Origin of the sequence: Halomonas sp. DP5Y7-2, assembly GCF_019802025.1 — a bacterium.
Lineage (GTDB): Bacteria > Pseudomonadota > Gammaproteobacteria > Pseudomonadales > Halomonadaceae > Halomonas > Halomonas litopenaei_A.
Map to the genome: position 1 here is coordinate 1 of NZ_JAHVHY010000011.1, position 115343 is coordinate 115343.

88 protein-coding genes (1 of these 88 running past the window's edge) are annotated in these 115343 nt (G+C 62.9%); 53 read left to right on the plus strand and 35 right to left on the minus strand.

The window, feature by feature from the left end:
- From recC to KUW18_RS18775, 5 genes are all read left to right on the plus strand, one after another.
- Window positions 1–2874 (plus strand): exodeoxyribonuclease V subunit gamma (gene recC / locus KUW18_RS18755; RefSeq protein ID WP_222562100.1); only part of this gene is annotated, 2874 nt, incomplete at its 5' end.
- Window positions 2871–6809 carry an exodeoxyribonuclease V subunit beta gene (gene recB / locus KUW18_RS18760; RefSeq protein WP_222562101.1) on the plus strand — a complete coding sequence of 1313 codons (3939 nt, stop codon included), beginning with the start codon at window positions 2871–2873 and terminating at the stop codon, window positions 6807–6809. The genes recC and recB, both read left to right, overlap by 4 nt.
- Complete coding sequence (gene recD, locus KUW18_RS18765) at window positions 6806–9001, plus strand: exodeoxyribonuclease V subunit alpha (RefSeq protein WP_222562102.1); 2196 nt, start codon at window positions 6806–6808, stop codon at window positions 8999–9001. The genes recB and recD overlap by 4 nt, the downstream gene beginning before the upstream one ends.
- A gap of 53 nt (window positions 9002–9054) precedes the next feature.
- Window positions 9055–10050 (plus strand): ion transporter, encoded by a 996-nt coding sequence (locus KUW18_RS18770; RefSeq protein WP_222562103.1) that lies wholly within the window; start codon window positions 9055–9057, stop codon window positions 10048–10050.
- 486 nt (window positions 10051–10536) lie between these two features.
- Window positions 10537–11055: an IS3 family transposase gene (locus tag KUW18_RS18775; protein WP_222562161.1), complete on the plus strand. Its 519-nt coding sequence runs from the start codon at window positions 10537–10539 to the stop codon at window positions 11053–11055.
- A 664-nt stretch (window positions 11056–11719) separates the two neighbouring features.
- Here KUW18_RS18775 and KUW18_RS18780 read toward each other — a convergent pair.
- The 4 genes from KUW18_RS18780 to KUW18_RS18795 form a co-directional block, all read right to left on the minus strand.
- Complete coding sequence (locus tag KUW18_RS18780) at window positions 11720–13750, minus strand: AAA family ATPase (RefSeq protein ID WP_222562104.1); 2031 nt, start codon at window positions 13748–13750, stop codon at window positions 11720–11722.
- 232 nt (window positions 13751–13982) lie between these two features.
- Window positions 13983–14762: an HNH endonuclease gene (locus tag KUW18_RS18785; RefSeq protein ID WP_222562105.1), complete on the minus strand. Its 780-nt coding sequence runs from the start codon at window positions 14760–14762 to the stop codon at window positions 13983–13985.
- Between the two features lie 18 nt (window positions 14763–14780).
- Window positions 14781–15089 (minus strand): hypothetical protein, encoded by a 309-nt coding sequence (locus tag KUW18_RS18790; protein ID WP_222562106.1) that lies wholly within the window; start codon window positions 15087–15089, stop codon window positions 14781–14783.
- Window positions 15090–15491: 402 nt separating this feature from the next.
- Complete coding sequence (locus KUW18_RS18795; protein WP_222562107.1) at window positions 15492–16031, minus strand: hypothetical protein; 540 nt, start codon at window positions 16029–16031, stop codon at window positions 15492–15494.
- Between the two features lie 697 nt (window positions 16032–16728).
- On the opposite strand from KUW18_RS18795, the gene KUW18_RS18800 reads away from it, so the two are divergent.
- Both KUW18_RS18800 and KUW18_RS18805 read left to right on the plus strand, forming a co-directional pair.
- Entirely contained in the window at window positions 16729–17214 is a 486-nt protein-coding gene (locus KUW18_RS18800; protein ID WP_222484571.1) for a LexA family protein, read from the plus strand.
- On the plus strand, window positions 17211–18479 hold the full coding sequence (locus KUW18_RS18805; RefSeq protein ID WP_222562108.1) for a Y-family DNA polymerase: 1269 nt from the start codon (window positions 17211–17213) through the stop codon (window positions 18477–18479). The genes KUW18_RS18800 and KUW18_RS18805 overlap by 4 nt, the downstream gene beginning before the upstream one ends.
- Before the next feature lie 77 nt (window positions 18480–18556).
- Here the strand turns inward: KUW18_RS18805 and KUW18_RS18810 are convergent, their stop codons facing one another.
- The gene (locus KUW18_RS18810) at window positions 18557–19624 is read right to left on the minus strand and encodes an SDR family oxidoreductase (protein WP_222562109.1); all 1068 of its coding nucleotides are present in this window, start codon (window positions 19622–19624) and stop codon (window positions 18557–18559) included.
- Window positions 19625–19725: 101 nt separating this feature from the next.
- Between KUW18_RS18810 and KUW18_RS18815 the strand changes: the two genes are divergently transcribed.
- Window positions 19726–20676: a LysR family transcriptional regulator gene (locus KUW18_RS18815; protein ID WP_222562110.1), complete on the plus strand. Its 951-nt coding sequence runs from the start codon at window positions 19726–19728 to the stop codon at window positions 20674–20676.
- Between the two features lie 304 nt (window positions 20677–20980).
- Complete coding sequence (locus KUW18_RS18820) at window positions 20981–22264, plus strand: lactonase family protein (protein WP_222562111.1); 1284 nt, start codon at window positions 20981–20983, stop codon at window positions 22262–22264.
- A 271-nt stretch (window positions 22265–22535) separates the two neighbouring features.
- On the opposite strand, the gene KUW18_RS18825 is transcribed toward KUW18_RS18820, so the two are convergent.
- Together KUW18_RS18825 and KUW18_RS18830 are read right to left on the minus strand one after the other, a co-directional pair.
- Window positions 22536–23594 (minus strand): DUF2955 domain-containing protein, encoded by a 1059-nt coding sequence (locus KUW18_RS18825; RefSeq protein WP_315900692.1) that lies wholly within the window; start codon window positions 23592–23594, stop codon window positions 22536–22538.
- 43 nt (window positions 23595–23637) lie between these two features.
- Window positions 23638–24699: an HlyD family secretion protein gene (locus tag KUW18_RS18830; RefSeq protein ID WP_206938389.1), complete on the minus strand. Its 1062-nt coding sequence runs from the start codon at window positions 24697–24699 to the stop codon at window positions 23638–23640.
- Between the two features lie 422 nt (window positions 24700–25121).
- Here KUW18_RS18830 and KUW18_RS18835 point away from each other — a divergent pair, with 422 nt between their 5' ends.
- The 5 genes from KUW18_RS18835 (at window position 25122) to KUW18_RS18855 (ending at window position 30087) form a co-directional block, all read left to right on the plus strand.
- Window positions 25122–26747, plus strand: a complete 1626-nt coding sequence (locus tag KUW18_RS18835; RefSeq protein ID WP_222562115.1) for a glucan biosynthesis protein — start codon at window positions 25122–25124, stop codon at window positions 26745–26747.
- A gap of 189 nt (window positions 26748–26936) precedes the next feature.
- Window positions 26937–27998: a TRAP transporter substrate-binding protein gene (locus KUW18_RS18840; protein WP_222562116.1), complete on the plus strand. Its 1062-nt coding sequence runs from the start codon at window positions 26937–26939 to the stop codon at window positions 27996–27998.
- 9 nt (window positions 27999–28007) lie between these two features.
- Window positions 28008–28499, plus strand: a complete 492-nt coding sequence (locus KUW18_RS18845; protein ID WP_224852048.1) for a TRAP transporter small permease — start codon at window positions 28008–28010, stop codon at window positions 28497–28499.
- On the plus strand, window positions 28496–29743 hold the full coding sequence (locus tag KUW18_RS18850; RefSeq protein WP_222239428.1) for a TRAP transporter large permease: 1248 nt from the start codon (window positions 28496–28498) through the stop codon (window positions 29741–29743). The genes KUW18_RS18845 and KUW18_RS18850 overlap by 4 nt, the downstream gene beginning before the upstream one ends.
- Window positions 29744–29811: 68 nt before the next feature.
- Complete coding sequence (locus KUW18_RS18855) at window positions 29812–30087, plus strand: hypothetical protein (RefSeq protein ID WP_224852013.1); 276 nt, start codon at window positions 29812–29814, stop codon at window positions 30085–30087.
- An 8-nt stretch (window positions 30088–30095) separates the two neighbouring features.
- On the opposite strand, the gene KUW18_RS18860 is transcribed toward KUW18_RS18855, so the two are convergent.
- Complete coding sequence (locus tag KUW18_RS18860; protein ID WP_222562117.1) at window positions 30096–31136, minus strand: LacI family DNA-binding transcriptional regulator; 1041 nt, start codon at window positions 31134–31136, stop codon at window positions 30096–30098.
- A 264-nt stretch (window positions 31137–31400) separates the two neighbouring features.
- Between KUW18_RS18860 and KUW18_RS18865 the strand changes: the two genes are divergently transcribed.
- The 4 genes from KUW18_RS18865 (at window position 31401) to KUW18_RS18880 (ending at window position 35391) form a co-directional block, all read left to right on the plus strand.
- Window positions 31401–32375, plus strand: a complete 975-nt coding sequence (locus tag KUW18_RS18865) for a TRAP transporter substrate-binding protein (RefSeq protein WP_206938381.1) — start codon at window positions 31401–31403, stop codon at window positions 32373–32375.
- Window positions 32376–32488: 113 nt separating this feature from the next.
- Window positions 32489–32995: a TRAP transporter small permease gene (locus KUW18_RS18870; protein WP_222239400.1), complete on the plus strand. Its 507-nt coding sequence runs from the start codon at window positions 32489–32491 to the stop codon at window positions 32993–32995.
- Between the two features lie 5 nt (window positions 32996–33000).
- Complete coding sequence (locus tag KUW18_RS18875; protein WP_206938377.1) at window positions 33001–34293, plus strand: TRAP transporter large permease; 1293 nt, start codon at window positions 33001–33003, stop codon at window positions 34291–34293.
- A 147-nt stretch (window positions 34294–34440) separates the two neighbouring features.
- On the plus strand, window positions 34441–35391 hold the full coding sequence (locus KUW18_RS18880; RefSeq protein WP_222562118.1) for an NAD-dependent epimerase/dehydratase family protein: 951 nt from the start codon (window positions 34441–34443) through the stop codon (window positions 35389–35391).
- Between the two features lie 117 nt (window positions 35392–35508).
- On the opposite strand, the gene KUW18_RS18885 is transcribed toward KUW18_RS18880, so the two are convergent.
- Window positions 35509–36114, minus strand: coding sequence for a DUF938 domain-containing protein (locus KUW18_RS18885; RefSeq protein WP_222562119.1), 606 nt, complete (start codon window positions 36112–36114; stop codon window positions 35509–35511).
- A 120-nt stretch (window positions 36115–36234) separates the two neighbouring features.
- Between KUW18_RS18885 and hutC the strand changes: the two genes are divergently transcribed.
- Window positions 36235–36942 carry a histidine utilization repressor gene (gene hutC, locus KUW18_RS18890; protein ID WP_206938371.1) on the plus strand — a complete coding sequence of 236 codons (708 nt, stop codon included), beginning with the start codon at window positions 36235–36237 and terminating at the stop codon, window positions 36940–36942.
- A gap of 111 nt (window positions 36943–37053) precedes the next feature.
- Here the strand turns inward: hutC and KUW18_RS18895 are convergent, their stop codons facing one another.
- A complete protein-coding gene (locus KUW18_RS18895; RefSeq protein WP_222562120.1) occupies window positions 37054–38376 on the minus strand; it encodes a YjiH family protein in 1323 nt (440 codons plus the stop codon).
- A 417-nt stretch (window positions 38377–38793) separates the two neighbouring features.
- Between KUW18_RS18895 and hutI the strand changes: the two genes are divergently transcribed.
- Genes hutI through hutU form a run of 3 tightly spaced genes read left to right on the plus strand, consistent with a single transcriptional unit; the run spans window position 38794 to window position 42721 of the window.
- Complete coding sequence (gene hutI, locus KUW18_RS18900; RefSeq protein WP_222562121.1) at window positions 38794–40017, plus strand: imidazolonepropionase; 1224 nt, start codon at window positions 38794–38796, stop codon at window positions 40015–40017.
- A complete protein-coding gene (gene hutG / locus KUW18_RS18905; RefSeq protein WP_222562122.1) occupies window positions 40010–40984 on the plus strand; it encodes a formimidoylglutamase in 975 nt (324 codons plus the stop codon). Before hutI ends, hutG begins: the two co-directional genes overlap by 8 nt.
- A gap of 45 nt (window positions 40985–41029) precedes the next feature.
- Window positions 41030–42721 (plus strand): urocanate hydratase, encoded by a 1692-nt coding sequence (hutU, locus tag KUW18_RS18910; RefSeq protein ID WP_222562123.1) that lies wholly within the window; start codon window positions 41030–41032, stop codon window positions 42719–42721.
- 174 nt (window positions 42722–42895) lie between these two features.
- Here the strand turns inward: hutU and KUW18_RS18915 are convergent, their stop codons facing one another.
- Together KUW18_RS18915 and KUW18_RS18920 are read right to left on the minus strand one after the other, a co-directional pair.
- Complete coding sequence (locus KUW18_RS18915; RefSeq protein WP_222562124.1) at window positions 42896–43360, minus strand: YchJ family protein; 465 nt, start codon at window positions 43358–43360, stop codon at window positions 42896–42898.
- A 45-nt stretch (window positions 43361–43405) separates the two neighbouring features.
- Window positions 43406–44338 (minus strand): glutaminase, encoded by a 933-nt coding sequence (locus KUW18_RS18920; RefSeq protein ID WP_206938357.1) that lies wholly within the window; start codon window positions 44336–44338, stop codon window positions 43406–43408.
- Between the two features lie 513 nt (window positions 44339–44851).
- On the opposite strand from KUW18_RS18920, the gene KUW18_RS18925 reads away from it, so the two are divergent.
- Window positions 44852–45241 carry a DUF6482 family protein gene (locus KUW18_RS18925; protein WP_222163196.1) on the plus strand — a complete coding sequence of 130 codons (390 nt, stop codon included), beginning with the start codon at window positions 44852–44854 and terminating at the stop codon, window positions 45239–45241.
- A gap of 63 nt (window positions 45242–45304) precedes the next feature.
- On the opposite strand, the gene hrpB is transcribed toward KUW18_RS18925, so the two are convergent.
- Complete coding sequence (hrpB, locus tag KUW18_RS18930) at window positions 45305–47914, minus strand: ATP-dependent helicase HrpB (protein WP_222562126.1); 2610 nt, start codon at window positions 47912–47914, stop codon at window positions 45305–45307.
- Window positions 47915–48157: 243 nt separating this feature from the next.
- On the opposite strand from hrpB, the gene KUW18_RS18935 reads away from it, so the two are divergent.
- Window positions 48158–49609 carry an NCS2 family permease gene (locus KUW18_RS18935; RefSeq protein ID WP_222562127.1) on the plus strand — a complete coding sequence of 484 codons (1452 nt, stop codon included), beginning with the start codon at window positions 48158–48160 and terminating at the stop codon, window positions 49607–49609.
- Window positions 49610–49652: 43 nt separating this feature from the next.
- Here the strand turns inward: KUW18_RS18935 and KUW18_RS18940 are convergent, their stop codons facing one another.
- Window positions 49653–50327, minus strand: a complete 675-nt coding sequence (locus KUW18_RS18940) for a TetR/AcrR family transcriptional regulator (RefSeq protein WP_206938347.1) — start codon at window positions 50325–50327, stop codon at window positions 49653–49655.
- 592 nt (window positions 50328–50919) lie between these two features.
- On the opposite strand from KUW18_RS18940, the gene xdhA reads away from it, so the two are divergent.
- The 6 genes from xdhA (at window position 50920) to KUW18_RS18970 (ending at window position 60196) form a co-directional block, all read left to right on the plus strand.
- Entirely contained in the window at window positions 50920–52512 is a 1593-nt protein-coding gene (gene xdhA, locus KUW18_RS18945; RefSeq protein WP_222562128.1) for a xanthine dehydrogenase small subunit, read from the plus strand.
- A complete protein-coding gene (xdhB, locus tag KUW18_RS18950; RefSeq protein ID WP_222562130.1) occupies window positions 52496–54961 on the plus strand; it encodes a xanthine dehydrogenase molybdopterin binding subunit in 2466 nt (821 codons plus the stop codon). The genes xdhA and xdhB overlap by 17 nt, the downstream gene beginning before the upstream one ends.
- Window positions 54958–55818, plus strand: coding sequence for a xanthine dehydrogenase accessory protein XdhC (xdhC, locus tag KUW18_RS18955; protein WP_222562131.1), 861 nt, complete (start codon window positions 54958–54960; stop codon window positions 55816–55818). Before xdhB ends, xdhC begins: the two co-directional genes overlap by 4 nt.
- Window positions 55819–55919: 101 nt before the next feature.
- Window positions 55920–57311, plus strand: a complete 1392-nt coding sequence (gene guaD, locus KUW18_RS18960) for a guanine deaminase (protein WP_222562132.1) — start codon at window positions 55920–55922, stop codon at window positions 57309–57311.
- A gap of 238 nt (window positions 57312–57549) precedes the next feature.
- Window positions 57550–58629 carry a rhodanese-related sulfurtransferase gene (locus KUW18_RS18965; RefSeq protein ID WP_222562133.1) on the plus strand — a complete coding sequence of 360 codons (1080 nt, stop codon included), beginning with the start codon at window positions 57550–57552 and terminating at the stop codon, window positions 58627–58629.
- 529 nt (window positions 58630–59158) lie between these two features.
- Complete coding sequence (locus KUW18_RS18970) at window positions 59159–60196, plus strand: cytochrome-c peroxidase (protein ID WP_222562134.1); 1038 nt, start codon at window positions 59159–59161, stop codon at window positions 60194–60196.
- A gap of 59 nt (window positions 60197–60255) precedes the next feature.
- On the opposite strand, the gene KUW18_RS18975 is transcribed toward KUW18_RS18970, so the two are convergent.
- From KUW18_RS18975 to KUW18_RS19010, 8 genes are all read right to left on the minus strand, one after another.
- Window positions 60256–61251: an adenosine deaminase gene (locus KUW18_RS18975; RefSeq protein ID WP_222562136.1), complete on the minus strand. Its 996-nt coding sequence runs from the start codon at window positions 61249–61251 to the stop codon at window positions 60256–60258.
- Between the two features lie 55 nt (window positions 61252–61306).
- Complete coding sequence (cydC, locus tag KUW18_RS18980) at window positions 61307–63097, minus strand: thiol reductant ABC exporter subunit CydC (RefSeq protein ID WP_222562137.1); 1791 nt, start codon at window positions 63095–63097, stop codon at window positions 61307–61309.
- A 23-nt stretch (window positions 63098–63120) separates the two neighbouring features.
- Window positions 63121–63414 carry a type II toxin-antitoxin system RelE/ParE family toxin gene (locus KUW18_RS18985; RefSeq protein ID WP_222562138.1) on the minus strand — a complete coding sequence of 98 codons (294 nt, stop codon included), beginning with the start codon at window positions 63412–63414 and terminating at the stop codon, window positions 63121–63123.
- Window positions 63402–63680, minus strand: a complete 279-nt coding sequence (locus KUW18_RS18990; protein WP_222239377.1) for a CopG family ribbon-helix-helix protein — start codon at window positions 63678–63680, stop codon at window positions 63402–63404. The genes KUW18_RS18985 and KUW18_RS18990 overlap by 13 nt, the downstream gene beginning before the upstream one ends.
- An 89-nt stretch (window positions 63681–63769) precedes the next feature.
- Window positions 63770–65587, minus strand: a complete 1818-nt coding sequence (gene cydD, locus KUW18_RS18995) for a thiol reductant ABC exporter subunit CydD (protein WP_409995839.1) — start codon at window positions 65585–65587, stop codon at window positions 63770–63772.
- Window positions 65514–66512, minus strand: a complete 999-nt coding sequence (gene cydB, locus KUW18_RS19000) for a cytochrome d ubiquinol oxidase subunit II (RefSeq protein ID WP_206938289.1) — start codon at window positions 66510–66512, stop codon at window positions 65514–65516. Before cydB ends, cydD begins: the two co-directional genes overlap by 74 nt.
- Before the next feature lie 4 nt (window positions 66513–66516).
- Window positions 66517–67926, minus strand: coding sequence for a cytochrome ubiquinol oxidase subunit I (locus tag KUW18_RS19005; RefSeq protein ID WP_222163185.1), 1410 nt, complete (start codon window positions 67924–67926; stop codon window positions 66517–66519).
- A 304-nt stretch (window positions 67927–68230) separates the two neighbouring features.
- Complete coding sequence (locus KUW18_RS19010) at window positions 68231–69229, minus strand: calcium/sodium antiporter (protein ID WP_222163184.1); 999 nt, start codon at window positions 69227–69229, stop codon at window positions 68231–68233.
- A 166-nt stretch (window positions 69230–69395) separates the two neighbouring features.
- On the opposite strand from KUW18_RS19010, the gene KUW18_RS19015 reads away from it, so the two are divergent.
- The 9 genes from KUW18_RS19015 (at window position 69396) to KUW18_RS19055 (ending at window position 79768) form a co-directional block, all read left to right on the plus strand.
- Complete coding sequence (locus KUW18_RS19015; protein WP_315900693.1) at window positions 69396–70841, plus strand: paraquat-inducible protein A; 1446 nt, start codon at window positions 69396–69398, stop codon at window positions 70839–70841.
- Window positions 70838–72526 carry an intermembrane transport protein PqiB gene (pqiB, locus tag KUW18_RS19020; RefSeq protein WP_206938275.1) on the plus strand — a complete coding sequence of 563 codons (1689 nt, stop codon included), beginning with the start codon at window positions 70838–70840 and terminating at the stop codon, window positions 72524–72526. Before KUW18_RS19015 ends, pqiB begins: the two co-directional genes overlap by 4 nt.
- A gap of 77 nt (window positions 72527–72603) precedes the next feature.
- On the plus strand, window positions 72604–73188 hold the full coding sequence (locus KUW18_RS19025; RefSeq protein WP_206938266.1) for a membrane integrity-associated transporter subunit PqiC: 585 nt from the start codon (window positions 72604–72606) through the stop codon (window positions 73186–73188).
- A gap of 201 nt (window positions 73189–73389) precedes the next feature.
- Window positions 73390–74760 (plus strand): DEAD/DEAH box helicase, encoded by a 1371-nt coding sequence (locus KUW18_RS19030; RefSeq protein WP_222163183.1) that lies wholly within the window; start codon window positions 73390–73392, stop codon window positions 74758–74760.
- A 102-nt stretch (window positions 74761–74862) separates the two neighbouring features.
- On the plus strand, window positions 74863–75363 hold the full coding sequence (locus KUW18_RS19035; protein ID WP_222239373.1) for a hypothetical protein: 501 nt from the start codon (window positions 74863–74865) through the stop codon (window positions 75361–75363).
- A 78-nt stretch (window positions 75364–75441) separates the two neighbouring features.
- Window positions 75442–76665 carry an MFS transporter gene (locus KUW18_RS19040; protein ID WP_261389778.1) on the plus strand — a complete coding sequence of 408 codons (1224 nt, stop codon included), beginning with the start codon at window positions 75442–75444 and terminating at the stop codon, window positions 76663–76665.
- A 53-nt stretch (window positions 76666–76718) separates the two neighbouring features.
- Complete coding sequence (locus KUW18_RS19045) at window positions 76719–77765, plus strand: asparaginase (RefSeq protein ID WP_222562139.1); 1047 nt, start codon at window positions 76719–76721, stop codon at window positions 77763–77765.
- Window positions 77766–77860: 95 nt separating this feature from the next.
- Window positions 77861–78097 (plus strand): DUF2789 domain-containing protein, encoded by a 237-nt coding sequence (locus tag KUW18_RS19050; protein WP_206938244.1) that lies wholly within the window; start codon window positions 77861–77863, stop codon window positions 78095–78097.
- Window positions 78098–78265: 168 nt separating this feature from the next.
- The gene (locus tag KUW18_RS19055; protein WP_261396813.1) at window positions 78266–79768 is read left to right on the plus strand and encodes a GGDEF domain-containing protein; all 1503 of its coding nucleotides are present in this window, start codon (window positions 78266–78268) and stop codon (window positions 79766–79768) included.
- Between the two features lie 2 nt (window positions 79769–79770).
- Here KUW18_RS19055 and KUW18_RS19060 read toward each other — a convergent pair whose 3' ends face one another.
- Both KUW18_RS19060 and yegQ read right to left on the minus strand, forming a co-directional pair.
- A complete protein-coding gene (locus KUW18_RS19060; protein WP_222484614.1) occupies window positions 79771–80181 on the minus strand; it encodes an SRPBCC family protein in 411 nt (136 codons plus the stop codon).
- A gap of 208 nt (window positions 80182–80389) precedes the next feature.
- On the minus strand, window positions 80390–81742 hold the full coding sequence (gene yegQ, locus KUW18_RS19065; protein ID WP_222562141.1) for a tRNA 5-hydroxyuridine modification protein YegQ: 1353 nt from the start codon (window positions 81740–81742) through the stop codon (window positions 80390–80392).
- Window positions 81743–82195: 453 nt separating this feature from the next.
- Here yegQ and queC point away from each other — a divergent pair, with 453 nt between their 5' ends.
- Genes queC through KUW18_RS19085 form a run of 4 tightly spaced genes read left to right on the plus strand, consistent with a single transcriptional unit; the run spans window position 82196 to window position 84726 of the window.
- On the plus strand, window positions 82196–82912 hold the full coding sequence (queC, locus tag KUW18_RS19070) for a 7-cyano-7-deazaguanine synthase QueC (protein ID WP_222562142.1): 717 nt from the start codon (window positions 82196–82198) through the stop codon (window positions 82910–82912).
- Window positions 82905–83555, plus strand: a complete 651-nt coding sequence (queE, locus tag KUW18_RS19075) for a 7-carboxy-7-deazaguanine synthase (RefSeq protein ID WP_222562143.1) — start codon at window positions 82905–82907, stop codon at window positions 83553–83555. The genes queC and queE overlap by 8 nt, the downstream gene beginning before the upstream one ends.
- Window positions 83555–84394 (plus strand): 6-carboxytetrahydropterin synthase, encoded by an 840-nt coding sequence (locus KUW18_RS19080; RefSeq protein WP_222562144.1) that lies wholly within the window; start codon window positions 83555–83557, stop codon window positions 84392–84394. Before queE ends, KUW18_RS19080 begins: the two co-directional genes overlap by 1 nt.
- Before the next feature lie 8 nt (window positions 84395–84402).
- Window positions 84403–84726: a YkgJ family cysteine cluster protein gene (locus KUW18_RS19085; RefSeq protein ID WP_222239423.1), complete on the plus strand. Its 324-nt coding sequence runs from the start codon at window positions 84403–84405 to the stop codon at window positions 84724–84726.
- Window positions 84727–84900: 174 nt separating this feature from the next.
- Here the strand turns inward: KUW18_RS19085 and KUW18_RS19090 are convergent, their stop codons facing one another.
- From KUW18_RS19090 to KUW18_RS19100, 3 genes are read right to left on the minus strand one after another with little or no spacing between them, the layout of a single operon-like run.
- On the minus strand, window positions 84901–88812 hold the full coding sequence (locus KUW18_RS19090; protein ID WP_222562145.1) for an AAA family ATPase: 3912 nt from the start codon (window positions 88810–88812) through the stop codon (window positions 84901–84903).
- A 32-nt stretch (window positions 88813–88844) separates the two neighbouring features.
- Complete coding sequence (locus KUW18_RS19095; RefSeq protein WP_206938204.1) at window positions 88845–89477, minus strand: tRNA-(ms[2]io[6]A)-hydroxylase; 633 nt, start codon at window positions 89475–89477, stop codon at window positions 88845–88847.
- A 26-nt stretch (window positions 89478–89503) separates the two neighbouring features.
- The gene (locus KUW18_RS19100; protein WP_224852017.1) at window positions 89504–89986 is read right to left on the minus strand and encodes a DUF1289 domain-containing protein; all 483 of its coding nucleotides are present in this window, start codon (window positions 89984–89986) and stop codon (window positions 89504–89506) included.
- 202 nt (window positions 89987–90188) lie between these two features.
- On the opposite strand from KUW18_RS19100, the gene acnB reads away from it, so the two are divergent.
- The 3 genes from acnB (at window position 90189) to KUW18_RS19115 (ending at window position 95460) form a co-directional block, all read left to right on the plus strand.
- The gene (gene acnB, locus KUW18_RS19105) at window positions 90189–92792 is read left to right on the plus strand and encodes a bifunctional aconitate hydratase 2/2-methylisocitrate dehydratase (RefSeq protein WP_206938202.1); all 2604 of its coding nucleotides are present in this window, start codon (window positions 90189–90191) and stop codon (window positions 92790–92792) included.
- Between the two features lie 171 nt (window positions 92793–92963).
- Entirely contained in the window at window positions 92964–93449 is a 486-nt protein-coding gene (rraA, locus tag KUW18_RS19110) for a ribonuclease E activity regulator RraA (RefSeq protein ID WP_206938199.1), read from the plus strand.
- 139 nt (window positions 93450–93588) lie between these two features.
- A complete protein-coding gene (locus KUW18_RS19115) occupies window positions 93589–95460 on the plus strand; it encodes a glycerophosphodiester phosphodiesterase family protein (protein ID WP_222562146.1) in 1872 nt (623 codons plus the stop codon).
- Window positions 95461–95557: 97 nt separating this feature from the next.
- On the opposite strand, the gene ggt is transcribed toward KUW18_RS19115, so the two are convergent.
- The 3 genes from ggt to ppsA form a co-directional block, all read right to left on the minus strand.
- Window positions 95558–97333, minus strand: coding sequence for a gamma-glutamyltransferase (ggt, locus tag KUW18_RS19120; protein ID WP_222562165.1), 1776 nt, complete (start codon window positions 97331–97333; stop codon window positions 95558–95560).
- 199 nt (window positions 97334–97532) lie between these two features.
- On the minus strand, window positions 97533–98039 hold the full coding sequence (locus KUW18_RS19125; protein WP_222562147.1) for a hypothetical protein: 507 nt from the start codon (window positions 98037–98039) through the stop codon (window positions 97533–97535).
- Window positions 98040–98338: 299 nt separating this feature from the next.
- Window positions 98339–100711 (minus strand): phosphoenolpyruvate synthase, encoded by a 2373-nt coding sequence (gene ppsA, locus KUW18_RS19130; protein ID WP_222562166.1) that lies wholly within the window; start codon window positions 100709–100711, stop codon window positions 98339–98341.
- Window positions 100712–101129: 418 nt separating this feature from the next.
- Between ppsA and KUW18_RS19135 the strand changes: the two genes are divergently transcribed.
- From KUW18_RS19135 to KUW18_RS19155, 5 genes are all read left to right on the plus strand, one after another.
- The gene (locus KUW18_RS19135; protein WP_206938193.1) at window positions 101130–101963 is read left to right on the plus strand and encodes a pyruvate, water dikinase regulatory protein; all 834 of its coding nucleotides are present in this window, start codon (window positions 101130–101132) and stop codon (window positions 101961–101963) included.
- Between the two features lie 270 nt (window positions 101964–102233).
- A complete protein-coding gene (locus KUW18_RS19140) occupies window positions 102234–103514 on the plus strand; it encodes an imelysin family protein (protein WP_222562148.1) in 1281 nt (426 codons plus the stop codon).
- A 131-nt stretch (window positions 103515–103645) separates the two neighbouring features.
- Complete coding sequence (locus KUW18_RS19145; RefSeq protein WP_261396800.1) at window positions 103646–105064, plus strand: di-heme oxidoredictase family protein; 1419 nt, start codon at window positions 103646–103648, stop codon at window positions 105062–105064.
- Complete coding sequence (locus KUW18_RS19150) at window positions 105061–106119, plus strand: imelysin family protein (protein ID WP_222562149.1); 1059 nt, start codon at window positions 105061–105063, stop codon at window positions 106117–106119. The genes KUW18_RS19145 and KUW18_RS19150 overlap by 4 nt, the downstream gene beginning before the upstream one ends.
- 4 nt (window positions 106120–106123) lie before the next feature.
- Window positions 106124–107296, plus strand: a complete 1173-nt coding sequence (locus tag KUW18_RS19155; protein ID WP_206938187.1) for a DUF1513 domain-containing protein — start codon at window positions 106124–106126, stop codon at window positions 107294–107296.
- A gap of 50 nt (window positions 107297–107346) precedes the next feature.
- Here the strand turns inward: KUW18_RS19155 and KUW18_RS19160 are convergent, their stop codons facing one another.
- The 5 genes from KUW18_RS19160 to KUW18_RS19180 form a co-directional block, all read right to left on the minus strand.
- On the minus strand, window positions 107347–108585 hold the full coding sequence (locus KUW18_RS19160) for a CaiB/BaiF CoA transferase family protein (protein ID WP_222562150.1): 1239 nt from the start codon (window positions 108583–108585) through the stop codon (window positions 107347–107349).
- A gap of 23 nt (window positions 108586–108608) precedes the next feature.
- A complete protein-coding gene (locus KUW18_RS19165) occupies window positions 108609–109790 on the minus strand; it encodes an acyl-CoA dehydrogenase (RefSeq protein ID WP_222163167.1) in 1182 nt (393 codons plus the stop codon).
- A gap of 219 nt (window positions 109791–110009) precedes the next feature.
- Window positions 110010–110918, minus strand: coding sequence for a 3-hydroxyisobutyrate dehydrogenase (gene mmsB, locus KUW18_RS19170; protein ID WP_222486560.1), 909 nt, complete (start codon window positions 110916–110918; stop codon window positions 110010–110012).
- Between the two features lie 168 nt (window positions 110919–111086).
- Window positions 111087–112214, minus strand: coding sequence for an enoyl-CoA hydratase/isomerase family protein (locus KUW18_RS19175; RefSeq protein ID WP_222562151.1), 1128 nt, complete (start codon window positions 112212–112214; stop codon window positions 111087–111089).
- Between the two features lie 112 nt (window positions 112215–112326).
- Window positions 112327–113493: an acyl-CoA dehydrogenase family protein gene (locus KUW18_RS19180; protein ID WP_222562152.1), complete on the minus strand. Its 1167-nt coding sequence runs from the start codon at window positions 113491–113493 to the stop codon at window positions 112327–112329.
- 460 nt (window positions 113494–113953) lie between these two features.
- Here KUW18_RS19180 and KUW18_RS19185 point away from each other — a divergent pair, with 460 nt between their 5' ends.
- A complete protein-coding gene (locus tag KUW18_RS19185) occupies window positions 113954–114427 on the plus strand; it encodes a MerR family transcriptional regulator (RefSeq protein ID WP_206938168.1) in 474 nt (157 codons plus the stop codon).
- A gap of 131 nt (window positions 114428–114558) precedes the next feature.
- Window positions 114559–115343, plus strand: the start of a protein-coding gene (locus KUW18_RS19190) for an AMP-binding protein (RefSeq protein WP_222562153.1). 925 nt of this gene lie beyond the right edge of the window; 785 of the gene's 1710 nt are visible here — the first part of the coding sequence; its start codon is at window positions 114559–114561; its stop codon lies beyond the right edge, outside the window.

A 115343-nucleotide genomic window follows, 5' to 3' on the forward strand; every position in this document is an offset into this window, starting at 1 on the left:
CTGGCGGCCTGGGGCAAGCAGGGCCGCGACTACCTGCAGCTGCTGAGCGAACATGACCATACCGATGTCGAGGCCATGAGCGCCCTGCTCGATGGCGCCGTCGACCTGTTTCTCGAACCGCCTACCGAGCACCTACTGGGCCAGTTGCAGGACGACATCCTCAACCTGCGGCCACTATCCGAGACCCAGCAGACATGGCCGGAACTGGATCCTGAGCAAGATGGCTCGATCCGCTTTCACATCTGCCACAGCCCCCAGCGCGAGCTTGAAGTCCTGCACGATCAGCTGCTGGCAAGCTTTGCCGCAGACCCGACGCTAGAGCCCCGTGACATCATGGTCATGGTGCCGGACATCAACGACTACGCCCCTTATATCGACGCCGTCTTTGGGCAATTCGCCCCGGGCGAACGTCGTCATCTGCCCTACCACGTCGCCGACCAGCAGCAGCGGCATCGGGAGCCCTTGCTGGTCGCCCTGGAGACGCTGCTGTCGCTTCCGCGCATGCGTTTCCGTGCCAGCGAGATTCTCGACCTGCTCGACATCCCGGCGGTGCGCGAGCGCTTTGGCCTGGGTGAAGGCGACCTGCCCACCCTGCAGCGCTGGATCCGCGAGGCCAACGTGCGCTGGGGCCTGGACGCCGCCCAGCGGGCCGAACTGGGACTGCCGGAGCACGACGAACTGCATACCTGGCGTTTTGGTCTTGAACGCATGCTGATGGGCTACGCCGTCGGCGAGGCCGAGGACAGCGGCGACGACTGGCTCGAGGTGGTGCCCTACGACGAGGTGGCCGGCCTTGACGCGGCGCTGGTCGGCCCCCTGTACCGGCTGATCATGACCCTGAGTGAGCTGCGCCAGTTGCTGTCCGCACCCCGTCCGGCGGCGGACTGGGACCGCGTGCTATCGACCATGCTCGAACGCACCCTGACCCCCAGCACCAGCGCGGAGCAGACCCTGATGGGTCGCATCCAGGCCTCCCTCGAGACCTGGCAGGAAGAGATCACTTCGGCAGCGGTGACCACCGACCTGCCCCTGGCCGTGGTGCGCGAAAGCTGGCTATCGCGCATCGATGACCCGCAGCTGTCCCAGAGCTTCATGATGGGACGCATCACCTTCGCCACCCTGATGCCGATGCGTGCCATTCCGTTCCGACAGGTGGTGCTGCTGGGAATGAATGACGGCGCCTACCCGCGCCAGGCCACCGCCATGGACTTCGACCTGATGGCCATGCGCGGTCACTATCGCGCCGGAGATCGCTCACGCCGAGACGATGACCGCTACCTGTTTCTGGAAGCCCTGTTGTCCGCACGGGAGCGCCTGACCATCAGCTGGTGCGGTCGCAGCCCACAGGACAACGGTGAAAAGCCCCCCAGCGTACTGGTGGGCCAGTTGCGCGACCACCTGGCCAAAGGCTGGCGCCTCCCTGATCAGCCGCCTCACGCCCAGCGCAGCCTGGCCGACGATGCCAAGATGGCCGACGCCCTGCTCGAAGCACTGACGGCCCAGCACCCGTTGCAGCCCTTTGGCGCCGCCTACTTCCAGGCGGATTCCCGACTGTTCACCTACGCCGACGAGTGGCAGGACTTGCACGCCGCCTCTGGCAGCACCATGGACACTGCCGCTGGGGCCGCTACTCGCGCGACCGCTGACTCGCTGGCGTCGGCACTCGACTTGACGGCCCCCCACGGGCCGCATGGAGCAGATTCCGCGACCAACGGCCTGGGCCCATGGCAACCGGAAGGCCCCCTTCAGCTGTCGCACCTGGCCGGGCTGTTGCGTGACCCGGTCGAAGCGCTGTTTCAGCAGCGCCTGTCCACCAGCATGCGCGATGACAACGTGCTGAATGACGACGACGAGCCCTTTGGCTTTGCGGGTTTGGCCGCCTGGCAGCAGCGCGAAGCCCTGGTCCAGCCCATTGGTCAGCAATTGGCGCACCGGCCAGACGACGCCGCCTCACTGAGCGAGTTGATCGACCGCCAGGTCCTGCGCCAGCAGCGCGCCGGCCACTATCCACCGGCCCCGGTGGGCCCGGTCATTCGACAGCGCCTGCTGGAGCGGATTCCCGCTGCCCTGGAGGCCTATCGGGCGCTGCTCGCCCGCTATCCCCATGCCCTGGAGATCGCCCCACGGGTCAGCCACGACAGCGGGCTTACCCTGGATGCAAGCCGACTGGCCGCTGATGACGACACGCAGGCGCTCACCCTGCGACTGGAAGACACCCTGACCCAGCTGCACGCCGACCGGCCCCTCTCACTGGGCGAAAGACAGGGAGAGAAACTGGGAGAAAAGGCCAGCGCAGATGCCTCTGCCGAAGTGGCCCGCATCGTGCTGTTGACCAGTCAGATCCACCAGGGCGAGCACTTCAACTGGCGCCAGATCCTGCGCCACTGGCCTGCTCACCTGGCGCTGCAAACCCTTTATCCGGGCGCCGTCACCCACCTGGTATCGCCCAGCGGCCAGCTCACCATACCGGGCATGACCCGACCCCAGGCCGAACAGCGGCTGAACCGGCTGATGGAGCGGTGGCAGCATGCCATGCAGCATGCCACCCCGACCCATCCCGATATCGCCTTCAACGCCCTCGAGGCCTATCCCGCGGCGGATGACCCTGACTGGCCACCGCCTGACCTGGCGTCCGATCCCAAGCTTCGCACCTCATGGGAAGACCGCTGGGAGCGCCTGGCCGAACGCAGCCCGCTGATGCTGCGGGAGTTCCCTACCCTGGAAGCACTGGTCACCGCCCCAGACTTTGCCGACGCCACCCGGGAGCTGTACGCCGACCTGCACACCTGGATCAGCCGCGCGCGTCAGTCCCCCCTTGCGGTTGCCCCCGCAACGCAAGGCAACCGTCACTCCGCCAAGGGGGCCAAAGCATGAGCTCAGCCAAGACCACCGCTGACGGCCCCCTGGTGTCAGACGCACATCAGCCCCCGTCAACCAAGGCGCTACCGCTGGCCCTGCCACTTACCGGCTGCCAGTTGATCGAGGCCAGTGCCGGGACCGGCAAGACCTTTACCATCGCCCTGCTCTACGTGCGCCTGGTACTGGGCCATGGCCAGCCGGGGCGCAGCGACTGTCGCGCGGACAACGGCTTTTCACAGCCGCTGGTGCCCCCCGACATCCTTGTGGTGACCTTCACCGAAGCCGCCAGCCAGGAGCTGCGAGAGCGCATCCGGGCGCGCCTGGTACAGGCCGCCGAGGCCTTTCGCGCTGATCCCGCCCACGACGACGACCTGGCCGGCCGCGACCCGCTATTGGCCGAGCTGCGCAACGACTTCGTCCCGGATGCCTGGCCGGTCTGCGCCCGCCGCCTGATACTGGCCGCCGAATGGATGGATGATGCCGCCATCTCCACCATTCACAGCTGGTGTCAGCGGATGCTGAAGGAACACGCCTTCGACAGCGGCAAGCTGTTTCGTCAGGAAGTCATTCAGGACATGAGTGAGCTGACCCAGGAGGCCGTCAACGACTATTGGCGCACCCGAGTCTACCCCCTCAGCGAGCCGCTGGCGGCTTCGGTGGTTGAGCTGTTCTCATCGCCTCAGGGGTTGTATAGCAACGTCCGCAACCTGCTCGCCCGGGATGACGCCGCGCTGATGTTCTGCGGCGAGCCGCTGGTCAGTACCGACCTGACCGCTACCCTGACCACCTTCAGTGACCATCGCGCCAAGGCCGACAGCCTGGAAGCACAGGCGCGCCAGCGCTACCTCGACGAAGCGCAGGAGGTGCGTGACGCTCTGCAAGCGCTGCGCCCAAGCCTCAACGGCAACAGCTTTCGCGGCAAGGACAACGACGAGACCTTTGCCGGCTGGCTGGAAGAGCTCGACCACTGGGCCCAGGGCGGCATCGCCACCGGCGACACGAAGTTCGTGCAGAAGCTGGCACGCTCCCGCCTGAAGGTGAAGAAAGGCGTAGAGGTCCCGGACATCGCCCTGTTTGCCGCCCTGGAGGAGTGGGGCACCTATCAGCAGCACGCCGATGACCTCAAGCGTGAGCTGCTCCCCCAGTTTCTTGCCGATGCCAGCCGCTGGATCAGCCAGCGCCTGCGCGAGCAGCTTGAGGCCAGCGCCCTGATGGGCTTCAACGACATGATTACCGGGCTTGCCGAGGCCCTCGACGGCGAAGGCGGAGACGCCTTGGCGCGGCGGATTCGCCAGCAATTCCCGGTGGCGATGATCGACGAATTCCAGGATACCGATCCGGCCCAGTACCACATCTTCGAATGCATCTACCGCATCGACCAGGCGAACGCGAAGGCGACCGAGGACGCCAGCATCGACGACGCTGACGACCCTAGTGCGCTGGTCCTGATCGGGGACCCCAAGCAGGCGATCTACGGCTTTCGCGGTGGCGACATCTATACCTACCTGGCGGCCCGCCAGGCCACCCTGGGTCATCACCACAGCCTGGACACCAACTTCCGCTCAAGTCAGGCCGCCGTCGACTCGGTGAACCAGCTGTTCGCCTTCGCCGAGCAGCACCATGAGCGGGGGGCCTTTCGCTTTGCCGACGCCACCGGGCAGGCCACCAATCCGCTGCCCTTTGTCACGGTCAAGGCCAACGGCCGCAAGGAAACCCTGATGCTGGATGGCCAGCCCGCCACGGCCCTGACTGGCTGGCTGGTCAGCGATGACGACAGCGACAGCGGCTGCCTGAACAAGGAACGCTATCTGCGCGAGGCCGCCCATCACTGCGCCAACCGCATCGCCGAATGGCTCAACCAGTCCCATCCTGAGGGCGGCGAGCCCCGCGCCGGCTTCGCCCGCCCGGGCGACGACCGCCTGACGCCCTTGAACGCCAGTGACATTGCCATTCTGGTGCGTGACCGGGTCGAGGCCACCGCCATTCGCCGGGCGCTCAGCCAGCGCGGCCTTGCCAGCGTCTACCTGTCCGACCGGGACAGCGTCTTCGCCACCGCAGAAGCCCGTGACATGCTCTACTGGCTGAAGGCCATCGCCCACCCCGAGTCCGTGTCCACCCTGCGCACCGCCCTAGCCACCGCCACCCTGGGGCTCAGTCTGGTGGAGCTGGATCACCTGCAGCGCGACGAAAGCGCCTGGGAGCGCGTTCAAGAGCGCTTCATGGCCTACCGCCAGCGCTGGCAGCGGCGCGGCGTTCTGCCGGCACTGCGCAAGCTGATGCACGACTATCGCATCCCTGCCCGCCTGCTGAATGCCGACCAGGGCCAGCGGCGCCTGACCAACCTGCTGCACCTGGCAGAATGGGCCCAGCAGGCCAGTGACACCCTGGATGGCGACCACGCCTTGATCCGCCTGCTGTCGGAGCATGTGCAGGAGCCCGCCGACGACGAACAGATTCTGCGCCTGGAAAGCGATGCCGAGCTCATCCAGGTAGTCACCATCTTCAAGTCCAAGGGCCTGGAGTATCCGGTGGTATGCCTGCCCTTCCTGTGCACCTACAAGGAAGTCAGCGGCAAGACCGGGACCCCGCTCTACCACCTTGACGACCGCCCGGTGCTGGAACTGGCGCCCAAGAAGGAGATGGCCAAGGAAGGCTTCGAGCTGGCCGATGATGAACGGCTGTCCGAGGAAGTCCGACTTATCTATGTGGCCCTGACCCGTGCCCGTCACGCCAGCTTTATCGGCCTCGCGCCCCTCAAGTACGGCAATGGCAAGGCCGCGACCCTGCACAAGTCGGCCCTTGGTCACCTGCTGGCCGGTGGCGCGAATATCCCGGACGAACAGAGCCTGCGTGCCTGCTGGCAACAGATGCAGGGAGACAGTAGCAACGTCCTGCTGGAAACCGCCCCTTCAAGCGTGGCTTCTCCCATCATCAACGTCGTGCCCCGGCAGTCGACGCGAGCCCACAAGCCGGCGCTTTCCGCCGCCCACCAGGCCTTTGCACCCTGGTGGATTGCCAGCTATTCGGCACTGGCCCAGAAGGGCGCCACGGCACCAGAAACACCTGCCGCCGAAGTGCTGGAAGAAGAAGACAGCGACCAGCGTCAGGCAGTAAGTCGCGCCGACACCCGCCAGCCCGAGCCCGGTAGCCTGCATGCCTTTCCCCGTGGGCCAGGGCCCGGCACCTTCCTCCACGGGGTGCTGGAAGCCATGGCCGAACATGGTTTTGCCGCCGCCGTGGGCGACACCACGCTGCAGGCGCGCATGGCACAGCGCTGCCGACGGCGAGGTTGGGACGATCACATCGACGCCCTGACCCAAGGCATGCAGCGCTGGCTGACCACCCCACTGTCGCCTGCGGCCATGGAACCCCCGGGTGCCACCTCGTCCACCGCTGAAGTGGCGGCTGGAGCGACGGCTGGACTCACAGACGGACTGACGCTGTGCGAGCTATCGCGCTACCGGGCGGAACCCGACTTCTGGTTTGCCACCCACAATGCGGTTACCCCAGCGATGGACCGACTCGCCCGGGACCATCTTTTCCCTGGCGCCCCACGGCCGCAGCTCGGCTTCCAGCGCCTCAACGGACTGCTCAAGGGGTTTATCGACCTGCTGGCGGAACACGACGGGCGCTTCTACGTCATCGACTGGAAATCCAACTGGCTGGGCCCCGACGATGCTGCCTATCACCCCGATGCCATGCGCGACGCCATGCTCGACAAACGCTACGACATGCAGCTCGCCCTTTACCTGGTGGCGCTGCATCGGCACCTGCGCCAGACGTTGCCGGACTATGATTACGAGCAGCACGTGGGCGGCGCCATGCTGGTGTTTCTGCGCGGTATCGATGCCCCCTCACGAGGCGTTGCCGCGATCAAGCCACCGCTGGCCTTCATCGAGGCGCTGGATCGCTGCCTGGCCGGGGAACGCCAAGAGGAGACTCCGGCATGAACGAGACGCTGACCCATGACCGCCCTGGCACGGATGCCGCCTCAGACAGCCCCAGCGTCAGCGAGGCCCTGGCCGATCCCCAGGCCATGTTGCGCCTGCAGTTCGCCTGGGCCGAACACGACTGGATTCGTGACCTCGACGCCGCCCTGGCCCATCGTCTTGCCGCGCTGGCACCGGACGCTGACGCCTGCTGCCTGGTCGCCGCGATGCTGGTCAGCCACCAGGCCGGACAGGGCCATCTGCTGGTGGACCTCGACCAAGCCAGGCGGCATCCTCAGACGCTGATCGCGGTGGACCCCGACGACACCGCGCCAGTCCCACCGGATGAGGTGCTGGCCGCCATCGGCGACGACTGGGCCCAGCGCCTTGAGCAGTGGTCCGCGGTGGGCCAGGGCCCCGGCAGCACGCCGCTGGTACTGGACGGCAACCGCCTGTATCTGCGCCGCTACTGGCGTCACGAGCGCCGGGTCGCCGATGCCATCTCTGATCGACTGGCAGCGGCCTATCCCGCCCGTCCCAGCACGGATCAGGCCAGCCTAGGCGAAGAAACAGGCAGCGCCAGCGACGCTGTTCCCCAGGCCAGCCAGCTGCGCCCGATACTGGACAGCCTGTTTCCACCACAGGACCCCCGTGCGCAACAGGCACAGTCCCAGAAACTCGCCTGCGCCCTGGGCGCACGGACGCCCTTCTCGGTCATCACCGGCGGTCCCGGCACCGGCAAGACCACCACCGTCATCCGCCTGCTGGCGCTGCTGCAGGCCCAGGCCATCGCCACACGTGGCGTGCCGTTGACCATTCGCCTGGCCGCCCCCACCGGCAAGGCCGCCGCTCGCCTGAGTGAATCCATCCGCGACCAGATCGCCGCCCTGGCATCCCTCGACCTGCCCAACGCCGAGCAGGTCCGCGAGTCGATCCCCGCCGAGGTCACGACCCTGCACCGTCTGCTCGGGGCGCGCCCGGATACCCGTCACTTCCGGCATCATCGTCTTAATCCGCTGCCGCTGGACATGGTGGCGGTGGATGAGGCCTCGATGGTGGACATCGACATGATGGCGGCACTCCTGGAGGCACTGCCCCCCAGGGCGCGCCTGGTCCTGCTGGGCGACAAGGACCAGCTGGCCTCCGTCGAGGCCGGGGCCGTGCTGGGCAACCTGTGTGCGCGAGCGGAGGAAGGCCACTATCAGCCGGACACCGCTCAGTGGTTGCAGGACGCCACCGGTATCGAGTTGCCGGCGGCGCTCTGCCTCCCCCCGGAACAGGCCAGTAGTGGACGCCCGCTGGATCAGTCCATCGCCATGTTGCGTCACTCGTTCCGCTTCGATGACCAGAGCGGCATCGGCCAGCTGGCTCGCGCCATCAATGGGGGAGACAGTCGACAAGCCATGGCGGTACTGGATGCCCCCTCCTTTACTGAGGCCCAGCGCCTGAGTCTGCGCCGTAACGATGAACGGGCCTTGATGACGCTGGTGCTCGACGGCCGTGGCCACGACAACGCCTGGGGCTACCGCTACTACCTTGACGCCATTCGCCCCCGTGAAGCGCGCACCGACGCAGGACCTGACGCCGCTAGCGGTGGCCGCGAACGCCCAGCGACAGCGGCCGACCGCAGCGAGTGGGACCAGTGGGCAGCAGAGATTCTGAAGGCCCACGCCCAGTTCCAACTGCTGACACCGCTGCGCAGCGGACATCACGGGGTCGAGACACTGAACCAGCGCATCGAACAGGCGCTGGCGCGCCACGGCCTGATCGACAAGCCTGACCTGTATACCCATTGGTACGAAGGCCGCCCGGTGCTGATCACCGGCAACGACTACGCCTTGAAGCTGATGAACGGAGATATCGGCATCGCCCTGCAGGTACCGGCGGAATTCGGCAATGCTAAAGCCGGCACCATTTTACGCGTGGCGTTTCCTGCAGGTGACGGCCAAGGCGGCATTCGCTGGGTGCTGCCCAGTCGTCTGCAGCGGGTCGAAACGGTCTTCGCCATGACGGTGCACAAGTCCCAGGGCTCCGAGTTCGTGCATACCGCGCTGGTGATGCCCGACACCCTCTCGCCTATCCTGACACGAGAGCTGGTCTATACCGCCGTCACGCGAGCCAAGAAGACCTTTACCCTGGCCAGCGCCAACGACCAGGTACTGGCCCGCGCCATCGAACGCCGGATTCAGCGCCAGAGCCGGCTGTTTCAGTAGGCCAGCAGGGAACCACACAGACACCGCCTAAACCGTCCGCAGCCGGAGAGCCCATGTCGACACAGCGAACCCGCTCACTCATCCTGGAGCGCGCCCACCTGGCGTGGGACCTGGCGATCATCGTCCTGGTAGTGATCAACCTGGGACTGCTGCTGTTCGACAGCCTCTACCTGCTACCGCCCTTGAATGCCGCCTTCGAGGGTATCGCCCCTGGCCTGCACGCCGCCTACGACCGCTACATCCACGCCAATTTCTTTACGATCGACCTGGCCTTCGTCACGGTCTTCCTCTTGGATGTGCTGCTGGGCTGGGCAGTCGCCATCGCCGAGCGTCGCTACCATCGCTGGTTCTTCTACCCCTTTGTGCACTGGTATGACGTGCTTGGTTGTATTCCGCTGGGGGGCTTTCGCCTGCTGCGTGTGCTGCGGGTCATCTCGCTGCTGCAGCGGCTCCAGCGTCTCGGCCTGATCGATGTGCGCCGCTGGTACGTTTACAGCGTTGTCGCCAAGTACGTCGACATCCTGATGGAAGAGCTGACCGACCGTATCGCCATTCGCCTGCTCGACAATGTCCAGCGCGAGCTGACCAACGGCGAGGGCCTGGCCTCACCCGCCATCGACAAGATCATCACGCCTCGCAAGGAGGCGCTGGTACGGGAAATCAGCCAGCGCCTGGAGAACATGGTGGGCGATATCGCCTACCGAAACCGCTTCGAAACCCTGGCCTACGTGCGCGGACTGGTGGCCCGCACCCTGGCAGAGACCCCAGAGCTGCAGCGCCTCAAACGCCTGCCCATGGGCAGCCAGCTGACCCAGGGCCTGGAAACCTCCCTGTCCGACCTCGCCTGCCATATCGTCGACGAAGCCCTCGCCGGCCTGCGCTCCCCGCAGTTCTCGACCCTCGTCGAACATATGGCCGAAAGCGGCCTCGACGCCTGGCTGCGCACCGACCCGGAAACCGAGCAGATCACCGAACAGGTACTGGTCGATATGCTGGAACTGTTGAAAGGCCGCATCGCCATCAAACGCTGGCAGGAAAGGTATGAGTGAGGGGGCGTAGATGAAACGGGTGCAGTTAGAGCGACGCAAGCGCATATGGTGAGCGAGATATGCCCCGTAGCCGCTGCCCCCTGCACTGCCTACGTCGCCCTCTGTGAATATCCCCCAACTATATTTGCACAGACCGCTTGAGCGATGTTGACGCTGGAGATGGTGAAAGTTACCAGTGCTTATCAGTCCTCACACTGTATTCGCCCCTAGGCCCCCGAATGAGTCAACTCTGTCTACGGCTATAGGGCGTTACAAAATTCAATCGACTAGAGCTACAGTGCAAGGTCGACTGATATTGCTTCAGGGACCGGCACGATAAAAACCGTCGATCACGCCGCCTAAGCGGCGTAATGACGGCTATCGGCCAAAGGCGGCCCTTCAGACCTCCCTCATATAACGTCGCCATGAAGTGACCCCCTCCCGAGCTGCACAGGCTATAGTGCAGCCATGAAGTGACCCCAAGGCTTCCGGCCGCGTGCCCGGAGCCTGCCGTCCGTCGCCTCTCGGCCTAATGAGCGTTGGGCCACCGACCTCACCCATGTGTGGTGCGGTAAGGATCGGCGGGCCAGCCTGGCGGTGATCATCGACTGTTGCACCCGAGAGATCCTTGGTTGGCGATTATCGGACAACGGCAGCAGCAAGACGGCTGAAGCAGCGCTGGAAGAAGCTCTGGTGCATCGATTCGGCGCACTGGGCCGGATTCATCAACCGCTGGCCCTACGCTCTGACAACGGCCTCGTTTTCAGCAGTCGACACTATACGGCGACAGTGAAGGCCTACGGGCTTACACAGGAGTTCACGACGCCCTACACCCCGGAGCAAAACGGTCTCGTCGAGCGCTTCTTCCGGTCCCTGAAGGAAGAATGCATCTGGCAGCACCGGTTCGAGTCGCTGGGCCAGGCCCGAGCGGTAATCAGCCGCTGGATCCGGTACTACAACGAAGAGCGGCCACATCAGTCTCTAGGCTATGTGGCACCCCGAGCACACCCGGCATTAGCGGCGTAGGGTGTGCAGAAACCAGGGGGTCATTACAGCCATAACCGGCAGGCAAGGTGCTGCTGATATTGTGCGAAAATTGGCGCAGCCAATACACAAAAAGAACGGCAGTTTGACTGTCGAGCGTAGCCGAAGGCGAAGCAGTGATTGATAGCCTTGTTACAAGGCTCCTTCTCGTGTGGACTGCGAGCTAACGACTTTGCTAATCTGGACTGGCTAAAATGAAAAATCATAACATTCAGGACTATTGGCGATCCTCGCCCACAAGCTAAAGGAAAAGCGCTATGTTTAAATTTATATTCGCAGCTCTCGTTTTAATGTCATCTTTTGTTTATGCGCAACAGCCGGGAGAGTTACCAGGCCCAACCTCTAGTGATGGAGGCCCCGGTCCAGATATCGCCCCTTTGCCACCCATAACTAGTGATGGTGGATTTAACGGATGATATAGATAACAGCAGGGCAAAGTGAGTATAGCAGACTGACTTTGCCCTATAACGACTGAGTTAAGTAGCGTTTGAGGCGACGCCCTATGCCGTCTTCAAGAAAGGACTCCCCAAGGGGGCGAAGAAGGAGCCCAAGCAAACGACAGAAAACACTGCTTAACTATAGAGAGCGCACGAGGGCATGTGTCAGGCGAACACCATCAATGTACACTCCGGAGGACTTAACTTCACTATGCCTTTTGCCCTTTAAAAACCAAATCAACCTTCTTCACCAAACTACATATTTCATAGCATTCTTGACCGGAACCAGCCAACTCTACCACCTTCCTCCTGATTGATGACTTATTGACACCTTCAGCTATTTTAGAAAGCTCAGAAAAAACTTTGCTAGAAAAAACCTTGCCATCAACCAGCCTTTCCCACTGAGCATCCCACTCATCCTGAAAATCCCTATCGATCTTTTCCAGCAAGCCTTTAACCTCCGCCTTCAAATCTCTTTCAAAGACTTTTTCGACAAGGCCAGCCGAATCTTGATGCGCCCCCTTTCCGCAAAGCGGGTTTACAACAATCTCATTCAGGCCCTGCTTCATCCTAAAATTATAAAATTTTTTGTATGATAATTCTTTAGTGCTTTCCGCACAGCTCTGATAGACCTCATCAATTTCTTGATCTCCAAGCGGCGTGACACCGAAGTGCGTTAGAATCGGATTTACTGCATCTTTAACTAGATTTTTATCGATGAAATAATTCTCCACCTCATGCCTTTCAAGCACCACAAAAGTCTTATCATAAAAACCTGGATTAACCCTTCTTAACTCCTCGAAGTATTCTGGAGGTTTGTTATCATTATCAATCATGAAGCAAAAAGCGGCGCCATGAATGTCATGATATATATTAGAAACCTTCCTATACATATCTTCCACTTGGGCACAATTGCCAAGAGGAACAACTCTTATACTTTTAGATGCCATGAGCTCTGCAAATAACTCAACATCCCCGGCACCTTCTACAAAAAGAGTTTTAGAGAAAACAGAACTAACACCAATACTCCTAAGCTCAGCCTCAGTTTCAGATCGACTAATCTGCCGGAGGCCATCACTAAGCATATAATTACACCCGTACAACATATTCCTGTATATCAAGGCTTTCGAATGCGTTAGCAGAAACAAAGACGAAAGATTACTATCAGGGAACGCCTTCATATCTACTCCAGAAACCCCCTTCGGAAACTTACCACCAAGCCAGCGCTTCATTGACTCAGAATCTATCAACTCTCTCAGAAGATCATAAAACTTTATCAACAAGTCCTCATGCAAATGATTTTCTGGTTCATCCAGAACCAAAATAGCCACACTCGGATATCTAAAAAGATATAAAAGCGTCAAATATAACGACATCTCGCCAGCACTAAAATCCTTGACATCATAATACTTAGACCTCGAGCTTGCCCTACCCTGTATTATTATCTCACCTGGTTTCTTTGTAGCACTAAAACTATGCACCTTGATGTCATCAGATATGCTTGAAACAACTTCGTTTGCTATTTTAAAGAAATCATACCTTTTGTTTGAATCCAATCTGTAGTGAACATAATCAAGAGCCGACTTTTTGTAAATAGTCTGAAAAACCTTCTCCGGAAAAAACACAGACTCAAGGAGAGAATTCCTTTGATCCAACCTGTTTGATATATCGAGACTATCAAACCCGACACCGAACTCAGAGAAAGCCTTACCTGCATTTATCAACAAAAAAAGATTTTTAGGAGAGTTTATATCCCACAACTCTAAAAGCGAAGCAACTCCGTCTTCAATGCTATCAGAAAACGAAAAATGGATTTCAGGATGCACGGTGCCTTCCAACTTCACACCCACAAAAGTACCGTCAACAAGAAACACCACTTCGATTTCATATTCAGGATCTGAAACCAGACTATCCAGATCTGCGAATGCCGCCTCGAAGTATGCAGAGTTTTCGTCAGAGCCTCTATCAAGCTGAGACGCAAAAAACAGCTTTTGAAAAACTTGAACAGCTTTAAAAACCGCAGTTTTTCCTGAACCATTCCTCCCGCTAACCGTATTCACCTTTCCTTCTTCATCAAAAAAAAAGACATGCTCTTTTTTTGTGAACTTCTTAACACCCTTCAGTGACACTTTAACAAGACGCATAAAAACACCACAAACAAAAGTTAAATCGGGGATCATCCCCTTATTGATTGGACAGGCAAGTGACCAGGAAAATACCGCAACCTTCAATATACCCACACGCTCGCGTCAGCGTTTTACAGATCAGGCCGGAGTGGATAACCTCGCTCGCACATTTCCATGGAATTGCGGCTATCGGCGATCAGGGTGTCGCCAGCAAGGATGCACACCCGCCGGGAATGCGGATGCAGGAGGGCAAATGGGGTCTGTCCCCGATTGCTCTCCAGCTATTTTCCATTGCTCAAATTTACTTTTTATCGCCTAACAGATATCAGCTGCATACCCACCGCACTCAGCGTTCATAGCGCTCACGCAAGTTTTCAGACATTTTTTTCGGCATTTCAACCACAACCTTTTTTCCAGCGTACTGTTCGTACTCTGTACCTTTCAACTGTTGGGAAATTTCGACCTGTCCGGAAGGCGTGATTCTCAAAATATCAAGATCGAAAAGTGTGTGAATGTCCGAGCGAAGCAGTAGTCCATTAGTGACGCTATAGTCAGGCCTCTCAGAAAACGGCACGATGTGTGCTGCCTCCAACACACCGTTCACCTCTGATCCTGTTACGCAACATTTCCCCTGAAACGCGGCCAGTAGTTGCTTTCGAAATTCCGGCTGCCCTCGACGAGTGGCGATTTCCCTGAAGATCTTTTCATCCACCGTTGACTCAGTGCTGTCGTGCTCATCACCTTCCGCAAAGGCTGCCTTGCTCCTTTCGACAGGTGTGATTGGTGCATGCACTTTCGATGGAAGACGCTTGGCTCCCCGCACTAGCTCTTCAAGCTCTCCCGAGATTTCATATCGAACGATTGCCTGTTTGTTAAATCCAAATGATCCTTCACGTGGCCTTTTCTTTCCTGAGCTTTCTTCTTTGGCTCTCACGCTCCATCCGTCATGGACTACCCGCCGAACTACCTCATTCAGATCGGCTGTGTAATGCCCAGCACCCTTACGGTCTTGTTCGCCAGGTTTATTCAACGCATAGCCATAGCGCCCGGTGGAAATTTGCGTTTTCTTGTATGGATACAATCGATCACCGTTGTCAGCGATGAGACAGAATCTTTTGTCAATCATGCTTTGAGCTTCCCGAATTCAATCACTATACTTCAGCATAAAATGCTTAACCAAATCATTCCCCACTTTATCTCCCCAAGAACTTAAATCAGTCCATTTCAAATCATGAATGTCAGCCGCCAAAGAATATTCACCCAGCAACATAAAAACGCAAGCTATCTGATACTTGACAGATGGAAGCCGTACGCGCAAAAACTCCTTCTCATTTAAAAAAAACCTTCCGCCATCCTCAACAACATACTTGGAAAGATATTCACACTTTCTATCGCGCAAAAAGTCGCATAGTTCATCATAACTGCAAAGTCCATGTCCGTCTCTACTATCCACAATTCCTCCAAAAATCAACGGCACCAAAAAAATATACTTATACTATCCGCCTTACAAAAACTCAACAAAGGAGCTTCGATGAAAAATATTTCCTGAGTGACCGCTTCGGGTCGAAAGCTGCCTTATCAGGAAAAGTCAAACCACTTATCTAAACAAGCATTAATCTTACTTCCCACCAACAAGCGATTCCCATCAATTTATATACTGTATGCAAGTCAGCTTGTCTGTTTCGTGCGAGCCCATTCCCGATTTCTTCATTGCACTAACACACTGAAACATTTTATACCCCTGCAGCAATGTTGGAGAAAACAAAATTGCTATAGCAACCTATATGGCAGATAACAGGATTGTTCGCTGCAAATCCATTAACTCACCCATGTCTCTCGTGACAGAAAAAAACTTTTATAACAAGGTGCCCGGACATTTTTCATCATGCCCTTTCCTAGTTTTCAAAAAAGAGCCACATCCTGAGCAGCGAAGTTTACCTTTAAGCCGTTTCATGACTTGATCATCATCAGAATACTTGTGCCATTCCTTGGTATGGCTTTGACTTACATGCATATCTACATCAACAACCTTCTTAGCACAAATTGGACATTCAGATTTCTGACTGCAGTCTGCCTTCAGACCTTCCTTTTTCTCGCCTATCTTCAGGCCGTAGTCATTTTGTAGCATGTTAAGGACTTCATCGAGAGCCTGAATGATGTGTAATTGATTGGCCCCAAAAGCATATCTCCCTGTCATCAAATCCCTCATTGGTATATCTTTATCAACAACTTTCCTAGAGCCTATCTTATTAAGCTTAAGTGGGTATCTAAATGCCCGCCCTTCACCTAACCACTGGCCATTTGGCCCCCAGTTTTGTATATTTCCATTAAAACAGCTTGAGCCGATTACTTTCTCCATTTTAATCAAAAGCTGCTTCCTTTCTTCGTTTTTCATGTTTCACCCTAACCATAAAAAGACTTTAAACTTTGTATTCTTAGAGTATTCTCCATGAGGCTCATTTAGCAATGACCGCTTTGGGTCGAAAGCGGTCACCTCACACCTCTCCTCTGTATCTCAGCCCACATGCGCCTGGCTCCCCAGTACTCCAATTACCAGCCAACCACTACACGCCCCTAGCCAGCTAACCCGGCACAAACACAGCACAATCTATCGAAGACTACTGGGAAACAAGCTATGTCGCCAGTTTTCGCCCCCCTTCCTTTTGTCTAAACGTCGAGCAAATCTCGGCACACCAAAAACCGTTAAAATCCCGTTTGTTTACGGCAAACAGATGTGGCACTTAGTTATATCCCTTTTTACAGACTTAACTCCGTGAAAAATCCCGCAGACCATCACCTCCACAAGTAAGCAGTCGCTTATCCAACACGTCCGGTCTCGACATCAGTTCAGATGATTTCTACCTCCACCTCTTCCCACCTTCTCCTGTCGCCCTTCCCTCTCGCTCTCCCCTCCCACCCCGCCGGGACGCGCTAGGCGGCCACCAAGCCAACTTTGGTCCGGGCGCTGGCTGGCTGGCGGAGGCTTTCTGCTGCTGATACTGTACATACGAACAGTATCCATCCGTTGCGGGAGGCACCATGCACCACATCAATCTTGTTGCTCGTTTGGCTATACCGATGAGGGCGGAACCATGACGGTGCATCTCGAGGTGCTGGGTCGGGTGGATGAGCGGGCGCCGGGGGCTCCGCTGCCGTTGGCGGCTGGCGAGGTTCGCGCGGGTTTTCCATCGCCGGCGGATGACTATCTGGAAGGCCAGCTCGATCTGGTGGCGCACCTGGTGCCCCACCCCAGCTCGACCTTCTATCTGCGCGCCAAGGGCGAGTCGATGAAGGAACTGGGCATCTTCGACGGCGACCTGCTGATCGTCGACCGGTCGCTGGAGCCGCGCCAGGGCGCGGTGCTGATCGCCAGCGTGGACGGTGAGCTGACCTGCAAGCAGCTGGGCAAGCTGGGCGACCGGCCCTATCTGTTGGCGGCCAACGAGGCCTACCCGCCGATTGCCCTGAACGGCCACGACTGCGATGTATGGGGTGTGGTGACGCACAGCATCCATGCGCTGCCGCAAGGGACGTCCCGCCGCCAGGCCGGCTCCGCCTATCAGGGCACGCCATCATGATCGCACTGGTCGACTGCAACAATTTCTACGTCAGCTGCGAGCGGGTGTTTGATCCGCGCCTGCGCGGCAAGCCGGTGGCGGTACTGTCGAACAATGATGGCTGTGTCATCGCTCGCAGTCAGGAAATCAAGGATCTCGGCGTGCCCATGGGCATCCCCGCCTTTCAGATCGACCAGCGCCTGAAGCGCCAATGCGTCCTGCTGTCGAGCAACTACACCTTGTACGGGGACATGTCACGACGGGTGGTCGAGACCCTGAACACCTTCTGCCCCCAGGTAGAGGTCTACAGCATCGATGAGTCCTTTCTGGACTTCGAGGGCTTCGCCAGCGATCGCCTGATCGGCCACTGTGTTGAATTGCGACGCACGGTGCAGCGGCATACCGGGATTCCGGTAGGCGTGGGTCTTGCCAGCAGCCGCACCCTGGCCAAGATTGCCAACCATCGCGCCAAGAAGGACCCCAACGGCCATGGCGTATGCCTGATGGAAGCAGACAGCATAGACACCCAACGCTGGCTGGAGCACTTGCCGGTGGCCGAGGTGTGGGGCGTGGCCGGCCGCAGTGCCGCGCGCTTGGCAACGCTTGGCATCCACACGGCCTGGCAGTTGCGAGAAGCAGACCCGAAGCACGTGCGCCGCCACTTCAGCGTGGTCATGGAGCGCACCGTGCGCGAGCTACGAGGAGAGTCTTGCCTGGCCCCGGAAGACAGCGATGTCCCCAGGGAGCGCATCATGACCAGCCGTTCCTTCGGGCGCCCCACCGGGGACCTGGAGCAGCTGCGCCAGGCCGTGCGCGCCCACGCCACGCGCGGAGCTGAAAAGCTTCGCCGCCAGGGCAGCGTTGCCCGAGCGGTGCAGGTCTTTCTGCGTACCAATCGCCACCGCCCCGACCAACCCCAGCATCATCCGTCGCTGGTGGTGCCACTCCCTACCGCCAGCGACGACAGCCTGGCCATAGTGGCCACCGCGACCCAGGCGCTGGCACGCATGCATCGCCAGGGCCACCAGTACATGAAGGCGGGGGTGATGCTCCTCGACCTGCAGGACAAGGCCACCCTGCAGCATGACATCTTCGCCAGCGAAAGCGCCGATACCCAGCGCAATGAACGCCTGATGGATACTCTGGACGCGATCAACCGCAAGCACGGTCGCGGCGCACTGAGCCTCGGCAAGGCCAGTGACAACGCCGCCTGGCAACTGAAGTGCGAGCACCGCACCCCCCGCTACACCACCCGCTGGGACGAGCTGCCGGTCGCCAGGCTATAGGCAGTCCCAGGGGCGGAACACAAGCGGGCCAGGCCTGTTATGGCCTGGCCCGAACGTGCGGCGACAGCGATATTGGCTTACGCCACCGGTGGAATCACCCGCTCCGCGATCAAGCGGTCGAACAGGTCGAGGAAGACCGCCCGGGTCTCGCGATGCTCGTGGAAGCCAAACTCGCGGCTCTTGTTGATATCGTTCACGCACTCCTGGGTGCGGCCAAGGTCGCCGTCGGTGTGCCACCAGGACGCCAGCTTGCTGACATCGTCCTCGACCAGGTCATGGCGCTTGGCAATGTCCTTCCAGGTGTCCTCGATACCGGCCATCTGCTCGGCCAGAGGCTGTGGGGTCTGGGGGCATTCGCCCACCTCGAGGCCGAAGTACTCGCCAATCTCCCGCCACATCCGGCGCCAGCGAAAGGTGTCCCCATTGACCGTGTTAAAGGCCTGGTTGGCCGCTCCCGGCGCCAGCGCGGCCCATTCCATCTGGCGGGCCAACAGCAGGGCATCGGTCAGGTCCGTCAGGTAGTTCCACTGCTGCTGGGACCCCGGGAAGATGAACGGTCGACCGGTGGCCCGGCAGATCGAGGCATACACCGCAAGCGTGGTGCCCATGTTCATGAGGTTGCCGGAGGCGTAGCCGATCACCGTATGGGGACGGTGCACGTTCCAGCGGATGCCGTAGCGCTCCGCCACCTCCAGCATGATGTCTTCCAGGGTGTAATAGAAGTTCGGACCCGGCACCCGCTCAGCGGACTCGCGAAACGGCGTCTCCACCTGGCCGCTGCCATAGGCTTCGAAGGATCCCAGGTACTGCTTGGTGCCAGTCACCAGAGACACGTGCTCGAGGCGCGCAGGGTCCAGCGCGGCGAACAGGTGATTCATCATGGCGCCATTGGCCTCGACGTTTTCCCGCTCCGTGCTGCGCTGTGTCCAGGTGCAGTAGAACACGTGGCTGATCGGCAGCCCTGCCAGGGCGTCGGCGGTGGCCTGCGGATCGAGCAGGTCAGCGGCGACCGGGATGACGCCGCTGGTGGTGGTGCCACTGCGCGACATGCCGTAGACGGTCCAGCCACTGGCGACGAGGTACTGGGCGAGGTTGCCACCGGTGATGCCGGTCGCACCGACAACAAGTGCGTTGCCTTTCTGCATGAAGATATCCCTAGACGATAGCCGTCGTTGTGGATTGACGGTGTCCCATTGTGGACCTATAAACACTTGCGACAATCGCTATGATGGCAAAGGTTTATTGCATGAGAAGCAACGTTGACCTGAACGCGCTGCGCACCTTTCGACTGGTCGTGGATGCTGGCGGCTTCACCGCCGCGGCACACCGCAGCCATCGTGCGGTGTCATCCATTTCACGGCAGATTCAGACGCTGGAGCGCAGCCTGGGGCAAGCCCTGTTTCACCGTCACACCCGCGCGGTGGAGCTGACCGAGGCAGGCAAGCACTACATCGAGGCGATTCGTCCTGTGCTTGCCGACCTGGACGCCGCCACTGAGAACATCACCGCGGCCAAGGATGAACCGGCCGGCACCCTGACCATCAACGCCCCGGTCGCCTTTGGCGAGCGCCAGGTCGTGCCGTTGATTCGTGGCTTCTCCCGGCGCTACCCCAAGATCACGACAGAACTACGCCTGACCGACCAGTTCGTTGATCCGGTGCGCAGCGCAGCCGACGTGACCTTTCGCGTCGGCCCACTGACCGACTCCAACCTGGTCGCACGCACGCTGGCGCCCATGCGCTATATCGTGGCGGCGTCTCCTGACTACCTCGCGACAGCTGGCACCCCGACATCTCCGGCCGCCCTGCTCGACCACGACTGCCTGCGCTACCAGGGTGAGTACGGCCGCCAGCGCTGGTTCTGGCGCCAACCCGGCGCGGCGGACTTTCAGCGCCTGGACGTGGACGGCTCGCTGCACAGTGACGACGCGCCGAGCCTTCGCCACGCCGCGGTACTGGGCCAGGGCATCGTGCTGTTTCCATCCTGGATGATCGCCAAGGAGCTGGATGAAGGCAGCCTGGTAGCGCTGCTTGACGAATGGCAGTGGGAGGTGGCCCCGGAAGAGCGGTCCATTCACCTGCTTTACGCCGCGTCTCGCCTGGGACCGCGCAAGGTGGCGCTGTTCGTCGACTACGTCACGGAACAGGTAGGGGACCCGCCGCTATGGGACCGCCGTCCGTCGTCCCAGGAGCCGTAGGGCTCGTCTGAAAAGTGCCTGCGCTCGGTAATACAGCGTTAAAAATAGGATCAAAATGCTCATTTACACTCCGTAAACTGCGCTTTTTCACCGATTTTTGCCTTGTCTAACCTTCGCTCGCCGACTTTTCGGACATCGCCTAGCCGTAGCACGGAATTGCGCATCTTCCGCGAGCAACGCTCGTTTGACGACAGTTAAAAGCCTTCATGGCCGCCATTCTTGCCTAAGATTTACCTGAACTAAGCGCCTGTCGAGCACAGTTTGACAGGCAGCCCCAGGAGCAGGCCGAGGAAGAGGCACCCCTATGAAGACACCCGTCGTAATGACAGCGCTGCTGCTCTCGGTTTCCCTGCCGACCACGGCCAAGGAAGTGACCGGGGGCGTGTACGTCGCTACCAACCATCAGCAACAGAACTCGCTGGTGGCCTGGCGTCAGTTTGATGACGGCACCCTGGAAAAGATCGGCGAATACCCCACCGGTGGCGCTGGCAACGGCATGGATGGCGGCCTTGATCCGCTGGGATCGGCCTATGGCGTCTGGCGCTCCGCCGACGACCGCAATGTGCTGGTGGCCAACATCGGCGATGGCACCCTGTCATCGCTGCACGTACAAGACGACCTGACCCTTACCCTCAATAACGTGGTTGACGCTGGCGGGGCCAAGCCCAAGGCCATCGATGGCCATGCCGGGCTGGTGTACGTCGCCAGCACCAATGGGGCCAACGACGAGCCCGGCGTGATCAAGGGCTTCACCATCGATGGGAACGGCCAGCTGACGGAGCTGGCCAACTCACTGCGGGCACTGGACGACTCACCGGTCAGCATGGAATTTACCGAGGACGGCAAGTACCTCACCGTGGTGGGCTTTCTTACCGGTATGGTGCACGTCTACGCGGTCGACGACGATGGCCTGCTGTCGCAGACGCCAGTCTCCAGCCTGCCGTCGCCGCACCTGTCGGAAGATCGCTTCTTCGCGCTGCCCATCGGCACCAAGCTGATCACTCGGCCCGATGGCCACAGTACCTTACTGGTCACCGAGACCCGCTATATCACCCAGGGTTATCAGTTCCATCCATCCTCGGAAGAGAGCAAGGCCAAGTACCCCTTCCTGCAGGAGTACGAGGGCCAGACCGGCTCGATGTCATCCTACGACATCGACCCCGACGGCAAGCTCACCATGGTGTCGGCGGATGTGATGACGGGAACCGACATCTGGGGTGGCGAGCAGGCCGCCTGCTGGGTCACCACCTCGGCGGACGGACGCTACGCCTGGACCACCAACTCCCACACGTCCAGCCTGTCGACCTACAGCATCGACCCGGAAGATGGCAGCATCGCCCTGCTCGAGGAGGCGGCCTATCGGGCCGAGGACTACAACGAGTACTTCGCCGACATGGACCTGAGCGCCGACGGCAACTACGTTAACGTCATCAGCGGTAACACCGGCAAGATCTGGGTCTTCGGCATCGATCCAGAGGACGGCAGCCTTAGCGTGGTCGACGCCTATCCGGGAAGTGCCGAGGTGCACTCCTACGGGCTGGTGACCATCCCGGTACCGGGTGGAGAAACGCTGGCCAGCAAGGAGTAGATTGGCGCTGAGGCCAACGGCCTGACGCCAGCGGGACGTGACCGAAAGACACTATCGACACACTATCGACCCACTATCGAATAGGGTCGGATGGGGTCGAATAGGGGGCCGTAGAGGTACGGCCCCCATCTGTGCGCGTAGGCTGGCCAGGCGATGGGCGTCTTAAGCAGGAAGCCAACAGCGTCAGCGGCGTTTATCCACTAGCACTCACCCACTCAGCCGCTAACGCTCACCCACTAACACTCAATCACTCATAGTCCGCCGAGAAACCTCAGCCCTGATCGTCGTCGCCGCGACTGGATACCGCCGGCCACAGATCCAGCAATCGATGCAGCACGGCCATGGCCACCAAGGTCGCCATCAGGGCGACGCACATCGAGCCGAACCGGTACAGCGCATCCACCACCAGGTCCTGGTTGGGGCGAAGATACTGGCCAAACAGGATGCCCAGCGTCGTCAGCCCGCCAAAGCCGATACCCGACCCGGCCTTTTCGATAACGTGCTCGCGAGCAAACAGCAGCAGGCCAATGCCGTAGGCCAGCAGCACCAGCGGCAGGTGACTGCTCTTGGTGAACAGAATCAACTGCAGCAACAGCGCCAGGTTACAGCCCAGCAAGGTCCCTATCGCCCGACGATGAGCAGACGCCTTGGCGCCGTGATAGCCAAGGGCGAACAGAATCAGGATGGTCGCCATCTGCGCCGACAGAGAATCGCGCAGATCGAGCAGCTGAAACACCAGAAACGACAGCGTCGCGGTAATCGCGCCAATCAATGCCTGGTGACGCTGCAGCGACACGCTCTTGAGCTGGGGCGGAGGCGGCTGGCGCGGGTCAACGTCAGGAAAGACGCTATGCATCAGCGCCGCGATTGCCACCGCCAACAGGCTGGCTACGGTATTGCTCGTCAGCAGGTCGAACAGGTCGAGATCGGGATAGCTGGAAAAATGCAGCATGATGCTGAGGGTCAGTACCCCATTGGCACCAAACACGAACAGCGGCCCGCGCGCCATCAAGGTGAAGCGCCCCAGAAACATCAGGAACACCAGGCCGGTCATCACCGCGGGAAGGTGCTGGGTCAGGCCGACCACCAGGCTGATCTCCACCACGTTGAGACAGGCATTGCCCAGGAACTGACGCACCACATGGGCATTGAACACGGGAATGATGCCCAGCAGAAACATCGGAAACACGGTAAAGAAGACGCCGTAATTCCAATGCATCAACTGGCTGACCAGAAAACCGATCCAGGCGCCTACCGCGATGCGCAGGCACTGGCGCAAGTCGTTGCGGCTGAGTTTCGACGGCCGCGGTGCGGGCTTGTCGCTCGGCACGGGCGTATCAGACGACCGTGCACTGTCAGAGGATCGAGAGCGATCAATAGACATAGTGAAGCCAGGACATCAGCCGCACTTGCAAGGCCCCCAGCGGATGGGCGATGGGGTGGTCACCGGGAAACAGCTGCACGGTGGCACGAGCCCCTGTCGGCAGCCGTTGAGGCACATCATCGGTCAGCGTCAGATGCAGGCGCAGACGCTGCGCATCGCGCAGCCAACGGTCGGTGGTCGGTATGTCCGCCAGGTTGCCATCGGCGCTGACCTGGCCATCGCGGACACCGGCATCACGCTGTTCGACCCGGGCGCTGAACACCTGGCCGGGCAGGCCATCAAACACGATCCTGGCATCATCACCGGCCGCGACCTTGCGCAGACTCTTTTCGCGAAAGTCAGCGATCACGTCCAGCTCATCGGAAATCAGCGCCACCAGCGGCTGCCCCTGGGTGGCGTAGTCGCCCACTTCCAGCTGCAGGTTACTGATGATGCCGGAATGCTGGGCGCGCACCACGGTGTGCTCCAGGTCCAGGCGGGCCTGTTCCACCGCGTTACGCGCCTGCCGCAGGCGCAGGTTGGCGTCGCCTTCAGCCCCCAGCTCCACCTCCAGGCGCGCCACTTCCGCTTCGGCTGCCTTGACCTCTGCCTGAGCCTGGCGATCGGTGGCCACCAGGCCATCCAGCCGCTGCCGCGAGATACTGCCCTGGCCAATCAAACGCTCACCGCGACTGCGTTCCTGGCGGCTCTCCTGTGCTCGCGCCCTGGCGGCATCCAAGGTCGCCCTGGCGGAAGCGATGCTCGCGCCCAGGGTGTCGTTTTCCTGGCGCGCGGCCTCCCGCTCTAGCTGCGCCTGCTCCAGCGCCAGCTCGAACGGCGCGGGGTCCAGGCGAAACAGCACATCGCCAGCCTCGACGTGGACATTGTTGGACACGTCGACACGGGCCACCGGGCCACTGACTTCCGGCGCAATACGCACGACCGGACGCATGACTCGCGCTTCCGGGGTCATCGGCATGTAGGTGTCGGCCACCACAAAATAGCCAAACATCAGGACAAACAGGCCCAAGGCCAGGCGCACTAGCCACTTGAAGCGCTGATCGGGGGTCATGGGTTTCCTCTTGCTCGAAATCGCTCACTTCGCCGTCATCCTTCCCTGGGGGGCGGCGGTGATGCGCCATGCACAGGTCAACGTGCCCAATGCTTCGCTCGATGAGCGCCCAGGGCGGCCGCGAAGACTAGCATTTAATTAGCATGGTAACAATAACTGGCACATTTGCCCCGCCATCCTTCCCCGCCATCTTTCCTACGACACCTTTCCCCTTCGCTGCCTTTCCCCTTCGCTGCCTTCCCCACGGATCTATCGACGCATCCGCTGCTGGCGGTCACCGCGTCGACGATCTTCCCATCGGTGAACCTTTGCTGATTCGAGCAGTCGTAGCGCTGGATGCTCGGGTCTTCCCTGGCCCGTACCGCGCACTTCACAGCAGCCACCTGCTGACACGGCATTTGCTCACCACAAGGATGATGGACATGCAGCGACGTGATTTTCTGAAGGCCGCCACCGCGCTAAGCGCCTATGCCCTGCCGATTTCCCCCCTGCTCGCGGCGATGGACCAGCGCCTGAACACCACCGGCGACAAGGTGGCCTTTGACTACGCCTGGCTCAAGGGCTTTGCTCGGCACCTGTCACAGCAGCCCCACGACGATCACGAGGGCGAACTGCCTGAACAGCTGAAGTCGCTGTCCTGGGACGATTACCAGTCCATCGGCTATCGCGCCGACCACGCCCTGTGGAAGGACAGCAATGGCCCCTACACGGGACAGCTGTTTCATCTGGGCAGGGGCTTTACCACGCCGGTGAGGATCTACCAGGTCAGCGAGGGGCAGGCCCAGGAGCTGGCCTACGACCCCGAGCTGTTTCGCTTTGGCGGTGAAGACGACAGCCCGGTCGTCGATACCGACGCGCTGTCGCCGCAGCTCGGGTTTGCGGGATTCCGCCTGCACCATCATCAGGACCCGGAGCGCGATATTGCCTCGTTCCTTGGCGCCAGCTATTTCCGCGCGGTCAGCCAGAGCATGCAATACGGCTTGTCGGCCCGCGGCCTGGCCATCGATACCGCCCGCGATACGCCGGAGGAGTTTCCGGACTTCACCCGCTTCTGGCTGGAACAGCCAGACGGCGACAATAGCGTGATCGTCTATGCGCTGCTCGAGTCGGAAAGCACCACTGGCGCCTACCGCTTCGATATCCGCCGCAATGTTGAAGGCGTGGTGATGGATGTCGCCGCCACGCTGTATCCACGCAAGGCCATCGAACGACTGGGCATCGCACCACTGACCAGCATGTACCTGGTCGGCGAGAACGACCGCGACGTCAACTACGACTGGCGCCCCGAGATCCATGATTCCGACGGCTTGAGCATTCACACCGGCGACGGCGAATGGCTGTGGCGTCCCCTGGTCAACCCTTCCAGCCTGCGCTACAACGCCTACGCCGCCACCGATGTTCAGGGCTTTGGCCTCGCCCAGCGCGATCACGACTTCGACCACTATCAGGATGACGGCGTCTACTACGATCGCCGTCCCAGCGTCTGGGTCGAGCCCACCGAAGGCTGGGGGGAAGGCAGCATCGACCTGGTGGAGTTGCCGGCCAAGGACGAAACCTTCGACAACATCGTAGCCTACTGGCGCCCACAAACACCGGTGGAGCCGGGCCAGGAGCTGCGCTACTCCTACCGCCTCAGCTGGTATGACCTGCCCGCCCGCCAGCCCAGTCTGGCCCGCTGCGTCGCCACCCGCACAGGGCTTGGGGGCGTTGTCGGCCAGCTGCGCGAGTACTTCAGCTGGCGGTTTGCCGTCGACTTCCGTGGCGGGCCTTTCCCCTTCGACGGCGACCAGGAGGTGGACGTGGAGGCCGTGATCGAGGCCAGCGCCGGCGAGATCGAAATCACCTCGGCCCGCCCGCTGGCTGCGATCCAAGGCTACCGCGCCATGTTCGACGTCGTACCACCGGACGACGGCAGCGAGCCGATCAACCTGCGCCTGTACCTGCGTGACAAGGACGGCAATCCCCTGACCGAGACCTGGATCTATCAGTGGACACCGCCCCCCGCGGATCAGCGTGAACTGCACAACGCCGATCACCTCAAGGGCTGATGGCACCTCTCCCCCCGAATTGACCGCGTGGCGCCGCTTCCGGCATGATTCCTTGTGGCTGAAGACCTTCAGCCTCTAAATAAAAGCCCTTAAAAATCAAGGTGCGTTATCTTCCCGTCCGAATCATCTCGATGACTCGGCTCGGGATGAGGCGCCCTGCTTCGCTGAACACGACTCCAAGGAAGTGTCATGACACGCCATCTCGCGTCACGCCGGCCCTCGCCCTTCGCCCTCGCTACCCTCACCGCTGCCATCTCTGCGGGTTCTGTGCTCGCCGCTCCTGTCGCCCTGGCGGACGACTTCGCCGACATGGACCCGATCACTCTGCGCCTGGCCCACGTGGTCAACGAGCAGGATGGCTTTCACCTGGCCGCCACCAAGTTCGAGGAACTGGTGGAAGCCGGTACCGATGGCAAGGTCGATGTAGAGATCTTTGCCAACGCCACCCTGGGTGATGAGCGCACGCTGCTGGAAGGCATGCAGATCGGCACCGTCGACATGGGCGTGATCACTAATGGTCCGGTCGCCAACTTTGTCGAGCCCATGGCGGTGTTTGAACTGCCGTTCCTGTTCGCGTCACCGGAAGAGGCCTATTCGGTGCTGGACGGACCGATCGGCAAGGAGCTGCTCGACAAGCTGGCGGACGTCAATCTCAAGGGCCTGGCCTACGCTGAGCGTGGTTTCCGCAACCTGACCAACTCCGAGCGTCCGGTAAAGACCCCGGAAGACATCGAAGGCCTGCGCATCCGCGTGATGGAAAACCCGGTCTACGTCGACACCTTCCGCGAGCTGGGTGCCAACGCCGTGCCCATGGCCTGGACCGAAGCCCTGACGGCCATGCAGCAAGGCACCATCGACGGCCAGGAAAACCCGATCAACGTGGTCCACTCGTTCAAGCTCAACGAGACCCAGGACTACATGACGCTGTCACGCCACACCTATGCACCCGCCATCTTCGTGATGGGCATGCCCAGCTGGCAGAAGCTGCCCGAGGCCGCCCAGGAAGTGGTCGCATCGGCCGCGCAGCAGGCAGCAGAATACGAGCGCGAACAGAACGCGGCCATGGCGGAACAGCAGTTGGCCGAGCTGCGCGAGGCAGGCATGACCATCGAGGAATCGCCGGATATCGCCGCCTTCCAGCAGGCGGTAACGCCAGTATACGAGACCTACGGCGACCAGTTCGGTGACTACCTGCCGCGCATTCAGGAAGCGCTGGGGCAGTCTGCACAGGCGCAACAGGAGTCAAACTAAGTGCTGTCCCTGCTCGAACGTCTTGAGCAGGGACTCGACGCCGTCACGCGCCCCGTGGTGTTTATCGCCATGGCGGCGCTGATTGGCGTCATTTCCCTGCAGATCGTCTCACGGGTGGCCTTCACCGCCGTCGGCTGGACCGAAGAGGTCGCCCGCTTCCTGCTGGTCTGGATCACCTTCCTGGCCGCCACCCTGGCCTATCGCTCCGGCCGCCACATCGCCGTCACTTTCGTTGTGGATGCCCTGCCCGGCGTCAGCGGCAAGGCGGCTCGCCTGTGCGCGCACCTGTGCGTCCTGGTGTTCCTGGTGGCGCTGGCCATCATCGGCTGGAACTACATGCAGCTACAGAGCTTTCAGAAGTCAGCCTCACTGCGCCTGTCGATGACCTGGGTGTATGCGGTGATGCCGCTGACGGCGGTGCTGATGGCGTGGACCACCCTTGTCGCGATACTCAACGAGATCGCCGGACGGACGACCGCCCACCATGGGGGTGACGCCTGATGCTGCTATTGCTCATTGCCTTCTTTGTGCTGATGCTGCTGGGCGTGCCCATCGCCTTCACCATCGGTGCCAGCACCCTGGCCACGCTGGTCATGCAAGGCACGCCGCTGGCCGTCGTGCCGCAACAGATGTTCCAGGGCATCAATACCTTTGCGCTGGTGGCGGTGCCGATGTTCATCCTGACCGGTGACCTGATGGCACAGGGCGCGGTCAGTCGCAAGCTGGTGGACTTCGCCGACAGCCTGTTCGGCTTCCTCAAGGGCGGTTTGTCCCTGGTCTCGGTACTCGCCGGCATGTTCTTCGCCGCCATCTCTGGCTCAGGTGCTGCCACCACCGCAGCGGTGGGCTCCAGCCTGGTGCCCGAGCTCAAGCGCAAGGGCTACGATCCGGCCTCTGCGGCCAGTCTGATCGCGGCCAGCGGCACCATCGGGGTGGTCATCCCGCCATCGGTGCCGATGATCATCTATGCGGTGATCGCCCAGGAGTCGGTGTCCGATCTGTTTCTGGCGGGCTTCCTGCCAGGACTGGCGATGGGACTCGGACTCGGCGGGATTGCTCTGGTCCAGGCCCATCGACGTCAGTATCCCCACGGCAGTCCGCTGTCACTGGCGACCATTGCACGCACCTTGCGCGCCGCCAGCTGGGGACTGATGACACCGGTCATCATCCTGGGTGGCATCTTCTCGGGCATCTTCACTCCCAGCGAGGCGGCGGTCGTCGCGGTGGTCTATGCGCTGCTGGTGTCGCTGTTCGTCTATCGCGACCTCAGTCTCAAGGACGTCTACCGCGTGATGATCCAGTCGGCCATCACCACCTCGGTGATCATGCTGGTCATCGCCACCTCGGCGGTGCTCAGCTGGACGCTGTCGAGTGCACAGATTCCGGCCCAGATCGCGTCATCGGTGCTGTCGCTGTCGACCAATCCCTACATCGTGCTGCTGCTGGTCGTGGCGGTCATCCTGCTGACGGGGGTGTTTATCGAGACCGCCAGCGCCTTGATCATCCTGACACCGGTACTGCTGCCGCTGGTCACCCAACTCGGCATCGACCCGGTGCACTTCGGCCTGATCATCGTGGTGGGGCTGGCCATTGGCATGATCACGCCCCCGGTGGCGATCAATCTGTATGTTGCATCGTCGGTGACGCAGCTACCGCTTGAGCGCATCACTCGGGCGATTCTGCCCTATCTGCTGGGGTTGATCGGCGTGCTGCTGCTGGTGGTCTATGTACCGCTGCTGATCTAATCCTCAGCAGGTATACTGATGCATCACGAGCCGTCCCAAGGCCTCGCCGCCTCTGACAGGGAGTCAACATGCCCGATTTCACACCGCTTCACCTGGCCCGGTCAGGCCGCAGCACTGACCGCACGCCTGCAGCGCAAGGACGTAGCGCGCGCCTGGTGTTGTCCTGCTCGTTGCTGGCCTGCGTGCTGCTGGCCAGTCTCAGCGGGTGCACCACCTACTCCTACGATGACGGCCGCAAGGAAACCGTCTGGGGGGTGCCGCCGGTGGATGAGCACAAGTCCGAGCAGGAGCGCCAGCGTGAAGGGGTGATCTACCGGGAGCCCGGGGTGGTACCGGATAACTGAGCAGCGCCTCAGGTACTGCCCCCTTCCACCAGGGTGAAGCCCAGGTCCCGCACAGGCTCCGCTGGTGTCATTCCCTCCAGTCGCTGCAGCAATAGCTCGGCTGCCTGTCGTCCCATGTCACTGCGCGCCACCGCCAGTGTCGTAAGTGGGGGCGACAGGTGCTCGGCCAACGGCAGTCCCAGATACCCCCCTACCGCCAGCTCGTCCGGAATACGGATGCCCTGCTTGCTCGCGGCCAGCAGGATGCCGCTGGCCAGGATGTCGTTGGAACAGGCCACCGCGTCCGGCCGGGGCGTCATCGCCAGCAGGTCTGCCAGCGCCCTCGCCCCCACCGCGTAGGACGCAGGCTCGGCGTATTCAAGTACCTGCCCTTGTGAAAGCCCTGCCTCAGCCAGCGCCTGCTGGTGTCCTTCGAGTCTCTGGGCTGCACGATAGTCATGCCCCAGATGGGACCCGGCAAATACGATCCGGCGATAGCCCTTGTCCAGCAGGTGGCGCGCCATGGCACGCCCCAGCGCCAGTCCATCGACGCCCACGTTCATGTCGATGGGATCTTCCCCCACCTCCATGATTTCGACCACCGGACGCCCCCATTCCTTGAGGCGGGTGATCACCCGAGGGTGATGGCGCAATCCGGTCAGGATGACACCCGAGGGTGAATAGCCCAGCACGGTATCGACCAGCCCTGCCTCGCGCTCCAGATCCCAGTCGGTGGTGGCCAGCAGCATCTGATAGCCGGCGGCCTCGAGCCGTTTCTGGATGGCGTCGATGACTTCGATAAAGGTCAGGATGGCCAGCGATGGCACGATCACCGGAATCACCCGGGTACCCGCGGCGGCCAGCCCCCCCGCAATAAGGTTCGGTACATAGCCAAGTGCCTCTACCGCCGCATCCACCCGCGCCTTTACCGCTTCTGAGACCCGCCCCGGCGTGTTCAGCGCTCGCGATACGGTGATGGGCGCCACGCCAGCCTGGCGAGCCACATCCGCCAGGGTGACGCGGCCCTGACCACGATGACGCTTGCGTGAACGACCTTCCTGTCTGTCCATGGGGTTCCTCGATCTCGCTTGTCGTGCCCGCGACCGTCCGCTTTGCGGGAAAGCGGCCTCGGGCTGTAAAACACATAAGGACATCATCCCCGTCCTGCTGCGCAGTGTAACCCAAGACCAAAGTATGGGTAGCGCTACCATCAAAATGGTAGCGCTACCCAAAGTCCATCGACTACCTTGGTGGATGACGCCAGGGCATACCCTCGTTTGCCCGACTTTCCCGCTGAGCCGTCACGCCGCTCACGTCCCGAGGAGATAATCACAATGAACCCACGCCGCCTCACCCCACTTGCGCTTGTCACCGCCATTTCTCTGGCTTCCGCCGGCACCGCCGCAGCCGAGGATCTGGCTATCGCCATCCATACCGATCCTTCCCATGCGATGTTCAAGATCGGTGAACGCTTGAAGGACACCATCGAGTCCAATACCGATGGTGAGCTGACCGTCACCTTGCTGGGTACCGAGGTGGGCGGTGAACGGGACCACCTCGAGGGAGCCAGCTACGGCGAGTACGCCATTGCCCTGGGTGGTTCCATGCCCATGACGCTGTACGCCCCCGAGTTCGCTGCCGCCGACCTGCCCTTCGTCTATGACTCCAGCGACCAGGCGCGCAAGATCTATGAGGGAGAGATGGGCGAGGCGCTCAACCAGAGTCTGATCGCCAAGGGCAACATGCGCCTGGTCGGCCTGTCTGCCCGCAACCCTCGCAACCTGACCGCCAAGACAGCGGTCGAGACCCCGGAGGATGTCAGCGGCGTGCGCATGCGCGTGCCGGAGATTGCGCCCTGGGTCGCGGTGTGGGGTGAGATCGGTGCCCTGCCCAGCCCCATCGCCTGGCCAGAGGTGTACACCTCACTGCAGACCGGCGTCATCGAGATGCAGGAGAACCCGGTCGACAACATCTACGCCGGTAAGCTCTACGAGGTGCAGGACTACGTCAGTCGCACCGAGCACGTTTATTCCTTCTTCCACTGGCTGATGAACGAAGACCTGTATCAGGAGATGTCCGACGAGCATCGCCAGGTGGTACTGGATGCGGTAGCCGATGCCACCGCCTGGGGCGACCAGCTGGTGGCCGATGGCCAGGCCGAGCTGTATCAGAAGCTTGAGGAAGAAGGCATGCAGATCGTGGAGCCGGATGTGGCTGCGTTCCGCCAGGCGGCACGTCCAGCGGTCGAGCAGATCGCCCAGGAGTACGACCCCGCCGTGCGTGACTACGTGCTCTCGCTGATCCAGTAATCGGGGCAGCGGCCGTCTCGCCCCGGCACCTGAAGGCTGCCAAGGCCTGGGGCGGGACGGCTGATGCACCGCCTGCTGCCGCTGTCATTCGTCAGCGGCCCACGGAGATATCCATGACGACCAATTCGACCCTGGCCAAGGCGCTGGGAGCCTTCTGGTGGCTGTTGACCGCTGTCGTGGTCGGCGCCTTCGGCCTGATGCTGCTGGTCATGGGCATTCAGGTCATCTCCCGCTACGCCCTCGGCGTGGCCGTGCCCTGGACCGACGAAGTCTCGCGCTACCTGTTCCTGGCCGAAATCTTCCTCGGCTCGGTACTGGCCCTGCGCTATCAGGAGCACATTCGCATCACCATCGTCACGGACCTGCTCTCAGCCAGGGCGAAACGCGTGGCGGCGATGCTTGCCGACATCGTCAGCATCCTGGTGCTGGCCATGATCATGGGCGGCGCCTTCAACATGATGGAGCGTACCGCCGGCGTGTTCGCCAGTACCTTCGACATGAGTTTTTCCTACCTCTACCTGATGCAACTGATCGCCGCCGGACTGATGGTACTGCTGCTGGTAGAGGACTTTATCGAGCGCCTGACGACACCTGACCCTCGCGACGGCGACAAGGAGTAAGCACCATGGAAATTTTCGCCATCATGTTCATCGGCTTGATCGTGCTGCTGATGCTCGGCGTGCCGGTGGCCTTCGCGATGATTGCCTCCTCGGCTGCGGTGCTCGCCTACACCCGTGGCTTTACCGAGATTCCGCTGGAAATGATCGCCCAGCGCACCCTGTACGGGGTCAACAGTTTCACCCTGCTGGCCATTCCGGCGTTTCTGCTGATCGGCAGACTAATGAACTCGGCCGGCATCTCGGACCGGGTGTTTGACGTCGCACGCTGTGCCGTCGGCCATCTGAAAGGCGGCCTGGGCCACGTCAACGTGCTCGCCAGCATGCTGTTCGCGGGCATGTCGGGCTCGGCGGTGGCCGATGCCGGTGGCCTGGGCGCCGTCGAGATCAAGGCCATGGAAGACGATGGCTTTCCTACCGACTTCAGCGCCGCGGTCACCGCCAGTTCCGCTACCATCGGGCCGATCATTCCGCCCAGCATTCCTGCGGTCATCTATGGGGCGCTGGCCAATGCCTCCATTGCTGCGATCTTCCTTGGCTCGATTCTGCCGGGGCTGTTCATGGGAGCGGGCCTGATGGTCATGGTCGCGGTGATCTCTCACCGCCGCGGCTACCCGACCCGCGCCCGCGCTACCCTGGCGGAGTTCATGCGCGCGCTGTCCCGTGGACTGCTGCCGATGCTGACGCCGGTGATCATCCTGGTGGGCATCCTGTCGGGCCTGTTTACCCCGACCGAGGCGTCGGTGGTGGCGCTGCTGTACTGCCTGATCATCTCGTTCTGCGTCTACCGCTCGATCAGCCTGCGCGAGTTTTTCCAGATCCTTCGCGATACGGCCATCGATACCTCGGTGCTGCTGCTGATCATCGCCGGCAGTGCCTTGTACAGCTGGATCCTGGCGCGCTATCAGGTCACCGCGCTGGTGGCGGACTTCCTGCTGGCCACGGTCAGTGACCCGGTGGTGCTGTTACTGCTGCTGAGCCTGTTCATTCTGCTTATCGGCCTGTTCATCGACTCGGTACCGGCGCTGTTCCTGCTGACGCCGCTGCTGGTGCCGGTCGTGGTCCAGTACGGCATCGATCCAGTGCACTTTGGGGTGGTGATGATCTTCAACCTGATGATCGGACTGATCACGCCACCGGTGGGCACGGTGCTGTTCGCCATCCAGAAGATCACCGACCTGCCCTTTACCGCCCTGGTGCGCGCCACCTTGCCGTTCTACATCCCGCTGGTGGCGGTGCTCATCATCATCACGCTGTTCCCGTCCATCGTGATGTTCCTGCCCAACCTGATGCTGCAATGAGTCAACCGCGGGCCTGGCCTGTGACCTGACCGGTCACGGGTCGCCGCCCTGGCCTCAGTTCTGGTTTCAGTTCTGGCTTCAGTTCTGGCCTCAGCCTTCAACCTCATTCATCACCCCCAGTCCGCACCTTTGCGAAGGAGTTCTGTCATGGCTGTTTTGATCACCGGTGGCCTCGGTCACGTCGGTTCCTGGGTCGCCACCCTGCTCGCCCGTCGCGGCACCAAGGTCATCATCTGCGACATGGCCGCCCCTCACGTTGACCGTATGGGCCTCGACTATCTGGATGACGTTCGCGACAACATTCACTTCGAGGCGGTGGATGTGCTGGATACGCACACACTGTTCGAGACCTTCCTGCGCTACAAGGATGAGCTGGAAGGCGTCATCCACGGCGTTTCCGTCATCGCCGGCCCGTTCTTCCAGACTCGTCCGTTCAAGCACCTGTCGATCAATGCCATGGGCACCCTCAACGTCTACGAGACCTGTCGGCTACTGGGCATCAACAAGGTCGTCAACATGAGCTCCGGCGCTGTCTACGGAGACGCTGCAGGCCCCCAGGTCGAGACCATGCCCTACAAGGCCACGGACCTGTACGGCGCCACCAAGATTTCCGGCGAACTCTACGGTGACCAGTACAGCGAAACCTTCGGCATGGACATTCGCCAGGCCAGGCTGTTCTTTGTCTATGGGCCCGGCAAGCGTCCCTCGCACATGCATGCGGTCTACCAGGCCATGTTTGGCCCGCTGGAGGGGCTCAGCAACGTTACCCCCGCCAATGGACGCGACCAGACCACCGACTGGACCCATGTGGAAGATACCGCCAGCGGCATTCTGGCGCTGTTCGACGCCCCCAGCGTGCCGCACCGCCACTACAATATTTCCTGTGGTGTGCCGGTGGCTCATCAGCAGATTGTCGATACGGTGACAGAGATGCTGGGGCACGACAGCGGCATGCACCTGGGGCCTGGCCCGTTCGTGGTGCGTGGAAGCCCGCTGGATATCACCCGCGCCCGGCAGGACCTTGGCTTCGAGCCCCGCTTCACCGACATCCGCGAAGGCCTCGAGGACTACCACCGATGGCTCAACAACGCGGGTTGAAACGCCGCTTGCGCTGCGCGGACTGACCCGCATTGTGAGCGCTTCATGACATCTGAACGTGACGAGGCCACCGCGTAGGTGGCCTCGTCTGTCACTGCCCTCGGCTGACGCGGGCGCTTATCCCCGCCGGAAGACCAGCGCCAGGTTGTTGGCCGGCAACGAATGAAGCCCCTCACGGCTCAGCCCTGCACTCGCGGCCAGCTCAGTCACCGCTTCAAGGTCGCGAATCCCCCACTCGGGATTGCGCCGCTTGAGGTCCTCATCGAAGGCAACGTTGCTCGGCGCCGTGTGCTCGCCATGAAGCCGATAGGGGCCATACAGCAACAGCACGCCACCCGTGGCCAGATGAAGAGCCGCCTTCTCCATCAGCGCAGCCGTCACCACCCACGGCGAAATATGGATCAGGTTGATCGCCACCATGGCGTCAAATTGCTGCTCTGGCCATTCACTCAAGACGTCACAGCGCTGCGCCGCCAGCAGGTTGTCACGACCATCGGTCAGCGATTCACGCCAGGCCTCGATGGACGCCAGCGCCGGCTCGGAAATATCGGTAGGCTGCCAGACCCAGCCAGGCCGGCGCTGGGTCATGTACAGGGCATGCTCGCCAGTGCCGCTGGCCAGTTCAAGTACCCGCGCCTGTGGGCCAAGGTAGTCCTTGAGCACCTCGAAGATGGGTTCACGATTGCGCAGGGCAGCCGGGCTGGAGAGCCGAGCATCGGTCATGCAGAGATACCTCAGAGAAAATCGATGACAGGTACGCAGGATGTACGAAGGCCGGTGCCAACGAGGCCCTGCCTCGGTACACTAACGCCATGTACTCTTGTTCACCACCAAGGACGGCACATGGCGCGTAACCAGCCCCGCTACCTCGAGATTCAACAGCACATTCTCGCCAAGATCCAGCGGGGCGAATGGCCAACGGATCATCGCATCCCCGGCGAAGAGCAGCTGGCATTGGATTTCAATGTCAGCCGCATGACCGCCAACAAGGCCATTCGCGAGCTGGTCCAGCGCGGTTACCTGACGCGCCAGCCCGGTGCCGGCACCTTTGTCACCGAGCGCAAGGCCGAGTCCTCGCTGATGGAAGTCCACAACATTGCCGAGGAGGTACAGGGCCGCGGCCATCGCTACCACGCTCGGGTAGAGGCGGCGGAGGCCATCGACGCCAGCGAAGATGTGGCGCTTCAGCTGGGCATGCGCCATGGCAGCAAGGTGTTTCACACTCGCATTGTCCACCATGAAAATGACGTGCCGATCCAATTGGAGGAGCGCTTCGTCAATCCACGCCATGTCCCCGACTATCTGGCCACCGACTTTACTCGACTGACGCCTCACCAGGTGCTGATACAGGCCTGGCCGATCACCGATATCGAGCACGTGGTAGAAGCGGTGTTGGCGACGCCCGATCAGGCGGCCGCCCTGTCCATTACCACCCAGGAGCCCTGCCTGCGCCTGCGCCGTCGCACCTGGTCCAACGAGCTGTTGATCAGTTACGCCGTGCTGATCCATCCAGGGGACCGCTACACGCTGCGTTCTGCCTGGAAGGACTAGGGCACCACTGCATACAGGCCTCTAGGGCTGTTGGCCGCTCCCCCAAATGACGAAGGCCGGATGCATGGCATCCGGCCTTCGTCGTTTTCGAGCTACACCATGGATTGGCGTCTACTGAAGCAACATGCCCATGGGGATGGCCAGCACCAGCGTCAGAGCCACGCGAATGGCCCATACGACCACCAGTTGCCACAGGGTGATGGGAATGCGCGTCGCCACCACGCAGGGAATCGACGCAGAGAAGAACAAAATGGACGAGATCGAGACCACGCCGGCGGAAAAGCGCGCGACGAAATCGATCCCGGCGTCGCCACCCAGCAGCAGCGCCGGCAGGAACATTTCAGCAAGTCCTGCGGCGCTGGCCTGGGCCAGTTCCTGGGCATGCTCGATGCCGAACAGGGCAACGATCGGATAGAACAACCAGCCCAGCCACTCGAAGACGGGGGTGTACTTGGCGACCAGCAGGCCAAGCAGTCCCACCGACATGATCGACGGCAGGATGCTGATCGCCATCACCAGCCCTTCTGCCAGGTTCTTGCGCACGCTGGCGCTCAGCCGCGGCGCCTGCTCAGCCACCTTGATCCCGGTGCGCCAGGCAAGGCCCAGGCGGTCGCCCTTCTGGGCCTCCGGTTCGCCATCGGAGGCATGATTGTCCATGCGCGACAACGGCCAGAGCCTTGCGGTCACCGCCGATACGATGAAGGTGATGACCAGCGTCAGCCAGAAAAACGCGTTCCACACCTCCATCAGTCCCAGGGTCTTGGCCACGATGATCATGAAGGGTGCCGATACCGTGGAAAAGCCGGTCGCAATGATCGCTGCCTCCCGGGCGGAATACTGCCCGCTGGCATAGGCACGACTGGTAATCAGCAGCCCAATGGAGTAGCTGCCGACAAAGGACGCCACCGCATCAATGGCGCTGCGTCCAGGCGTCCGCCACAGCGGTCGCATGACCGGCTGGACCAGGATGCCGATCAACTCCAGCAGGCCATAGCTGAGCAGCAGCGCCAGAAAGATCGCGCCGATGGGTACGATCAACCCGACCGGAATGACCAGCTTGTCATACAGGAATGGCAGCATGTCCGGCTGATGCAGCAATGCGGGGCCAGCGGAGGTCATGGTCAGCACCGCCGCCACTACGCCCAGGAGCTTGAGCACGGTGAACACGATATCGGTCGCGCTGCGCCGCCACTCGCCCTTGATCAACGGATAGGCGGCGCCAGCCACGATCAGCGCCAGCGCATAGTACCTCGCCCCATCACCGAGACCCGCGCGAGCCGCCGTCACCAGATGATCCAGCGGTATGGTTGAGCGCCCTGCCCAGGTCACCGGGATGAAGAAGATGAAGATGCCGATGGCACTGGGTACCAGCAGCTTGAACAGCAACAGCCCGGGCGATTGCCGGCTGGCTGAAGAGTGTGGAGTCGTCGCCATGGAGGAAGCCTCGCAGGAGTGTCGTCGACGTCGCGATGCGTCACGTAGTTTGTATATACAGCTATGACGCTATAGTGGCAAAACACCACCGGAGACCGCCTTTAGACTATAGTCCAATAAGATCCATAAGACGCCCATGATTCACGTCCTCTCCTAGCGTTCTTGCGCCGTTATGGCGCCGCTTCTGCCCTGCCGATTATTCGCCCCGCAGCAACCGTTGTTCGGCTCTAGACCATGGTCTAAGCCAACCCATAAGGGGCACCCATCAGCTCTTCCAGAGCCTGCCTTTCTCTTACGATTTCCGTGACTTAACGCTCTACTCCTAGCCAAAGGACAGGACCTTGCAAGCAAACGCCTGGCTTGACGAAAGGCTCCGGACCGCTTATTTGTATATACATTACGACACGGGAGCTCTTCATGGCTACTACATCCCAACCCCAACACCCTTCACGCCTGTGGCGCGACCTCAGCCTGTTTGATGGCCTGACCACCCAGCCAGGACGCTACTGGGTCAAGGTCGAGGACGGACGCATCGCCGCCATGGGCGCCATGGATAGCCTGGATCAGGCACAACAGGCTGACTGCATCGACATGGGCAGTGGCGGTGTGATGACGCCAGGCCTGATCGACTGCCACACCCATCTGGTCTACGGCGGCCAGCGTAGCGACGAGTTCGAGCTGCGCCTTGAAGGCGCTTCCTATGAGGACATCTCGCGACGTGGCGGCGGTATCCTTGGCACCGTACAGGCCACCCGAGACGCCGATGAAGCGGCACTGTTCACGACAGCCGCAACGCGCCTTGGCGCCATGATCGACGACGGTGTGACCAGCGTGGAGATCAAGTCCGGCTACGGACTGTCGACCGACGACGAGCTGAAGATGCTGCGGGTCGCTCGTCGCCTTGGCCGCGAACTGCCGGTACGGGTGAGCACCACGCTGCTGGCGGCCCACGCCCTGCCGCCGGAATATCACGGCAATGCCGACGGCTACATCGACCTGGTATGCAACGAGATTCTGCCCGCGGCCCACGCCGAAGGCCTGGTCGATGCGGTGGATGTCTTCTGCGAGCGTATCGCCTTCTCCCGGGAGCAGTGTCTGCGCGTGTTCGAGGCGGCTCGGGCACTCGACCTGCCGGTCAAGGCTCATGCGGAACAGCTATCGCTGTCGGGCGGCGCATCCCTGGTCGCCGAACACCACGGTCTGTCTGCCGACCACATCGAATACCTGGACGACGCCGGCATCGCCGCCATGGCCGAGGCCGGCACGGTGGGCGTCCTGCTGCCGGGGGCGTTCTACACGCTACGTGAGACCCAGCATCCGCCCATCGATGCCATGCGCCGCGCGGGCGTTGCCATGGCGGTGGCATCGGATGCCAATCCTGGCACCTCCCCCATCATGCTGCCGACCTTGATGCTCAACATGGCCTGCACGCTGCTGCGGCTGACACCCCAGGAAGCCCTGGCCGGCATGACCGCCCACGCCGCCACGGCCATCGGCACGGCGGGTCTTGGGCGTATCACCGTGGGGGCCATCGCCGACCTGTGCGTGTGGGACGTACAACGACCCGCGGAACTGGCCTACGCCGTTCAGCCAGGAAGACTCAGGCATCGCGTGCTGGAAGGAGTGCTGACCCATGGATGATCAAGCTGCCGTGATCAAGCCAGCCCATGCCACGCCGGACATGAGCCTGTGGCAAGGGCGTATCGACCCGGAGCCGAATAGCGAGCGCTGGCATCAGCGGATAACCGCCTATCACACGGATGCCGCTGCGGGCACCGTACTGACCGGCTTTGCCAGCGACGCAGGGGTGGCGCGCAACAAGGGCCGTATCGGCGCTGCAGCAGGCCCGACCGCCATCCGCCAGGCGCTGGGCCCCATGGCCTGGCACCATGACACCCCCGTCTACGATGCCGGCGACGTGGCCTGCCACGGCGACGGGTTGGAGCATGCCCAGCAGCGCATGGGAGAGCACCTGACCGAGCTGCTTGATCGAGGCCATCTGCCGGTCGTGCTGGGCGGTGGTCATGAGGTGGCCTACGCCAGCTGGCGTGGGCTGTCGGATCATCTGGCACAGCAGCAGCGTCGGTCCTGCGTGGCGATCATCAATCTCGACGCCCACTTTGACCTGCGCGATCCCAGCGAGCTGACGTCCTCGGGCACCCCATTCGCCCAGATCGCCGCCGATTGCGCCAGCCGTCGATGGCCATTTCGCTACGCCTGCCTTGGCGTCAGCCAGGCTGCAAACACCCGCGCCCTGTTCCATACGGCATCTCGCCTGAAGACGCTGGTGGTAGAAGACCGCGAATTTCGCGATAGCCGTATTGCCTTCATCAAGCGCGATGTCCAGCGACTCGTCGCCGACTGCGATCACGTCTACCTGAGCATCGACATGGATGTGTTCCCGGCCAGCGATGCTCCCGGGGTCAGTGCTCCCGCCTCACGCGGGGTCATCCTGACCCACCTGGAACCGATCCTCGAATTCCTGCGCCGTTCACGCAAGCTCCGCCTGATCGATATCGCGGAGGTCAACCCGGCGTATGACATTGACCAGCGCACCGCACGCCTTGCCGCACGACTGGTCCACCAGCTGACCCGGTCGGACCACTGACCGAGCCATCGTTTCCCCCTATCTGTCCACATTCAAGGTGACCCCATGAACCAGATCACACCCCCCAAGAACGATCGTCACGACCCGACCCGCAAGATCGCCGCCCCCACCGGCACCGAGCTGTCCTGCAAGAGCTGGCTGACCGAAGCGGCGCTGCGCATGCTGATGAACAACCTGCATCCGGACGTGGCAGAGCGTCCTGAAGACCTGGTGGTCTACGGTGGCATTGGTCGCGCGGCACGTACCTGGGAGTGCTTCGACAAGATCGTCGAGGTGCTCAAGCGCCTGGAGAACGACCAGACCCTGCTGATCCAGTCCGGCAAGCCGGTGGCGGTCATTCCGACCCACAAGGATGCCCCACGCGTCCTGATCGCCAACTCCAACCTGGTGCCGGCATGGGCCAACTGGGAGCACTTCAACGAGCTCGATAAGAAAGGCCTGATGATGTACGGCCAGATGACCGCGGGCTCGTGGATCTACATCGGCTCCCAGGGCATCGTCCAGGGCACCTACGAAACCTTCGTCGAGGCAGGCCGCCAGCATTATGACGGCAACCTCAAGGGCCGCTGGGTGCTGACCGCAGGTCTCGGTGGCATGGGCGGCGCTCAGCCGCTGGCCGCCACCCTGGCCGGCGCTTGCTCTTTGAACATCGAATGCCAGCAGTCCAGCCTGGACTTCCGCCTGCGCACCCGCTATCTGGACGAGCAGGCGAGCGACCTGGACGACGCCCTGGCACGCATCGCTCGCTACACCAGCGAGGGCAAGGCGGTTTCCATTGGCCTGTGTGCCAACGCTGCCGAGGTGCTGCCGGAACTGGTCAAGCGTGGCGTCAAGCCGGACATGGTGACCGACCAGACCAGCGCCCATGACCCTCTGCATGGCTACCTGCCTGCTGGCTGGACCTGGGACGAATACGTCGCCCGCGGCAAGTCCGAGCCGGAAGTGGTCGTCAAGGCCGCCAAGGCGTCCATGGCGGTGCATGTTCGCGCCATGCTCGAGTTCCAGAAGATGGGCGTGCCGACCTTCGACTACGGCAACAACATTCGTCAGATGGCCCAGGAAGAAGGCGTCGACAACGCCTTCGACTTCCCCGGCTTCGTACCGGCCTATATTCGCCCGCTGTTCTGCCAGGGCATCGGTCCCTTCCGCTGGGCAGCCCTGTCCGGCGACCCGGAGGACATCTACAAGACCGACGCCAAGGTCAAGGAGCTGATCCCCGACGATGAGCACCTGCACAACTGGCTCGACATGGCCCGCGAGCGCATCAGCTTCCAGGGACTGCCCGCGCGTATCTGCTGGGTCGGCCTGAAGGACCGGGCTCGTCTTGGCCGGGCCTTCAACGAGATGGTCAAGAACGGCGAGCTCAAGGCCCCCGTCGTGATTGGTCGCGACCACCTGGATTCAGGATCCGTTGCCAGCCCCAACCGCGAAACCGAAGCGATGATGGACGGCAGCGACGCGGTATCCGACTGGCCGCTGCTGAACGCCCTGGCCAACACGGCCGGCGGCGCGACCTGGGTGTCACTGCACCACGGCGGCGGTGTCGGCATGGGCTTCTCGCAGCACGCGGGCGTGGTCATCGTTGCCGATGGCACCGATGACGCCGATGCTCGCCTGGCCCGCGTCCTGCGCAACGACCCGGCCAGCGGCGTCATGCGCCACGCCGACGCCGGTTACGAGTCCGCCAAGGAATGCGCCCGCGAAAACGGCCTCGACCTGCCGATGCTCAAGGACTGAGCACCTGCGGGCGGCACGTACGCCGTCCGCCAACCTGCAAAAGGCCGCCCGAGGGCGGCCTTTTGCGTTGCTGTAGGATAGTTGCTGTGGGATAGAGGCATGCAGCGGATGCGTTTAGCCGAAATGCCCAACATGCCGCCGAGGCGAGGACCCTCGATGCAACGACCATGAATGTCAGGCGCAGCACTGCTTGAACTTCCGCCCACTGCCACAGGGGCAGCTGTCATTGCGTCCCGGCTTGAGTCTGGTGACGCTGGGCTCGCCATCCAGGTAGACCCAGCGCTGCTGGTAGCGAACGAAGCGTGAGCGCTCTTCCAGCACTCCCCAGCGCTGCCGTGCACGCGGTCCGTCTGCGAAGGTGGCACGAAAGTGCACCCAGCCCGCATCGCCCTCTTCACCGCTGTCCAAGATCTCAAGACGCTTCCAGCAGGTGTCTGAGGTACCCATCTCCTGTGGGCAGCAGTCCGGGTGCCAGCTGTGGCGCAGATAGTCATCGAGCCCCAGCGAGAAGGCACTATAACGGGAGCGCATCAGCGCCTCGGGACTGGTCGCCGTACCTCCCTGGTGCAGTGGCTGACAGCAGTCGGCGAGTGCCAGGCCGCTTCCGCAGGGACATGCAGAGGCATTCGATGTGGCCATGTCAGGCTCCTTGTAACGATGGATCTTGGTCCATGGGGCCATCCTTCAGGCAAACACGGACCAGCCGGTCGCCTTCGACAGGCCTTCCAGTGCGGCCGTGCCCTTGAGCGAATTGCCATAACGGTCGAGCCCGGGAGACCACACCGCAATGGAAGCAACGTTCGGGACGACCGCCATGATGCCACCGCCGACGCCGCTCTTGCCCGGAAACCCGACGCGATAGGCGAAGTCGCCGGAGCCGTCGTAGTGACCACAGGTCATCATCAGCGCGTTGATGGCCCTGACCCGCTCGATACCAATCATCCGCTGACCTTCGAAGCCGCCGCACAGAAATCGGGTCGCCCGCGCCAGCTGGGCGGTGGACATCTCGATCGCACAGTGGTGGAAATAGGTGCCGAGCACCCGGTCACAGTCGTTGGTGAGGTTGCCGCAGGAACGCAAAAAATAGGCCAGCGAGAAGTTGCGGTCCCCGGTGGCGTGTTCCGAGCGGGCCACCTGCTCATTGATATGGATGTCATCGTCGCCGGAGGCTTCGCGCAGAAAGCGCAGAATCTCTCCCAGGGTGTCTCGAGGCGCGTTGCGCCCGAGCACTGCGTCAGTGGTGACGATGGCACCGGCATTGATGAACGGGTTGCGCGGGATGCCGTCTTCCATCTCCAGCTGGACGATGGAGTTGAAGGCACGCCCGGAGGGCTCCCGCCCGACCCGCTCCCACAGGCCTGCCCCCAGTCGTCCAAGCGCCAGGGCCAGGGTGAAGACCTTCGAGACGCTCTGGATCGAGAAGCCGGTGTGGGCATCACCTGCGTGATATTCACGCCCATCGCAGGTACAGATGCTGATGGCAAACTGCTGGGGGTCGATGCACGCCAGTTCAGGAATGTAGCTGGCGACGTTGCCCCACTGGTCACTGGCTCTAGCCTCGCGGTCGAGGGTCTCGACCAGTGATTGCAGTTGCTTGGGCGTCAGGGTGTTCCCCATGGGCATGACTCTTGGTGACTGGGCGTATGCTGACAGAGCTGGTGATCACATGGCGCTTGATCGCGAGACGGCGATACCGAGGCCACTTCTCGCCACGCCAGGCAGGACAGATTCGGCAAAGCCGGCGATGGTGGCGACAGGGCGCCCGACTGTCAACGCCTCAGCGCTCTCTCGCGACCGTGATCAAGGTCGTGCCGGGTGGCGATCTGGTGGCTACCGGGTGGATGACGGAGTGGCGCCCATGCGACCAGGCATGTACATTTCCTGTACACATACTATGCAAGAAATCACTTGAATCCCATTATTGGCTGTCGCTGACAGCCTATATCTGGCCCATGGCCATCCACCAGCCCAGCCCCGGAGCCCTTCATCGTGACAAGGCCGGGACAGTATCGCCAGGCGACAGTGGAACAGGTCGACAGTAAAAGAGAGATACCTCAACGCCGGGCGCGCACACGACGCCACCTACACGACGCCACCCACGCACGACGCCACCCACAGAGAGAGACGATCATGCCATTCTCCGAGGACCGCACCAGCGATCTCCCCGCGGACGCCACATCCGCCGTCCACTCACTTCCCGACACCCTGACCCTGACAGGCCTGACGGCGCTGACGGACCGTTCCCCCACCATCGAGATCCACTCCATCGATATGGGCTTTTATCTGGTCAGGATTCACCTCGACGATCAGATGGCGCTGCTGGTCGATGACGCGGGTGACCCTTGGCGTTTTACCGGCACCGCGTGGATCAGTCGCACTCTCGCTCCACTGGGGTTCACCCACGCCACCCTGACCTGGGCAGAGGTCACCGACGAAATGGTCGGTCAGACGACGTCCCCGGCTCCCTTGGCGGAGGTCATCGCCCACGGTACGCGGATTGCCCTGAGCACTCACCATTGACAGCTCCTGCGGCCATCGGGCCCTCTAGCCCTGCCCACCGACGTCAGCCGCCAGGTGATGCCGTCACGTCTTGCCCAGGCGTGCCTTGGTCAGCGAGGTCGCCTGAGCCGTCAGCGGATCCTCAGGCCAGGGGTGCTTGGCATATCGACCGCGGTTCTCCTTGCGCACCTCGGGATAGACATTGCGCCAGAAGCTCGCCAGATCCATGGTCGTGGCGAGGGGGCGACGGGCCGGGGACAGCAACTCGACACGCACCGGCACCCGTCCTTCGGCGATCCGTGGCGTCTGTTGCCAGCCGAACAGCGCCTGGAGTTTTGCGGCGAGCACCGGCACCACACGATACGCCTCGCCAGGCCCATCATCTGGCAGTTGCGCAAGGTGTTGAGAAGACGGTTGAGACGGGTTCGCCTCAGCGGCTTGCCCTACCCATCCCTCGCATTCGTAGCGCAGGGAAGCGCTGTCGCCACTGGGCAGCGTCAACCTGGTCGGTGCCAATTCGTCCAGACGACTGGCCAGCGGCCAGGGCAAGCGCTCGCGCAGTAGCTGCTCCCACGGCAACGCATGCACCTGCTCCATCCGCGTCAGTCCTTCCAGATGGGGCCCCAACCACTCGTCCAGCTCAGCTTTCAAGGTCTCGTCGTCCAGCGCAGGCCACTGACCATCGTGGCTTTGACGCAGCAACGCCACCCGCCGCCGCAGCGCCTCAGCGGCGTCATTGAGCGGCAGGCGTTCGGCGTCGTGGATGGCTTGCAGCAACGCCTGACGACAGGCAGCGGGGCCTGGGGGGCCCTGCAACGGACGGCGCGCCAGCACCAGCGCGTCGATACCCCGTACCTGTTCTGCCTCGAGGCGCCCCGCGTCGGCGTTCCATTCGACCCGTTCACGCCACTCGGACAGTATCGGCCACTGGGCCACCAGGGCCGACTCATCGGTGCGCACTGCCCGATACAGCCTGCCCTCCCGGGCGCGACCGTCAAGCTCCACCGCGATTAGCCAGGGGGCATGGGCCAGGGGCTGATCCTGGGGCAACGTCACCAGCCCGCCAGAGCGCAGTCGAAACCGCCCCGCCGCTACCTGCTGAGCCACCCGATCGGGAAACGCGTGCAACAGCATGCGAGCCAGCGCGCCGTCACCCGCTCGTTTCGCTGCAGACAGCGAGACACCCGCGCGAGCACACAGCCGCTTGGCTTCTCGCTGCCAGTGGGGGTCTGGGCGTGAGTCATTGAGTAACTCAATGAATACCGCTTCGAGGTCCACCTGACGGCCGTTACCCTGACGCCCTTCAAGCCAGGCGGCTAGCGCGCAGGCAAGGGCCAGCGAGGCCTCGTCACGCAGGCTCGCCCGCTCCAGCATCCCCGCCAGACGGGGCGATGTGGGCCAACGGCCAGCGGCACGACCCAGCGGCGTCAGCCCATCCCGCTCATCACTGAGCTCGAGCTGTCGCAGCAGCTGGCGACCGGCCTTCAGCGAGGCGCGCCCCGGCGGCGTGACCCAGGCAAGCTGGGTCGCGTCCTTCACTCCCCAACGGGCGAGTTCGAAGGCCAACGAGGATAGATCTGCCTGGAGGATCTCCGGCTCACCGTGGGGTGGTAACGGTTGTTCTTCCGCCCACAGGCGATAACAACGCCCTGGCCCCTGGCGTCCCGCTCGTCCTCGTCTCTGGTCGGCGCTGGCCCGATTGACACGCCGGGTCTCCAGCCGAGTCAGCCCCGTGCGAGGCACAAACACCGGCACCCGCTGCTGCCCGGCATCGATCACCGTGCGCACGCCGTCCACGGTGACGCTGGACTCGGCAATCGCGGTGGCAAGCACCACCCGGCGCAGGCCGTCCGCCCGTGGTTTTAGGGCAGCCCGCTGAGCATCCAGCGGCAGCCGTCCGTGGAGCGGCACCAGCGCGACCTGATCGAGCCGCTGGGACAGCCAGCGAGATAGCCTCTCGATCTCCGCCACGCCGGGCAAGATCACCAGTATGTCCGCCGCCTGGTCCGCTGCGCCCTCTTCGTCCGCCGCACTCTTTGCCGCCAGTGCTTCCAGCACGACACGCCCCTGATGCTCTTCCGCCGACAGCCGCGACGGGGCCTGCCGATACAGGGTCGTGACCGGGTACTGCCGTCCTGGGCAGTCAACCACGCTGACGTCGTCGCCCAGTACCCGCGACAATGCCGCGACATCAAGCGTGGCCGACATCACCAGCAGCCGCAGGTCTTCACGCAGCCCCTGCTGGACGTCCAGCGCCAGTGCCAGACCGAGATCCGCCTCGAGGCTGCGTTCGTGAAATTCGTCAAACACAATGCCAGTCACACCGTCGAGCAAAGGATCGTCCTGCAACATTCTGGACAGCACCCCCTGGGTCACCACCTCGAGCCGCGTATCTGGACCCACGCAGCTCTCACCACGCATGCGATAGCCCACGGTCTGGCCTGGCACCTCTCCGAGCAGGTCTGCCATGTGGCTGGCGGCGAGACGGGCGGCAACCCGCCGCGGCTCCAGCAGCAGCAACTTGCCCCGACCGCTGTCACCACGACACCAGTCCGACTCCAGCAGCGCCAGCGGCACCCGTGTGGTCTTGCCCGCCCCGGGCTGGGCGACCAGCATCGCGCGGTTATCTGCCTCCAGCGCGCGACGCAGCTCGGGCAGACGTTCGTCGATCGGCAGTGGCGGGAACAAGGACATCACGACAGCTCCGTCGGCAGGGGAAGTGGCTCAGCGGCTGGCTCAGCGGCTGGCTCAGCGGCGTGGCGCCGCGCGGACGGGGATCATAGCACGACAGCCTTGCAGCACTCTGCGGCAAGGGTTTTGTATACATTATCGCCCGGCGTTTGTTGCCATGACGGCGCATCTTTGTCTACGCTAAGCGCCTGACCGAACGGTCAGATTTACACCCCATGGCCATGACAACGACAAGAGGACCCCGCCATGAGTGATCCCGGTTCATCGCCCGCGGCACTATCAACCGCAGAACCATCAACCGCAGAACCATCAACCGCAGACCCCCAGACGACAGAACCCCAGACGACAGACCGCGAAAGATCCTGCCCTTCCGACTCCAGCGGTCTGGGGGCGTTGCTCGACCGATTCTTCAACGTGACCCGACGCGGTAGTTCGGTTAAAACCGAGATTCTGGCCGGTATCGCTACCTTCCTGGCCGGGATGTACATCATCGTGGTCAACCCGGCGGTTCTGTCAGACGCGGGCATCCCCTTTTCCGCTGCACTGTCAGCCACCGTGGTCATCAGCAGTCTCAGCAGCCTGGCGATGGCGCTGTACGCCCGTAACCCGATTCTGGTCGCACCGGGTATGGGCATGAATGCGCTGTTCACCTACACCCTGGTACTGGGAGCCGGCTTGTCCTGGGAGGTGGCACTTGGCTGCGTCTTTTGGTCCGGCGTCATGTTCGCGGTCCTGGCCATGTTCAACGTCCGCGAGGCCATCATCGACGCCATTCCGGCGTCACTGCGCTACGCCATCACCTGTGGCATCGGCCTGTTCATTACCTTCATTGGTTTCAAGAATGCCGGCTTCATCGTGGCCAGTCCGGCCACACTCGTGAGCCTGGGACACCTGGATGCGCTGCTGGTCACCTTCCTCGCGGGGCTGATCATCACTGCGGTGCTGGTCATCCGGGGCTTCAACGGCGCCTTGATTCTTGGCATCGCGGCCACCACATTGCTGGCGCTGCCCCTGGGCCGCCTGTGGGGAGACGAGGTCGTGGTGGTGTGGCAAGGGCTGGCGGCGTGGCCGGACTTCTCTGCCCTGGGCAAGGTCGATGTGCTCGGCGCTCTCAAGGTCGCCTATCTGCCGTTTATCTTCGTGATGCTGTTCACCAACTTCTTCGACGCCCTGTCCTGCTTCATGGCGCTGTCGGAATCGGCGGGCCTCAAGGATGCCAACGGCAATCCTCGTAACCTCAAACGCTCGATGACCGTCGATGCGTTTGCCTCGATGATCGCGGCACCACTGGGCACCAGCGCAGCCCAGACCTTTATCGAGTCAGGCGCTGGCGTCGCCCAGGGAGGACGTACCGGGCTGGTGGCGCTGGTCATTGCGGCGCTGTTTCTGCCCTTCCTGTTCCTGTCGCCACTGCTCTCTCTGGTTCCGGGCATCGCCACGTCGCCAGCCCTGGTTCTGGTCGGCCTGTTCATGATGGCCCCCATCGGCAAGATCGACTGGAGTCGCTTCGAGGACGCTTTTCCTGCCTTTCTGGCCATCATTCTGATGCCGCTGACCTACTCCATCACGCTCGGGATTGCGTTCGGCTTCATGAGCTTCGTTCTGATCAAGCTGGCCACCGGCAAGGCCGATCAGATCAAGCCCGCGATGTGGGTATCAGCAGTGCTGTCCGCGATCATGCTGGCCACCGCGCAGTAACCGTCACGAGTCACCATGCCGGCGTCCCAGGGCACGCAGCCATTCAGTGCCCTGTGGGTGCCGACACCACTCCACATCCTTTCAGAACGACCTGGACGAGAAAGTCGGTAACGCGCTGCATGTCGTCGTCGGTGAAGTGCTCATGGCCGGTGATACCGGCCACCTGAGCTTCGAAGTCCGCGTAGTGCTGCGTCGCCGACCAGATCAGGAAGATCAGCGACACCGGGTCCACGGGGTCCATCAGGCCGCGCTCGGCCCACTGACGAAACACCTCGGCCCGGCCCTCGACCCAGTCACGCAGCTCGCCACGCAGGAAGTCCTGCAGAAAGGGAGCCCCTTGCAGGATCTCACCGGCAAATAGCCGCGAGGCCTCGGGATAACGGCGAGACATCTCCATCTTGGAGCGAATAAAGGCGCTGAGCACCTCGGCGGGATCGTCCTCGACAGAAATATCGTCGAGCATGGTGTTCCAGCGCTCCATCACGCCTTCCAGCAGACGCACGTAGAGTGCCTTCTTGCTGCCCATGTAATAGAGGATATTGGACTTTGGCAGGCCCGCCTCTTCCGCGATCAGCTTGAGACTGGCACCCCGATAGCCGTGGCGAGAAAACACCCGCTCGGCTGCGTCGAGTATCTCGCGCTCGTTGCGCTGGCGTATGGCGCCGCCTTCGGTGTCGAGCGCCCTGTCGAGCGCTGCATCATCCAGCTGTGATCCCATGCTCATCCCGGTCGTTGACAAACCGCCGCCCTTGGCGTGAACCCACGTCACGCCTGATCAGGACAACGCGCCGTAAAAGAGTGCCTGAAGGGTCAGGGACTGGCAATTCGACACAGGTCTGTGGGTGAGGCATGGCAGCCCTGTCATGTCGTTGTCGAACTAACGCCAAACGGCAGTCCTAAGCAAATTTCACTCCTTCACCTTGAAGAAGCTGACCGATTGGTCAAGAATAACAACATTGCTGCTTACAAGACCCGGCTCAGCCATCTCCTTTGCACCATTTCCCTATACACCATTTTCTTTACATAGGGGCGCAAGGGACCCCGATCCACGAAAGCAGGGTCTAGGAAAGCAGAGTCAAAGCTTGATACACCAAAATGTGATGCATCGGAGAGTGATACATCAAGAAGTGATGGCCCGAAGCCAGATAGGCAGACGCCTGGCAGGCCCGCGCTAAACAGACCCGAGCTATACAGACCGACGCTAGCGACACCAAAGCGACATCGACCGAAGATCGCAAGCCCCACGACAGGACGCCTCGTGCGCCCTACTGTCCAACGATAATGACAACGCCAAAGCGGGACCTCTAGCCATGATCAGTTTCTACCTCAATGGCCGGATGCAGCACGTGGATGCCGAGCCCCACCTCAGCGTCCTTGATCTGCTGCGCGAACGGCTGAACCAGACGGGCACCAAGGAAGGCTGTGCCTCCGGAGACTGCGGTGCCTGTACCGTCGCCATAGGTGAAGTGGATGCCGACGGCCGCCTGCACTATCACAGTGCCAACGCCTGCATCATGCCGGCCCATCAGCTGTCCGGTCGTCACCTGGTGACCGTCGAAGGAATCTCCCATGGCGACGAGCTCCATCCCTGCCAGGCGGCCATGGTCGAGCACCACGGCAGTCAGTGCGGCTTTTGCACGCCGGGCATCGTCATGTCGTTGTTCACCCTGCATGAGCACCAAGTCCAGCAGCCCGCCCCGCTGACCCCGCAGCGGCTGGAAGCCGCGCTGGGCGGCAACCTGTGTCGCTGCACCGGATACCGGCCGATTCGAGATGCCGCCCTGGCCATGCACGACACTCCGGGCTTCCGTCCTGCCTGGCTCGACGACCTGTCCCTGGCCGACGCCCTTGCCACCGACGTGGGTGGCCCTGGCGCGACTCCCAACCAGCGCAACGTTGCTTCAAGCGGTGCTGAGACAAGCGGGGCTGAGACAACGAACGCCTCCGGCTTCTACCAGCCCCGCAGCCTGGCTGACCTGGTGGCTCTGCGTCAGCGCTTCCCCGAGGCACGGCTGGTCGCGGGCGGTACCGATCTATGGCTCGAGGTGACGCAACAGCTCAAGGATCTTCCACAGGTCATTGATGTGACTCGCGTTGCAGAGCTTCTGACCGTCGAATCTGCGGCCGACGACCTGGGTCGCAGCGGCGTGTGGATTGGCGCTGCGGTGACCTACTCACGCCTGGAGCCACTCTTTGCCGAGCACTACCCCGCCTTTGCCCACCTGCTGCATCGCCTGGGTTCTGGCCAGGTGCGCAACCGCGGCACCCTCGGTGGCAACGTCGCCAACGCCTCGCCCATCGGCGATACCCCGCCGGTACTGCTGGCGCTGGATGCACGACTGCGGCTGACCGGGCCCGGCGGCAGCCGGGCCCTGGCCGCCAGCGAGTTCTTCCTGGGTTACCGGGATACCGCCCTGGGTGACGATGAGGTGCTGGAAGCCATTTTCCTGCCCCATCTGGCTAACGATCAGCAGTTGAAGGTGTGGAAGCTGTCCAAGCGTCGGGAAGATGACATCTCGGCAGTGCTGGGCGCCTTTTCCTGGCGCCTGGTCGGCGGGCGCCTGGCCGATGTTCGCCTGGCCTTTGGTGGCATGGCCGCCATCCCCGCCAGGGCCACGGGCGCCGAGGCCGCCCTTGAGGGTAAGCCTGCGGACAGCGCCAGCCTTGGCGCAGTCAGCGAGGCCCTGGCCCAGGACTTTACGCCCATGAGCGACGTGCGCGGAAGCAGCGAATACCGACAAGATGCCGCCGCCGCCCTGCTCGAGCGACTGCTGCTGGTGATCGCATCCTCTGCCCAGGGGGCAGCCCAGAACGCGACGTCCCCGGTTGCGTCATCCACTGATGCTCGTGACCATTCCGACACCCTCGCCACGGAGGTGATGCTTCATGCGTACGCTCACTGATCTGCCGACACCTCCGTCCGATACGACGGAGCGCCACAACGCCGATGCCACCGCTGCCCACGGTTTTTCTGGCTCGTCCGCCCGTCACGAGAGTGCCGTGAAACATGTCACTGGGCGAGCCGCTTATATCGATGATCTGGCATTGCCTTCCGACGCCCTGCACCTGGCCGTGGGCCTCTCGCCCAAGGCTCACGGGCGCATCACCGCCATGCACCTTGACGAGGTGCGGCGGGCCCCTGGCGTGGTCGATGTCATCAGCGTTGTCGACGTGCCGGGTCACACCGATATTGGGCCGGTCTTCCCCGGCGACCCGATCATGGCAGACCAGGAAGTGCTCTACGCCGGCCAGGTCATGTTCTGCGTGGCTGCCACCAGCCATCGCGCTGCCCGACAGGCCGTCACCAAGGCCCGCATAGAGATCGATGAGCTGCCAGTGTCTCTCGATCCGGTGGCTGCGGTCGACGCTGGCGATCTGGTGCGCCCCACCCATCGTCAGCAAAGCGGTGACTGGGAAGCGGCGCTGGCCGACGCCCACCATGTGGTAGAGGGCGAGCAATTTATCGGCGGCCAGGAGCACTTCTATCTAGAAGGACAGGCCTGCGTCGCACACCCCACCGAAGACGAAGGGGTGATGGTCCACACCTCCAACCAGCATCCCAGCGAAACACAGAAGCTGATCGCGGAAGTACTGAACATTCCGTTCCATGCGGTCACCGTCGAGGTGCGGCGCATGGGCGGCGGCTTTGGCGGCAAGGAGACGCAGGCGTCTCCCTGGGCATGCCTGGCGGCCCTGGTGGCGCGAAGAACCGGCAAGAGCTGCCGTATTCGCCTGCCCCGTGGCGATGACATGAAGGTCACCGGCAAGCGCCACCCCTTCCATAACCGCTATCGCCTGGGCATCGACGCCGCTGGAGTGATAAGCGGAGGTGATATCAGCGTTACCGGCGATTGCGGCTACTCCCCGGATCTGTCAGACGCCATCGTCGACCGTGCAATGTTCCACGCCGACAATGCCTATTCACTGGGACAGGCCAGAGTCACGGGGCATCGAGCCCGCACCCATACTGCGTCCAACACCGCGTTTCGCGGCTTTGGCGGCCCCCAGGGCATGATGGTCATCGAGGCCGCCATGGAAGACATCGCCCGGCAGGTCGGGGAAGACCCGCTGACCGTGCGCAAGCGCAACTTCTATCGCCAGGGCCGCGACACCACCCACTATGGCCAGACGGTAGACCAGATCGCGCTGCTGCATACACTGGTCGAACGGTTGGAGGCGGACAGCGACTACTGGGCCCGGCGCCGCGCCATTGCCGACTTCAATGCGCGAAGCCCGGTGATCCGCAAAGGACTGGCGCTGACGCCGGTCAAGTTCGGCATCTCGTTCACCGCCCAGCACCTCAATCAGGCGGGTGCCCTGCTGCACGTGTATACCGATGGCAGTGTGCTGATCAATCACGGTGGCATCGAGATGGGCCAGGGCCTGCACACCAAGATCTGTCAGGTGGTCGCCCGCGAGCTGGGCCTCGAGCTGTCCAGCGTACGTATCAGTGCCAGCCGCACCGACAAGGTCCCCAATACCTCGCCCACGGCAGCGTCCAGCGGTGCCGACCTCAATGGTCAGGCGGCGAGGGACGCAGCCGACAAGCTCAAGCAGCGCCTGTTTGACTTCGCCGCCGAGCACTACCAGCTCGACCGCCAGGAAATGCGCCTGGAGCGGGGTGAACTTATCGCGGGCATTGCCGGCAGCGAGCAGCGAATCGCCTGGGGCACGCTGATTCAGGACGCCTATCTCGGACGCGTCTCGCTGTCAGAGAAAGGCTTCTACGCGACGCCGCTGATCCACTACGATCGCCACAGTGGGCAGGGTCGGCCCTTCTACTACTTTGCCTTTGGTGCCGCCGTGGCCGAGGTATCGGTCGACACCTTGAGCGGGGAATACCAGGTCGACCGGGTCGACATCCTGCATGACGTAGGCGACTCCTTGAACCCCGCCATCGATGTCGGCCAGGTGGAAGGTGGTTTCATCCAGGGCATGGGCTGGCTGACCAGCGAAGAGCTCAAGTGGAATGACAGTGGTCAGCTGACCTCATTCGGCCCTGCTACCTACAAGATTCCCGCCTATGGAGACCTGCCCGCCACCTTCAAGGTACAGCTGATGGAGGGACATCCCAATTCCATGGCCAGTATCTACCGCTCCAAGGCGGTGGGTGAACCTCCCTTCATGCTTGGCATGTCGGTGTGGTGTGCCCTGCGCGACGCCCTGGCGAGCCTGACCGACTACCGCCATGCGGTGCGCCTGGACACCCCGGCCACACCGGAGCGGGTCATGCAGGCCGCGCGCAAGGCACGTCACATCGCCGGTAGCACAGCCCTGCGTACAGCCCTTCGAACAGCCCTTCGAACAGCCCAGGCAAGTCCAGGCGCCCCGTCAGGAGACACATCACCATGACCGCCCACGCCGGACCGGACAAGCAGCCCTGGTACCTCGCCCTGGCAAGGCTCAAGGCGGCTGGCCAGCCCTTCGTTCTGGCCACCCAGGTCACCAGCCTTGGCTCCACACCGCGGGAGCCGGGCGCCAAGATGGTGATCACCCCGGACAGCCTGCATGACACCCTGGGCGGCGGCACCTTCGAGTGGCAACTGATCGCCAGCGCCCGCGAGCGGCTGGCTCAGGGTCAGGCAGGCATGAGCCTGGAAGCCTTTCCCCTGGGCGGACGCAGTGGCCAGTGTTGCGGCGGTTTCGTCAATGTACTGCTGGAGACCGACCTTGGCAGCATGACCCGTCTAGCGCTGTTCGGCGCGGGACACGTGGGCCGTGCCATCGCCGAACTGGCGGCGCCGCTTGAATGGCGCATCGACTGGTTCGACAGTCGCGACGCGGCCTTCGAAGGTACCGGTGCACATGCTTGCGTTCATCAACACCGCTTGAACGACCCGAGCGAGGCTGTCGCGGGCCTGGCGCCACACAGCCATGCCCTGGTGCTGACCCACGACCATGGCGAGGACTACGCCCTGGTCGCGGCACTATTGGAAAGAGACGACCTGGCGTCAATCGGGCTGATCGGTTCACGCAGCAAGTGGGCCAGTTTTCGCGGTCGACTCGAGCGTGCCGGCGTGGCGGCGTCACGCATCGACCGCGTGCGCTGCCCCATCGGTGACTCCGGCGGCAACAAGACGCCTCACGCCGTGGCGCTGGCCGCCTTGGCAGAACTGCTGCCGTTGGCCCACCCTCGACGTGACACAACGAAACGTGACGACACCTCAAGAGGTGTCGACAGCGCGACGCTGAAACGCCTGATGCCTTGATGCCACCAACGCCCTTTCGGGCGTGCAACGTCCCCAGGGATGGGGCCCACCGCTGATCCTTCCGGCCGCGCCGGCGACGACACTGACAAGAGAGTTTTCCGATGGATGCCCCTGACTCCTCACTCGGCCATGCCGCCGAGTCCATCCGCCCTGCCCGGCAGCCAGACGTTGCGGCACAGCCATCTGCCCATCACGTCATTCGTGCGCGGCTGCTGAGCTTCAATGCCGACCCAGGCGATGACGACACACCCGCCGAAGGCAGCGTCAGCTACATCGAAGATGGCGCACTATGGTGGTCCGGCGGCGTCATCCAAGCCGTCGGAGAGTACGCCCATATCGCCCCGCGCCTGCCGGCCGACACCACCCTCATTGATCATCGCGGCAAGCTGGTGATGCCTGGCTTCATCGATAGCCACGTGCACTATGTCCAGCTCGAGATCATGGCCTCCTACGGGCGACAGCTGCTGGACTGGCTCAATGAGTACACCTTTCCCGAAGAGTGTCGCTTCGCCAAGCGCGAGCATGCCGAACATATTGCCGACGTCTTTCTGGATGAGCTGATGCGGGTCGGCACCACCACCGCCCAGGTGTTCTGTTCGAGTCACCCAGGCTCTGTGGACGCCTTCTTCAGCGCCGCCAGGCGCCGGGATCTCTGCATGCTGGCTGGCAAGGTGCTGATGGACCGCCACGCTCCGGACGCGCTGACCGATGACACCCTGGGCGGCATCCGCGACAGCGAACGGCTGATCAGCGACTGGCACGGCACAGCACGACTTGGCTACAGCGTCACTCCGCGTTTTGCGCCAACCTCCACGCGGGCCCAACTGGATGCCGCCGGCGGCCTGCTGCGCAACGATCCGAGCCTATGGCTGCAGACACATCTGGCCGAGAATCTCGGCGAGCTGGACTGGGTCGCCGAGCTGTTCCCCGGAAGCCGAGACTATCTACATGTTTACGAAGCTTCTGACCTGGTTGGCCCTCGCAGCACCTTTGCCCACGGTATTCACCTGGACGATGGCATGCGCCAGCGGCTGGCGGACCGTGGTGCCAATATCGCCTTCTGCCCCAGCTCGAATCTGTTTCTCGGCAGCGGTCTGTTCGACCGTGCCGGCGCCAGGCAACAGCGCCTCAAGCTGACCCTGGCCAGCGATATCGGCGCCGGCACCGACCTGTCGGGCCTGGCCACCCTCAAGGCGGCCTATCAGGTAGGCCAGCTGCGTGGCACGCCACTGACCGCCTGGGCTGGCTTCCATGACCTGACGCTGGGTAATGCGGTGTCGCTGTCGCTGGATGACCGGATCGGCAGCCTGACGGCAGGCAAGGACGCGGACTTCGTGGTCATCGACCCGATGGCCTCACCGCTGATGGCGAGGCGCATGGGCCGCACGCGAAGCCTTTCCGAAGAGCTGTTCACGCTGATGATGATGGGTGACGATCGCGCCATCTATGAGACCTGGGCGGGAGGACGCCTGCAGCATCGCCGCCAGGGGTGACACCAGCAGCCACCACGGGGGGCCGCCAGGAGTGGCGTCAAGGATGACATCAAGGCGGACGTCAGGGGTGACCTCGAGGGTGATGCAAAAGGATCAACTTTCGCTCCTGGCCGAGGCAGCCCGCTGTCGGCCACCGGGCATGGCTTAGAAAATCGTTGGCAAGTGAGGTAAAATCCCGCCGCTCCGATTTTCCCCCCATCCTGCTCCGGATTTACGCTCCGGTTCGCACGAGGCCCCCATGACGACCGATAGCACGACTTCGACCACCAGGATCACCACTTCTACCACCGCTACCACCACTAGCGCTTCGGATCACCAGGCTGACAGCGGCAAACTGGTGGTGTGCGCCCTGTACAAGTTTGTCACCTTGGAAGACTTCGAAGCGCTGCGCGAGCCGCTTCTTCAGGTCATGCTCGATCATCAGGTTCGCGGCACCTTGCTGCTGGCCCGCGAAGGTATCAATGGCACCGTGGCTGGCCCGCGTCAGAGTATTGATGCCCTGCTGACGTGGTTGCGCAGCGATGCGCGGCTGGCGCAGCTCGACGTCAAGGAGTCACTGACCGAGCGAGCTCCGTTCATGCGCACCAAGGTCAAGCTCAAGCGCGAAATCGTCACCATGGGGGTCGAGGGTATCGACCCACGCCACACCGTCGGCACCTACGTCGAACCGAAGGATTGGAACGCGCTGATCGAAGACCCGGACGTGCTGGTCATCGACACCCGCAATGATTACGAGATTGAGGTAGGCACCTTCAAGGGCGCCATCAACCCTTCCACTGAGGCCTTCCGGGACTTTCCGGACTATGTCAGAAATACGCTGGACCCTTCACGCCACAAGAAGGTCGCCATGTTCTGCACCGGCGGCATCCGCTGTGAAAAGTCCACCGCTTATCTCAAGGAGCAGGGTTTCGAAGACGTCTACCACCTCAAGGGCGGCATTCTGAAGTACCTGGAAGACGTGCCCAAGGAGCAGACCCTGTGGCAGGGTGAGTGTTTCGTGTTCGATGACCGCGTCACCGTCGACCATGACCTCAAGCCAGGGCGCTACGATCAGTGCCACGCCTGCCGCATGCCGATCACTGAAGATGACAAGCAGAGTGGACACTACCAGCAGGGGGTCTGTTGCCCGCGCTGCTATGACAAGCTCAGTGACGAGCAAAAGGCGCGCTTTGCTGAGCGGGAACGCCAGATGCAGCTGGCGCGGGAGCGCGGTGAGTCGCACCTAGGAGCCGACGCCGTCGCCCGAATGGCGGAGCGTCGTGAGGCCAAGCAGCGTGCCCGCGAAGCGGCCCGACAGGCCAACAGCAAGCAGCCCTAAGCCGCTCGGACTGGGGCTGGGTCGGCAAGCGACCCAGTCCTCTCCTCGCCTTTCCTTTTCTTTCATTTCCCCACCACGCCTCGGCACGTCGGCCATATCACGACGTGATCAGCTAGGCGTCCGGTCTACCGGGCGCCTTTTTCATGAGCGCTCGACAGCACCGTCTGCAGCCCTTTCCGTATCGCTTGCTCCCCAAGCCTGCGTCATTTCAATCGCGTGGCTTATCGCCAGCGACGCTGGTCCGCAACGTCGCAACTCTCTTCACACTACCGACAAACAGCCAGTCAATCTCGACAGATGCGTGCCCTAGCAGCCATTCGGGACGATCGTTGCCCCAGTGGCGGTGGTCTTCACGTTAGAAATAGCAGGCGTGGGCGGGCGCGTTCGACTCGACACTCTGCTCGCCCCGTTGGGCTCGTGCGCCGCCGTCGGTTCGCGCCCATGTTCTTTCGCAGCGTGACCGCCGGACCAGCGGCTGCACTGCGGGACACAACGACGGTTACCCGTGACGCAGTAACGAGACGAGAACATGCCAACAACCCGATACGCCTCCCCGTCGCTGCTGGTTGGCGCCCTTGTGCTGACGCTGACGACCTGGGCCAATGCCGCTTCATCCGCCGACGCCCAGGCCGCCACCGAGTCATCCAGCGCTGGCACCACCGCAGACGACTACCGCAAGTACTTCAGTCCGCTACCCGCCCTTCCGCCGATCCCTTCTAACAACAGCCTTACCGCGGAGAAGATCGCGCTGGGCAAGATGCTGTTCTTCGAACCCAGGCTGTCACAGAGCAGCAACATCAGCTGCTCCTCCTGCCACAATCCGGCGCTGGCCTGGACCGACCGATTGCCCACGGCGGTGGGCCATGATGGGCAGGTCGGCAACCGAAACTCCCCGACGGTGCTCAATACCGGTTTCCTGACCGCGCAGTTCTGGGATGGCCGCGAACCCGACCTGGAGAGCCAGGCCCTGGGTCCCATCCAGAACAGCGTCGAGATGGCCCATGACCTGGACGGCGCACTGGCGCGACTGTCATCCCTGCCGGGATACATGGCACCATTCCGCAACGCCTTTCCTGACAGCGACGAGCCGCTTTCGGCCGATCATCTCGCAGCGGCCATTGCCAGCTTCGAACGTACCCTGAACACTCCCAACGCACCGCTCGACCGCTATCTAATGGGGGATGATCAGGCACTGACGGACGAGCAACAGGCAGGCATGATGGCCTTTGTGGACCAAGGCTGCATCGCCTGCCACCGAGGACCCAACTTCAGCGACAGCGGATTTCATCCGATTCAGGTGCCTGGCTCCGATGACCCAGGGCGCTTTGCCGTCACCTCGGATCAGGCAGACCGCCAGGCCTTCCGAACGGCGTCACTACGTAACGTGGCCTTGACCTACCCCTACTTCCACGACGGCTCCACTGCCACCCTCGAGGAGGCCGTATCGGTCATGGGGCGCGAGATGTTGGGCAAGGAACTCGATGACGCCACCATCACCCAACTGGTGGCCTTCCTTGGGTCGCTGACCGGTGATCAGCCAACGGTCACGGTACCGGCGCTGCCCTGAGGAACAGCGGCCACCGTCAGCCCACGCCCCCGCCGGATCGGCGGGGGTGTGGTGTCGTACTACAGGTTCAGCAGTCGCTGGCGCAGTTCTTCCCGGCGAGCATCGTCCATAAAGGCTGCCTCGATGGCGTTGCTGGCCAACCAGGTCAGTGTCTCGTCGGACCAGCCGAAGGCCTTTTGGCAAGCAGCGAAGTTCTCGCGCATGCCGCCGCCAAAATAGGCGGGATCATCAGAGTTGATCGTCACCACTAGGCCAGCGTCGATCAGCGCCGGTAGACTGTGGTGCTCAAGCTGCTCGACCACCTTCAGGCGCACGTTGGACAGCGGGCACACGGTCAACACTGTCCCTTCATCTGCCAGCCGCTCCACCAGCTCGATGTCCTCGATGGCGCGAACGCCGTGATCGATACGACACACCTGCAACTCGTCCAGGGCTTCGCGAATATAGCTGGGCGGGCCTTCCTCACCGGCATGCGCCACGCGCTCGAGGCCCAGCTCCCTTGCCCTGGCGAACACTTCACGGAACTTGCTCGGCGGATTGCCCTGCTCGGCGCTATCCAGGCCGACGGCACTGAAGTGTTGAAGATATGGCTGAGCGTCCTCCAGCAGCTGCATCGCATCTTCTGCGGGCTGATCTCTCAGAAAGGCCAGGATCATGGCGCTGGACAGGTCCAGCTCGGTGCGGGCCCTGGCGCAGGCTGCCGTCAGCCCCGTCATCACCTGATCAAGGGTGACCCCACGGGAGCGGTGTGCCTGGGGATCCACGTGCAGTTCCACATGCACGACTCCCTCGGCGGCAGCGCGACGAAAGTAATCCATCGCCAAGTCTTCGAAGTCCTGAGCGCTGACCAGTACGCTCATGCCCTGGTAGTAGAGGTCGAGAAAGGACTGCAAATCGCTGAAGTCGTAGGCCTTGCGGGCGGCCTCGATCGACGCATAAGGCAGCGTCACGCCATTGCGCTCGGCCAGCGCAAACATCAGCTCAGGCTCGAGGGTGCCTTCGATATGCAAATGCAGCTCCGCCTTGGGCAGGCGGCTAAGAAAGTCGTCGTTCATGAGGTCGTGGCCCTGTTCTATAGCACGGTGTGGCGCGGACACGGAGTGGCGCCGGTCACATGAGGTCCATGGTGCCGGATTGGCGAGTCTTGCGCCATGCTGTTGCTGCCTCCAGAGGGATCACCCGGCCGACAGCCTGCATGCCCGGCGCAGGGTCGCGAGGGTCGTGGTGGTGCACCAGCATCAGGACGGTGCGCTGGCTAAGCCAGGGCTCGATTCCACGCGCCACCCTCGAGGCGGTGGCAGCATCCAGCGCGGCAAAGGGTTCGTCCAGGATCACCAGTCCCGGGTCGGTCAAGCACAGCCGGGCCAGGCCCAGTCGCCGAGCCTGTCCTCCAGACACCTGGCGCCCGCCCTCGCCCACCCGAGTGTCCAGTTGGCGCGGCAAGGTTTCCGCCCAATCGGCAAGATCGACCGCCTCCAGCGCCTGCCATAGTGCCTCATCGGAGGCATCAGGCCGACCGATGCGCAGGTTTTCCGCAAGGCTGGTATCGAACAGCTCGACCCGCTGCGTCAAGCAGCCGACACACTGGGCCAGCGCCTTGCGTGGCCACTGGGCGAGGTCGATGCCGTCCAGGGTCAGCCGGCCACGATACCCCGTCAGCTCACCCGCCAGCAGCGCCAGCAGCGTCGACTTGCCCGCCCCGGAGGCACCGCACAGCGCCACCCTCTCGCCAGGGTCGACACGGCCGCTGACAGGTGCGAGCGCATCATCCAGCGCGGCTGGATAGCGAAACGCCAAGGCGTCGAAGGCCACGCCAGCGGGCCCACCACTGCCCGACGTGGCATGATCCGCCGCCGTCTGACGGGCATCGGTGTCTGCCTCCGCCGGGGGTGTCGCGGTCGACTCGATCTGATTCAGGCGCTCAGCCGCCACCAGACTCGCCCCGGCGTGGCTGAATGCCGCCGGCAGGCTTGCCAGCCCTTCTGCCAAGGCCAGCGCTGCCAACGGCAACATGACCAGTACCGGCGCTGACAACTGCCCGCCCTGAAACGCCAGCAAGCCACTGACGAGCAGCCACCACCAGGCCGCTCCCATCGCCATGACGGATACGGCATTGCCCCAGGCGGTGACCACACTCAGCCGCCACTGTGCCTTCAACACGTCATCTTCCAGGGCTTCCAACTGCTGACGGCGACGATCCAGCGCCCGATAGGCTTCGAGTTCGCACATTCCCGTCACGCTCTCAATCATGGCCCCGCGCAGACGTTCCAGCGCCACCATACGCTGGCGGCAGGCCTGCATACCGGCACGCGCTTGCCCCAGCGTCAGCCAGCACCATCCCAGCAGCAGCAGCGCCGACAGCGCCAGCGCTGCCTCAGGCAGCCATATGGCCACCAGACCGACTACCGCCAAGCACAGCATCAGCGCCATCCCCGCTGGTGCGAGAAGACGCAGATACAAGGCGTCCAGGGTATCGATATCGGCGGTCAGACGGTTCAGCCAGTCACTCGCCCGCGCCGTGGCGAGACGCCTGCCATCCATGGCCACCAGGCCAGCAAAACAGCGCGCGCGCAGCTTGGCCAGCAGGCGCAAAATAGTGTCATGGTTATAAAGTCGCTCGACGTAGCGCGACACCGTGCGGCTGACCGCGAACAGGCGAATCCCTGCTCCCGGGGTGTACACATCCAGCGCGGCCGCGACACCCGCGGCGAGGGCAACTCCGGTAAGGGCACTGGCGGTGATGAACCAGCCCGACACCGCCAGCAGACCCAACGCCGACAGCGCGGTCAGCACCATCAACGCCAGGCCGACCAGCAGCCGACCGCGCAGTTCGTCGTGCAAGGCCAGCCAGCCCTTCAGCGTGCGCCAATGGGCCAGCATAGACGGCTGTTGCGAGCTCATGGTTCTCTGCCTGCAGCAGTCTTTCACAAACACCCCGCCTCACGTTGATGTCGGACCGCCAGAATGATCACAGCATCTTCATCTATTCGATATCGCACGACATACCCACTGTCACCAAAGTCGATAGGCCACTCGCGGAACACTTCGGGAAGGTCATCCACAAGTCGACCGAGTCGGGCGTGAGCACCCAGCACCTGCACGCCCTGTCGGATGGCTTCACCTGCGCGACGTGCGGCATCCGGGTTCCTTGCGCGCAAAAACTCACGAAGACGCTGTAAATCCCGGATCGCTGCCGGGGCAAACTTCACTTGTGACATTCAGGAGCGGGAAGTTCGTCATCCCCTCCCCAGCTCTGCAGCCACCGCTCAACCTCTTCGGCAGTCGCGTGTACGCCAGTCTCCTGAAATTCCGCCCAGGCCTGCAGGGTGTCGCGCCGCAAGGCCTCACGCTGCTCTTCGCGCTCAACATACTGGGCAATGGCTTCCCGCATGATCCAGTGCGGCGACCGTTGCCGGACTTCGGCAAGCTTGCGAACGCGCCCCTTCATATCCTCATCCAGCTTGATGGACGTTGCAGATGCCATATAAACCTCCCAACCAACAGGTAATACCTTTGACTACTATAGAGTACCTGTCGCGACCCTGCCCCGGGGCAATCGCCTCTATGCCCCTATCAGGGTCTACTCTCTATCTCTGCACTTTCCACCAGAACGCTCTCTGTGTTGGCGCTTGGGGAGTACGCTGCCAGCTGCACATGGCGCCCTCCCAGGGCTAGCAGCTGCGGATGATGGGTCGCCACCAGCAAGGTACGGCCTTCTGCTGCCAGGCGCCGGAAGCCCTGGATCAAGATGGCCTCGGTATCCCTGTCGAGACTTGCCGTGGGCTCATCCAGCAACACCAGGCGAGCATCGCTCAAAAATACCCGTGCCAGGGCCAGACGCTGGGCCTGACCGCCCGACAAACCGACTCCATGCTCGCCGATGGGCGTGGCGAGTCCCTGCTCCAGGGTGTTCATCAAGGTGGCCAGACCGGCATCGCCCAGGGCTGACCACAACGCCTCGTCATCCGCTTCGGGAGCGGTCACCCGCAGGTTGTCGGCGATACTGCCATGCAATAGCCAAGGACGCTGGTCCATCCAGGCAAGGGACAAGTCGCTGCGCACATGGCGAGTCCCGTCACCAGGCCCGGCAAAGCCGGCCACCAGCGCCAGCAAGCTCGACTTGCCGGAACCAGAAGGACCACTGACCACCACCGTCTCACCCTCATGCAGGTCCAGGTCGAGGGGCCCTACCGCGCGGCCGCGTCCCGGATGGTCAAGACAGGCGCCGCGCAGGCTCACCAGTACACCTGGCTCGGTGACTTGCCCCGACGACTCCATGGCATCCCTGCCCGACGCTAGCTGGGAGCGGCGGCGGCCCGGCGGCGCAGGCTCATCAAGCAAGGCGGTCAGGCCCTGGGCTGCGGCCAAGGCTGAGGCTCGATCATGATAGAACTGGGACAGCGTACGCAGCGGCTGAAAGAAGTCCGGCGCGAGCAGCAGGATGGTCAAGCCACTGGCCAAGGTCAGCTGGTCGGCAATCGACAACGGCAGATCACCCAGCAGACCGAAGCCGATGTAGATCGCCAAGGCCGCGATGGCCACGGAGGAAAAGAACTCGAGCACGGCGGATGACAGAAACGCCAGGCGCAGCGGGCGCAGGCTCCGCCGACGATAGTCGTCAGCCACCTGGGCAACGTCGTCCGTGGCACGCTGACCAGCCCCGAACAGACGCAACGTCTGAATGCCGCGCACGCGATCGATGAAATGCCCCGAGAGTCGACTGACCGCCTCGAACTGATCACGGTTGAGCGCCTCTGCGCCCATGCCCACCAACGCCATGAACAGCGGGATCAGCGGCGCTGTCACCGCCAGCAGCACCGCGGCCAACCAGTTGGTCCAGGCCACGACCACCAGGATCACCAGCGGCACTACCAGCACCACGCGGCTCTGAACCCAGAAGCGCGCCACGTAGCCGTCCAGCGCATCGACCTGTTCGACCCATTGATGGGCCAGTCCTGCACTATGGTGGTTGGCCACCCGCAGGGGGCCAAGCGCGGCCAGATGATCCAACAACTCGCGGCGCACTGCGCGACGCAGGCGTTGGCTTGCGGCTTGGGCCAGCAGGTCCTGGGCGATACCGCTGAGCGCTCGCAACAGCACCAACACGGGCAACCCCAATAGCCATGGCCACAGTCTGTCCATGGAGGCGTTACCCTGAATGGCCATGGCCAACACCTGCGCCAGCACCAGCCACTGCGCGATACCGATCAGCCCTGACAGGATGCCACAGGCCGCCGCTCCTCCAAGCCAGGCCCGGTGCTGGCCGACATGAGCTGCCAGCCAGCGCCGCGCCCGCGTGCCAGGGCGGTGTGCGGACTCAGTGATAGCCCGCCCCCCGCACCTTGCCGCGGAAGACCCAGTACGACCAGGCGGTGTAGCCCAGCACCACAGGAATGACGAACAGTACCCCAAGCAGCAGGAACAGCTGGCTTTCGGGGGCTGACGCGGCTTCCCACAGGGTGATGTCGGGGGGAATCAGATACGGCCACTTGCTGGCGACCAGACCGAGGTAGGTAAACAGGAACAGTCCCATGGTCGCCACGAACGGCTGCCCCTCACGGCGCTTGGCCACGGAGCGCCAGATCAGGCCGGCACACACCAGGGCGAGGAAGGGGAAGACCCAGAACAGGGTCAGATGATCGAACCAGCGCTCGCGCACAAAGTCATCGACGAAGGGCGTCCAGATGCTGATGATGGCGAAGCCGACGAGCACCAGCAGCAGCAGCTTGGGGGTAATCCGATAGGCCCATTCCTGAACGTGACCCTCGGACTTGAGAATCGTCCAGGTTGCGCCCAGCAAGGCGTACCCTGCCATCAGCGCCAAACCAGTGATCACGGTGAACGGCGTCAGCCAGTCGAAGGGACCTCCCACGTAGACGTTATTGGCCACTTCGAAACCCTCGATATAGGCCCCCACCACGACGCCTTGGCAGAACGTGGCCACCATCGATCCCCAGCAGAACGCCCGATTCCACCAATGACGGTTGCGCCGCGACTTGAAGCGGAACTCGAAGGCAATCCCCCGGAAGATCAAGCCGGCGAGCATCAGGAACACCCCCAGGTACAGGGCCGGCAGCAGAATGGTATAGACCAGCGGAAAGGCTGCCAGCAGCCCGGCCCCACCCAGCACCAGCCAGGTCTCGTTGCCGTCCCAGATGGGCGCCACCGAGTTCATCATCACATCGCGAGCGTGTTCGTCCGGGGCAAACGGATACAGAATGCCCACCCCCAGATCGAAGCCGTCCATCAGGATGTACATCATCACACCGAACCCGATAATCAGGGCCCAGATGGCAGAGAGGTTGATCAATTCCATGTCATCAGCTCCCGAACTGGCGGCCGGCATCGGCCTCAAGGGTGGCGTGGGCGGCGGACAGCGGGCGCTTGGCCGTCTCGACCTCGTCATCATGGGGCTCTTCCGCCAGCATTCCCTGACGCACCACTCGGGTCAGGTAGTAGCCGCCGGTCAAGAACACCACCGCATACACCAGCACATAGCCAATCAAGGTCGCGAGCACCATCCAGCCGCTAAGCGATGGCGTCACCGCTTCGGCCTGGGTCATCATGCCGTAGACCAACCATGGCGCGCGCCCGGCCTCTGTCACAAACCAACCGCCAAGCACCGCGATAAAGGGAGCCACGCTCATCAGGCGCAGCGTCTGCAGGAACGGACGGCTGCGGTAAAGCCGGCCACCACGACGCAGCCACAGTCCGACGAAGGCGACCGCAATCATCAGCATGCCCATCGCCACCATGGCGCGGAAGGACCAGAACACGAACCATACCGGCGGCTGTTCTTCCTTGGGTACCGCCTTGAGCCCCGGCACCTCGCCGTCGAGATCGTGGGTCAGGATGAGACTGGCCAGCCGTGGAATACCGATCTCGAAGTGGTTTTCCTGCGCCTCCTTGTCCGGCCAGGCGAACAGCAGCAGAGGCACGCCGGACTGGGTCTCCCAATTGGCCTCCATGGCCGCCACCTTGGTGGGCTGATGTTCCAGGGTATTGAGGCCATGGGCATCGCCGACGACGGCTTGCACCGGCGCCAGTACCAGCAGCAACCACATGCACATGGACAGTGCCTTGCGATTGGCCTCTACATCGCGGCCAATCAGCAGATACCAGGCACTGACACCAGCCACCACGAAGCCGCCCGTGAGGAAGGAGGCCAGGGCCATATGGGTAAAGCGATACGGGAAGGAAGCGGTGAACATCGCCTCGGCCCAACTGGTCACATGAAAGCGGCCATCCACCAGTTCCACCCCGGCGGGGGTCTGCATCCAACTGTTGGTCGAGAGAATCCAGAACGCTGAGATGAAGGTGCCTACCGCGACCATGATGGCGGCAAACAAGTGAACGCCTTCAGGCACCTTGCCTCGGCCGAACAGCAGCACGCCGAGGAAGCCTGCCTCGAGGAAGAACGCCGTGACCACCTCATAGCTCAGCATGGGCCCCAGGAAGTTGGAGGTGGCCTGGCTGAAATTGCTCCAGTTGGTGCCGAACTGGAATGCCATGACGATACCGGACACCACCCCCATGCCGAATACCACGGCAAAGACCTTCACCCAGAAGGCGGCGAGCCGATCCCAGGCAGGGTTGCCTGTCTTGTAGAACAGCCCGTGCAACACCGCGACATAAGAGGCAAGGCCAATGGTGAACACGGGGAAGATGGCGTGGAAGGAAACAACGAAAGCGAACTGTATGCGTGACAGAAGCACGGGATCCAGTTCCATGAGCGACTCCTCGAGGCAGAGATGATCGGCGTTGGTGTCCCGCCATCCACCCAACCACTGCGGACCGGACCCCAGCTGAACCGAGCTGGATCAGACGCCGAGGGGCTCACCACATCCCTGGTGGCCCATCGTCGCACGCAATATGCAAAAGTTTGCACATTCGATCCAGCGCTGCACCCAGCATAGAATGCAGATCGGCCTCTGTCGCATGGCTAATTGTCGCACGCCGCAGTCGTCAATCGCCTACCAGTGCGTCAGTCAACGACGACAACGGCGCAGCCTGCCTGTACTTCGCCTCCAGGCATCAAGCGCCCGAGGTCGTGCTCAGCACCAGCGATACCAGGTAGCCGGTATACACGGCGTAGACAGCCACCAGCACGCCCCCTTCCAAGCGGTTGATACGCCCCGCGCGCCCTTTCCAGCCGAGCGCAAATACCGCCATCATCACAGTCATGGCGGTCATGATCGACCAGTCGCGCAGGAGCACTTCACGTCCGGCCTCGATGGGCGCAATCACGGCGGCCAGGCCGACCACGCCAAGGGTGTTGAACAGGTTGGACCCGACGACATTGCCGAGCACCAGATCATGCTCCTTGCGCCTCAGGGCACTGATGGACGACGCCAGCTCCGGCAAGGACGTGCCCACCGCCACCACCGTCAGACCGATGATCACGTCGGACACGCCCAAGCCCTGAGCGATGTCGACGGCGCCCCACACCAGCAAGCGCGAGCTGACAACCAGCAGCGCCAAGCCACCAAGCGTCAGAGCGAGTCCCTTGCCCAGCGACATCGCATGGGCATCGAGTTCCTGTACCGTGTCCATCGCCAAGGCATCGGCCCTGGCCGCCGCCTCTTCACGGCGGCTCTGAATGATGCTGACGACCATAAACAGCAGCAAGCCGAGTAGCAGCAGGCTTCCTTCCAGCCGGCTGATCACCCCGCCCCACATCATCAATGCAGACACCAGGGTGGCCGCTCCCAGCACCGGCAACTCACGCCGGATCACCGAGGAGTGCACCGCCAGCGGAGACACCAGGGCCACCAGCCCCAGGATGAGACCGATATTGGCAATATTGGAGCCGTAGGCATTGCCCAGCGCCAGGCCGGGGTTCCCTTGGGCGGCAGACAGTGCTGAAACGGTCAATTCAGGGGCAGAAGTACCAAAGCCGATCACCAGCATACCGACCAGCAAAGGTGACAGACCCAGCCGATTGGCGGTGGCTGCCGCCCCCTCGACGAACCGCTCTGCGCTCCACACCAGTACGACCAGACCGCCCACGACGGCAGAAACCGCTAGCAACATGTCAACTCCTCAGCCCATGATATCGGTCGCATCTTTGTCTATGGTGTCACCCACGTCAACGTGCCACACTATTTTAATTCGCAGGATCAGCTTGTTACGAAAGCGCTGACGTCCAGTACCCGCACAGCGCCTCGCTGCTGCCACCCACGGGAGGATATTGACGACCGTGCCTACATCCCTTCGCGGCCATATTGATCGGCTGCGCCAGACATCCGTCACCCAGCATCTTCCACCCGAGGCACACGTCAAGTCGCGCCGGCGCCTGCGCGCCTGCCACGAGTGTGACTGGGTGATGGCACTCCCCCCGCTGAGCCCCGGTGAAGAAGCCGACTGTGTACGCTGTGGCCATGATCTGGTCAAGCGCCATGCCTTCCCCGCACAGCGCAGTCTGGCGCTGGCGATCAGCGCCTTGGTGGCCATGGCGGCGGCCCTGGCCTTCCCGTTCATCGGCTTTCGTGCCAAGGGCGTCGGCAATGAGATCGAGGTCGCTCAGACGGCGACCCAGATGCTCGAGCATCATCAGCCAATCGTCGCCATGATGGTGCTGATGTCGATCATCGTGCTGCCCGCTCTCTATCTGATCACCGTCGTCTATCTTCAGCTCAGCCTGACGCTGCCTCGTCGGCTGCCCTACAGTCGCACGCTGGCACGGGGACTGTCTCACATCGCCCCATGGCTGATGGCCGACGTCTTTATCGTCGGCACCATGGTCGCGCTGATCAAAGTGGCGGGGCTTGCCGAGATCACGCTCGGAGTGTCGTTCTGGGCCTTCATCATCTACGCCGTACTGCTGTTGGCCACCACCCTGTCGCTGGATCAGGACTGGCTGTGGTTTTCGCTGACCGGGGAGCCGCTGGCACCGGAAGGCACCCGCACCGGCGCCACTGCGGCGTCCCAGGGTCTGACGGGCTGCCACACCTGCGGTTTGATCAATCGGCTGGATCAGCACGGCCACGGTCGCTGCCGACGCTGCGGCGAGAAGCTTCACGCCAGGCGCCCACGCAGTCTGCAGACCACCTGGGCACTTCTGCTGACCGCAGCGGTGCTGTACATTCCGGCCAATGTCTACCCGATCATGTACACCACCAGCCTGGGTTCGGCGGAACCTCAGACCATCATCGGCGGGGTGATCTACCTGGTCAGTCACGGCTCCTGGCCTGTCGCCCTGGTGATCTTCGTGGCCAGCGTCATCGTGCCCATCGGCAAGCTGCTGGCGCTGGTGTGGCTGTGCCTGGTCGCGCCAAGGGCACCTAATATGCGTTCCGTGGTTCGCGCTCGGCTGTATCGTCTGACGGAACTGATCGGACGCTGGTCGATGGTTGACGTGTTCGTGGTGTCGATCCTGGTCGCACTCATCAGGGCGGGCGCCTTGATGTCAGTGGACCCGGGCCCGGCGTCGCTGGCCTTCGGCGGCGTCGTGATCGTGACGATGCTGGCCGCGATGAGCTTTGATCCACGTCTGCTATGGGATGGCGACAGCAAGACGCATGCCCCCTATACACCGGCCAGCCACCATCCCACCGACGCCATCCACCATCCCGCCGAGGATGGTGAAGAAACGCCCCCATCGATGACACGCCATACGCAGGACGAACAAGGAAGCACATCATGAGTGACGCCGATTCGCGCCACCCGGAAGATCATCAAGTGCCGCCGGACCAGGACATGCACCGTGCCGCACCGACCCAGCAGAAACGCCTGTCGCCGGTTTGGATAGTGCCCTTCGTGGCACTGCTGATCGGCGGCTGGCTGGTCTATGACAACTATGCCAGCCGTGGCCCTCAGATTTCGCTGCATCTGCCCACGGCCGACGGCATTGAAGCCGGCAAGACGCTGATCAAGACCCGTAACGTCGAGGTCGGCAAGGTGACATCCGTCTCCCTCAGCGAAGACCTGTCCGGCGTCGAGATCACCGCCCAGATGGAGCCCCAGGCCGAGCAGATGCTGGTCGAGGACACCCATTTCTGGGTGGTCAAGCCGCGTATCGGCCGCGAGGGCATCAGCGGTCTTGGGACGGTACTGTCCGGCGCCTATATTCAGCTGGAGCCGGGCCGCAGCGAGGTCGATGCCCGGGACTTCGACGTCAGCGATGAACCTCCGGTCGCGCCGCCAGGCGCCGAGGGGCTGCGCCTGAACCTGGTCAGCCAGGTCGGCAACTCACTTAGCGTGGGCGACGCCGTCACCTTTCAAGGCTTCAGCGTAGGTCGCGTGGAGAAGGCCGAATTCGATGTCTCGACCCAGAGCATGCATCACCGCATCTTCATCGAAAGCCCCTACGACACCCTGGTCACCGAGAACACACGCTTCTGGGGCACCAGCGGCATCGACGTAAGCCTGGGTTCCGAAGGCTTCCAGGTGAAAGTCGAATCCCTTGAGGCCCTGCTCGGCGGCGGCGTGACCTTCGGTGTTCCGGATGACATTCCTGCCGGCCCCGAGGCCGAGGAAGACGCCACCTTCGAGCTGTATGCCGACGAGGAAGCGGCGCGTCAGGGTACCTTCAACCGCTACCTGGAGTTCGTGCTGCTCAACGAGGACACCGTCCGCGGTCTGTCCCGTGGCGCCCCGGTCGAATTCCGTGGCGTGCGCATCGGCACCGTGGCTGCGGTGCCCTGGAACTTTACCGCCAAGCAGCCTCCCGGGCGTGAGCGCCTGGCCATTCCGGTGCTGATCCGAATCGAGCCACAGCGCCTTGGCATCGGTGCCAATGACCTTGACCTGGAGGAATGGCGCGAACGCTTCAACCGTCTGTTCGAGCGCGGCATGCGCGCCACCCTGAAGAGCGGCAGCCTGCTGACCGGCGCTCTGTTCGTGGACCTCAAGATCGACGAAGAGCTACGTGGCCAGTACGTGGCGGAGAGCTTTGCCGACCGCCCCGTCTTCCCCACCGCCTCGGCGGGCCTGGCGCAGATTCAGGCGCAGGTCACGGCGCTGCTCGACAAGCTCAATCGTCTCGAGATCGAGCCGATCCTGTCCGGGCTGGACCGCAACCTGCAAGTGTCGGAAGCCATGCTGACCCAGGCCCGAACGCTGGTGCAGAGCATGAACAGCCTGCTGGACAACCCGGAGACCCAGGGTCTGCCGGGCAACATCAACCAGACCCTGGACGAGCTGCGCCAGACCTTGAGCGGCCTGTCACCGGAGTCCAGTGCCTACCAGGACCTGACTCGCACGCTGAACGAAGTCGAGCGCCTGGTTCGCGACCTTCAGCCAGCGGCGCGCAAGATCAGCGATGACCCAAGGGCCCTGCTGTTCGACAGTATCCAGACGGAAGACCCGATTCCGCGGGCACCGCGCTGACTCAGGCGGCCCGGGCCATGCCGGCCCGGGCCAGCGAATGTGATGACATCACTGACCTCAACGGAAAGGAGTTCTCCATGAGGCCAATCAGACACCTCTGTGTTCCCCTGCTGGCACTTTGGCTGGGTGGCTGCGCCACCGCCGAGACACCGGTCACCCAGTACGTGCTGCCCGCCGATGCAGGCAGCCAGGACGCGCGAATCCCCTCCTCCAGCGACACTCCACTGGTGGTGGCTCCTCCGCGCCTGGCCAATTATCTTGAGGCCGAGGGCGTCGTCCTGCAGGTCGACGATATCTCCCTCAATCAGGCCAAGAGTCACCAATGGGCCGCCCCCCTGGTACAACAGCTGGAGCGCGGGTTGCGTGATCGTCTTGCCGACCGACTGACGGGACGCCGAGTGCTGTTGTCGAGCGGACCGGCAGAGGGCGCCATGACCCTGGAGCTCAGTATCGACCGCTTCCAGGGGCACTACGATGGCTACGCGGTGACCTCCGGGCAGTGGCTGCTGCGCGATGCCCGACGCCAGGTCATCGACAGCGACAGCTTTGAAGCCAGAGAGCCGCTGGACAGCGACGGATATGCCGCTCTGGTGCGCGCCCTTGGCCGCACCTGGGACGGCGTTGCCGACACCATCGCCGCTCGGGTTCGCCAAGCATCCTGAAGGTCTGCGCCTGATACCCGCCCCCTACATCACCACCGACGACCGCTGGAAGGGCGGTTGCCGGTGCGCTGGCGCAACAAATCTGGCATCATGCCGGCAACGGTGACGGGGGGTCCCCCGCCGAATTTATCCCACGCCTTGTCCGGGACCGGCGCCAGCCGTCAGTTGGCGTCCTGCGAGTGCGTGCGTGTTGGAGTTTGCATGAGTTTTTCCGATCTCGGCCTGCGTGCCGAATTGCTCCGTGCCGTCGAGGCACAGGGCTATGACACCCCGACGCCCATTCAGCGCCAAGCGATCCCCGCAGTGCTGAAGGGCGGCGACCTGCTGGCCAGTGCCCAGACCGGCACCGGCAAGACGGCAGGCTTCACCCTGCCCATGCTCCAGCGCCTGGCCGAAGGCCCCCGCCCCGCCAAGCGCCAGATACGGGCCCTGGTGCTGACACCAACACGGGAACTGGCCGCTCAGGTCGGGGAAAGCGTCCGCGATTACGGCAAGCACCTGTCACTGACCCATCACGTCATCTTCGGCGGTGTCGGCCAGCAGCCGCAGATCGACGCCATTCGCCCGGGCCTGGACGTGCTGGTGGCGACGCCGGGTCGCCTGCTCGACCTGCATCAGCAGGGCCACGTCAACCTGTCCCAGGTGGAAATCCTGGTCCTCGATGAAGCCGACCGCATGCTCGACATGGGCTTCATCCACGACATTCGCCGCGTGCTCAAGCTGCTGCCGGAGAAGCGCCAGAACCTGCTGTTCTCAGCCACCTTCTCCAGCGAGATCCAGGCGCTGGCGGACAAGCTGCTCGACCGCCCCGAGATGATCGAGGTCGCCCGCCGCAATACCACCGCCGAGACGGTGGATCAGGCGGTCTACCGGGTGGATCGTGAGCGCAAGCGCGAGCTGCTTGCCCATTTGATCGAGAGCCATCGCTGGTACCAGGTACTGGTGTTCACCCGCACCAAGCACGGCGCCAACCGCCTGGCAGAGCATCTGGACAAGCGCAACATCACCGCCATGGCGATCCACGGCAACAAGAGTCAGTCAGCCCGAACCCGCGCCCTGGGCGCCTTCAAGTCGGGTGATCTGCAAGTGCTCGTGGCCACCGACATTGCAGCGCGTGGGTTGGATATCGATGAACTGCCCCACGTCGTCAACTTCGAGCTTCCCAATGTGGCCGAAGACTACGTCCACCGGATTGGCCGCACCGGCCGTGCCGGTAACGAAGGCCAGGCGGTATCGCTGGTGTGTGTCGACGAGCATGGCCTGCTGAAGAACATCGAGCGGCTGATCAAGCGTGACCTCGAGAAGCGCATCGAGCCCGGCTTCGAGCCGGACCCCAACGCCAAGCCGGAACCCATCGAAAACGGACGCAATCGCCGTGGCGGCGGTCAGCGCCGAGGTGGCAACACCAGCAGAAACAGCGGTGGCGGTAACAGCGGTAATGGCGGTGGCAACCAGCGCAACGGCGGCCAGCGTAGCGACAATGGTAACAGCCACAACCGCAATGCCAGCGACCAGCCCGCTCGCCGCAGGCGCCGCCGCGGTGGACAAGGCAACCGCCAAGGCCAGGCCTAGGCGGCGCGACTGAACGCACGCTACTAAACCTACGTCACAGAACCTATGCCACTAAAACGGAGGGGCGCTCAAGCGCCTCTCCCACCTGAGCAGGAACGCGACATGGCTACCCCAGAACTGATCAAGGAATATCGGCGCTTCCGGGCCTTCCAGAAGCAGGCACAGCTCGACAGCGAACACCGTGGCGCTCAGGCCAAGATAGATGAGGCCAGGGTCAGCGCCAATCGTATGACCGAGGCCTATCGCAGCATGGCCGACAAGGCCGCCGAGCAAGGTGCCTGCTACCGCACCCTGTACCTGCGCAACCACGACGGTGTCGCCCTGGCCTGCGAGGGCTGGCTGTTCGTCCGGCGCGTGCTGTCCGAGGGTGGGGCGACCCGCGTACGCGCCAGCCTGCTGGAGACCTTCCGCCTCGAGAATGGTCAACAGGCCCCCGGAGAGACCCCGGTCGAAAAGGTCACGCTGGAAATCTACGACCAGCTGCTGGTCGACAAGGGCATGGCCACGGCAGTACGTATCGACGGCATCGACGGTGAGCGCCACAGCCAGTTTCTGACCTTCAATGACCAGGTGCGTGGCGACCTTCGCCGCTTCCTGAAGTAATCCAAAGGCCGCCAGTGAGGGGTTGCCGCCCCTCGCTGGCGGGCTCTCCTGCACGTCGGCCATCTTTCAGGAGTTCTCATGAAGGCCTCGTCGCTGCCCTGGCGCTTTCTTCTGCTGATGGTTCTGGTCGGCCTCAACCTCAGGCCCGCGCTATCCTCACTGGCACCACTGCTGTCGCGAGTACAGCAGGACACCAGTCTGTCCCCCACCGCCATCGGTGCCCTGACCACCCTGCCCGTGCTGTGCCTCGGTCTGTTCGCGCCGCTGGCCCCCCGCCTGGCTCGCCAGCACGGCCCCGAACGTGCGCTGTCCATCGGCCTGGGGGTCATCGCCGCCGGTCTGCTGCTGCGTGGCCTGGGCTCCCCCTTTGCGCTGTTCGCCGGCACCCTCATGGTCGGCGCGGGCATTGGCGTGAGCGGAGCGCTGCTGCCGGCACTGGTCAAGCGGGAGCTGCCTCGGGGGGCGGACCTGATGACGGGTGTCTATACCATGGCCCTTTGCCTGGGCGGCGCGCTTGGTGCAGGCCTGGCGATTCCGCTGACGGATCTGCTGGGCGACTGGACGCGCAGCCTTGCCGCCTGGGCCCTGCTGGCGGTGGCGGCGCTGATCGCCTGGGAACGTTACATGCCGCGCACACCCGCCACGCCAGGTGCCCGCGCGGACATGGGAACCGGCATGACCAAGGGACTGCTACGCCAGCCGCTGGCCTGGCAGGTCGCCCTGCTGATGGGGACCCAATCCTCACTGGCCTACATCGTGTTCGGCTGGCTGCCGACCCTATTGATGCAACGTGGCATCGGCGAGGCCGAGGCTGGCCTGCTGATGGGCATGTCGGTCATGGTCCAGCTGATTTCGGCGTTACTGGCACCGTGGCTGGCACGCTTCGGGCGTGATCAACGGCCTGCGCTGCTGCTGGTGATGGGCGCCACCGCCAGTGGGCTATGGGTGCTGCTGATGGCGGATACCTCGCTGCGCTATCTGGGCGCACTGCTGCTGGGCCTTGGGCAAGGCGGTAACTTCAGCCTGGCACTGACCTTGATCGTGTTGCGCACTGCTGACGCCCGCCTGGCGGGACGCCTGTCGGGGCTGGCCCAGGGGGGCGGCTATGCCCTCGCGTCACTTGGCCCCCTGAGCATTGGCATCCTGCTGGACCACCAGGCTCCGATCAGCGTGGTGGCCTACGTGTTGATGGGTATCGCGGCGGCCGCCGCCTGCTGTGCCTGGCTGGCCGGGCGCCAGCGCCAGCTGACCTTCGATGACAACGACACCGTCATCACCCGACAGGCATCTCGCCGTCGCTAGATGACATGGGCTGCAGGCCTCGTTTCACCGTTTCACCCTTAGGACATCGCCACATGAACTCCCAGCACGACGCAACGGTTCTGGTCATCTATACCGGCGGCACCATTGGTATGGTCAATACGCCCCATGGCCTTGCTCCTGGCCCCGATATGGAGGCCAGGGTCCGCCGTGCCGTAGACGAGCTGCCAGCGCAGCGGCGCGCCTCATTGCCCGCCTTCGAGTGGCTGGAGGTGGCCACACCCATCGATTCGAGCAGCGCTCAGCCGGAAGACTGGGCAGCGCTCGCCCGGCTGGTGGCCGAACACTACCTGGCCTATCGCGGCATCGTGGTGCTGCACGGAACCGACACCCTGGCCTGGACGGCCTCGAGCCTGGCCTTCCAGTTGCAAGGGATCGACCGCCCAGTGGTGGTGACCGGCTCCATGGCGCCGCTGGCCGCCGCCGAGAGCGATGCACTGGACAACCTGGTGGACGCGCTCGGCTTCGCCGCGATGCCACAGCTGCAGGAAGTGGCCGTGTGCTTCGCCGGCAAGCTGCTGCGCGGCTGCCGCAGCCGTAAATGGCACGCTCGTGACAGCGACGCCTTCACCAGCCCCAATGCACCGCTCCTCGGCGAATGTGCCTCCGGCCAATGGCAGCTGTATGAGTCTCGCGGTCTTGATGCCATGCAGCGCGGCGCCCCGCGGTTCGAGCTCGGCGACTACCGTGGGCTTGGCGACAAGGTCGTGCGCATTCCGCTGTGGCCGGGCATTCGCCCCTGGCAGCTGGCGGCCTGGCTGGATGATGACAGAGTCGAAGGCGCCCTGCTGGAGGTGTGGGGAGGCGGCAATGTGCCTGACGATCCGCAGCTCGGCGCGGTGCTTGCTGAAGCCAGCGGCCAAGGCAAGTTGCTGGTGGCCATCAGCCAGTGCCCCCAGGGCACCATCGCTATCGGTCACTACGCCGCCGGTCAGCTGCTGGCGGCGGCGGAGGTGGTCTCAGGGGATGACATGACCCCGGAGGCGGCCTTCACCAAGCTCGTCCATTTGCTGTCTCTCCCTCTCGACTCTGCCCAGCGGCGCGAGCTGTTCCGCACGCCGCTGGTAGGCGAGCGCGGCTGAAGGGCAGACCGTGACAACTTTTTTGTGCTCATGGTCTTCCCCAACGAGAACGATGGAGTAAGGTTAGGGAGAACCGTAAGGATGAGGAGACGTCCATGGAACACCCGGATCACCCGTTCAGTGAATTGTTCGAACAGCTGGGACTGGCATCGGAACCCGAGGCGATCAAGCGCTTCATCGACCGCAACGCGCCAATCCCCGAGGATGTCGAGCTACCGGATGCCGCCTGCTGGAACGAAGGCCAAGCCGAGTTCCTGCGCGAAGCCATCGAGGCGGACGCGGACTGGGCCGAGGTCGTCGATCACCTGAATGCGTCGCTGCGCAAACCGTGACGCTCATCATCCGCGACATTCGGCCTTGGTAGCGGCCAGCGGGACAGCGATGGCGGTCATGGAACTGCCATCATCTGTCATTCATCCCAAAGGCACTGCTCCCGCAGAAGGGGCATGCCTGGGTGGTACTATCCCCTTCAACGAACTTGACTCGGCGCCCCTGTGAGCATGCTTTCTCCGGATATCGAAGCACGACTTGAAACTGCACAGCGACTGCCGTCGCTCCCCTCCGTCGTGGGTGAACTGCTGACATTGGCCAACGATCATGACGCCCCACTGACAGATTTTGTCGAGCTTGTCGCCAAGGACCCGGCCCTGTGCCTGCAGCTGCTCAAGCTGGCCAATTGTCCGTACTACCGCCGGGGCGGCAAACCACTAAGCTGTCATGCCGACGCCGTGGCGCGACTGGGTATCGATGGCACCCTGACCGCCCTGCTCGGCTTCACGCTGATTCGTGACGCCGTCCGCGGCCCCTTGAAGGACTACTGGCGCCAGACCCTGGCAACGACCCATCTGACCCGCGCCATTGCCACAGTGCTGCGGCCGGAACATGTCACGGAACTGACCACCCAGGCACTGCTTCAGGACATCGGGGTGCTGGTCCTGCACGGAGTCGATCCTGGCTATTTTGCGCTGATCGCCGAGGCCGACGAAAAGGGCCAGCGCCAGTCCATCGAGCGCGCGGCACTGGGCTGCACCCGCGAGCAGGCCTCACGCTGGCTGGTCGAACGCTGGCAGCTGCCCCACGCCGTGCTAGCAAGGCTCGAGGAAGATGTCGATAACGAGATGACGACCCATTGGCTGGACGTCTGCTGCCTGCGCCTGGCCAATGACCTATCCCGTCATTGCCTGGCAGGCGATAGCGCGGCGATCGATGCCAGTCTGCACCGATTCAGGCTGACCACGGGCCTGGCCGATGAGACGCAGCTGGTGCTGACCCGCCAGCTCGACGACGCCATGGGCACCCTCCCCGGCTTCCTGGCCGCACTGTTGTCACCAGAAGAGGACATTGAACGCCTGCTGCTCGCCGGGAAGCAGCAGCTGCATGGACTGACGCTCCACCTGGTCGAACAGCTGCATCATCGTGAAACCCAGCTGACCGCGCTCAAGCGTGACAACGAGGCCCTGGACGTAAAGGCGACCACGGATGCGCTGACGGGACTTGCCAACCGAGCCGCCCTGGAACAGCGCCTCGGCACCATGCTGCATGAGGCCTACTCCACGAATCGTCCACTGTCGCTTCTGTTTATCGATCTTGATCACTTCAAGCAGCTGAATGACCAGTATGGCCACCGCATCGGCGATATCGTGCTGGTCAACGTAGCCGCCACGCTGCGCGATGCCGTCAGGGCCAACGACCTTGCCGCGCGCTACGGTGGCGAAGAGTTCGTGATCGCCCTCGCAGGCACGCCAGCGTCCGGCGCACTTGAGGTCGCACGACGCATCGAGCAATGGCTGGCCCGACAACCGATGGCCAGCGTGGAACAGCGGCCGCTGCAGGTCACCGCATCGATCGGCGTGGCGCAGTGGCTACCCGAGATGCCGCGCACCGATGCAGCGGCTCTGATCGCCGCAGCCGACAAGCAGATGTACGGTGCCAAGGCATCAGGGCGCGCCCGCATCCAGCACGACAGCGAGGCCAGCGACCAGGGGGTCGAGGAACAGATCTGACGTCACAGGCGAGCCTCGACACGCTCGAGGATCTGGGCGCTGACCTTGCTGACCAGCGGCTTGGCGGCTCGGTTGACCGCCTTCTCGAGAAGGCGATTGCGTATCCGATAGTCGATGGTCAGGCTGACCCGGGTGCCCTCTTCCACGCGCTCAAGGTCATAGCGCCCTTCATTGCTGACCCCATCGACCGATTGCCACGCCAGCCGGTACGGTGCCGACTTCTCGGTCACCTGCACATCGAAGGTCCAGTCCATCGCCACCGCGTGAACGTGCCAGCGGTAACGATCATCTCCCAAGGCTTCGATCGAGGTGATCAGGTCGGAGTAGTCGGCGAAGTCCTCGACGTTCTCGAGCAGGGCGAACACCCGCTCCGGTGGCGCGGCGAGAACAGCGCTATGTTCAATGGTGGCCATGGCAGCATCCTGAGCCAGAAAGTCCCGGCGCCCGCTCAACCCGTGGCGCCACTTGAGCCCGAGGCTTTGTCCGAAAAGTCGACGTGCGAAGGTTAGACAAGGCAAAAAACGGTGAGAAAGCGCAGTTTACGAGGTGTAAATTAGCATTTTAAGTTGATTTTTAACGCCGTATCACCAAGCGCAGGCACTTTTCGTACAAGCCCCAGCATCAGGGTTGTACGTCTTCCTGTAAAGGTACGGCGCCCTGGCGAGCAGCGGGAAGAGCCCTCATCAGCAGCCCAAAGCCAAGAGCCTCCTGGCTGCGCGCCGCAGCGCTCAATGACTCGCCCTCCAACGCCAGGCGCACGCGGTGCCCGTCGCCAGGCGCCACCTCCAGGGGACGACCGCTGGACGACATCATGGCCTTGAGGGTAAAGCGCCGATTGCCGGTCGGCAGCATCAACTCCACCCCATCCCCGACTTCGAAGCGGTTCTTGACGGCCACCTCGAGCCACCCTTCACGCTCCATGCCCAGCACCTCTCCCACAAACTGCTGGTGCACGCCAATCGAGTGCCCACGCTCGTAGTTCTGGTACTCGTCGTGCACGTGACGGCGGTAGAAGCCTTCTGTATAGCCGCGATTGGCGAGGTTCTCGAGCTCATCCATCAGTCGCCTGTCGAACGGCCGTCCCGCCACGGCATCGTCGATGGCACGACGATAGACCTGGGCGGTGCGGGCAACGTAGTAGGGAGACTTGGTGCGCCCTTCGATCTTCAGCGAGCTGACGCCCATCTCGACTAGCCTTGCCACGTGCTGGACCGCTCTCAAGTCCTTGGAATTCATGATGTAGCTGCCGTGCTCGTCCTCATGGACCGGCATCAGCTCCCCCGAGCGCTGCGGGTCCTCGATCAACACCGACGGTTGAGCGCTGGTCGGCACCAGGTCGCCACAGTCATCCGTGGTGGCCGCGTGTGTCTGGTACTGCCAGCGGCAGGCGTTGGTGCAGGTCCCCTGGTTGGGGTCTCGACGATTGAAGTAACCGGACAACAGGCAGCGGCCTGAGTAGGCGATGCACAGCGCCCCGTGAACAAAGGTCTCGATGTCGAGACTCGGACACTCGGCGCGAATCTCGGCGATTTCCTCGAGGGACAGCTCCCGTGACAGGATGATCCGGGATATCCCCTGGGCCTGCCAGAACCGGGCCGCCGCGTGGTTGACCACGTTGGCCTGCACCGACAGGTGGATGGGCTGTTCGGGCCAGCGCTCCCGCACCATCATGATCAGGCCTGGATCGGACATGATCAGCGCGTCGGGTGACGCCTCGAAAATCGGCGCCATGTCATCGAGGTAGGTTCGCAGCTTGGCGTTATGCGGGGCGATGTTGGACGCCACGTAAAAGCGTTTGCCCCGGCTGCGGGCGTGTTCGATACCACGCAGCAGATTATCCAAGCCAAAGTCGTTGTTGCGCACCCGCAGCGAATAGCGGGGCTGGCCCGCGTAGACCGCATCCGCACCGTAGGCAAAGGCGAAACGCATATGGCGATAGGTGCCGGCCGGGGACAGCAGTTCAGGGGCATGCATGGTGGCGATTCTCATCAGGGGTGATGGTCAAGGCAACACGGCGGTGCGTATGTCTAGCCAGGCCTGGCTGGACATCCTGCTTCCTTCTAAAGCTCAGACACCACAGCTCAGACGCCGCAGCTTAGACATCACAGCTCAGACACCGCAGTGCGGGCCTGGCAGCATGCCATGCCAGGGAACGTGCGATATTGACGAGGCGCAAATGATCGGCATCAAAGGTGCCTGGCCTTGTTCCCCACCTTTCGGTACCCTATGCGGCGCCACAGGCAAGCGCTGGCGAGAGAATGCTCCAGCGCCGGCGTGTCTCGCTGACACTTGAGCCGCCTATGCACCTAAGCATTTAAGCCACTCAAGTCAGGCAGCGACATTGCCATGGCATCTAGCCGGACCGGACCCCGGCCCCTGGCGACAGCGAGTCGCCTCCCCCAAATTCTCCGACTCGAGATATTCAGCATGAGCCCTACTCCCGCCACCACCGTGGTGATCTACTCCGGTGGCATGGATTCCTATACCGTTCTTCATCGCGCCCTTCGCGAGGGCCTCAAGGTACATGCCCTGTCCTTCGACTACGGGCAGCGTCACGCCCGTGAACTCGAGGTGGCGCGGCAGGTGTGCCAGGAATTGAAGATTCCCCATCAAGTGGTCGACATCACCGCCATCCACGGCTTGATCGACAACTCCGCCTTGACCAATGCGGCCCGCGCCATGCCCGACGGGGACTACGCCGAGGACAACCTGAGTGCCACGGTGGTCCCGAACCGCAATATGGTGCTGCTTTCACTGGCCATCGCCAAGGCGGTGAATATTGGCGCCAGCCGCGTGGACTACGGGGCTCATGGTGGTGATCACGTGCTCTACCCCGACTGTCGCCCGGAATTCGTGCACAAGATGAACGACGTGGCCGCCATCGCCAACTTCTCCCCGGTGGCCATACATGCGCCCTACCTCAATGCCAGCAAGAGCGACATCCTCGCCGATGGGCTTGCCATGGGCCTGGACTACCGCCACACCTGGACCTGCTACGAGGGACGCCCACTGGCCTGTGGCCGCTGTGGCAGCTGCCGTGAGCGCCTCGCCGCCTTCGCGGCCCAGGGCGTCACGGATCCACTAGCCTATGCTGCTGTAGCAGAAGACGCCCAACCGGCGGTTGGAGCCACGCAGGATGTATAGCGTCAAGGAAGCCTTCTATACCTTGCAGGGCGAAGGCGTACAGGCCGGGCGGGCTAGCGTGTTCTGTCGCTTTACTGGCTGCAACCTGTGGTCCGGTCGTGAGCAGGACCGCGCGAGCGCACAGTGCCACTTCTGCGATACCGATTTCGTTGGCACGGACGGTCAGAACGGTGGGAAATTTTCCACTGCAGAGGCGCTGACCGCTCACCTCGCCTCACTCTGGCCCCACAGCGATTCCCGAGTCATTCCCTACGTGGTGTTTACCGGAGGGGAGCCCTTGCTGCAGCTCGACACACCGCTGATCGAGGCCATGCACAGGGCGGGCTTCGAGATCGGCGTCGAAACCAACGGCACGCTTCCGGCCCCGGCGGGCATCGACTGGCTGTGCGTCAGTCCCAAGGGCGCCGCCCCGCTGGCGCAGCGCCATGGTGACGAGCTGAAGCTGGTCTTTCCCCAGGCCGAGGCGCCGCCGGAGGCCTTTGAAGCGATGCAGTTCGATCACTTTCTGCTGCAGCCAATGGACACCTCGCTGGTCGCCAGCGATGCGCCTGCCACGCCACTGCAAGCCACCGTCGCCCACTGCATGGCTCATCCACGCTGGCGGCTGTCGCTGCAAACCCACAAGATCGCAGGAATCGACTGATGGCACTCTTTGTACGACGACTGACGCACCTCGACGTGTCGCTGTGGTGCCCGGACCGTGGTCTGATCGGGGCCAGCTGGCAAGTGGATGCCACCCTCGACGGTGAATTGGGTGAGGATGGCATGCTGTTCGACTTCGGCGAGGTCAAACCATGGATCAAGTCGCGCCTTGATGGCGGTGCCGACCATACACTGCTGGTGCCTACGCAAGCTCCCGGGGTAGAGGTCAGTGAGTGCCGTGAGGGGCTGTGTGTGCGTACCTCATCGCCCTACCCCATGGAAGTCCGCGGCCCGCGACAGGCGTTTACCCTGTTGCCCTGGCCACGAATCACCAAGGCTGCCATGGCCGAGCATCTGTCGCGCCAACTGCTGCGCCATCCGCCAGAGCGGGTCGAGCACATCGAGCTATGCCTGAGCGACGAGTCGATTGACGGCGCGGCCTATACCTATAGCCACGGCCTCAGGCGCCACGCCGGGAACTGTCAGCGCATTGCCCACGGCCATCGTTCGCGGCTCGAGATCATCCAGCGCGGCAGTCGCCAGCCTGGACTTGAGGAGCACTATGCACGCTGGCTGGATGACAGCTACCTGGTGGACGAGCATGACTTGGTCTGCGTAGAAGGTGACGCCCTGGTCAGCGCCTATCAGGCACCCCAGGGGCGCTTCCAACTGCGGCTGCCCCGGGAACGCTGCCGCTGCCTGCCTGGCGCGACCACCGTCGAACGAATCGCCATGTGGCTGGCCAAACACGTTGCACGGGACACGGGTATTGATACCTGGGTGCGCGCCTACGAGGGCGTGGACAAGGGTGCCACCGCCACGGCCAAGGCCCCCCACTGATCATGACGATGAGGTCCACGGACAAGCTGATTGCCGTCGCCGCGGCGGCATCACCAGCGACAGAAGCCCAGGCATCTGGCCACCTCGGCTGTCGGCCGGGGTGTGGCGCCTGTTGCATCGCCCCGTCGATCAGCTCGCCGATACCGGGCATGCCTGAGGGAAAACCGGCCGGCGTGCGCTGCGTCCAGCTCGACAACGATCACCTGTGCAAGCTGTTTGGTTCGCCCGAACGCCCAGCGGTATGCGCACGCTTCGACTTCGATGCCGACCTCTGCGGAACCCATCGCGATGAAGCGCTTGATCGCATCACGGCTCTGGAGCAGATGACGTGAGCAGCACCCCCTCCGCCACACTACAGGACGACTCACGCCCTGCTCTATAACGACAAGACCCCAACAGGTTAGCCTGTCGGGGTCTTGGCCACTGGGCCCTGCTACTGGGGCCCTTGAGACGTTTCGAAAAAAGCGTCACGGCCCTCCAGAACACTAACGCTCGTGATGGGCAGATCAGGCTCCGCTAGTCTGCGATACTCGCCGATCCAGCAAGGCGCGCCAGCGAATCAGCACCGGGGCATCGCTCAGCGAGACCTGGGCCAACAGCTGACGGAACTCATCGTGGGCGGCATCATCATTGCCGTCGACGTGGCTCAACCAGAGTTCCAGCGCACAGAGCTGCTGATGCAGGTTGCCGTCGCGCTTGGCCTGCTGTCTCGCCAGCTCGGCCAAGGTACGCACCGAGTCGAGATCACGGCCGATCTGGCGCCTGACCCGCGCCAACTGAATGGCCAGCTCCGGCACGAACAGGGTCGCGCGTTCTCTAGCCAGCAGCAGGCACTGGTCGAGATAGTCCTCGGCCTGTTCCAGTTCACCCATGGCCAGGCAGGCATCCACATACCAGAAGTTGGGACGCTGGCAGGGATCTCGCCCTGTGATCTCGGCCAGTTCCTCGTGGGCGGCCTGAAGCTGTTGCAGGCCGTCACGGCTGCCCGCCAGCGCACGCTGCCAGCCAACCACCGCCCGCGAGGACACCTGCCACAGGTGCAGATCGGAGCTTCCGGTCAACTCGAACGCGCGCTGCGCGCGATGGGCGGCCTCGTGCACATGGCCCAGCTGGCGGTACAAGGCGGCGGCGTACATCAGTGCCATCGCCAGGCTACCGGGGTGATGAATCTCTTCCGCCAGTCGGATCGCCGATTCCACGTGTCGCTCAGCCCGCTGATAGTCACCCCGCAGGCACAGCGTCCAGCCCTGGAAGCAGGCCGCCGCCACCTGAGGATGATCGGAGAACGGCAGCCACTCGATCATCATCGGGTTATTGAGCGGATCCAGTTCCTCGAGGTGGTCATAGGCCTGACGAATGCGCCCCGCCCAGTACTCGCAATTGGCGCCGGCGTAGTCTGCCAGCCGCTGATAGCGGGGATCCTCCAGCCGCACCGCCAGATCGTTCAGACGTGACGCCAGCAGGAAGGCATCGGCATGGGCGTTGCGCTGACTGCAGCCCACCCATAGCCCCCACTTGACCAGGAAGGCCTGCTCGAGATCGTCCTCGTCCTCAAGATCCTTGGTGCACTCGGTCAGAAGCTCCCTGGCCTTGACGAAACTCTCGTGGGCAGTGGGAGAACCGTGACCCTCCAGTGCAAAGGCGGCTTGACCTCGGACCGTCAGCAGGCTGATTTCTCGCTCGGCCTGTCGTTCGACCTGACGCAGGCTCGCGAGTCCCGCATCGGCCATCTTCAGTGCCGTGCGATTGGCGCTGACCTTGAGGGCCTCACGTGCCGCCAGTTCAAAGTAGCGAGCCCCCCGCGCGTAATGTCCGCTGCGCCGCAAGTGCATCGCGAAATCGCCGGGGTGGCGGCTGATCCACATAGGGAAGCGTTCTTCGATCAACTGCACGACGCGGCGATGCATGTCGACTCGCACATCCCGGGGACAGGATAGATAGGCGGCTTCGTGGAGCAGCTGATGGGTAAACTGATACTGCTTTGCGCCCGCTTCACCGTCAGCGATCTCGATGATCTCCAGCCGGCGCATTTCCTCCAGCGCCTTGCCCAGACGATCGGGCTCCCAACCGCTGCATTCGGCCAGAAAGTCGAAACGGAAGTTACGCCCCAGCACGGCGGCCACGTGGGCAACTTCACGATCCACGTCCAGCTGGTCGATCCGGCTGGTCAGAAGGCCCAGCAACCCGTGGGGAAGCTCATCTAGCTGAACGCTACGGCCTTCACGTCGATCCATATCGAGGCGGCGGCAGATCTCCTGCAGATACAGCGGCACCCCATCACAGCGCTCGATGATCTGACCTCGCAAGCGCGGTGACAGGTGCAGCCGATAACGTCGAGCCAGCTGGGTCAGCAGCCGCGACGACTGCATCGCATCAAGACGGCCCAGCGTGATCTGCTGGTCCCAGTGCAGGCGAGTCGGGAGTGACTCACGTCCGTGATGACTGGCGATCAACAGCAGCGGGCAGTTGATCGGAAGGCGAGCCTGCAGTCCGGCCAGCACCTTGAAGGAGGGCTCGTCGACCCATTGCAGGTCATCGATCATCAGGACCAGCGGCCGATCCTGAGACAGCTCGAGCACCAGGCCGTGCAACAGGGAGACGACGGCTTCCACCGCCTCGCTGCTCTTGGCCAGCAAGGTGCTCTCCTGGGCATCCCGGATGCCCATGGCCTCTTCCAGCCATTGCCGGTCGTTGTCGTCAAGTTCACCCAGCCCCAGGCGCTCGACCAGTCCGCTTAACCCCTCGGCATCGAGCTCCCCACCTAGGTGCCAGCGCAGCAGCTGACGCGCCACTCCATAGGGTTCCTGAACCGACATGCGGGTATTTGGCTGCCAGCAGATCGTCGCGTCACGGCTCTGCTCCAGGTGACGGAAACCTACCAGCAGGGCCGACTTTCCGAGACCGGATGGCCCTTTGACCAGCACGCTCTGGCGCAGGCCAATGCCTGCCCTCGCCAGGGCATCACGCAACATGCGCAGCGCATTCTCACGGCCCACCAGGCTGGGTGGCATGGCGTCGCGCCCGCCTTCGTTGCTGCCCAGCACCAGCGCCCGCAGGCGCACCCGGCCATCGCTGGCGACCAACCGAGAAAACAACCGAGGCTGGAGGTCCAGTGCAGGCGGCATGTGCTGACTGGCCTCCTGGGAGATGACCAGCTCGCTGCCCTCGGCGGCACTCATCAAATTCAGTGCCCCCTGGGTCACCTGGCCAAGCGGATCTACCAGATGACGTGCTGGAAGGTATACCACTTGGCCACTGTTCAACCCGGCGGCCAGCTCGATGGTCGGTACACTGCCCTCGCCCGTCCAATGGCGCTGGCATTCTTCATCCAGCAGCCGACGGCAGTGCTCGTACAGCGCAACCAGTTCAGCCAGCTGGTGGGCCGGGCCATGGGTACCGAAACAGGCAAGCCCCAGGCCGCCGGTCGCACCGGGCAGCCAGAACCCACCCAGGTGATGACATTGCTTTTCCAGCCAGCGCATCAGCTCGATCTGCAGCGTCAGGCAGGCACGGGTCTCCGCGCGGCTGCCCATGTCGCCTTGCAGGCTCAGGCGGATTGCCATGACGGACAGCTGACGATGCTCGACTTCGTCTTCACTGAGAGGTGGACTGTCCACGGACAAGGTGCGTGAGAACGCTCCCTTGGGCGACAGCGAACCACTATCGGCCTGGCTGTCTGACCAATAGGCGGCCAGCTGCAGGAAGCCGGGGTCAGGCTGCTGGCCGGACAGCGCCAGCAGCTGCAGGAAGCTGTTGTACTGCTCGTGAGCGGCCGCCATCTGACCCTGCTCGGCCAGCTGGCGAACCAGTCGCTCGTGAAACGGTGCGTAGCCTGAGAAACGGCTGACCAGATCCTGCAGCAGTTGATCAGGCGCTTCGCCCTCCTGGTCCAGCACGTCTTCAGCAAAGCGGATGACGCGCTGACGCCACTCGTTACGCACCTGAATCAGCCAGCGCTGAAAGTCAGGACAGGCAGGTAGCTGCAGCTCTTCGACAAGATCTCCGCGATACAGCTCAAGAATCGTCTTGAGGGTGTCGATATCGCGCTTGCCCTCGAGCAAACGCTGCAAGCCATGTACATCGAAGCCCCACTGGGACGGCAGCTGGAAGGCAATGGTCTGGCGCGACACGGTCAGCACCTTGTCGGCCTCATCCCCCAGAGACTGTCTCAGGCAGTGCAGTGCATGACGCAGATTGGTCCTGCCTGATGACAGGCCCTGATCGGGCCACAGCAGTTCTGCCAGTGTGGCGCGGTTGACCGGCTGCTGATGCAGCAGCAGATACACCAGTAATGCCTTGACCTTGTCGTAGCTGAATTGAACGAGGACATCGTCTCCCAGGCTCAGGGAAAAGTGCCCGAAGAGTGCCAGGTGATCCTGGTCGATTATCTGGGAAGCATCGTGTTGGGCGTCCCGCATGATGGTGTCCCTGCGTGGCGATGCACTCGGCGTCAGGCCGGTACACCGCTGTGAAAACGAAAGGCGACGTCCGGGGTCGTCACTAGTTGCTCTTCGCGGGCCTTGAACTCCGCAATACGCGTTTCTATCGGCGCGTCGGTCAGCTGGCGGGCCAGACTGATGTAATCCTCGAAGTGACGTCCCTCCGACTTAACCAGACCTCGGTAGAACTTGGCAAGCTCCTCATCAAGATGCGGAATCAGTCGTGCGAACCGTTCACAGCTGCGCGCTTCGATCAAGGCACCCACGATCAGTATATCTACAAGCCTATCAGGCTCATCTTTTCTGACCAGTTCTCTGAGCCCCTCAGCGTAGCGCGAAGCACTGAGGTGACGGTATTCAATGCCTCTCGTCTTCATGATCTTGACCACCTGCTCGAAGTGCAGGAGTTCCTCCCGCGCCAGCTGCGACATCTTGGTCAGCAGATCGGTGTGATCGACATAACGGTACATCAGGCTCATGGCGGTCGAGGCCGCCTTCTTCTCGCATTGAGCGTGATCGATCAACAGCAGGGTTTCGTTATCGAGGGCCCATTGAACCCATGATGCAGGCGTCTCACAGGGCAGAAACTCGAGAAGTTCGACAGGCAAGGAGGCGTCATGCTCGGTGCTGACAGGACTGTTCATGCAGAAAACATCCAGTAGTGGGCAGGTCAGCGACCTGCCTGGGAATCGCGCTGACGACGGGAAGCGGCGGCGCCATTCAAGGCGTCGCTCAGCGCTGCGTACAACTCGGCCGCCGACGCAGGCGCGCCGGGGCGCGGACTGAGGCCATAGGCGTCGAGCACGCCAATGCGCTCTCGACCGACGCGTAACAGCTCGACGGCGCGGGACAACGCCGGCTGTGACGCACGAAAACGGATGCGATGTCGACGCATCTGCTGCTCGAGCCGGGCTTCATCGAATACGTCGATCAGCACCGACGCTTGCTGCTGGCGCAAGGCATCGAGTTCGTTCATGCGCCGCTGACGTTCCTCTGCGGGCATGGCAAACCAGTCGCGAATTTCGTCGCGATGGCGCTGACAGCCTCGACAAACGTCATCCCCCAGCGTGGTGGAACATAGCCCGACGCAAGGAGACAGCACTGCTCCCGTCATTGATGCACCGCCTGTTCCCGTCTCTTGAATCGGCGACATGGTAACGCCTGCACCGCCGAGACACACCCCTGAACTGGCTCGGCAATGCCCTCGGCGACCAAAGTTCAAAGGCCGTTATGGGGGGCTCGCTTAACATTGTCGACAGTTTATTCTAGAATCCCGGCCACCGTTGACAGCGTGTCCCTCACGCTCGGCTCAGTCCGCCGGAGCGTGACCACCATAAACCAATGAGGGCCCCCACGTGCTTGAAGCCTATCGCCAACATGTCGAAGAGCGTGCCCAGGAAGGCATCCCTGCCAAGCCGCTGAATGCCGAGCAGGTCGCCGAACTGGTCGAACTGCTGAAGGCGCCGCCCGCCGGCGAAGAAGAAGCGGTCCTCGATCTGCTGACCAATCGCGTGCCTCCCGGCGTCGATGAAGCAGCCTACGTCAAGGCCGGCTTCCTGACCGCCATTACCAAGGGCGAGGCCACGTCTCCGCTCATCGACAAGGTCCATGCGGTCAAGCTGCTGGGCACCATGCAGGGCGGCTATAACATTGCCACCCTGGTGGAACTGCTCGACAACCCAGAGCTGGCCAAGGAAGCGGGTGAGCAGCTCAAGCACACTCTGCTGATGTTCGATGCCTTCCACGACGTCGCTGACCGCGCCAAGGCCGGCAACGACGTCGCCAAGGACGTCATGCAGTCCTGGGCCGATGCCGAATGGTTCCTGTCCAAGCCCGCCCTGGCCGACAAGATCACCCTGGCAGTGTTCAAGGTGCCCGGCGAGACCAACACCGACGACCTGTCGCCGGCTCCGGACGCCTGGTCACGCCCGGACATTCCGCTGCACGCCAATGCCATGCTCAAGAACGAGCGTGAAGGCATCGAGCCGGAAGTCCCCGGTACCAAAGGCCCGATGGCCCAGATCGAAGCGGTCAAGGCCAAGGGCTTCCCGGTCGCTTACGTCGGCGATGTCGTCGGCACCGGCTCCTCGCGCAAGTCCGCCACCAACTCCGTGCTGTGGTTCTTTGGTGACGACATTCCCAACGTGCCCAACAAGCGCGCTGGTGGCTTCTGCTTCGGCGGCAAGATTGCTCCCATCTTCTTCAACACCATGGAAGATGCCGGTGCCCTGCCCGTCGAAATGGACGTCTCCAAGATGGAGATGGGTGATGTCATCGACGTCTACCCCTATGAAGGCAAGGTCTGCCGTCACGACACCGACGAAGTGATCTCCACCTTCGAGCTGAAGACCCAGGTCATCCTCGACGAAGTCCGCGCTGGCGGCCGTATTCCGCTGATCATTGGTCGCGGACTCACCGACAACGCGCGCAAGGCGCTGGGCCTGGATCAGTCGGACGTCTTCCGCCTGCCCGAGCAGCCCAAGGACACCGGCAAGGGCTTCACCCTGGCCCAGAAGATGGTCGGCAAGGCCTGCGGCATGGACGGCGTGCGTCCGGGCATGTATTGCGAGCCGAAGATGACCACCGTTGGCTCCCAGGACACCACCGGGCCGATGACCCGTGACGAGCTCAAGGACCTGGCCTGCCTCGGCTTCCAGGCCGACCTGGTGATGCAGTCATTCTGTCACACCAGTGCCTATCCCAAGCCGGTAGACGTGGAAACTCACCACACCCTGCCCGACTTCATCATGAACCGTGGCGGCGTCTCCCTGCGTCCCGGCGACGGCATCATCCACTCCTGGTTGAACCGCATGCTGCTGCCGGACACTGTCGGCACCGGCGGCGACTCCCACACCCGTTTCCCGATGGGCATCTCGTTCCCCGCGGGTTCTGGTCTGGTCGCCTTTGCCGCCGCCACCGGCGTCATGCCGCTGGACATGCCGGAGTCGATTCTGGTTCGCTTCAAGGGTAAGCGCCAGCCCGGCGTGACCCTGCGTGATCTGGTCCACGCGATCCCTTACTACGCGATCCAGCAGGGCCTGCTGACCGTCGAGAAGTCCGGCAAGAAGAACGCCTTCTCTGGCCGCGTGCTGGAAATCGAAGGCCTCGAGGAGCTTACCGTCGAGCAGGCCTTCGAGCTGTCCGACGCCAGTGCCGAGCGCTCCGCTGCAGGCTGCACCATCACCCTGTCCGAGGATTCGGTCAGCGAGTACCTGAAGTCGAACATCACTCTGCTCAAGTGGATGATTGCCAACGGCTACGGCGACAAGCGCACCATCGAGCGCCGTATCCTGGCCATGGAAGAGTGGCTGGCCAACCCGAGCCTGATGCGCGCCGACGCCGACGCCGAGTACGCCGAGGTCATCGAGATCGACCTGGAGCAGCTCAAGGAGCCGGTGCTGTGTGCCCCCAACGACCCGGACGATGCGCGCCTGCTGTCCGAAGTGGCTGGCCAGAGCATCGATGAGGTGTTCATCGGTTCGTGCATGACCAACATTGGTCACTTCCGTGCCGCCGGCAAGCTGCTCGAGAAGCAGCCCGCAGGCAGCCTGAAGACCAAGCTGTGGCTCGCTCCGCCGACCAAGATGGACCAGCACCAGCTGACCGAGGAAGGCTACTACGGCATCTATGGCCGCGCTGGCGCCCGCATGGAAATGCCCGGCTGCTCGCTGTGCATGGGTAACCAGGCGCGTGTTGCCGCCAAGAGCACGGTGGTGTCCACCTCCACCCGTAACTTCCCCAACCGCCTGGGCGACGGCGCCGACGTCTTCCTGGCCTCCGCCGAACTGGCCGCGGTGGCGGCGGTGGAAGGCCGCTTGCCGAGCGTCGACGAGTACCGTCGCTACATGGGTGAGTTCGATGCCATGGCGGGTGAAATCTACCGCTACATGAACTTCCATGAAATCGAGGAATATCAGAAAGCCGCCTCGAACGTGATTCCGGTCGCCCAGGAGGCCTGAGTCACACCCTGATCAGGCACGCCGCCTGTCAGTAATGAAGCGCCCGGACGTCAACGTCCGGGCGCTTTTTCGTTGGGCGCCTCGCGAATGTCACGATGTCACGCAGTGCCCCGGGGCTGGATAACCCCCGCATCTATGGCATCATGCGATTAACAGCAACGGAGATGCCCCATGAGCCAGATTGTCACCCCAGATATCTGTGATGCCTTTCCTGAAGTGGCCGTATGTGACCCGATCTTCGTCAACTACGGCGGTCAAGAAGCGTTTGCCGGCCCGGTTCGCACGGTCAAGTGCTTCGAGGACAACTCCCTGGTCAAGCAGGCGGTCGCCGAACCTGGCGACGGCGCGGTGCTGGTCGTGGATGCCGGCGGCTCGACCCGCTGCGCGATGCTCGGCGACATGCTGGCAGAACAGGCGGCAGGCAATGGCTGGGCCGGCGTCATCATGTACGGCTGCGTGCGCGACGTAGACATCCTTGCCGAGACGGATCTAGGCATTCAGGCGCTCGGCGCCCACCCACGCAAGAGCGAGAAGCGTGGTGAAGGGCAGCGCGATGTGCCGGTCACCTTCGCTGGGGTCAGCTTTACCCCCGGCCAATGGGTCTACGCCGACAACAACGGCATCCTGGTGGCTGAAGAGCGTCTCGCTCTGGAGTGAGGTGTTCCGCGATCGGCGCGACGCTTCCCCCTACCGCGGCTGCCCAGCCTCCTGTGACCCATCCAGGGCTGTGGTCCAGCACTATCGACCATAGCCTCGGCACGCCATACATGCACCGTCCAACGGCAGACGACCCTCAATGACGCTTGCCCGGGATGTCTTTACCAGCCTGAGCGACCACCTGCGCCCGCTGCTGGCCTACCATCTGCTTTTCACCCTGTTCGCCTCCGCCCTGCTGTTGCCCACACTGGGTTGGCTGCTGGCCATCTGGCTGGAACAGGTCGGTCGACCACTGGTGACCACTGCCGACGCCGTCGAGCTGTTGCTGTCACCTCTGGGCTTCACCTGGGTCTTTGCCTTTGCCGCCGGCCTGCTGACGCTGCTGTACCTGCAGCAGGCCGGCATGATGCTGGTGGCGGTCGAACGCCAGGGCTCCCATGCGCGTCAGGCACTGGTGGCGCTATGGCAAAGCCTGCATCGGCTGCCAGCACTGGCCACACTGGCGTGCCTGCAGGTGGCCGTTCACTTGAGCGGCGTGGCCATCCTGCTGGCCTGTGCCCACCTGGTGCATGACAGTCTGCTCAGCGGCCTGGACGCCTACTACGTCCGTCACGTGCGACCACCGGCTTTCTGGCTCTATCTCTCTACCTTGCTGCCGATGGTAGGACTGTGGCTGGCGCTTGCAGGCAGGCTGTACATTCGCTGGTGGCTTGCCTTGCCAAGCCTCGTGCTGGAGGGCCTCAAGCCCTTTGCCGCGTTGCGTCGCAGCCACGCTCTGACGGTCAAACGCCAAGGCGGCCTGGCACTGGTCATCTTCAGCATGCTGACCATCCTGCTGGCCCTGCCTTCCGCGGTCTCACTGGTATTCAGTGCCTGGGTCGGCCCCCTGATCGCCAACCTGCCGGATATCAGCGCAGTGGTCATACCGACCATGCTGGCGGTGGTCACCTCGGCCACGCTGCTGACCCTGGGCGTCGCCTTTGCCATCATCGTCGTCAATGCGTTGCTGGCGACCTGCCTTTACCTGCGGCGTGCCCATCGCCTGCCCCGCCCCGCCCCACCTCCTGCCGACGCCCATCCGGGTCGCTGGGCATGGGGTATCGAGGTAGGCATCGTGCTGTTTGCCCTGTCTCAGGCATGGATGATGGTCGAGCGACAGGATATCCGCGAACAGGTCCACGTGATCGCCCACCGGGGCGCCTCCATGGTCGCGCCGGAAAACTCCATGTCGGCCATCCGTCGCGCCATGGACGACGGTGCTGATGTGATCGAGATTGATGTCAGGCTGGCCGGCGACGGCACCGTGGTACTGAGTCACGATGCCACCCTGCTGCGCCTGGCCGGTGATGACCGACGCATCGGCGAGCTCGACTGGAGTGAGCTCGCCAGGCTGGACATCGGCGCGAGCTTCGCGCATGCCTTTGCCGGAGAGCCCCTGGCCAGGCTCGATCGAGTGCTGGAGGAGGTGCGCGGACGCGCTAGGCTGTTGATAGAGCTCAAGCCTGAGCGGGGCCAGGAAGAAGCGCTGATCGAGGCTGTGTTAGGCGACCTGCAGAGGGAGCGGCAGCAGCGGCTGGCATGTCGTCACGATGCCACGGACAAGCTCGACCGGCTCGTCTGCGGCGACCCGCAGCTGCTGCAGACCAGCTGGCTGGCATCGCTGTCCTATCGCCAGGTTCAGCGCATCAATCAGCTTGCGCCCGATGCACGCAGCCTGCTGCTGGCGGAGTGGGCATTGCCCGGAAGCCTGCCCTATCGCCATTTCAATGGGCTCGGGCTGCGCCACACGCAGATTGACGACGACCAGCTGCGCCGGGCTCACGTGAGCGACAAGCCGCTGTACGCCTGGACCGTCAATGACCCAGCGCGCATGGCTCGCCTGATCGACCTGGGGGTCGACGGTATCATTACCGACCGACCCGACCTGCTGACGGCGCTGCTGCGCGAGCGCCAGGCCATGAGCGACGCGGAACTGATGCTGACCAAGCTACGCCACTGGCTGGAGAGCTGAGCTCCGGCGGCGGAGGCATGGCACTGCCAGCCACAGGCCAAGTGGCAGTGCCAGCCAAAGCCCAGCTGGCGCTGCCAAGGCTCAGCCAGGCATGACCTCAGTCGCCCATGACAACGCCTTCTCGACGGGGGTCAGCGCCACCGAACAGACCCTCTTCGGTGACCTCCAGTGCCTGCAAGCCGCTGGTCAGCTCACGGGTCTCCACCTCGTGTCCCATCCCTTGCAGATCACGCACGGTGGCCTCGGGAAAACGCCCTTCCTCCAGATAGACAGCGTCACCCAGCGTGATGGCATGGGGCAGATTGAGCGCCTGCTGGGCGTCGAGCCCACGCACCAGCATGGCGTCCAGCGTCTGGGCGGTGTAGTGGATGATGGCCGCGCCCCCCGGCGACCCGAGGCTGGCAACCAGGTCGCCGCTCTCACGCTCGAACACCAGCGTCGGACTCATGCTGGACCTGGGGCGCTTGCCCGCCTCGACCCGGTTGGCAATGGGCGTGCCTTGCTCATCGGTAGGCGTAAAGGAAAAGTCGGTCAGCTCATTGTTGAGCAGGTAGCCGCCGTCCAGGTCCGTCCCTCCATTGGCCATGACGCGCGAGCCGAACGCCTGCTCGATACTCGCGGTCATGGCGACCGCCTGCCCGTCACCATCAATGATGCTGATGTGACTGGTGCCATACTCAGGCTGATGAGGCTGCGACGCGTAGGCTGTCTTCATCGCCCCTGGGTTGCCCGGCCGCGCCGCACCGCTACCGATGCTCTGCTCTTCGATCAGCTCAGCCCGCTTGGCCAGATACTCCGGCGCTACCAGCGAGCTCCAGGTACCGCCAGGGGCCTCGACAAAGTCGCTGTCACCGATGAAGCGGGCGCGGTCGGCAAAGGCCAGACGCGACGCCTCAAGGAACGGGTGCAGCCAATCCACAGTGGGCACGCCCTCATTCAGCGCGGTCTCGATCTCGGGCCTGGCCTCCATGATGCCCAGGATCTGCATCATCGTCAGATGCCCCGAGGAAGGAGGCGGAAAACCGCAGACCTCCCACTGCCGCCAAGGGGTACACAGTGCGTCCCGCTCCACGGCCGCGTAGCCGGCCATGTCCTCGAGACTCAGGGTGCCCGGCATGTCCGGATGATTCTGTACCCTGGACACCAGATCCTCGGCAATCTCACCGGTATGCAGGGCTGTGCTCCCCTCCTCGCTGATCTTGGTCAGAATCGCCGCCAGCGCAGGATTGCGTAGCCGGGTGCCGACCGCGACAGGCTGCCCTTCGTCATCGAAGAAGTAGGCACCCGCGACATCGTCCTCCGCCAGCGATGGCGTGGCGGCCAGGCTCTGGTGGAGGCGTGGACTGACCTCGAAGCCCTCGGTTGCCAGGGTGATGGCGGGCACAAACAGGGACGCCCATGGCAGCTTGCCATGTTCGTCGTGGGCCAGCTCGAGCATACGTACGGTGCCGGGCACCCCGACGGAGCGGCCACTTTCCACGGCGGTCATGAACTCGATCGGCTCGCCGTCTGCGTCCAGAAACAGCGCCTCGTCGGCCCCTATCGGAGCCTTCTCTCGGCCATCGAAGGCGTGGACCTTCTCGCCGTCATACAGCATCAGGAAGGCGCCGCCGCCAATCCCACTGGACTGAGGCTCGACCAGCGTCAGCACCATCTGTACCGCGACCGCCGCGTCGATGGCGTTGCCACCTGCCTTCAATACCTGATAGCCGGCATCCGTCGCCAGCGGGTTGGCCGCTGCCACCGCGAACTGCTCGGTCGCCCAACCCGGCTTTTCCTCGTAACCGGAGCCCTCCTCTGGGGAAATGGCAGGACGGGTGTAGTCAAACGCTGGCGCGGCTTCCGCTGCCGATGCCAGGAGACTGCTTGCCATTACCCAGGCCACTGCCGTGGCCAGGCCGTCAGGCCGACGCAAGAACGTCGCTCTCATCACCGCTCCTTTTGTGACGAAATCAAAGATGCCTTATGTGTTTATGCATAGGTGTGTTTATGCATAGGTGTGCTGATGCATAGGTGTGCTTCAACACAAGCTTGTTTCAGCATAGTTTATCGCAGCCTACGATACCGCACGCTCATGCTCGCTTCTCGTGGCGCCGGATGCGCAAACGACAAAACGCGCAGATAAGCGCCAATGCCAGCATCACCAGCGTCAACCCGCCGAGGGTGGAAACCAACTGATGGTAACCCTGCGGTACATCCTCGGCGCGCTCGGCCATGCCTTTTTCCGCCAGGCGCACCACCCCAAACACCAACGCCATCAGCAGGCCCAACGGCAGCGCCGAGCGCACACGCGCAAGCGCCTTGGTCAATGACCAGGGCGGGGTGGGCTCGCGCTTGGGTCGCGGTGTCTTTGGTCCAGAGGTAGTCGCCTTGGCCGCAGCGGCCTTGTCGCTGCCCGCCTTCTTGGCGCGACTCGCCGGAGCCCGCTTGCTGCGCGCCTTGGGTGTCGGTTTTTTCGCCGCCGGGGTCCGCTCAGGCAGGATACCCGCCAGCAGCCAGCGCCCAAGCGACCAGCACATCCATCCCAGGCACACCCCGATGGACAGCAGCACGCTCCCCATGACCAACAGATATGCCATTACAACGTCCTATCAACAAACTGCCTGTATGGTGCCAATTCTCATGGCCCTTGGGGAGCCCTGGAGGCCACTTTGCTGCCTGCTCGGTATGCGCCGCTCGTCGCGGCATCATTGGCCACTACACCTGATACGGCGATGCCATGCACCCCGAACCAACGTAACACGCCGCGGCCATGGCCGCGGCGTGAATACGGAGGGTGCTGACAGACGTTCTCTACAGAGGTTGTCGTCAGACGTTCCGGTCAAACGCTCTCGTCAGACGTTCTGGTCACACGCCCTCGACAGAGGGCGCTGCTAGTCTAGCCGATGGTTTCGCCCGCCAGCATGAACCAGGTTTCCAGTACAGCGTCCGGGTTCAGGGACACGGAGTCGATACCCTGCTCCATCAGCCACTTGGCCAGCTCCGGATGATCCGACGGCCCCTGGCCGCAGATGCCCACGTACTTGCCCTTGGCCTTGCAGGCCTGAATCGCCATGGCCAGCAGCTTCTTGACGGCGGGATTACGCTCATCGAAGAGGTGCGCCACAATGCCGGAGTCGCGATCGAGACCGAGCGTCAGCTGGGTCAGGTCGTTGGAGCCAATAGAGAAGCCATCGAAGTACTCGAGGAACTCGTCCGCCAGCAGGGCGTTGGCAGGCAGCTCGCACATCATGATGACCTTGAGCCCGTTGTCGCCGCGCTTGAGGCCGTTGGCCGCCAGCAGGTCAACCACTTCGCTGGCTTCCTCGGTGGTGCGAACGAAGGGAATCATCAGCTCGACGTTGTCGAGTCCCATCTCGTCGCGCACCCGCTTCATGGCACGGCACTCGAGCTCGAAGCACGGCCGGAAGGTCTCGGAGATATAGCGCGACGCACCGCGGAAGCCGAGCATCGGGTTCTCTTCGCCGGGCTCGTACAGCTTGCCGCCGATCAGGTTCTCGTACTCGTTGGACTTGAAGTCCGACATGCGCACGATGACACGCTCGGGGTAGAAAGCGGCGGCCAGGGTCGAGATACCCTCTACCAGCTTGTCGACATAGAAGCTGACGGGATCGTCGTAGCCGGCAATACGCAGGTCAATGGTCTGTTGCAGCTCACCCGGCAGCGTGTCGTACTCCAGCAGGGCCTTGGGGTGCACACCGATCATCCGATTGATGATGAACTCCAGGCGCGCCAGGCCAACGCCCGCGTTGGGCAGCGTAGAGAAGCTGAAGGCACGATCCGGGTTGCCCACGTTCATCATGATCTTGAACGGAATGTCGGGCATGGCGTCGACGCTGGTCACGTTACGATCGAATTCCAGCAGGCCGTCGTAGACGTGGCCGGTATCACCCTCGGCACAGGATACGGTCACTTCGCGACCATCATGCAGCACCTCGGTGGCATCGCCGCAGCCAACCACCGCGGGGATGCCCAGCTCACGGGCAATGATCGCCGCGTGACAGGTACGTCCACCACGATTGGTGACGATGGCCGAGGCACGCTTCATGATCGGCTCCCAGTCCGGGTCGGTCATGTCCGTCACCAGCACGTCGCCGCTGTTGACCTTATCCATCTCGTCCGGGCTGAGGATCACCTTGACCGCACCACGGCCAATGCGCTGACCAATGGCACGGCCGGTGACCAGGGTGCGCCCCTTCTCTTTCAGCTGGAAGCGCTCCAGCGAGCCGCCTTCCTGCTGAGACACCACGGTTTCAGGACGCGCCTGCACGATGTACAGCTGGTTGTCGTCGCCATCCAGCGCCCACTCGATATCCATCGGGCGGCCATAGTGCTGTTCGATGGTCATCGCCTGGCGCGCCAGGGCCATGACCTGTTCATCGTTGATGCTGAAGCGACCGCGGTCGGACAGGGGCACGTCTACTGTCTCGACCGACTTACCCGCGCTGGCGTCGCCGGTGTAAATCATCTTGATCAGCTTCGATCCCAGGTTGCGGCGCAACACTGCAGGACGCCCTGCCGCCAGGGTGTGCTTGTGCACGTAGAACTCATCGGGGTTCACCGCGCCTTGTACCACGGTCTCCCCCAGGCCCCAGGAAGAGGTGACAAACACCGCGTCGCGGAAGCCGGACTCTGTGTCTAGGGTGAACATGACGCCGCTGGCGCCGGTTTCGGAGCGCACCATCTTCTGCACCCCGGCGGACAGCGCCACGTTCTCGTGGGCATAGCCACGATGCACGCGGTAGGAGATGGCGCGGTCATTGAACAGCGACGCAAACACCTCGTGCACCGCACGCTTGATGTTGTCGTAGCCTTCAATGTTGAGGAAGGTTTCCTGCTGGCCAGCGAAGGAAGCGTCAGGCAAGTCTTCCGCCGTTGCAGAGCTGCGCACGGCCACCTTCAGGTTCGGATGCTTGCCCAGCATCTGCTCGTAGGCCTCGCGCAGCGCCGCCTCGAAGGCGGGCGGCAGGGGTGTATCGATCACCCACTGACGAATCTTGCTGCCGGCCTCGGCCAGGGCATTGACGTCATCGACGTCCAGGCGTGCAAGTTCCTGATTGATTCGATCATTGAGCCCCTCATGGGAGAGAAACTCGCGATAGGCATCAGCGGTGGTAGCGAAACCGCCGGGCACCGTGACCCCCGCTCCCGCCAGATTGGAAATCATCTCGCCGAGAGAAGCGTTCTTGCCGCCAACGCGCTCGACGTCGTTCATGCCCAACTGATCAAACCACAGAATGTACTTGTCCACGTGACCCCCTTGGATGTCGACGAACTCGTCCATGACACGCCGTCATGACTGGATGCTGGCGACTCTATCAGCGCCCCACCATATTCGCCATTGGTCTAAGAGCGAAGTCACTGGAGGATTTTTACAACACCGGGGGAAAAAGCCAGCTTTCTGTAGTCTGGACACCTTCAGGGGCATCGGCGTGCCACTACGCAATGCCTCCATCTGGGTCATGGCGGCGCACGACCGATATCCCCCCGGCCCTTCCCTCACCTGGCCTGGGGGCCGACGGTCTCGGCCCACCCTTGGGCCAACGCAGCAGAGTGTCGTGCTTGTAGTCAGGGAGGCCAAGCATGGCTAACTTTACTTCGACCGCGCACAACTTGTCTGTCCCCGCCATGCAGCGGACAATGCCAGCACTCAATACAAGGTATCCGCCATGACCCGTACCGCTTTCTTCATTTCCGACGGCACCGGCATCACCGCCGAAAGTCTTGGACGCAGCCTGCTGGCCCAGTTCGAGAACGTCGAGATACGCAAGTTGACCAAGCCTTATATCGACACTATCGAGAAGGCGCGCTCGCTGGTCGGGATCATCGAAGCCACCGCGGTAAGGGACGGCGTGCAGCCGATCATCATCGACACTATCGTCGACGAAAAGATTCGCGCCGTGATTCGTCAGGCGCCGGGGTTCAAGGTCGATATCTTCTCGACCTTTCTGGAGCCGCTGGAAAAGGAACTGGAAACTCATTCGTCCTACAGTGTGGGGCGCACTCACGCCATTTCCAGCGATGACGTCTACATGGACCGCATTCACTCGGTGCACTTCGCCCTGGACAACGACGATGGCGCCCGCACCCATCAATACGACCAGGCGGACGTGATCCTCGTCGGCGTGTCGCGCTGCGGCAAGACCCCGACGTCGCTCTACCTGGCACTGCAGTTCGGCGTTCGTGCCGCCAACTACCCGCTGACCGAAGACGACCAGGACGACAGCGGCACCCTGAAACTGCCGGCCGTGCTGGCCAAGCAACGCCACAAGCTGTTTGGCCTGACCATCGATCCCAGGCGACTGGCAGCGATTCGCCACGAACGAAGGCCCAATAGCCGCTACAGCAGCATGGACCAGTGCATGCAGGAGGTCGCTCAGGCTGAGGCCATGTTCCGACAGCTGCATATTCCGTTCATCGACGCCACGCGCTTTTCCGTGGAAGAGATTTCGACGCGCATGATTGCGGAAACCGGCATCAACCGCCGCTTTTCCCCTCGCTGATCGCGCTCAGGACATCGGGGCAAGTGCTCCGAGTCCCCGGTTACCTCTGCTCTCTGTCCGATGGGCCTCATGGTCGGCACGGTTGACTGTCGGCCCACGGACAGACGTCCACTCGTCATCTTTGCAGCAAGTGCTTGTTTCTATCGCTTCGCATAGGTGCTTTTTCCCTTCTACAACCGGTCGCCCAGCTTGCAATGAGAGTCAATCTCGTTACTATTTCAAGAACGCGTTCCAGCGCCTCCTTCCTGCCTTCGTGAAAAGGACAATTCCATGATCTCTCGTCTTGTGCGTCGCCCCCTGGCGCTTGCTATCGCTGCCGGTGCTCTGGCCGTGGCTTCCCATGCTTCCGCCGAGGATGTCACCGCCGACGCGGTCGTCGGGCACTACGCTGACCTGGCACACACCACCTACAGCGATGCGCTGAAGACCGCCAAGGCGCTGGACGTCGCCATCGATGAGCTGCTGGCGGCCCCGACCTCCGAAACCTTGGCTGCCGCCAAGAAGGCCTGGCGCGAGGCACGCATTCCTTACCAGCAGAGTGAGGTCTTCCGCTTCGGCAATGCCGTGGTCGATGACTGGGAAGGCCAGCTCAACGCCTGGCCGCTGGACGAGGGCATGATCGATTACGTCAGCCAGGACGGCTATCAGCATGAGCTCGGCAACGCCGGTGCCACCGCCAACATCATCGCCTCCTCCTCGATTACCGTCGGCGGCGACGAGATCGATGTCTCCACCCTTTCGCCGGAACTGCTGGCAGAGCTCAATGAAATTGGCGGCTCCGAAGCCAACGTCGCTACCGGCTACCACGCCATTGAGTTTTTGCTGTGGGGACAGGATCTGCATGGCTACGAGCCGGGTGCCGGCGAGCGTGGAGCCAGCGACTTCGCCCTTGGCGATGACTGCACCAACGGTAACTGCGATCGCCGCCGCGCCTACTTGAAAGCCGCCAGCCAGCTGCTGATCCAGGATCTGGAGTGGATGGTGGCCCAATGGGCACCGGTGGACGAAGACAACTATCGCCGCGAGTTGACCAGCGTACCGAGCGAAGAAGGCCTGCGCCGTATTCTGTTTGGCATGGGGTCGCTGTCACTGGGCGAGCTGGCCGGTGAGCGCATGAAGGTCGCACTGGAGGCCAATTCCTATGAAGACGAGCACGACTGCTTCAGCGACAACACCCACAACTCGCACTACTACAACGGCAAGGGCATTCAGAACGTCTACACCGGCCAATATCAGCGCATCGATGGCAGCGTTCTCGAGGGACCCAATGTAGAGGCCCTGCTGGCGCAGACCGACAGCGACCTGGCGCAGACCCTTGAGCAGCAGCTTGAGAGCTCCATGGCAGCCCTGGGCACCCTCAAGCAGACGGCGGAGCAGAGCGAGTCGCCCATGACCTTCGACATGATGATCGCTCCAGGCAATGAGCAAGGTGCGGCCATCGTCAACGACGCCATTCTTGCCCTGGTCACCCAGACTGTCTCCATCGAGCAGGCTGCGGGCGAGCTTGGCGTCACCTCACTCGAGCCGGATGATGCCGGTCACGACTTCTGATCGTCTCCTGGCCGGAGCTTTGTTGATGTAGATCACATTCAGGCCAGGAACTAAATGATGAAATGCGATTCATTCGCCTCGAGAAGCCGCACGCCTTGGCGTGCGGCTTGACTGTGTCAAGGAATCGCCAGATGCGTCACATGCCCACACTAAACCGTACCTTGCCAGTCTTGCTGGCTGGGCTCACCCTTGGCACGCAGGTCCTTGCCAGCGGCGAGCCATCACTCCAGACCGATCCTCGCTCCGGCGGCGAAGGCTCGGTCAAGCAGTTCGACCACAACGCCTACTCGCTGCCCCTGGGCAACATGAGCATGACCAAGCGGCTCGACTTCAGCGTCGGCAACAGTTTCTTTCGCAATCCCTGGGTCGTGGCCCCCGCCAGCACCGATGCCCGTGACGGCCTTGGTCCGCTGATCAATACCAACAGCTGCCAGGGCTGTCATATCAAGGACGGTCGCGGTCACCCGCCGGCAGACGGTGAACCACCGGTGTCCCTGTTCCTGAGGCTATCCGTGCCGGCCACCACCGCGGACGACCAAGAGCTGGTCAGGCGAACCGGAGCTGTGCCGGTGCCCCACTACGGCCGTCAGCTGCAAACCGCGGCGATTCCGGGCGCAACGCCTGAAGCCGACATGGTTCGCTCACTCTCGTCCCGAGAGATTACCTTCGATGATGGCCACCAGGTCACGCTGGCCGTGCCCACCTACCACATCGAGGATCCTGCCTACGGCGACCTGCCCGAGACGCTGCTGACCTCGCCCCGGGTGGCGCCACCGATGATCGGACTGGGCCTGCTTGAAGTCGTGGACGAGGACCAGCTGCTGCAGTGGGCGGATCCCGACGATAGCGACGCAGACGGTATCTCCGGGCGCGCCAATCGCGTCTGGGACGTGCGCCAGCAGGAGACGGTGCTGGGACGATTTGGCTGGAAGGCCGGCGAACCCAGTGTGGAACAGCAGAGCCTGCATGCCTTCGCCGGCGACATGGGGCTGACCTCACGTCTGGCCGCCGCTACCGACTGCATGCCAGGCCAGGGCTGCGAGGACTTCCCCGACGGCGGCGACCCGGAGGTCAGCGACGAAGTGGCCGACTTTGTCACCTTCTATGCCTCGAGCCTGGCCGTTCCGCAGCGAAGGAACATGCAGGATCCTGCGGTACAGGCCGGCGCCCGCCAGTTCAACGAACTCGGCTGCGCCGCCTGCCACCGCCCCAGCCTGACCACCCCGGAGGACACGGCTCGTCCTGAACTGGCGGGCCAGACCCTGTGGGCCTACACCGATATGCTGCTGCATGATATGGGGCCTGAGCTTGCCGACGGCCGCCCCGAGTACCAGGCAGATGGCAACGAATGGCGCACCCCGCCGCTGTGGGGCATCGGTCTTGCCCAGCAGGTCAACCCCCAGGCAGGCTTTCTCCACGATGGCCGGGCACGCACCCTTGAAGAGGCCATCCTGTGGCACGGTGGTGAAGCGCTCGCCGCCCGGGATCGTTATCGCGCTCTTGCGCAGCAGGAGCGTGCACAATTGCTGGAGTTCCTGAATTCACTATGACGTACCGCTCACGCTCCCCCTTCGCGTCACTTTCTCGCGCCTTTTCACTGGGTGGCGCCACGCTGGCGTCGATCGTCGCGATGTACAGTAGCGCCGCCCTCGCTGACCAGGCGGGTACTTCGCCCCGTGAGACGTGGCATCACGATATCCAGCAGGGTTACCAGCAGCTGAACCGCACCACCGAGTCCCTGGCGGAGGCCTTCACGCCGGGTTGCGATGCGCTCGATCAAGACGCCCTGGCAGCGCACTGGCTGGACGCCTACCAGGCCTGGCAGGCCGTCCGCTTCGTGGACTTTGGCCCGATCGAGGTCGACAGTCGCGCCTGGCAGCTGCAGTTCTGGCCTGACAACAAGAACCTGGTCGGCAGTCGCATCGCCAGCCGACTGCGTCAGGAGACGGCGGTCACGCCCGCTGACATCGCCGCCGCCGGCGTCGCCGAGCAGGGCTTCCCTGCCTTGGAATACCTGCTGTTTGACGACGCCATGACGCAGCACTCGCTCCAGCAGCCGAATGCCTGTGCGCTTGCCCAGGCCATCAGTCAGCACCTTGCTCAGGTCGCCAGCGAGCTGACCCGCGATTGGCAAGCCTTCCGCTCCCACTACCTGGCCACCGACAGCTACTCCGAGGCCACCGTTCACGCCGCGCTGCAGTCCCTAGAGATCCTCGAGGACAAGCGCCTGGGCGAGCCCCTGGGGATGATGGGCGCACCGGCCAATGGCTACCGCGCAGAGGCCTGGCGCAGTGATGCCTCGATCACCCTGGCGACGGCCACCCTGGAGGGACTGCAGGCTCACTTCGTCCCAGGGCTAGCGCGGAGGCTCTCGCAGCAGCACCAGGACGAGCTTGCCGCGGCATTCAGCGACCAGCTCAAGGATACGCTCAACCAGGCACGTCAACTGGACACAGGCATTGCCGCCGGACTGCAAGACGACCAGGCGCGCCAGCAGCTGGCCACGCTCTACCTGGAAGTTGCCCAGCTACGCCAGGTACTCGGCGATGAAATCGCCCCGGCGCTAGGTATCGTTCGCGGTTTCAACTCGAGCGACGGAGACTGATCCCATGTCATCGAGGCTAGCCATCGGCCGCAGACCGCCGTCGACGTCTCGGCAAGCGTCGGTTCAGGACCCCCTGCGCCGACGGCTGCTGGTCAGCTCCAGTGCGGGACTCGCCCTGACCGGCCTGGCGTTATCGGGTCTGCCCACATCGCTGTGGGCCAGCGACGAGCAGCAGCGGCGTGAGTGGTTTTTCAGCGCGGTGGACGACTCCCATGGCGGCCATCACCTGGCGGGTGTTCGGCGTGACGGCAGCGAGCATTTTCTGCTGCCCGCGCCAGAGCGCTGTCACGGCGGCTGCCTGCGGCCAGGCCACGACCAGGCGGTGCTGTTTGCACGTCGTCCCGGCTACCGCTTCCACGTCATCGACGCATCGCATCAAGCGACGCTGATGACCATTGAAGCGGGTGACGGGCGCCACTTCTATGGACATGGGGTGTTCGACCCCAGCGGCCGTTGGCTCTACCTCACCGCCAATCGCGTCGAGGATGCCATGGGCCTGGTGCAGGTGCGGGATGCAGAGGATCACTATCGCCTGGTGAACGAGTGGGAGCTGGACGGTATCGGGCCCCACGAGATCGGCCTGATGCCCGACGGTGCCAGCCTGGCGATCGCCCTGGGCGGCATCCTGACCCGTCCCGAAAGCGGCCGCGCCAAGCTCAACCTGGCCGAGATGGCACCGGCCCTGCTGCTGATCGATCGCCAGAGCGGTGACATTGTGGAGCGCCACCGCCCGTCTCACCACCAGCTGAGCTGCCGCCACCTGGATATTGCCGACGATGGCAGCATCATCGTCGGCTATCAATTCCAGGGCCCCGAATGGGAAACCCACCACCCGCTGATCGCCAGGCGATCCGCAGATGGTGGGTTTGAGGAGTGGACCCTGCCCGACCAGATCCAGGCGGGCCTTGCCCAATACACGGCAAGTGTTGCGGTCAGCCAGGTTGCCGCCACTGCAGCGGTATCTGCACCCAGAGGAAATCGCGTGCTGCTGATCGACCGAAACAGTGGCGCGCTGCAGGCAGACCTCCCGATCGACGATGCTGCCGGGCTTCGCTGCGACGGCAGCGGCGGCTATCTGATCACCACCGGCAGCGGTGATGTCCACCACCTTGCGTCGTCAGGTCACCATAGCCTGGTCGCCTCGCTGCCGCTGCGCTGGGACAACCATCTGACCTGAGCAGCAACATCCACGTATTACCTGAGAAGCAACACCAGGGACCAGGCGCCTCAGCGAATGATGCCCTCGCGCCTGAGTCGCGCGATATCGTCTGCACTGAGCCCCATGTCGGTCAGCACACGCTCGCTGTGCTCGCCGAGCCTGGGGGGTGGAACATCGGCGGTGGCACTCTCGCCATCGAAGCGCAGCGGGTTGGCGACCTGGGGCACGCCATCAATCTCACGGGCCATCCCCCGGTGCCGCACCTGGGGATCGGCAAACACTTCCGTCAGGGTGTGAATCGGCCCTGCGGGAATGCCCAGGGCTTCGAAGCGCGCCAGCCACACATCCCGTTCATCGCCGCTGAGTATGCCCTGGATCAAGGCCACCAGGTCGTCACGATGGGCCACCCGCCCTTCATTGGTGGCGTACTCGCCCTGACTCCACTCGGGATGCCCGAGCAGTTCAGCGAGGCGTGCAAACTGTCCATCATTGCCTACCGTCAGCACCAGGTGGCCATCCCGACAGGCAAACGCCTGGTAGGGAACAATATTGGGGTGGGCGTTGCCATGGCGCTCTGGTGCACGACCACTGACCAGCGTGTTCAGCGCCTGATTGGCCAAGGTCGCCACCTGGACGTCCAGCAGTGCCAGGTCGACATGGCTGCCCTCCCCGGTATCACGCCGGCGATTCAGCGCCGCCAGAACGCCAACGGCAGCGTACAGCCCCGTCATCACATCCGTAATGGCCACGCCTGTCTTCATCGGCATGCCATCGGCTTCGCCGGTCAGGCTCATCAAGCCGCCCATGGCCTGGATCATGAAGTCGTAACCCGCCCGATGGGCATAGGGGCCCGTCTGACCGAAGCCGGTGATGGAACATACCACCAGAGCAGGATTCAGCGCCCGCAGCGACGCAGCGTCCAGGCCGTAGCGCGCCAGCCCTCCGACCTTGAAGTTCTCGAGCACGATGTCCGCGCCGCGGGCCAACGCCTTGACCAGACGCTGGCCCTCACCGCTGGCAATATCGATCGCCAGCGACTGCTTGGCCCGATTGGCACACAGGTAGTACGCCGCCTGACGTTCGACGTCCTGCTCAGCCTCCGCCACCCCCTGGTGCCAGGGGGGACCCCAGCCACGCGTGTCATCACCCCGGCCTGGATGCTCGATCTTGATCACCCTGGCCCCCATGTCAGCCAGCAGCTGACCGCACCAGGGTCCAGCCAGTACCCGTGACATGTCGAGCACCGTCACACCGGACAGCGGTTGATTCGCCCCCAGGCCGGGAGCGGCAGCTGCAGCAGTCGACATCTCGCTCATCGTGACCCTCTCGCTCAACCGCTGAAGGCCTGGAGGCCGGTCTGGGCGCGCCCGAGGATCAGGGCGTGGACGTCGTGGGTGCCCTCGTAGGTGTTGACCGCTTCCAGGTTCATCACATGACGGATCACGTGATACTCGTCGCTGATGCCGTTGCCACCGTGCATATCGCGAGACTGGCGAGCGATATCCAGCGCCTTGCCGCAATTGTTACGCTTGATCAGGGAGATCGCTTCCGGCACCAGCTGGCCGTCGTCGATCATCCGCCCCACTCGCAGCGAGGCCTGCAGACCCAGGGCAATCTCGGTCTGCATATCCGCCAGCTTCTTTTGAATCAGCTGGTTCGCCGCCAGCGGTCGACCAAACTGCTTGCGCTCGAGAGTGTAGTCACGGGCCGCGTGCCAGCAGGCTTCGGCCGCCCCCATGGCGCCCCAGCTGATGCCATAGCGCGCACGGTTGAGACAGGAAAATGGCCCCTTGAGTCCCTGCACGCCGGGCAGGCGCTGCTCGTCCGAGACCTCGACGTCCTGGATCGCAATCTGACCGGTAATCGATGCACGCAGGCTGAACTTGCCGTCGATCTTGGGCGCGCTGAGCCCCGGCATGCCTTTCTCCAGCACGAAGCCGCGAATAACCCCTTCCTCGTCACGGGCCCACACCACGAAGACATCGGCGATCGGGGAATTGGTGATCCAGGTCTTGGTACCGTTCAGCCTCCAGCCCGACTGCGTGCGATAGGCCCGCGTCGACATGCTGCCCGGATCAGACCCGTGGTCTGGCTCGGTCAGGCCGAAGCAGCCAACCCACTCACCGCTGGCAAGCTTAGGCAGGTAGCGATCCCGCTGGGCGTCGCTGCCAAAGGCGTGAATCGGGTACATCACCAGGCTCGACTGCACGCTCATGGCGCTGCGATAGCCGGAATCCACGCGCTCCACTTCACGCGCTATCAAGCCGTAGCTGACGTAGTTCATGCCAGCGCAACCCCAGCCGTCGATGGTGGCGCCCAGCAGGCCAAGTTCGCCCATTTCGTTCATGATCTCGCGATCGAAATGCTCGTGGCGGTTGGCTTCGAGCACCCGCGGCAACAGCTTTTCCTGGCAATAGTCGTGAGCAGTCTGCTGGACCATTCGCTCTTCTTCGCTCAGCTGATCGACCAGACGGAAGGGGTCGTCCCAGGTGACGGGGGTAATGCTGCTCATTAGCCAAACTCCAAAATATCTACATTTTGGATAAATGTAGACCTAATTCCCCATGATGCCAACCACCACCTTGGTCGAACCCAACGTGATGCTGCCCCAATGTGCTGAAACCTAGGCAAGCGCTGACGACATCCGCGAGCGGCGCAACGCGCCCCAAAAAGCAGCGGCACCGCCTGGGCAGGCGGTGCCGCTTGATCACCCAGCCGTCACACCAAAGCGTCAGTCCTGACCTGGCTCTCCGGCGCGATACAGGGATTGGATGCTCGAGAAATCCAGGCCACCGTTGCCCTGGGCACTGTGCAGCGCGAAGAGATTGCGCGCTTGCGAGCCCATGGGAACGCTGGAGCGGGAGCCCAGCGCCAGTTCCCAGGCAAGCCCCAGGTCCTTGGCCATCAGATCCGTCAGAAAGCCACCCTGATAGTCACGCGAGGCCGCAGACCCCTCCATGACACCTGGCCAGGGGTTATACACATTGAGCGCCCAGTTGCCGCCGCTGCTCTGCTTCATGATGTCGGACAGCACCGCGGGGTCGAGCCCATTCTTCACCCCCAGCGCCAGCGCCTCGGCGGTGCCACTCATCAGGATACCCAGCAGCATGTTGTTGCAGATCTTGGCCACCTGGCCGCTACCGCTGCCGCCAGCGTGAAACAGATTCTTGCCCATCACCTCGAGCACCGGCCTGGCGCGCTCGAAGCCTGCTGCGTCACCGCCCACGATAAAGGTCAGGGTGCCGGCCTGGGCTCCACCGATACCACCGGACACCGGCGCATCCAGATAGGTACACCCACGTTTGGCCGCTTCCGCCGCCACCAGCCGCGCGTCATCCGGCGAAATGGTGGAGGCATCCAGCAGCAGGGGGGTGCCTTCCAGGGCATCCAGCAAGCCCGCTTCTCCGTCACGCCCCAGATACAGCGCCTTGACGTGGGCGCCAGCCGGCAGCATCGATACCACGACGTCGGCCCCGGTGGCCGCATCAATGGCCGACACCCCGCGCCGTGCCCCCTTCTGCTCCAGCGCGGCCATGGCGCTTTCTACGAGATCGTACACGCAGACCTGGTGACCCGCGTTGACCAGATTGGCCGCCATGGGGGCCCCCATGTTACCCAACCCGATAAAGGCAATGTGCATTGGCTGTCTCCACATGTCCTGGCTGTGCTCAGGACGGTTTGCATTGTTTTCGTTGTTGCTGGCGATAGGGTGATCCGCCGACTGGTCTTGCTTGAACAAGCGCCAGAACCTTCCACCGCCCCTTCATCAGAATATGTCTATAAGGCCGGCGCGCGCTGCTGGGGGCCGCTACAGGTCATCAAGCGGGCCGGGAGCCTTGCCCCAGGGCGCGCCGAACATGGCCCCCAGATCAGCCGCAGGCACGCTGGATACGTCCCGGTGACGCCATTGCGGTGACTTGTCCTTGTCGATCAGCAGTGCCCTTACACCCTCGGCGAAGTCTCCCAGCACGTTGCATTGCACCGACACCACCAGTTCATCCCGAAAGGTATCCGCAAGGGACGAGTGGCGATGTCGCTTAAGCATGTGCCACGCCAGGTGCGCGGTCAGCGGGCATCCCTGGGTGAGTCGCTTGCGATTGGCGGCGAGCCAGGCGTCGTCACTGTGATCGGCGGTGATGGCAGCGACGGCATCCTCGACCCGCCCCTTGCCCACCAGCGAACGCAGGTGATCGAGATGCGGCCAGACCTGCGCTGCGGGAGCCTGCTCGGGTGACTCAAAGCGGGCCAGCACCTCGCATACCAGTGCCTCAGCATCGACCACGTGACCGGCGGCGAAGTGGCAGTCACACAAGGCGTCCAACAGTTCGTCACCGCGCTCCCTGGGCACGAATCGATCGGCCATGCCCAGGTCCAGGGCGTCACGCGCGTTGATACTGGCACCGGTCAAGCCCAGGTACAGGCCTACGCCGGGAGGCATCTTGTTCAAGAACCAGCTGGCCCCGATATCCGGGTACAGCCCGATGGTCACTTCGGGCATGGCGATGCGCGTGGTCTCGGTGACCAGACGATGGCGGCCACCGGCGGTCAGCCCCAGGCCTCCCCCCATGACGATACCGTCGGCCCACACCAGCAGCGGTTTTGGGTAGGTGTGCAGACGGTAGTCAAGCCGGTACTCGGCGGCAAAATACTGGGTGGCGTAGGTACCTGGCTGGACCCGCTGCGTTTTCTCTCGCTGCAACTCGCGCACCAGAGCCACCACGTCGCCCCCGGCGCAGAATGCCTTGTCACCCTCCCCTTGCAGCCAGACGGCGTGCACGTCGGGATCCTGGGCCCACTCTTCCAGACGCTCATCCAGCTGCTCGATCATCTCCAGCGACAGGGCATTGAGTGCCTTGGGCGCGTTAAGGGTTGCGATACCGACACAGCCGCCACCCGCTGCAGGTCGCCGCTGAAATCTGACCAGATCCTGATGCATGCAAGATACTCTCCGTAATGAAATGCCTTGCCGTAGTGAAATGCCTTGCCGTAGTGAAATACCGTGACGTTGGGGATGGCCAACCGCGTAGGGCTAGATGTGTCGGCGGCGCTTACTGAAGCGCTTCGATCACACCATCCGCAAGCAGCCGACGACCGACGATCAGTCGCATGATCTCGTTGGTGCCCTCAAGGATCTGATGGACACGGGTATCACGAACCAGGCGCTCCAAGGGGTATTCCCTGATATAACCGTAGCCCCCATGCAGCTGCAGCGCCTCGTTGCAGACCTTGAAACCGATGTCGGTGGCAAAGCGTTTGGCCATGGCGCAATGCGCGGTGGCCTCGGGGTCGGCCTGATCCAATCGCCAGGCGGCCTGGCGCACCATCAAGCGAGCGGCCATCAGCTCGGTCGCCATATCTGCCAGCTTGAACTGCAACGCCTGGAAGGAGGCCAGCTCACGCCCGAATTGCTTGCGCTCACCCAGATAACTGCGCGCCAGCGTCAGCGCGTGCTGCGCAGCGCCCAGTGAACAGCTGGCGATATTGAGACGGCCACCGTCCAGCCCCTTCATGGCAAACCGGAACCCTTCGCCTTCCTCGCCCAGGCGATGATTGGCCGGCACGCGCACGCCATCAAGGCTGACCAACCGCGTCGGCTGGCTCTTCCAGCCCATCTTGTCTTCGTTCTTGCCGTAGCTGATGCCCGGCGCGTCGGCCGGCACGACGAAGGCCGATACGCCACGGGCACCACTGTCCGCTGCCCCGGTGCGTGCCATGACCACCAGCACCTGAGTTGCACCGGCACCAGAGATAAACATCTTCGCGCCATCAATGACATAATGATCACCGTCACGCACCGCCTTGGTTCGCAGGTTGGCCGCGTCAGAACCGGCACCTGGCTCGGTGAGGCAGTAGGATCCCAGCAGCTCACCGCTGACCATGGCCTCCACATACTGACTGCGCACCTCGTCAACCGCCCAATTGGCGATCATCCAGGTCACCATGTTGTGAATGGTGAGATACGCGGTGGTGGCGATGCAGCCTTGGGACAGCTGCTCGAAGATCAGTGAGGCGTCCAGGCGCGACAACCCGAGCCCGCCCTGTTCTTCAGGGGTATAGATGCCAAGAAAACCGGCCTCTCCAGCACGCCGGATCACATCCACGGGAAAGTGTGATTGAGCGTCCCATTCGGCCGCATGATCGGCCAGCTCGACACGTGAAAAATCCGCTGCGGCGGCCACCAAGGCCTTCTGGTCATCGGTGAGAGCAAAGTCCATGACAGCTTCCTCGTCTCCAGGATGGCGGTGGCCGCCTCATCCCTGGATATTCATGTTGGATCGGCCCGTGTCAGCCTACCGACGACGCCCTGCGCCAAGCCCCTGCAACGTGAGCCATGGGGACTGCGCGACAGGCGGCTCAGCGACTACAGGCTCGTCGGGGTGTTCGCGATGACGGCGCTGCTACGGGCACCTTATGCGGCCCCAACCTAGCACTTGCTTGGTTGTGTACCTATCAATCCATAGTCGTACACACCGTCGATATCGCTCACGCCATGTGTCGGCCAATAGCCTCAAACGCCAGCCCTGCCCGCGCCTGGTTGGCGAGTACGGGACCCTGGCCTTGCATGGTGAGGGTCGTCACCGACCCAGCAACATTCACTTTACGTTAACGTCAACTTTGACTAGTGTCTCTTCCAAGGACTCCAGTACATCGGGTCCCTCAACAGGACAACGCATCATGAGCAAACCTGCCAGCGCCCCCTCTACCACTCGCCCAGGGGCTGCCAGCGCCGGGCAAACAGCGAAGGGCTCTACTGGGGTCTCCGTGACGTCTCGCCATTACACCATCGGTGAACTGGCCAAGATGTTCGAAGTCACCCCCCGCACCATTCGTTTCTATGAACAGGAAGGGCTGCTGGCGCCTCGACGCGAAGGACAGAAGCGCATCTATCGCGAGAAGGATCGTGTGCGGCTGAAGCTGACCCTGAGAGGCAAGCGCCTGGGTTTCTCTCTGGCCGAGATTCGCGAAGTGGTCATGATGTACGACGCCATGCCCGACGGAAATGCGCGCCAGTTGAAGCGACTTCTGGAAATCATCGCCGAAAAACGCGCTGAACTGGATCGTCAGCTTGAGGACATACGCCTGATGCGCCTGGAGATGGACGACGTCGACCGGCGCGCCAGAGAGGCTCTCGATCAGCTGGACGAGTGACGCGCTCACTCAGAGGCTGAACCCGAACCTCAGCCGACTCGCCCCGGCCTCAGCACCCCGTCGGCCAATGACGACCTGACCATCAATAACGACAACATCCAGAACAACCCGACGACATAACGAGACCCACAATGACACGCCAGACCGCCCATTCAGCCCCCAGGATCCCGTCCAGCTATGTGAGCGGGATCAGCGACCAGCCTCTCAAGGGCCAGACCATTGGTGATTGCTTCGACGAGACGGTCGCTCGCTTCCCTGACCAGGACGCCCTCATCAGTCGACATCAGGGACTGCGCTACACCTGGCAAGAGCTCAGAGAAGTGACCGACCAGGCTGCCAGAGCGCTGCTGGCGATGGGCGTAAAGAAAGGCGACAGGGTCGGGATCTGGTCGCCCAACTGCGCCGAATGGACGATCACCCAGTTCGCCACGGCCAAGATCGGCGCCATCCTGGTCAATATCAATCCAAGCTACCGCACCCATGAGCTCGATTACGCGCTCAAGCAGTCCGGCACCTCGACCCTGATCCTGCAGGGCAGTTTCAAGACATCGGACTATGTGGCCACCCTGGCGGAACTGGCGCCCGAGCTTCACGATATCCCAGGGGCGGGTCCATTGACGCTCAAGGGCCTGCCAGAGCTGAAGCGCGTCATCTGCCTCGACGCCGACAAGGCACTCCCGGGCATGCTGGCATGGCCGCGCATCTTCGATCGCACGGAAGAAGTCAGCGCGGCGGAGCTTGCCGAGGTCCAGGCGGGCCTGCAGTTCGATGAACCGATCAATATTCAGTACACCTCCGGCACCACCGGGGCCCCCAAGGGCGCCACCCTCTCCCACCACAACATCCTGAACAACGGCATGTTCGTGGCACGCGCCATGAACCTCACCGATCAGGACCGGATGGTCATCCCGGTGCC

Coding starts and splice junctions, on each gene's coding strand:
- KUW18_RS19085 (WP_222239423.1), top strand. CDS start 84,403: ATGAGGTCCACGGACAAGCTGATTGCCGTCGCCGCGGCGGCATCACCA.
- queE (WP_222562143.1), top strand. CDS start 82,905: ATGTATAGCGTCAAGGAAGCCTTCTATACCTTGCAGGGCGAAGGCGTA.
- KUW18_RS18875 (WP_206938377.1), top strand. CDS start 33,001: ATGGAAATTTTCGCCATCATGTTCATCGGCTTGATCGTGCTGCTGATG.
- xdhC (WP_222562131.1), top strand. CDS start 54,958: ATGACCGCCCACGCCGGACCGGACAAGCAGCCCTGGTACCTCGCCCTG.
- KUW18_RS19045 (WP_222562139.1), top strand. CDS start 76,719: ATGAACTCCCAGCACGACGCAACGGTTCTGGTCATCTATACCGGCGGC.
- KUW18_RS18985 (WP_222562138.1), bottom strand. CDS start 63,414: ATGTCACAAGTGAAGTTTGCCCCGGCAGCGATCCGGGATTTACAGCGT.
- hutI (WP_222562121.1), top strand. CDS start 38,794: ATGGCTACTACATCCCAACCCCAACACCCTTCACGCCTGTGGCGCGAC.
- KUW18_RS19125 (WP_222562147.1), bottom strand. CDS start 98,039: ATGGCATATCTGTTGGTCATGGGGAGCGTGCTGCTGTCCATCGGGGTG.
- KUW18_RS18975 (WP_222562136.1), bottom strand. CDS start 61,251: ATGAACGACGACTTTCTTAGCCGCCTGCCCAAGGCGGAGCTGCATTTG.
- KUW18_RS18940 (WP_206938347.1), bottom strand. CDS start 50,327: ATGGGATCACAGCTGGATGATGCAGCGCTCGACAGGGCGCTCGACACC.
- hutU (WP_222562123.1), top strand. CDS start 41,030: ATGAACCAGATCACACCCCCCAAGAACGATCGTCACGACCCGACCCGC.
- KUW18_RS18830 (WP_206938389.1), bottom strand. CDS start 24,699: ATGACCCCCGATCAGCGCTTCAAGTGGCTAGTGCGCCTGGCCTTGGGC.
- KUW18_RS18965 (WP_222562133.1), top strand. CDS start 57,550: ATGACGACCGATAGCACGACTTCGACCACCAGGATCACCACTTCTACC.
- KUW18_RS18895 (WP_222562120.1), bottom strand. CDS start 38,376: ATGGCGACGACTCCACACTCTTCAGCCAGCCGGCAATCGCCCGGGCTG.
- KUW18_RS18935 (WP_222562127.1), top strand. CDS start 48,158: ATGAGTGATCCCGGTTCATCGCCCGCGGCACTATCAACCGCAGAACCA.
- KUW18_RS19175 (WP_222562151.1), bottom strand. CDS start 112,214: ATGCATCAGGATCTGGTCAGATTTCAGCGGCGACCTGCAGCGGGTGGC.
- KUW18_RS19005 (WP_222163185.1), bottom strand. CDS start 67,926: ATGGAACTGGATCCCGTGCTTCTGTCACGCATACAGTTCGCTTTCGTT.
- KUW18_RS18815 (WP_222562110.1), top strand. CDS start 19,726: ATGAGAAGCAACGTTGACCTGAACGCGCTGCGCACCTTTCGACTGGTC.
- hutC (WP_206938371.1), top strand. CDS start 36,235: ATGGCGCGTAACCAGCCCCGCTACCTCGAGATTCAACAGCACATTCTC.
- KUW18_RS19135 (WP_206938193.1), top strand. CDS start 101,130: ATGACCCGTACCGCTTTCTTCATTTCCGACGGCACCGGCATCACCGCC.
- xdhA (WP_222562128.1), top strand. CDS start 50,920: ATGATCAGTTTCTACCTCAATGGCCGGATGCAGCACGTGGATGCCGAG.
- mmsB (WP_222486560.1), bottom strand. CDS start 110,918: ATGCACATTGCCTTTATCGGGTTGGGTAACATGGGGGCCCCCATGGCG.
- KUW18_RS19030 (WP_222163183.1), top strand. CDS start 73,390: ATGAGTTTTTCCGATCTCGGCCTGCGTGCCGAATTGCTCCGTGCCGTC.
- KUW18_RS18865 (WP_206938381.1), top strand. CDS start 31,401: ATGAACCCACGCCGCCTCACCCCACTTGCGCTTGTCACCGCCATTTCT.
- cydB (WP_206938289.1), bottom strand. CDS start 66,512: ATGGAATTGATCAACCTCTCTGCCATCTGGGCCCTGATTATCGGGTTC.
- KUW18_RS18795 (WP_222562107.1), bottom strand. CDS start 16,031: ATGAAAAACGAAGAAAGGAAGCAGCTTTTGATTAAAATGGAGAAAGTA.
- KUW18_RS18810 (WP_222562109.1), bottom strand. CDS start 19,624: ATGCAGAAAGGCAACGCACTTGTTGTCGGTGCGACCGGCATCACCGGT.
- KUW18_RS18820 (WP_222562111.1), top strand. CDS start 20,981: ATGAAGACACCCGTCGTAATGACAGCGCTGCTGCTCTCGGTTTCCCTG.
- KUW18_RS18855 (WP_224852013.1), top strand. CDS start 29,812: ATGCCCGATTTCACACCGCTTCACCTGGCCCGGTCAGGCCGCAGCACT.
- hutG (WP_222562122.1), top strand. CDS start 40,010: ATGGATGATCAAGCTGCCGTGATCAAGCCAGCCCATGCCACGCCGGAC.
- cydC (WP_222562137.1), bottom strand. CDS start 63,097: ATGAGCTCGCAACAGCCGTCTATGCTGGCCCATTGGCGCACGCTGAAG.
- KUW18_RS19140 (WP_222562148.1), top strand. CDS start 102,234: ATGATCTCTCGTCTTGTGCGTCGCCCCCTGGCGCTTGCTATCGCTGCC.
- KUW18_RS19055 (WP_261396813.1), top strand. CDS start 78,266: ATGCTTTCTCCGGATATCGAAGCACGACTTGAAACTGCACAGCGACTG.
- KUW18_RS19025 (WP_206938266.1), top strand. CDS start 72,604: ATGAGGCCAATCAGACACCTCTGTGTTCCCCTGCTGGCACTTTGGCTG.
- KUW18_RS19165 (WP_222163167.1), bottom strand. CDS start 109,790: ATGAGCAGCATTACCCCCGTCACCTGGGACGACCCCTTCCGTCTGGTC.
- KUW18_RS19100 (WP_224852017.1), bottom strand. CDS start 89,986: ATGTCGCCGATTCAAGAGACGGGAACAGGCGGTGCATCAATGACGGGA.
- KUW18_RS18840 (WP_222562116.1), top strand. CDS start 26,937: ATGACACGCCATCTCGCGTCACGCCGGCCCTCGCCCTTCGCCCTCGCT.
- KUW18_RS18885 (WP_222562119.1), bottom strand. CDS start 36,114: ATGACCGATGCTCGGCTCTCCAGCCCGGCTGCCCTGCGCAATCGTGAA.
- KUW18_RS19155 (WP_206938187.1), top strand. CDS start 106,124: ATGTCATCGAGGCTAGCCATCGGCCGCAGACCGCCGTCGACGTCTCGG.
- KUW18_RS19185 (WP_206938168.1), top strand. CDS start 113,954: ATGAGCAAACCTGCCAGCGCCCCCTCTACCACTCGCCCAGGGGCTGCC.
- guaD (WP_222562132.1), top strand. CDS start 55,920: ATGGATGCCCCTGACTCCTCACTCGGCCATGCCGCCGAGTCCATCCGC.
- KUW18_RS19180 (WP_222562152.1), bottom strand. CDS start 113,493: ATGGACTTTGCTCTCACCGATGACCAGAAGGCCTTGGTGGCCGCCGCA.
- KUW18_RS18770 (WP_222562103.1), top strand. CDS start 9,055: ATGTCGACACAGCGAACCCGCTCACTCATCCTGGAGCGCGCCCACCTG.
- xdhB (WP_222562130.1), top strand. CDS start 52,496: ATGCGTACGCTCACTGATCTGCCGACACCTCCGTCCGATACGACGGAG.
- KUW18_RS18920 (WP_206938357.1), bottom strand. CDS start 44,338: ATGGGGAACACCCTGACGCCCAAGCAACTGCAATCACTGGTCGAGACC.
- KUW18_RS19060 (WP_222484614.1), bottom strand. CDS start 80,181: ATGGCCACCATTGAACATAGCGCTGTTCTCGCCGCGCCACCGGAGCGG.
- KUW18_RS19010 (WP_222163184.1), bottom strand. CDS start 69,229: ATGTTGCTAGCGGTTTCTGCCGTCGTGGGCGGTCTGGTCGTACTGGTG.
- rraA (WP_206938199.1), top strand. CDS start 92,964: ATGAGCCAGATTGTCACCCCAGATATCTGTGATGCCTTTCCTGAAGTG.
- yegQ (WP_222562141.1), bottom strand. CDS start 81,742: ATGCATGCCCCTGAACTGCTGTCCCCGGCCGGCACCTATCGCCATATG.
- KUW18_RS18925 (WP_222163196.1), top strand. CDS start 44,852: ATGCCATTCTCCGAGGACCGCACCAGCGATCTCCCCGCGGACGCCACA.
- KUW18_RS18970 (WP_222562134.1), top strand. CDS start 59,159: ATGCCAACAACCCGATACGCCTCCCCGTCGCTGCTGGTTGGCGCCCTT.
- KUW18_RS18805 (WP_222562108.1), top strand. CDS start 17,211: ATGATCGCACTGGTCGACTGCAACAATTTCTACGTCAGCTGCGAGCGG.
- recB (WP_222562101.1), top strand. CDS start 2,871: ATGAGCTCAGCCAAGACCACCGCTGACGGCCCCCTGGTGTCAGACGCA.
- KUW18_RS18870 (WP_222239400.1), top strand. CDS start 32,489: ATGACGACCAATTCGACCCTGGCCAAGGCGCTGGGAGCCTTCTGGTGG.
- KUW18_RS18880 (WP_222562118.1), top strand. CDS start 34,441: ATGGCTGTTTTGATCACCGGTGGCCTCGGTCACGTCGGTTCCTGGGTC.
- KUW18_RS19090 (WP_222562145.1), bottom strand. CDS start 88,812: ATGCGGGACGCCCAACACGATGCTTCCCAGATAATCGACCAGGATCAC.
- KUW18_RS19095 (WP_206938204.1), bottom strand. CDS start 89,477: ATGAACAGTCCTGTCAGCACCGAGCATGACGCCTCCTTGCCTGTCGAA.
- KUW18_RS18800 (WP_222484571.1), top strand. CDS start 16,729: ATGACGGTGCATCTCGAGGTGCTGGGTCGGGTGGATGAGCGGGCGCCG.
- KUW18_RS18990 (WP_222239377.1), bottom strand. CDS start 63,680: ATGGCATCTGCAACGTCCATCAAGCTGGATGAGGATATGAAGGGGCGC.
- KUW18_RS18785 (WP_222562105.1), bottom strand. CDS start 14,762: ATGATTGACAAAAGATTCTGTCTCATCGCTGACAACGGTGATCGATTG.
- KUW18_RS19050 (WP_206938244.1), top strand. CDS start 77,861: ATGGAACACCCGGATCACCCGTTCAGTGAATTGTTCGAACAGCTGGGA.
- KUW18_RS19035 (WP_222239373.1), top strand. CDS start 74,863: ATGGCTACCCCAGAACTGATCAAGGAATATCGGCGCTTCCGGGCCTTC.
- hrpB (WP_222562126.1), bottom strand. CDS start 47,914: ATGTCCTTGTTCCCGCCACTGCCGATCGACGAACGTCTGCCCGAGCTG.
- KUW18_RS18915 (WP_222562124.1), bottom strand. CDS start 43,360: ATGGCCACATCGAATGCCTCTGCATGTCCCTGCGGAAGCGGCCTGGCA.
- KUW18_RS19115 (WP_222562146.1), top strand. CDS start 93,589: ATGACGCTTGCCCGGGATGTCTTTACCAGCCTGAGCGACCACCTGCGC.
- KUW18_RS19040 (WP_261389778.1), top strand. CDS start 75,442: ATGAAGGCCTCGTCGCTGCCCTGGCGCTTTCTTCTGCTGATGGTTCTG.
- KUW18_RS18860 (WP_222562117.1), bottom strand. CDS start 31,136: ATGGACAGACAGGAAGGTCGTTCACGCAAGCGTCATCGTGGTCAGGGC.
- queC (WP_222562142.1), top strand. CDS start 82,196: ATGAGCCCTACTCCCGCCACCACCGTGGTGATCTACTCCGGTGGCATG.
- KUW18_RS18835 (WP_222562115.1), top strand. CDS start 25,122: ATGCAGCGACGTGATTTTCTGAAGGCCGCCACCGCGCTAAGCGCCTAT.
- pqiB (WP_206938275.1), top strand. CDS start 70,838: ATGAGTGACGCCGATTCGCGCCACCCGGAAGATCATCAAGTGCCGCCG.
- KUW18_RS19150 (WP_222562149.1), top strand. CDS start 105,061: ATGACGTACCGCTCACGCTCCCCCTTCGCGTCACTTTCTCGCGCCTTT.
- KUW18_RS19145 (WP_261396800.1), top strand. CDS start 103,646: ATGCGTCACATGCCCACACTAAACCGTACCTTGCCAGTCTTGCTGGCT.
- KUW18_RS19080 (WP_222562144.1), top strand. CDS start 83,555: ATGGCACTCTTTGTACGACGACTGACGCACCTCGACGTGTCGCTGTGG.
- recD (WP_222562102.1), top strand. CDS start 6,806: ATGAACGAGACGCTGACCCATGACCGCCCTGGCACGGATGCCGCCTCA.
- ggt (WP_222562165.1), bottom strand. CDS start 97,333: ATGGCAAGCAGTCTCCTGGCATCGGCAGCGGAAGCCGCGCCAGCGTTT.
- KUW18_RS19160 (WP_222562150.1), bottom strand. CDS start 108,585: ATGTCGACTGCTGCAGCTGCCGCTCCCGGCCTGGGGGCGAATCAACCG.